General features: G+C 69.8%; 115 protein-coding genes (1 of these 115 running past the window's edge). 88 read left to right on the forward strand and 27 right to left on the reverse strand.

The window, feature by feature from the left end; genetic code table 11:
- Positions 1-338: 338 nt before the first annotated feature.
- Together J8G10_RS12820 and J8G10_RS12825 are read left to right on the forward strand one after the other, a co-directional pair.
- The gene (locus J8G10_RS12820) at positions 339-734 is read left to right on the forward strand and encodes a hypothetical protein (RefSeq protein ID WP_251445433.1); all 396 of its coding nucleotides are present in this window, start codon (positions 339-341) and stop codon (positions 732-734) included.
- Between the two features lie 265 nt (positions 735-999).
- The gene (locus tag J8G10_RS12825) at positions 1,000-1,488 is read left to right on the forward strand and encodes an FBP domain-containing protein (RefSeq protein WP_251445436.1); all 489 of its coding nucleotides are present in this window, start codon (positions 1,000-1,002) and stop codon (positions 1,486-1,488) included.
- 67 nt (positions 1,489-1,555) lie between these two features.
- Here J8G10_RS12825 and J8G10_RS12830 read toward each other — a convergent pair whose 3' ends face one another.
- The 4 genes from J8G10_RS12830 to J8G10_RS12845 form a co-directional block, all read right to left on the reverse strand.
- Positions 1,556-1,903: a hypothetical protein gene (locus J8G10_RS12830; protein ID WP_251445439.1), complete on the reverse strand. Its 348-nt coding sequence runs from the start codon at positions 1,901-1,903 to the stop codon at positions 1,556-1,558.
- Positions 1,904-2,019: 116 nt separating this feature from the next.
- Positions 2,020-2,445: a pyridoxamine 5'-phosphate oxidase family protein gene (locus J8G10_RS12835; protein ID WP_251445442.1), complete on the reverse strand. Its 426-nt coding sequence runs from the start codon at positions 2,443-2,445 to the stop codon at positions 2,020-2,022.
- A 54-nt stretch (positions 2,446-2,499) separates the two neighbouring features.
- A complete protein-coding gene (locus tag J8G10_RS12840) occupies positions 2,500-4,191 on the reverse strand; it encodes an amidase (RefSeq protein WP_251445445.1) in 1,692 nt (563 codons plus the stop codon).
- 102 nt (positions 4,192-4,293) lie between these two features.
- Complete coding sequence (locus tag J8G10_RS12845) at positions 4,294-5,328, reverse strand: agmatine/peptidylarginine deiminase (protein WP_251445448.1); 1,035 nt, start codon at positions 5,326-5,328, stop codon at positions 4,294-4,296.
- Between the two features lie 68 nt (positions 5,329-5,396).
- Between J8G10_RS12845 and J8G10_RS12850 the strand changes: the two genes are divergently transcribed.
- On the forward strand, positions 5,397-5,993 hold the full coding sequence (locus J8G10_RS12850; RefSeq protein ID WP_251445451.1) for a TetR/AcrR family transcriptional regulator: 597 nt from the start codon (positions 5,397-5,399) through the stop codon (positions 5,991-5,993).
- A gap of 45 nt (positions 5,994-6,038) precedes the next feature.
- On the opposite strand, the gene J8G10_RS12855 is transcribed toward J8G10_RS12850, so the two are convergent.
- Positions 6,039-6,572 carry a cysteine hydrolase family protein gene (locus J8G10_RS12855; RefSeq protein WP_251446544.1) on the reverse strand — a complete coding sequence of 178 codons (534 nt, stop codon included), beginning with the start codon at positions 6,570-6,572 and terminating at the stop codon, positions 6,039-6,041.
- Between the two features lie 98 nt (positions 6,573-6,670).
- The gene (locus J8G10_RS12860) at positions 6,671-8,131 is read right to left on the reverse strand and encodes a cytosine permease (RefSeq protein WP_251445455.1); all 1,461 of its coding nucleotides are present in this window, start codon (positions 8,129-8,131) and stop codon (positions 6,671-6,673) included.
- Between the two features lie 222 nt (positions 8,132-8,353).
- On the opposite strand from J8G10_RS12860, the gene J8G10_RS12865 reads away from it, so the two are divergent.
- Entirely contained in the window at positions 8,354-9,727 is a 1,374-nt protein-coding gene (locus J8G10_RS12865; protein WP_251445458.1) for a pyridoxal-dependent decarboxylase, read from the forward strand.
- 143 nt (positions 9,728-9,870) lie between these two features.
- Here J8G10_RS12865 and J8G10_RS12870 read toward each other — a convergent pair whose 3' ends face one another.
- A complete protein-coding gene (locus J8G10_RS12870) occupies positions 9,871-11,157 on the reverse strand; it encodes a M18 family aminopeptidase (protein WP_251445461.1) in 1,287 nt (428 codons plus the stop codon).
- A gap of 222 nt (positions 11,158-11,379) precedes the next feature.
- Between J8G10_RS12870 and helR the strand changes: the two genes are divergently transcribed.
- Complete coding sequence (gene helR, locus J8G10_RS12875) at positions 11,380-13,662, forward strand: RNA polymerase recycling motor ATPase HelR (RefSeq protein WP_308220700.1); 2,283 nt, start codon at positions 11,380-11,382, stop codon at positions 13,660-13,662.
- 30 nt (positions 13,663-13,692) lie between these two features.
- Here helR and J8G10_RS12880 read toward each other — a convergent pair whose 3' ends face one another.
- Positions 13,693-14,709, reverse strand: coding sequence for a DUF5937 family protein (locus J8G10_RS12880; RefSeq protein WP_251445464.1), 1,017 nt, complete (start codon positions 14,707-14,709; stop codon positions 13,693-13,695).
- A gap of 67 nt (positions 14,710-14,776) precedes the next feature.
- Here J8G10_RS12880 and J8G10_RS12885 point away from each other — a divergent pair, with 67 nt between their 5' ends.
- The 3 genes from J8G10_RS12885 to J8G10_RS12895 are packed head-to-tail and all read left to right on the forward strand — an operon-like array spanning position 14,777 to position 16,135.
- Positions 14,777-15,133 (forward strand): cupin domain-containing protein, encoded by a 357-nt coding sequence (locus J8G10_RS12885; protein ID WP_251445466.1) that lies wholly within the window; start codon positions 14,777-14,779, stop codon positions 15,131-15,133.
- Between the two features lie 23 nt (positions 15,134-15,156).
- Positions 15,157-15,450 carry a DUF4287 domain-containing protein gene (locus J8G10_RS12890; RefSeq protein ID WP_251445469.1) on the forward strand — a complete coding sequence of 98 codons (294 nt, stop codon included), beginning with the start codon at positions 15,157-15,159 and terminating at the stop codon, positions 15,448-15,450.
- A 37-nt stretch (positions 15,451-15,487) separates the two neighbouring features.
- On the forward strand, positions 15,488-16,135 hold the full coding sequence (locus tag J8G10_RS12895; protein ID WP_251445472.1) for a dihydrofolate reductase family protein: 648 nt from the start codon (positions 15,488-15,490) through the stop codon (positions 16,133-16,135).
- A 131-nt stretch (positions 16,136-16,266) separates the two neighbouring features.
- Here the strand turns inward: J8G10_RS12895 and J8G10_RS12900 are convergent, their stop codons facing one another.
- The gene (locus J8G10_RS12900; RefSeq protein WP_251445475.1) at positions 16,267-16,599 is read right to left on the reverse strand and encodes a DUF4229 domain-containing protein; all 333 of its coding nucleotides are present in this window, start codon (positions 16,597-16,599) and stop codon (positions 16,267-16,269) included.
- A 132-nt stretch (positions 16,600-16,731) separates the two neighbouring features.
- Between J8G10_RS12900 and J8G10_RS12905 the strand changes: the two genes are divergently transcribed.
- The 3 genes from J8G10_RS12905 to J8G10_RS12915 all read left to right on the forward strand — a co-directional run bounded on the left by J8G10_RS12905 (position 16,732) and on the right by J8G10_RS12915 (position 19,731).
- Positions 16,732-17,094, forward strand: a complete 363-nt coding sequence (locus J8G10_RS12905; RefSeq protein WP_251445478.1) for a PLD nuclease N-terminal domain-containing protein — start codon at positions 16,732-16,734, stop codon at positions 17,092-17,094.
- Positions 17,091-18,710, forward strand: coding sequence for a 2-succinyl-5-enolpyruvyl-6-hydroxy-3-cyclohexene-1-carboxylic-acid synthase (gene menD, locus J8G10_RS12910; RefSeq protein ID WP_251445481.1), 1,620 nt, complete (start codon positions 17,091-17,093; stop codon positions 18,708-18,710). The genes J8G10_RS12905 and menD overlap by 4 nt, the downstream gene beginning before the upstream one ends.
- Before the next feature lie 163 nt (positions 18,711-18,873).
- On the forward strand, positions 18,874-19,731 hold the full coding sequence (locus J8G10_RS12915) for a polyphosphate kinase 2 family protein (protein ID WP_251445485.1): 858 nt from the start codon (positions 18,874-18,876) through the stop codon (positions 19,729-19,731).
- Between the two features lie 21 nt (positions 19,732-19,752).
- Here the strand turns inward: J8G10_RS12915 and J8G10_RS12920 are convergent, their stop codons facing one another.
- Entirely contained in the window at positions 19,753-21,069 is a 1,317-nt protein-coding gene (locus tag J8G10_RS12920; RefSeq protein ID WP_251445488.1) for a chorismate-binding protein, read from the reverse strand.
- 191 nt (positions 21,070-21,260) lie between these two features.
- Here J8G10_RS12920 and J8G10_RS12925 point away from each other — a divergent pair, with 191 nt between their 5' ends.
- Genes J8G10_RS12925 through J8G10_RS12940 form a run of 4 tightly spaced genes read left to right on the forward strand, consistent with a single transcriptional unit; the run spans position 21,261 to position 25,168 of the window.
- The gene (locus J8G10_RS12925; protein WP_251445491.1) at positions 21,261-21,872 is read left to right on the forward strand and encodes a hypothetical protein; all 612 of its coding nucleotides are present in this window, start codon (positions 21,261-21,263) and stop codon (positions 21,870-21,872) included.
- Positions 21,873-21,922: 50 nt separating this feature from the next.
- On the forward strand, positions 21,923-22,648 hold the full coding sequence (locus J8G10_RS12930) for a class I SAM-dependent methyltransferase (RefSeq protein ID WP_308220701.1): 726 nt from the start codon (positions 21,923-21,925) through the stop codon (positions 22,646-22,648).
- Between the two features lie 43 nt (positions 22,649-22,691).
- Positions 22,692-23,753 carry a polyprenyl synthetase family protein gene (locus J8G10_RS12935; protein WP_251445494.1) on the forward strand — a complete coding sequence of 354 codons (1,062 nt, stop codon included), beginning with the start codon at positions 22,692-22,694 and terminating at the stop codon, positions 23,751-23,753.
- Between the two features lie 41 nt (positions 23,754-23,794).
- Positions 23,795-25,168, forward strand: coding sequence for an FAD-dependent oxidoreductase (locus J8G10_RS12940; RefSeq protein ID WP_251445497.1), 1,374 nt, complete (start codon positions 23,795-23,797; stop codon positions 25,166-25,168).
- Between the two features lie 48 nt (positions 25,169-25,216).
- On the opposite strand, the gene J8G10_RS12945 is transcribed toward J8G10_RS12940, so the two are convergent.
- Complete coding sequence (locus J8G10_RS12945; RefSeq protein ID WP_251445500.1) at positions 25,217-25,654, reverse strand: hypothetical protein; 438 nt, start codon at positions 25,652-25,654, stop codon at positions 25,217-25,219.
- A gap of 115 nt (positions 25,655-25,769) precedes the next feature.
- Here J8G10_RS12945 and J8G10_RS12950 point away from each other — a divergent pair, with 115 nt between their 5' ends.
- Positions 25,770-26,819, forward strand: coding sequence for an alpha/beta hydrolase (locus J8G10_RS12950; protein WP_251445503.1), 1,050 nt, complete (start codon positions 25,770-25,772; stop codon positions 26,817-26,819).
- Positions 26,820-26,929: 110 nt separating this feature from the next.
- Here the strand turns inward: J8G10_RS12950 and J8G10_RS12955 are convergent, their stop codons facing one another.
- Together J8G10_RS12955 and J8G10_RS12960 are read right to left on the reverse strand one after the other, a co-directional pair.
- Positions 26,930-27,583 carry a GntR family transcriptional regulator gene (locus J8G10_RS12955; RefSeq protein ID WP_251445506.1) on the reverse strand — a complete coding sequence of 218 codons (654 nt, stop codon included), beginning with the start codon at positions 27,581-27,583 and terminating at the stop codon, positions 26,930-26,932.
- A 171-nt stretch (positions 27,584-27,754) separates the two neighbouring features.
- A complete protein-coding gene (locus J8G10_RS12960; RefSeq protein WP_045249938.1) occupies positions 27,755-28,243 on the reverse strand; it encodes a YajQ family cyclic di-GMP-binding protein in 489 nt (162 codons plus the stop codon).
- A gap of 46 nt (positions 28,244-28,289) precedes the next feature.
- On the opposite strand from J8G10_RS12960, the gene J8G10_RS12965 reads away from it, so the two are divergent.
- The 43 genes from J8G10_RS12965 (at position 28,290) to rplQ (ending at position 59,999) form a co-directional block, all read left to right on the forward strand.
- Entirely contained in the window at positions 28,290-30,182 is a 1,893-nt protein-coding gene (locus J8G10_RS12965; RefSeq protein WP_251445509.1) for a glycoside hydrolase family 13 protein, read from the forward strand.
- A 63-nt stretch (positions 30,183-30,245) separates the two neighbouring features.
- The gene (locus J8G10_RS12970) at positions 30,246-30,389 is read left to right on the forward strand and encodes a hypothetical protein (protein WP_251445512.1); all 144 of its coding nucleotides are present in this window, start codon (positions 30,246-30,248) and stop codon (positions 30,387-30,389) included.
- Between the two features lie 129 nt (positions 30,390-30,518).
- Positions 30,519-31,667 carry an ABC transporter gene (locus J8G10_RS12975; protein ID WP_251445515.1) on the forward strand — a complete coding sequence of 383 codons (1,149 nt, stop codon included), beginning with the start codon at positions 30,519-30,521 and terminating at the stop codon, positions 31,665-31,667.
- 101 nt (positions 31,668-31,768) lie between these two features.
- Entirely contained in the window at positions 31,769-32,203 is a 435-nt protein-coding gene (locus tag J8G10_RS12980; RefSeq protein ID WP_251445518.1) for a hypothetical protein, read from the forward strand.
- A gap of 261 nt (positions 32,204-32,464) precedes the next feature.
- On the forward strand, positions 32,465-33,112 hold the full coding sequence (locus J8G10_RS12985) for a spermidine/putrescine ABC transporter substrate-binding protein (protein WP_251445521.1): 648 nt from the start codon (positions 32,465-32,467) through the stop codon (positions 33,110-33,112).
- Positions 33,113-33,291: 179 nt separating this feature from the next.
- Entirely contained in the window at positions 33,292-33,768 is a 477-nt protein-coding gene (locus J8G10_RS12990; RefSeq protein WP_251445524.1) for a DUF2975 domain-containing protein, read from the forward strand.
- Positions 33,768-33,983, forward strand: coding sequence for a helix-turn-helix transcriptional regulator (locus tag J8G10_RS12995; RefSeq protein ID WP_251445528.1), 216 nt, complete (start codon positions 33,768-33,770; stop codon positions 33,981-33,983). The genes J8G10_RS12990 and J8G10_RS12995 overlap by 1 nt, the downstream gene beginning before the upstream one ends.
- The gene (locus tag J8G10_RS13000; protein ID WP_251445531.1) at positions 33,980-37,918 is read left to right on the forward strand and encodes an SCO7613 C-terminal domain-containing membrane protein; all 3,939 of its coding nucleotides are present in this window, start codon (positions 33,980-33,982) and stop codon (positions 37,916-37,918) included. Before J8G10_RS12995 ends, J8G10_RS13000 begins: the two co-directional genes overlap by 4 nt.
- Positions 37,919-38,205: 287 nt before the next feature.
- On the forward strand, positions 38,206-38,574 hold the full coding sequence (gene rpsL, locus J8G10_RS13005; protein ID WP_017201609.1) for a 30S ribosomal protein S12: 369 nt from the start codon (positions 38,206-38,208) through the stop codon (positions 38,572-38,574).
- Between the two features lie 5 nt (positions 38,575-38,579).
- Positions 38,580-39,050, forward strand: a complete 471-nt coding sequence (rpsG, locus tag J8G10_RS13010) for a 30S ribosomal protein S7 (protein WP_251445535.1) — start codon at positions 38,580-38,582, stop codon at positions 39,048-39,050.
- Positions 39,051-39,148: 98 nt separating this feature from the next.
- Positions 39,149-41,263, forward strand: a complete 2,115-nt coding sequence (gene fusA / locus J8G10_RS13015) for an elongation factor G (protein ID WP_292883716.1) — start codon at positions 39,149-39,151, stop codon at positions 41,261-41,263.
- Between the two features lie 157 nt (positions 41,264-41,420).
- Complete coding sequence (gene tuf, locus J8G10_RS13020; RefSeq protein WP_251445538.1) at positions 41,421-42,611, forward strand: elongation factor Tu; 1,191 nt, start codon at positions 41,421-41,423, stop codon at positions 42,609-42,611.
- Between the two features lie 267 nt (positions 42,612-42,878).
- Positions 42,879-43,103, forward strand: a complete 225-nt coding sequence (locus tag J8G10_RS13025; protein WP_251445541.1) for a hypothetical protein — start codon at positions 42,879-42,881, stop codon at positions 43,101-43,103.
- A gap of 508 nt (positions 43,104-43,611) precedes the next feature.
- Positions 43,612-43,920: a 30S ribosomal protein S10 gene (gene rpsJ / locus J8G10_RS13030; RefSeq protein ID WP_017201594.1), complete on the forward strand. Its 309-nt coding sequence runs from the start codon at positions 43,612-43,614 to the stop codon at positions 43,918-43,920.
- Positions 43,921-43,930: 10 nt separating this feature from the next.
- A complete protein-coding gene (gene rplC, locus J8G10_RS13035) occupies positions 43,931-44,590 on the forward strand; it encodes a 50S ribosomal protein L3 (protein WP_251445543.1) in 660 nt (219 codons plus the stop codon).
- 5 nt (positions 44,591-44,595) lie between these two features.
- A complete protein-coding gene (gene rplD / locus J8G10_RS13040; protein ID WP_251445546.1) occupies positions 44,596-45,252 on the forward strand; it encodes a 50S ribosomal protein L4 in 657 nt (218 codons plus the stop codon).
- A complete protein-coding gene (rplW, locus tag J8G10_RS13045) occupies positions 45,249-45,566 on the forward strand; it encodes a 50S ribosomal protein L23 (RefSeq protein WP_045249924.1) in 318 nt (105 codons plus the stop codon). The genes rplD and rplW overlap by 4 nt, the downstream gene beginning before the upstream one ends.
- A gap of 20 nt (positions 45,567-45,586) precedes the next feature.
- On the forward strand, positions 45,587-46,426 hold the full coding sequence (gene rplB / locus J8G10_RS13050) for a 50S ribosomal protein L2 (RefSeq protein WP_251445550.1): 840 nt from the start codon (positions 45,587-45,589) through the stop codon (positions 46,424-46,426).
- A gap of 12 nt (positions 46,427-46,438) precedes the next feature.
- Positions 46,439-46,720 carry a 30S ribosomal protein S19 gene (rpsS, locus tag J8G10_RS13055; protein WP_251445553.1) on the forward strand — a complete coding sequence of 94 codons (282 nt, stop codon included), beginning with the start codon at positions 46,439-46,441 and terminating at the stop codon, positions 46,718-46,720.
- Positions 46,720-47,100, forward strand: a complete 381-nt coding sequence (gene rplV / locus J8G10_RS13060; RefSeq protein WP_159574850.1) for a 50S ribosomal protein L22 — start codon at positions 46,720-46,722, stop codon at positions 47,098-47,100. Before rpsS ends, rplV begins: the two co-directional genes overlap by 1 nt.
- Entirely contained in the window at positions 47,100-47,855 is a 756-nt protein-coding gene (rpsC, locus tag J8G10_RS13065; protein WP_233312362.1) for a 30S ribosomal protein S3, read from the forward strand. Before rplV ends, rpsC begins: the two co-directional genes overlap by 1 nt.
- Positions 47,855-48,274 carry a 50S ribosomal protein L16 gene (gene rplP, locus J8G10_RS13070; RefSeq protein ID WP_251445556.1) on the forward strand — a complete coding sequence of 140 codons (420 nt, stop codon included), beginning with the start codon at positions 47,855-47,857 and terminating at the stop codon, positions 48,272-48,274. Before rpsC ends, rplP begins: the two co-directional genes overlap by 1 nt.
- Positions 48,274-48,588 (forward strand): 50S ribosomal protein L29, encoded by a 315-nt coding sequence (gene rpmC / locus J8G10_RS13075; protein ID WP_251445559.1) that lies wholly within the window; start codon positions 48,274-48,276, stop codon positions 48,586-48,588. Before rplP ends, rpmC begins: the two co-directional genes overlap by 1 nt.
- Positions 48,588-48,905, forward strand: a complete 318-nt coding sequence (gene rpsQ / locus J8G10_RS13080; protein ID WP_052674221.1) for a 30S ribosomal protein S17 — start codon at positions 48,588-48,590, stop codon at positions 48,903-48,905. Before rpmC ends, rpsQ begins: the two co-directional genes overlap by 1 nt.
- The gene (gene rplN / locus J8G10_RS13085) at positions 48,902-49,270 is read left to right on the forward strand and encodes a 50S ribosomal protein L14 (protein ID WP_045271048.1); all 369 of its coding nucleotides are present in this window, start codon (positions 48,902-48,904) and stop codon (positions 49,268-49,270) included. The genes rpsQ and rplN overlap by 4 nt, the downstream gene beginning before the upstream one ends.
- 3 nt (positions 49,271-49,273) lie before the next feature.
- A complete protein-coding gene (gene rplX, locus J8G10_RS13090; protein WP_233312360.1) occupies positions 49,274-49,633 on the forward strand; it encodes a 50S ribosomal protein L24 in 360 nt (119 codons plus the stop codon).
- Positions 49,633-50,223: a 50S ribosomal protein L5 gene (gene rplE, locus J8G10_RS13095; protein WP_251445562.1), complete on the forward strand. Its 591-nt coding sequence runs from the start codon at positions 49,633-49,635 to the stop codon at positions 50,221-50,223. Before rplX ends, rplE begins: the two co-directional genes overlap by 1 nt.
- 140 nt (positions 50,224-50,363) lie before the next feature.
- Positions 50,364-50,762: a 30S ribosomal protein S8 gene (rpsH, locus tag J8G10_RS13100; protein ID WP_251445565.1), complete on the forward strand. Its 399-nt coding sequence runs from the start codon at positions 50,364-50,366 to the stop codon at positions 50,760-50,762.
- Positions 50,763-50,768: 6 nt separating this feature from the next.
- Complete coding sequence (gene rplF, locus J8G10_RS13105) at positions 50,769-51,305, forward strand: 50S ribosomal protein L6 (protein WP_251445569.1); 537 nt, start codon at positions 50,769-50,771, stop codon at positions 51,303-51,305.
- Between the two features lie 2 nt (positions 51,306-51,307).
- Positions 51,308-51,667, forward strand: a complete 360-nt coding sequence (rplR, locus tag J8G10_RS13110; RefSeq protein WP_285814326.1) for a 50S ribosomal protein L18 — start codon at positions 51,308-51,310, stop codon at positions 51,665-51,667.
- The gene (gene rpsE / locus J8G10_RS13115) at positions 51,664-52,353 is read left to right on the forward strand and encodes a 30S ribosomal protein S5 (protein WP_374208780.1); all 690 of its coding nucleotides are present in this window, start codon (positions 51,664-51,666) and stop codon (positions 52,351-52,353) included. The genes rplR and rpsE overlap by 4 nt, the downstream gene beginning before the upstream one ends.
- Entirely contained in the window at positions 52,353-52,538 is a 186-nt protein-coding gene (gene rpmD, locus J8G10_RS13120) for a 50S ribosomal protein L30 (protein WP_045249910.1), read from the forward strand. The genes rpsE and rpmD overlap by 1 nt, the downstream gene beginning before the upstream one ends.
- Positions 52,538-53,059: a 50S ribosomal protein L15 gene (gene rplO / locus J8G10_RS13125; RefSeq protein WP_082072167.1), complete on the forward strand. Its 522-nt coding sequence runs from the start codon at positions 52,538-52,540 to the stop codon at positions 53,057-53,059. The genes rpmD and rplO overlap by 1 nt, the downstream gene beginning before the upstream one ends.
- A 103-nt stretch (positions 53,060-53,162) precedes the next feature.
- Positions 53,163-54,485, forward strand: a complete 1,323-nt coding sequence (gene secY / locus J8G10_RS13130; protein WP_251445572.1) for a preprotein translocase subunit SecY — start codon at positions 53,163-53,165, stop codon at positions 54,483-54,485.
- Positions 54,482-55,096: an adenylate kinase gene (locus J8G10_RS13135; protein ID WP_251445574.1), complete on the forward strand. Its 615-nt coding sequence runs from the start codon at positions 54,482-54,484 to the stop codon at positions 55,094-55,096. Before secY ends, J8G10_RS13135 begins: the two co-directional genes overlap by 4 nt.
- Before the next feature lies 1 nt (position 55,097).
- On the forward strand, positions 55,098-55,949 hold the full coding sequence (gene map / locus J8G10_RS13140) for a type I methionyl aminopeptidase (RefSeq protein ID WP_251445577.1): 852 nt from the start codon (positions 55,098-55,100) through the stop codon (positions 55,947-55,949).
- A 177-nt stretch (positions 55,950-56,126) separates the two neighbouring features.
- A complete protein-coding gene (locus tag J8G10_RS13145; RefSeq protein WP_251445580.1) occupies positions 56,127-56,798 on the forward strand; it encodes a thioredoxin domain-containing protein in 672 nt (223 codons plus the stop codon).
- A 144-nt stretch (positions 56,799-56,942) separates the two neighbouring features.
- Positions 56,943-57,164 (forward strand): translation initiation factor IF-1, encoded by a 222-nt coding sequence (gene infA, locus J8G10_RS13150; RefSeq protein ID WP_018171468.1) that lies wholly within the window; start codon positions 56,943-56,945, stop codon positions 57,162-57,164.
- 66 nt (positions 57,165-57,230) lie between these two features.
- Positions 57,231-57,347, forward strand: a complete 117-nt coding sequence (rpmJ, locus tag J8G10_RS13155) for a 50S ribosomal protein L36 (RefSeq protein WP_005050492.1) — start codon at positions 57,231-57,233, stop codon at positions 57,345-57,347.
- Between the two features lie 145 nt (positions 57,348-57,492).
- Complete coding sequence (gene rpsM, locus J8G10_RS13160) at positions 57,493-57,867, forward strand: 30S ribosomal protein S13 (RefSeq protein WP_045249906.1); 375 nt, start codon at positions 57,493-57,495, stop codon at positions 57,865-57,867.
- Between the two features lie 30 nt (positions 57,868-57,897).
- On the forward strand, positions 57,898-58,296 hold the full coding sequence (rpsK, locus tag J8G10_RS13165; protein ID WP_017829189.1) for a 30S ribosomal protein S11: 399 nt from the start codon (positions 57,898-57,900) through the stop codon (positions 58,294-58,296).
- 117 nt (positions 58,297-58,413) lie between these two features.
- Positions 58,414-59,403, forward strand: coding sequence for a DNA-directed RNA polymerase subunit alpha (locus J8G10_RS13170; protein ID WP_045249904.1), 990 nt, complete (start codon positions 58,414-58,416; stop codon positions 59,401-59,403).
- Positions 59,404-59,438: 35 nt separating this feature from the next.
- On the forward strand, positions 59,439-59,999 hold the full coding sequence (gene rplQ / locus J8G10_RS13175; protein ID WP_251445583.1) for a 50S ribosomal protein L17: 561 nt from the start codon (positions 59,439-59,441) through the stop codon (positions 59,997-59,999).
- A gap of 208 nt (positions 60,000-60,207) precedes the next feature.
- Here the strand turns inward: rplQ and J8G10_RS13180 are convergent, their stop codons facing one another.
- On the reverse strand, positions 60,208-61,716 hold the full coding sequence (locus J8G10_RS13180) for a hypothetical protein (RefSeq protein WP_251445587.1): 1,509 nt from the start codon (positions 61,714-61,716) through the stop codon (positions 60,208-60,210).
- Entirely contained in the window at positions 61,713-62,525 is an 813-nt protein-coding gene (locus tag J8G10_RS13185) for a glycosyltransferase family 2 protein (protein WP_251445590.1), read from the reverse strand. The genes J8G10_RS13180 and J8G10_RS13185 overlap by 4 nt, the downstream gene beginning before the upstream one ends.
- 71 nt (positions 62,526-62,596) lie before the next feature.
- Between J8G10_RS13185 and J8G10_RS13190 the strand changes: the two genes are divergently transcribed.
- Positions 62,597-63,061, forward strand: coding sequence for a GtrA family protein (locus J8G10_RS13190; protein ID WP_251445593.1), 465 nt, complete (start codon positions 62,597-62,599; stop codon positions 63,059-63,061).
- 51 nt (positions 63,062-63,112) lie between these two features.
- Here J8G10_RS13190 and J8G10_RS13195 read toward each other — a convergent pair whose 3' ends face one another.
- Complete coding sequence (locus J8G10_RS13195; RefSeq protein WP_251445596.1) at positions 63,113-64,687, reverse strand: AMP-binding protein; 1,575 nt, start codon at positions 64,685-64,687, stop codon at positions 63,113-63,115.
- A gap of 234 nt (positions 64,688-64,921) precedes the next feature.
- On the opposite strand from J8G10_RS13195, the gene truA reads away from it, so the two are divergent.
- From truA to J8G10_RS13225, 6 genes are all read left to right on the forward strand, one after another.
- Positions 64,922-65,803, forward strand: coding sequence for a tRNA pseudouridine(38-40) synthase TruA (truA, locus tag J8G10_RS13200; RefSeq protein WP_251445599.1), 882 nt, complete (start codon positions 64,922-64,924; stop codon positions 65,801-65,803).
- 80 nt (positions 65,804-65,883) lie between these two features.
- Positions 65,884-66,552: an endonuclease/exonuclease/phosphatase family protein gene (locus J8G10_RS13205; protein ID WP_251445602.1), complete on the forward strand. Its 669-nt coding sequence runs from the start codon at positions 65,884-65,886 to the stop codon at positions 66,550-66,552.
- Positions 66,553-67,203: 651 nt separating this feature from the next.
- Positions 67,204-68,514: a UDP-glucose/GDP-mannose dehydrogenase family protein gene (locus tag J8G10_RS13210; protein ID WP_251445605.1), complete on the forward strand. Its 1,311-nt coding sequence runs from the start codon at positions 67,204-67,206 to the stop codon at positions 68,512-68,514.
- A gap of 97 nt (positions 68,515-68,611) precedes the next feature.
- The gene (locus J8G10_RS13215) at positions 68,612-69,898 is read left to right on the forward strand and encodes a hypothetical protein (protein WP_251445608.1); all 1,287 of its coding nucleotides are present in this window, start codon (positions 68,612-68,614) and stop codon (positions 69,896-69,898) included.
- A gap of 208 nt (positions 69,899-70,106) precedes the next feature.
- Positions 70,107-70,679: a hypothetical protein gene (locus J8G10_RS13220; RefSeq protein WP_251445611.1), complete on the forward strand. Its 573-nt coding sequence runs from the start codon at positions 70,107-70,109 to the stop codon at positions 70,677-70,679.
- Positions 70,680-70,696: 17 nt separating this feature from the next.
- A complete protein-coding gene (locus tag J8G10_RS13225; protein WP_251445614.1) occupies positions 70,697-71,605 on the forward strand; it encodes a PASTA domain-containing protein in 909 nt (302 codons plus the stop codon).
- A gap of 120 nt (positions 71,606-71,725) precedes the next feature.
- Here the strand turns inward: J8G10_RS13225 and J8G10_RS13230 are convergent, their stop codons facing one another.
- Positions 71,726-73,654 carry a DUF4012 domain-containing protein gene (locus J8G10_RS13230; RefSeq protein WP_251445617.1) on the reverse strand — a complete coding sequence of 643 codons (1,929 nt, stop codon included), beginning with the start codon at positions 73,652-73,654 and terminating at the stop codon, positions 71,726-71,728.
- Between the two features lie 324 nt (positions 73,655-73,978).
- On the opposite strand from J8G10_RS13230, the gene J8G10_RS13235 reads away from it, so the two are divergent.
- The gene (locus tag J8G10_RS13235) at positions 73,979-74,530 is read left to right on the forward strand and encodes a hypothetical protein (protein ID WP_251445620.1); all 552 of its coding nucleotides are present in this window, start codon (positions 73,979-73,981) and stop codon (positions 74,528-74,530) included.
- Positions 74,531-74,564: 34 nt separating this feature from the next.
- On the opposite strand, the gene J8G10_RS13240 is transcribed toward J8G10_RS13235, so the two are convergent.
- Positions 74,565-74,711 carry a hypothetical protein gene (locus J8G10_RS13240; protein ID WP_251445623.1) on the reverse strand — a complete coding sequence of 49 codons (147 nt, stop codon included), beginning with the start codon at positions 74,709-74,711 and terminating at the stop codon, positions 74,565-74,567.
- A gap of 133 nt (positions 74,712-74,844) precedes the next feature.
- On the reverse strand, positions 74,845-75,696 hold the full coding sequence (locus J8G10_RS13245) for a nucleotidyltransferase family protein (RefSeq protein ID WP_251445626.1): 852 nt from the start codon (positions 75,694-75,696) through the stop codon (positions 74,845-74,847).
- A gap of 53 nt (positions 75,697-75,749) precedes the next feature.
- Here J8G10_RS13245 and J8G10_RS13250 point away from each other — a divergent pair, with 53 nt between their 5' ends.
- Both J8G10_RS13250 and J8G10_RS13255 read left to right on the forward strand, forming a co-directional pair.
- Entirely contained in the window at positions 75,750-76,916 is a 1,167-nt protein-coding gene (locus J8G10_RS13250; protein WP_251445628.1) for a hypothetical protein, read from the forward strand.
- Complete coding sequence (locus J8G10_RS13255) at positions 76,913-77,953, forward strand: glycosyltransferase family 4 protein (protein WP_251445631.1); 1,041 nt, start codon at positions 76,913-76,915, stop codon at positions 77,951-77,953. Before J8G10_RS13250 ends, J8G10_RS13255 begins: the two co-directional genes overlap by 4 nt.
- Before the next feature lie 35 nt (positions 77,954-77,988).
- On the opposite strand, the gene J8G10_RS13260 is transcribed toward J8G10_RS13255, so the two are convergent.
- A complete protein-coding gene (locus tag J8G10_RS13260) occupies positions 77,989-79,185 on the reverse strand; it encodes a hypothetical protein (protein ID WP_251445633.1) in 1,197 nt (398 codons plus the stop codon).
- A gap of 180 nt (positions 79,186-79,365) precedes the next feature.
- Here J8G10_RS13260 and J8G10_RS19575 point away from each other — a divergent pair, with 180 nt between their 5' ends.
- The 11 genes from J8G10_RS19575 to J8G10_RS13315 all read left to right on the forward strand — a co-directional run bounded on the left by J8G10_RS19575 (position 79,366) and on the right by J8G10_RS13315 (position 93,392).
- On the forward strand, positions 79,366-80,961 hold the full coding sequence (locus J8G10_RS19575; protein ID WP_251445635.1) for a polysaccharide biosynthesis tyrosine autokinase: 1,596 nt from the start codon (positions 79,366-79,368) through the stop codon (positions 80,959-80,961).
- 82 nt (positions 80,962-81,043) lie between these two features.
- Entirely contained in the window at positions 81,044-81,919 is an 876-nt protein-coding gene (locus J8G10_RS13270; RefSeq protein WP_251445637.1) for a glycosyltransferase family 2 protein, read from the forward strand.
- Complete coding sequence (locus tag J8G10_RS13275; RefSeq protein WP_251445640.1) at positions 81,916-82,944, forward strand: NAD(P)-dependent oxidoreductase; 1,029 nt, start codon at positions 81,916-81,918, stop codon at positions 82,942-82,944. Before J8G10_RS13270 ends, J8G10_RS13275 begins: the two co-directional genes overlap by 4 nt.
- Positions 82,945-83,003: 59 nt before the next feature.
- On the forward strand, positions 83,004-83,486 hold the full coding sequence (locus J8G10_RS13280; RefSeq protein ID WP_251445644.1) for an acyltransferase: 483 nt from the start codon (positions 83,004-83,006) through the stop codon (positions 83,484-83,486).
- Between the two features lie 314 nt (positions 83,487-83,800).
- A complete protein-coding gene (locus J8G10_RS13285) occupies positions 83,801-84,472 on the forward strand; it encodes a glycosyltransferase (RefSeq protein WP_251445647.1) in 672 nt (223 codons plus the stop codon).
- A complete protein-coding gene (locus J8G10_RS13290; protein ID WP_251445650.1) occupies positions 84,463-85,503 on the forward strand; it encodes an RNA-binding protein in 1,041 nt (346 codons plus the stop codon). The genes J8G10_RS13285 and J8G10_RS13290 overlap by 10 nt, the downstream gene beginning before the upstream one ends.
- On the forward strand, positions 85,500-86,228 hold the full coding sequence (locus tag J8G10_RS13295) for a cytidylyltransferase domain-containing protein (RefSeq protein WP_251445653.1): 729 nt from the start codon (positions 85,500-85,502) through the stop codon (positions 86,226-86,228). Before J8G10_RS13290 ends, J8G10_RS13295 begins: the two co-directional genes overlap by 4 nt.
- Positions 86,225-88,471 (forward strand): N-acetylneuraminate synthase family protein, encoded by a 2,247-nt coding sequence (locus J8G10_RS13300; RefSeq protein ID WP_251445656.1) that lies wholly within the window; start codon positions 86,225-86,227, stop codon positions 88,469-88,471. Before J8G10_RS13295 ends, J8G10_RS13300 begins: the two co-directional genes overlap by 4 nt.
- Before the next feature lie 125 nt (positions 88,472-88,596).
- Positions 88,597-90,723, forward strand: coding sequence for a glycosyltransferase (locus J8G10_RS13305; protein ID WP_251445659.1), 2,127 nt, complete (start codon positions 88,597-88,599; stop codon positions 90,721-90,723).
- A complete protein-coding gene (locus J8G10_RS13310) occupies positions 90,717-92,519 on the forward strand; it encodes an ABC transporter ATP-binding protein (RefSeq protein WP_251445662.1) in 1,803 nt (600 codons plus the stop codon). The genes J8G10_RS13305 and J8G10_RS13310 overlap by 7 nt, the downstream gene beginning before the upstream one ends.
- A 24-nt stretch (positions 92,520-92,543) precedes the next feature.
- Positions 92,544-93,392 carry an alpha-1,2-fucosyltransferase gene (locus tag J8G10_RS13315; RefSeq protein ID WP_251445665.1) on the forward strand — a complete coding sequence of 283 codons (849 nt, stop codon included), beginning with the start codon at positions 92,544-92,546 and terminating at the stop codon, positions 93,390-93,392.
- Here the strand turns inward: J8G10_RS13315 and J8G10_RS19580 are convergent.
- On the reverse strand, positions 93,389-94,561 hold the full coding sequence (locus tag J8G10_RS19580) for a glycosyltransferase (RefSeq protein ID WP_251445667.1): 1,173 nt from the start codon (positions 94,559-94,561) through the stop codon (positions 93,389-93,391). The two genes, J8G10_RS13315 and J8G10_RS19580, sit on opposite strands and share 4 nt — an antisense overlap.
- The gene (locus J8G10_RS13325; protein WP_251445670.1) at positions 94,558-96,729 is read right to left on the reverse strand and encodes a glycosyltransferase; all 2,172 of its coding nucleotides are present in this window, start codon (positions 96,727-96,729) and stop codon (positions 94,558-94,560) included. The genes J8G10_RS19580 and J8G10_RS13325 overlap by 4 nt, the downstream gene beginning before the upstream one ends.
- Before the next feature lie 298 nt (positions 96,730-97,027).
- Between J8G10_RS13325 and J8G10_RS13330 the strand changes: the two genes are divergently transcribed.
- Positions 97,028-97,867, forward strand: coding sequence for a PIG-L deacetylase family protein (locus J8G10_RS13330; protein ID WP_251445673.1), 840 nt, complete (start codon positions 97,028-97,030; stop codon positions 97,865-97,867).
- Here the strand turns inward: J8G10_RS13330 and J8G10_RS13335 are convergent.
- The 3 genes from J8G10_RS13335 to J8G10_RS13345 all read right to left on the reverse strand — a co-directional run bounded on the left by J8G10_RS13335 (position 97,853) and on the right by J8G10_RS13345 (position 101,744).
- The gene (locus J8G10_RS13335) at positions 97,853-98,929 is read right to left on the reverse strand and encodes a glycosyltransferase (protein WP_251445675.1); all 1,077 of its coding nucleotides are present in this window, start codon (positions 98,927-98,929) and stop codon (positions 97,853-97,855) included. The genes J8G10_RS13330 and J8G10_RS13335 overlap by 15 nt on opposite strands.
- The gene (locus tag J8G10_RS13340) at positions 98,926-99,783 is read right to left on the reverse strand and encodes a glycosyltransferase (RefSeq protein WP_251445678.1); all 858 of its coding nucleotides are present in this window, start codon (positions 99,781-99,783) and stop codon (positions 98,926-98,928) included. The genes J8G10_RS13335 and J8G10_RS13340 overlap by 4 nt, the downstream gene beginning before the upstream one ends.
- Positions 99,784-100,244: 461 nt before the next feature.
- Positions 100,245-101,744: a helix-turn-helix transcriptional regulator gene (locus J8G10_RS13345; protein WP_251445680.1), complete on the reverse strand. Its 1,500-nt coding sequence runs from the start codon at positions 101,742-101,744 to the stop codon at positions 100,245-100,247.
- Positions 101,745-102,113: 369 nt separating this feature from the next.
- On the opposite strand from J8G10_RS13345, the gene J8G10_RS13350 reads away from it, so the two are divergent.
- A complete protein-coding gene (locus J8G10_RS13350; RefSeq protein WP_251445683.1) occupies positions 102,114-103,715 on the forward strand; it encodes a choice-of-anchor G family protein in 1,602 nt (533 codons plus the stop codon).
- Positions 103,716-103,815: 100 nt separating this feature from the next.
- Here J8G10_RS13350 and J8G10_RS13355 read toward each other — a convergent pair whose 3' ends face one another.
- Positions 103,816-104,484: a hypothetical protein gene (locus J8G10_RS13355; RefSeq protein WP_251445686.1), complete on the reverse strand. Its 669-nt coding sequence runs from the start codon at positions 104,482-104,484 to the stop codon at positions 103,816-103,818.
- 595 nt (positions 104,485-105,079) lie between these two features.
- On the opposite strand from J8G10_RS13355, the gene J8G10_RS13360 reads away from it, so the two are divergent.
- The 6 genes from J8G10_RS13360 (at position 105,080) to J8G10_RS13385 (ending at position 110,797) form a co-directional block, all read left to right on the forward strand.
- A complete protein-coding gene (locus J8G10_RS13360) occupies positions 105,080-105,613 on the forward strand; it encodes a hypothetical protein (protein ID WP_251445689.1) in 534 nt (177 codons plus the stop codon).
- Positions 105,614-105,731: 118 nt separating this feature from the next.
- Positions 105,732-107,513 carry a sigma-70 family RNA polymerase sigma factor gene (locus J8G10_RS13365; protein ID WP_251445692.1) on the forward strand — a complete coding sequence of 594 codons (1,782 nt, stop codon included), beginning with the start codon at positions 105,732-105,734 and terminating at the stop codon, positions 107,511-107,513.
- A 469-nt stretch (positions 107,514-107,982) separates the two neighbouring features.
- Complete coding sequence (gene rplM / locus J8G10_RS13370) at positions 107,983-108,429, forward strand: 50S ribosomal protein L13 (RefSeq protein WP_045249783.1); 447 nt, start codon at positions 107,983-107,985, stop codon at positions 108,427-108,429.
- 26 nt (positions 108,430-108,455) lie between these two features.
- Entirely contained in the window at positions 108,456-108,938 is a 483-nt protein-coding gene (gene rpsI, locus J8G10_RS13375) for a 30S ribosomal protein S9 (protein WP_251445695.1), read from the forward strand.
- A gap of 16 nt (positions 108,939-108,954) precedes the next feature.
- Positions 108,955-110,310, forward strand: a complete 1,356-nt coding sequence (glmM, locus tag J8G10_RS13380) for a phosphoglucosamine mutase (RefSeq protein ID WP_251445698.1) — start codon at positions 108,955-108,957, stop codon at positions 110,308-110,310.
- 106 nt (positions 110,311-110,416) lie between these two features.
- On the forward strand, positions 110,417-110,797 hold the full coding sequence (locus J8G10_RS13385; protein ID WP_251445701.1) for a VanZ family protein: 381 nt from the start codon (positions 110,417-110,419) through the stop codon (positions 110,795-110,797).
- 33 nt (positions 110,798-110,830) lie between these two features.
- On the opposite strand, the gene J8G10_RS13390 is transcribed toward J8G10_RS13385, so the two are convergent.
- Positions 110,831-111,935 carry the 3' portion of a DUF4012 domain-containing protein gene (locus J8G10_RS13390; protein WP_251445705.1) on the reverse strand. It continues 716 nt past the right edge of the window, so 1,105 of the gene's 1,821 nt are visible here — the last part of the coding sequence; its start codon lies off the right edge, out of view; its stop codon occupies positions 110,831-110,833.

The following is a 111,935-nucleotide window of genomic DNA, read 5'->3' on the forward strand; positions in this document are numbered from 1 at the left end:
AGCTAAGCCTCACAGCGCCGATGGTACTGCAGGGGGGACCCTGTGGGAGAGTAGGACACCGCCGGACTTCCTTTAACAGAAAGGCCACCCAACGCAGGGTGGCCTTTCTGCATTTCTGGGTCTGATCGATTCAAGGCCGCCCTCACGGGCGGCCTTTTTTCGTGCGGGCGCAGGCCCGCGACCTCCGCCGCTGCGCGGCGGGATTCGCGTGCCCGCGCCCGCCCGGGCGGGGCGCCGGCACTCTCCGCCCGCCAGGCATCGACGTCGCGGCATGACGGGGCTACCCTGTCGTCAGACGGGTGGTTCGCCCGCCTTCCCGGTGGACGAAGGAGCTCGTGATGGACGCGATGATGATGGACTCGATGAAGAGCATGGACATGATGCCCGGCATGGAGGCGATGGACATGTCGCTCATGCAGGCCTGCATGGATGCGTGTTCGGCGTGCGAGCAGGCCTGCACGGTGTGCTCGACGCAGATGATGGACTGCTCGCCGGCCTGTATGAACTGCGCCGACATGTGCAACACGATGATGCGGTCGATGATGCGCATGCAGGGGATGACCCCGGCGGTCATGATGTCGATGCTGGACGCCTGCATGGCGATGTGCCAGCTCTGCATGGACATGTGCATGCAGCACGAGGCGCACAGCGAGGTCTGCCGGATGTGCGCGGCCGCGTGCAAGGCGTGCATGGACGCCTGCATGGCCATGCGCGACTCGATGATCGCGGCGTGAGGCCGGGTCCTTTCGGCTCCCTGTGATCAGGGGTGCCGTAGGATCAGAGCATGCTCGTCGTTCATGACGCCCGTGCGGTGTCGAAGGAGGTCACCGGCGCTTTCCGCGCCGGTGGCAGAGGCTGACGCCCCGCCGGTGAGGTCCCTCACCGGCGCGTTCGTCGCGCCCGCGTGAGGAGATCCGCGGGTCCTTTCTCCGGTTGCGATCCGCAGCCGACCTCCGCGCCTGCCCGGCAGGCGTAACGACATCTCACAGAGAGCACGACATGCTTCCCATCGACGAGCGCGCCATCCGCGCTTCCTTCCGCAACGCCTCCCGCAAGGAGGCTTCCTCCCTGACCCTGCCGCCCGGCTTCGGCGAGACCGACTTCTCGGTTCTCGATTACCTGGGGTGGTCGGATCCCAAGATGCCCCGGCGCGCGTACATCGTCGCGCAGCGGGATGATGGCAGTTCGATGTCCGTGCTGCTGCAGCAGGCCGAGCAGCGCACGCTCGCCCGAGCCCAGTGCTCCTGGTGCGAGGACGTCACGCTCCGCAACGACGTGCAGTTCTTCGCGGCGCGCAAGGCAGGGCCGTCGGGGCGGCAGGGGAACACGCTCGGCGTGCTGATCTGCGCCAACTTCGGATGCTCTGCGAACGTGCGCCGACTCCCGGCACTGGCGTATGAGGGTTATGACCGCGAAGCGGCAAGGACGCAGCGGATCCTCCGTCTCCAGGAGCATGTGCAGGGCTTCCTGCGTGAGCTCGAGGCCTGAGCCCCGGGAGCGGGTGGCGCCGTGTCGTCGCCCGCTCCGCGGGTCGGCGCCGTGTGGGCGGAGGCGGTCAGACGCGGGCGACGTTGTAGCGCAGCGCGCCGATCGCGAGCACATCCCAGCGGGTGTGCACCGCCACGGGCTGCCCCGGCTCGACCTCGAGAGCCGCGCCGCCGGCGTTCCACAGCGACAGCGCCTCGCCGTCGAGCGTCGTGACCCGAAGGGTACCCGCTGCGCGGTCGACGTCGGTCACCAGGGCGTCGGTCCAGCCGGCAGCCGTGGCCGCCGCGAGACGCGCCTGGATGAGGTGCAGCGCGTGCCCTGGGGCGAAGGAGGAGCAGACGTCGCCGTGGTCGCACATGCACGCCACAGCCTGTCGCGCCGGAACGGGCGAGAGCTGAGCGCGGGGCGTGGTCACGGTGTTCTCCTCACAGGATCGGTCCGATCAGGCTACGTCCGGGCGTGTCGAGGCGGAAGCGGGCGTGAAACGTGCCGAAACATGGGGCGTGACACCCGTCGAACGCGAGGGCCGGATCAGCGCGTGATGAGGGTCGTCTCGATCGTGCGGGGATCCCGGTCGATGTCGTAGTCGCGCATCCACTCGGGCCGGATCGCGATGACGACGAAGCCCTCGGCGAGCGAGCGCGAGCCGGGGAACTGCGCGTCGTAGGCGGCGCCGAGCGCGCTCCGGTCGTCTCCCTCGAGCAGCTGGGTGCGTCCCTCGACCTGAAGACTGCGCACGGGTCCTGCGCCGATGACGAGGGCCGCGCGCGGCTCACGGCGCAGGTGCGCGACCTTGCGCGCCGACGAGGGCGCGTTCACGATCAGGGTGCCGTCGTCGAGGACGGCGACACCCACGAGCGCGGCCTCGGGAGCGCCGTCCGGCGCGGTGGTCGCCAGCACCCCCCGTCCTTCCCGGCGCACGGTCTCGACGAGGGTGCGCAGGGGAGCGGAGTCCATGCGCTCACGATAGCGCGGTCGCCTCCCGGCGCTCTCGGGCACCGCCGCGGCGCCTCAGAGGCGGGGTGTGCGCGGAGGAGTCGTGCGGCGGTCGCCGGTCGCCTCGAAAGCGGCGGCGAGCTGCAGCAACCGGGTGTCGTCGTAGGCGCGACCGGAGATGGTCAGGCCCACGGGCATCGCGATGTCCGACAGCGTGCCCATCGGCACGGTCACCGAGGGGATGCCGAGGTGCCGCGGCACGATGTTGCCGTTCGCGACCCAGACGCCGTTGCGCCAGCCCTGGTCGGCGGAGGCCGGGTTCACGTCCATGTCCGCCGGGCCGATGTCGGCCATCGCCGGGTAGAGCACGGCGTCCAGGCCGAGCTCATCCATCCACTGCTCGAGGTCGACGCGACGGGTCTCCTCCAGGCCGCGCAGGCCCGCCTCCATGTGCGGGATCGCGGTCAGATCGGTCACCGGGTTCGCCCGGAACAGGTCGGGCAGCTCGTTGATGTCGTCATCGAAACCGGTGTAGCGGTCGGGCAGGGCGCCCGGGGGAGCCGGGAAGATCTCCGCCCCGTCGACCTGGGCCAGCGTGTTCAGCGCCGGGTCGCCGTTGGCGCCGAGGAAGTCGTCCCAGCCCCAGGCGCAGAGCTCGATGACCTCGCTGCGCAGGAACGCAGGCGGCACGATCCCGCGGGTCGCGATCGTCGGCGCGCCGGTGCGGTCCCCCTCGTAATTGGTGACGGCAGGGAAGTCGACCTCGACGATCTCCGCTCCGGCCGCCTCCAGCGCGGCGCGGGCCGCGCGCCAGAGCTCCATGACCGTCTCGCGGGTCTCCACGCGCCGACCGGTCGGGCCGCCGATGCCGGTGCCGGTGCCCGCGTCGGGATCCGCGTTGATGTACATCTTCGGGACGCCGAACCGGACGCCGCGGAGATCCGCGGGCTCGAGTGCGACATAGGAGTCGGGTCGCACCTCGGATGCCGCCGGCAGCGGCACCCACGGTTGCGCCCGCCAGAAGTCGCCGCGCGTGGTGTGGTCGTCGGCGACGACGACGTCGAGGATCTCGAGCAGATCGGCGACCGAGCGCGCGTGCGGCACGACGACGTCCTGGGTCGGCACGAGCGGCCAGTTGCCGCGGACCGAGATGACCCCGCGGCTCGGGCAGTAGGCGACGAGCGCATTGTGGGACGCGGGGGCACGCCCGCTGGACCAGGTCTCCTCGCCCAGGCCGAAGGCCCCGAAGGACGCCGCGGTCGCGGTGCCGGAGCCGTTCGACGAGCCCGACCCGAACGCGCTGGTCAGCCAGTCGGCGTTGTACGGGCTCTCCGCGCGGCCGTAGACGCCGCGCTGCATGCCGCCGTTCGCCATCGGGGGCATGTTCGTGAGACCGAGGCAGATCGCACCGCCCGCGCGCAGCCGCTCGATCGTGAACGCGTCGCGCTGGGCGACGAGCTCGGCGAACGCGGGGGATCCGGCGGCCGCGGTCAGGCCGCGCACGAGGTAGCTGTCCTTGGCCGTGTACGGGATCCCGTCGAGCGGTCCCAGGACCTCGCCGCGGGCGCGGCGGGCGTCGGAGGCCTCGGCCTCGGCGCGCGCCTCCGGGTTGCGCACGACGACCGAGTTCAGCGCGGTCGCCGTGTCCGGGCCGTCGTAGGCGTCGATGCGCGCGAGATAGGCGTCGACCAGTTCGACCGACGTGGTCTCGCCGGCCTCGAGGGCGGCGCGCAGGCGGGCGATGGGGGTCTCGACGACATCGAACATGGGCGGATCCTTCGGGTGCGTTACCGCCTGTCCGCATCGAGGCGCCGGTCGTGCGGGCGGCCGGTCGATGCGGACGGGCGGAGAGGACGAGGGGTGAGCGGGTCAGGCGGTGAGCGTCGGCTGCTGCTGGGTGATGCAGTGGATGCCGCCGCCGCGGTCGAACAGGGGGCGGGCGTCGACGGTGACGACGCGGCGACCGGGGTAGGCGTCGGCGAGGATCTCCCGGGCGCGCGCGTCCGCGGTGTCGTCGCCGAACCCGCAGGCGATGACGCCGTCGTTCGTGACGAGGTGGTTGACGTAGCTCCAGTCGACGAAGCCCTCCGCATCTCGGAGGGTCGCCGGCGCAGGCAGGTCGATGATCTCGAACGGGCGGCCGGCGGCATCGGTCTCGGCGGCGAGGTGCGTGCGCAGCGCGGCCGACACCTCGAAGTCGGGGTGGGCAGGATCCTGCTGCGCGTGCAGGAGGATGCGACCGGGCGAGGTGATCGCGGCGACGATGTCGACGTGTCCGTTCGTGCCGAACTCGTCATAGTCGCGGGTGAGTCCGCGGGGCAGCCAGACGGCCTTGGTGGCGCCGATCGTGCGGAGCATCTCCGCCTCCACGCGCCGGCGGTCGAGGTAGGGGTTGCGGCGGGGGTCGAGCTGCACCGTCTCGGTGAGCAGCACGGTTCCCTCGCCGTCGACGTGGATGCCGCCGCCCTCGTTGACGAGCGTGGACGAGACCAGTTCGGCGCCGACCTGCTCCGCGATGATCCGCGCGTGCTCGCCGGACTTCGTCCACGACGCCCAGGAGTTCGCGCCCCAGCCGTTGAACACCCAGTCGACGGCGCCGAGGACGCCGGGGCGGTCGGCGTCGACGACGAAGGTCGGGCCGGAGTCGCGCATCCAGAACTCGTCGACGCCCGCCTCGAGGATCGTGATGTCGCTCGACAGCATGCGGCGCGCGCGGCTGAGCTCGCTCGGGTCCACGAGGATCGTCACCGGGGTGAACGCGCTGACGGCGTGGGCGACCGCGGTCCAGGTCGCGTAGCCCTCCTCGCGCAGGGCGTCGGTGTCGCCCAGAGTCTCGCCTTCGGCGGGGAAGGCCATCCAGACGCGGTCGTGGCGGGCGGTCTCGCTGGGCATCTGCCAGGGCATCGGTGCTCCTCGGATCGGTTCGCGGCACTTATTGAACAAGTGACCAACTAGCGATACGGTATAGCCTCATGAGCACCTCGTCAACCCCTCGGCCGAAGCGGATGCCGCCGGAGCAGCGGGAGCGCGCGATCCTCGACGCGGCGATCGCCCTCGCCCGGCAGAACGGGATCGCCGGGCTCACCGTGCGCACCGTGGCCGCCGCGGCCGGGGTGACGCCGGCGCTGGTCGCCCACTACCGCCCGAGCATGGACGCGTTCGTGGCCGACGTGTTCGGCGCGATCGTCGAGGCCGAGCGGGTGGAAGTCGTCGCGGCCGGGCGCGCGATCTCCGGCCTGCGGGGGCGCATCACGCGCATCGTGGAGACCCTCCTCGACGGCGAACGCGATGACGTGACCCTGGTCTGGGTGCAGGCCTGGGCCGACGGCGCGCGCAACGACGAGCTCGCCGCCCGGGTGCGCCGGGAGATGGACGGCTGGCAGCGCGACCTCGAGGCGATCGTCGCCGAAGGGATCGCGGCGGGCGAGATCTCCGCCGCGCACGCGGAGGGGGCGGCGTGGCTGCTGCTCGCCACGGTCGACGGCATGAACGCGCACTCGCTGGTGAAGTGGGCGCCCGAGGACCGGGCGGCGCTGGCGCGGCGCACGGTCGCGGCCGTCCTCGGGTAGCCTCCGCCTCTTTCGGTGCGGACGTCGCTCAGCGGGCGGGAGGCGTCACGGGTGCAGGATCCGCAGGGCCGTCGCCGTGTCGGACACCGTCAGCTGCGGCGGATAGAGCCCCATGACCGTGAGCGCTGCGGCGTGGTTCTCGGCAGTGGATCCCGCGCAGGCATCCGCGGCGATCGTCACGCGAGCACCCGCGTCCGCGGCGGCCAGTGCCGTGGAGACGACGCAGCAGTCGGTCGAGACCCCGGTCAGCACGATCGGAGCGGATCCGAGGATCTGCCCGATCGCCGCACCCCACTTGCCGAACGTCGGCAAGTCGAGCGTCGGGTGCGGCGAGAGCTCCCGCGCCCCGGGCACGAGATCGAAGAGCGGGTCGTCGGCCGGACGGTCGGCGAACGGCCATTCCGCGAAGTAGTCCCCCCAGGCGGTGCTCCGGTCGGCGGTGGGCAGCCAGCGGGTGACGAGCACGCGTCCGCCGGCGGCCGCCGCGAGTCGCCGGATGTTCTCGAGCGCCGCGGGGAACATCGGCGAGCCCCATGCCGAGTCCGGGGCCGCGAAGATGTTCTGCGGGTCGATCGCCACCAGCCAGGGCAGCTCGGCGGGTTCCGCGCGGCGCGCCGTTTCGTCTCGGTCGCCTCCGGCGTCCTCGCTCAACGACCCCGGGGGGTCGGCCGCATCCGTCACGCCTGCTCCTGACGGCGGATCCTGCCCGCCCGGGCGAACCAGGTGACGACGAATCCGAGCACGAGAGCGAAGAAGACGCCGAGGTTGGCGTAGGCCCAGTCGCCGTCCTTGCCGCCGATGAGGCCGAGGAAGTACCCCTGCCAGTTGTTCCACGGCGCCGCGTCGGCGAACCCGTTGATCACGAAGCCCCAGCCGATGATCGATGCCACGACGAGCGTGGCGATCGAGAGGACGTCCCAGGCGCCGTAGCGCCCGTTCGGGTCGAACAGCGCCGCCTCGTCGTAGTCCTTGCGGCGGCGGAGGATGTCGGCGATGAGGATCCCGGCCCACGCGGCCATCGGCACGCCGAGCGTGATGAGGAATGACTGGAAGGGGCCCAGGAAGTTCTGCGCGAAGAACACCACGACGATCGTGCCGATGGTGAGGATCACGCCGTCGACCGCCGCTGCGGCCGGCCTCGGGATCCGGATCCCGAGGCTGAGCAGGGTGAGACCCGACGAGTAGATGCCGAGCACCGCGCCCGAGACCAGCGTGAGGATCGCGACGATGAGGAACGGGAACAGCGCCCAGTCCGGGAGCAGCGAGGCGAGCGCCCCGATCGGATCGGCCGCGACGGCGGCGCCGAGCTTGTCGTCCGAACCGGCGAGGAGGAGACCGAAGAACACCAGCACGATCGGGGCGACGGATCCGCCGATCGTGTTCCAGGCGACGATCTGCGTGTCCGACGCGGTGCGCTTCTGATAGCGGGACCAGTCGGCGGCGATGTTGATCCAGCCGAGCCCGAAGCCGGTCATCACCATGACGAGCGCTCCGATGGTCTGGGCGAGGGTGCCGTCCGGGTGCGAGAAGGCCTTGTCCCAGTGGATGCTCGAGAACGTCAGGATCAGGAACAGCACCGTGAACGCGCCGGTCAGCCAGGTGAGCACCGACTGGAGCCGCATGATCGTGTGGTAGCCGAGCACCGATGCGCCGACGATGAGAGCGGCCACGAGGATCGTCGCGATGATGTTCACGGCGACGTCGCCGCTCTCGCCCACCCAGCCGAGCCGGTGCAGCACCGTGGTGGTCGCGAGCACGGCGGTGATGGTGAGCGACGTCTCCCAGCCGATCGAGGTGAGCCACGACACGATGCCGGGGATCTTCTGCCCCTGCACGCCGAACGCGGCCCGCGACAGCACCATGGTCGGCGCGGATCCGCGCTTTCCGGCGATCGCGATGAGCCCGCACAGTGCGAAGGACACCACGATGCCGATGATCGCGACGACCGTCGCCTGCCAGAGCGAGATGCCGAAGCCGAGCAGGAACGAGCCGTAGGACATGCCGAACACCGACACGTTCGCGGCGAACCACGGCCAGAACAGGTCGCGGGGCCGCGCGGTGCGCTCCGATTCGGGGACGATCTCGATGCCCCGGCTCTCGATGAGGGTGCCGGCTCCGGTGCTGCGCTCTGCGGACATGGCAACATCCTGGCAGGCAGGAGGGCGACGGAGGCGGATCCCGGCGGTTTTCGGGGCGGTCTTCGTCGTGCCGACGCCCCGTTCGGCGCAGCCGGAGTTCCTCGAGAACCCGATCGCCGTCCGACGCGGCGAGGCGGTACGATAACGCCGACCCGTTGATCCGGCGCGGCATCTCTGCTCGTGACCGGGCGCCCGTAGGCTTCCGGGTCGGAAGGATCCGCCATGGACGCCGCGCGCATGCATGCCGCCTCGCCCGAATCCGCCGCGATCGTCGACGCCGTGCTCGACTACTCCCGCCGCCGGATGCTCGCCACCGATGTGCCGCTGGACAAACCGCAGCCCGAAGCCGAACTGCGACGCCTCGTGGGCGCGACGATCACCGACGCCGGACTCGGCGGGCAGCGCGCGCTCAGCGTCTTCGAGCACATCCTCGCCCCGGCCTGCCTCACCACGAGCCACCCCAACTACCTCTCCTTCATCCCCAACGCGCCGACCGTGGCGGCCATGGCGTTCGACCTCGTCGTCTCGGCCTCGGGGCTCTACGGGGGCAGCTGGCTCGAGGGCGCCGGAGCGGTGCACGCGGAGAACGAGGTGCTCTCGTGGCTCGCCGCCGAGTTCGGGCTGCCCGAGACCGCGGGCGGCGTCTTCGTGCAGGGCGGCACGATCGGCAACCTCTCGGCGCTCGCCGCGGCGCGCGACAAGGCCGGACGGCGTCTCGACGCGGCCGGCACGTCCCGGCCCGCACGGTGGAAGCTGGTCTGCAGCCTGGAGGCGCACTCCTCGAACAAGTCGGCCGCGAAGATCATGGACGTCGACGTGATCGCGGTGCCCGCGGGCGCCGACGGCAAGCTGCACGCCGACGAGGTGCGCGCCGCCCTGGAGGAGCACGGGGACGCGGTGTTCGCGGTCGTGGCGACCGCCGGATCCACCAACTTCGGCATCCTCGACGACATCGCCGGCATCGCGGCGCTCAAGGACGAGTTCGAGTTCTGGCTGCACATCGACGGTGCATACGGGCTGACCGCCATGCTGGCGCCGGAGGCCAGGGCGTGGTTCGCCGGCGTCGAGCGGTGCGACTCGCTCGTCGTGGATCCGCACAAGTGGCTGTACGCGCCCTTCGACTGCTGCGCGCTGCTGTACCGGGATCCGGCCGACGGCCGTCTGGCGCACACGCAGCACGCGGAGTACCTGGACACCCTCACCGACACGGATGAGTTCAGCCCCTCGGACTACTCGATCCAGCTCACCCGGCGCCCGCGCGGACTGCCGCTGTGGTTCTCGCTCGCGACCTACGGCGTGGCGGCGTACCGGGAGGCCGTGAGCTCGACGCTCGCGCTGACCCGGCGGATCGCCGATGAGATCGCCTCCCGCCCAGAGCTGCGCCTGGTGCGCGACCCCGAGCTCTCGGTGGTCGTGTTCGAGCGCGAGGGCTGGGAGCGCGCCGACTACGACCGCTGGTCGGACGAGCTGCTGCAGTCGCAGCGCGCCCTGGTCGTGCCGAGTTCGCACGCCGGCCGGGTCAACACGCGCTTCGCGATCCTGAACCCGCTGACGACCTTCGAGGACCTCGTCGGGATCCTGGACACGATGCGCTGAGTCGCGGCGGGGGTGGTTCCGCGATCGGCCTCCCCGAGCAATTCCGCAGGACGGATCCACTTCCAGAGGACGAATCGCGAAGGTTCATCCTTCAGGAGTGGATCCGTCCTGCGGGTTGAAGGCGGACCCGGGCAAGAGCCGGCTCAGCCTGCGAAGAAGGCCTTGGCGACGGCGGTGAGGTCGTGCAGGTCGCTCACACCGGCGAGCTCGCGGGCGGAGTGCATCGACAGGATCGGGATGCCCACGTCGACCGTGCGGATCCCCAGCCGGGTGGCGGTGATCGGTCCGATCGTGGATCCGCAGGGCACGTCGTTGTTCGAGACGAACTCCTGGGTCACCACACCGGCGGCGTCGCACCAGCGGTGCCACGCGGCCGCGCCCACCGCATCGGTCGCGTAGCGCTGGTTCGCGTTGATCTTCAGGATCGGACCGGATCCCAGCACCGGCTGCACGACCGGGTCGTGCCTGCCGGCGTAGTTCGGGTGCACCGAGTGCCCGACATCGCTGGACAGGCACCAGGAGGCGGCGTACGCGCGGTGCACATCGACGGCGTCGGCACCGAGCCCGGCGTAGATGCGCTCCAGCACATCCTCCAGGATGGGGCCGGCGGCCCCGGAGCGGGATCCGGATCCGAGCTCCTCGTGGTCGAAGGCGGCCAGCACCGCGATCGCCCGCGGCTCGTCGTGCGCGGCGATCTCGCCCAGCGCCACGACCCCCGCGTGCACCGAGGCGAGGTCGTCGAGTCGTCCGCTCGCGAAGAACGCGTCGTCCTTGCCGAACACCGCACCGCGGGCGCTGTCGGCGGTGACGACGTCGAAGCCGCGGATCTCGCGCGGATCCACCCCCGCCGTGTCGGCGAGCTCTCCGAGGATGTCCGCCGACTCCGGGTCGCCCAGGCCCCAGACGGGCTGGGTCTCGACCTGCTTGTCCAGCGCGAGGCCGTTGTTGACGCCGCGGTCGAGGTGGATCGCGAGCTGCGGCAGGCGCAGCAGCGGTCCGGTCGCGGCGAGCACGACCCGGCCGTCGGCGAGGGCGAGGCGGCCGGCGAGGCGCAGCTCGCGGTCGAGCCACGAGTTCAGCAGCGGTCCGCCGTAGACCTCGACGGCGGCCTGCAGCCAGCCGCGGGATCCGGTCGTCGGACGGGGCTTGAGCTTGAAGCCGGGGGAGTCGGTGTGCGCGCCGAGCACGTGCACCGGGGTGGTCGCCGTGGCCTCCGGCGGCACGACCCAGGCGATCGCCGCGCCGTCGCGCACGATCACGAACCGGCCGCCGGGCTGCGCGGGCCAGGCCTCGGTCTCGTCGAGCCGGGTGAAGCCCTGGCCCTCGAGGCGCCGGGCGACCTCCTCCGCCGCGTGGTAGCTGGAGGGAGAGGCGCTGACGAAGTCGGCCAGATCCTCGACGTGCGTACGGGCGTGGGCGGCGTGGGACATGAGGATCCTTCCGAGGGCGTCCTTCGATCGTAGCCGCGCCCTCCGAAAGCTCCCGTCGCGGAAGATGTCGCTCAGGTGACGGGAAAGCGGCAGAAAATGCGACGGGAGCGGATCCTGGCGGACCGCTCCCTGCACTTCCAGGATACCGCCCGGGGTGGGGCTTGCGGCAAGGGCCCCCCGCCGGGGCAGACTGGGTGGCTTCGCCCTGGAATCGGAGGATCCGTGCGCCCTGAAACCCACCCCGACCAGCCCTTCGCCGTCGCCCCGTCGTCCCGCGCCCCGCAGCCGCCGGACACCCGGTCGGTCTTCGCCCTCCCGCCCGTGCTCGCCCGCAAGTCCGCCCCCGCGCTCATCGCCGCGGACGACGCCCACCTCGCCGCCGTCCGCGGACGGCTCGCGGAGGAGATCGCCGCGCTCGAGGATCGCCTCACCCGCCTGCGGGCCACCCACGCGCGGCTCGGCCAGGAGGCTCTCGACCGCGACCTCGAGATCCACCGCACCACGTCGCGGCTGCAGCTGCTGCGCCGATTCGGCGTCGACCTCTGCCTCGGGCGGATGGTCGTCGCCGGATCCGGCGAGCGGCCCGCCGAGCGGGTCTACATCGGACGCATCGGGCTGTCGGATGCCGCCGGGCACCGGCTGCTCGTCGACTGGCGGGCGCCCGCCGCCGAGCCCTTCTTCGCCGCCACCCACGCCGACCCGGCGGGGCTGGTCAGCCGTCGTCGCTACCGCTGGAGCTCCGGCCCCGGGAACGAGCGACGCATCACCGACTACTGGGACGAGGTCTTCGACCCGTCCGCGGACGGGGCGGGGGACGCCGCGGCGGCGCTCGACGACCAGTCCGCCTTCATCGCGAGCCTCGGCGCCTCGCGCTCGCCGCGGATGCGCGACGTGCTCGCCACCATCCAGGCCGACCAGGACGCGATCATCCGCGCGTCGTCGCGGGACGCCCTCGTCGTCGACGGCGGACCGGGCACCGGCAAGACCGTGGTCGCGCTGCACCGCGCCGCCTATCTCATGCACGCCGAGCAGCGGCTCAGCCACGGGGGGATCCTCTTCGTCGGCCCGCACCGTCCCTATCTCGCCTACGTCGAGGATGTGCTGCCGAGCCTCGGCGAGGACAGCGTGCGGGTGTGCACCGTGCCCGACATGGTGCCCGAGGGACGCGACGGCGACCGCATGGCGGAGGAGCCCGACCCGCTCTGCCGCTCGCTCAAGTCCGGCTCGCGTCTGCTCGATGCGGTGGCCGCCGCGGTGCGGTACCACGAGCAGGCGCCCCGCGATCCGCTGCTCGTGGAGACGCCCTGGCGGGACGTGGTCATCGAACCGGATGCGTGGGCCGAGGCGTTCGACGCGCCGGCACCGGGCACCGCGCACAACGACGCCCGCGACGAGGTGTGGGACGCGCTGATCGGAGCGCTCGTCGAGGACCACGCCGACGAGGACCTGCCCGCGCGGGCCCTGGACCGGTCGCTGCGGCAGAACACGGCGCTGCAGCGGGCGTTCGTCGCGGCCTGGCCCGTGCTGGATCCGGTGGGCGTCATCGCCGATCTGTGGGCGGTGCCCGCCTTCCTGCGCGTCTGCGCGCCGTGGCTCGGCGACGCGGAGCGGGAGGCGCTGCGGCGCGAGGACGCCCGCGCCTGGACCCGTCAGGACCTCCCGCTCCTCGACGAGGCGCGCGCGCTCATCGGCGATCCGGCGGGGGCGCGCCGGCGTCGACGCCAGGAGGCGGTCACCGCCGAGGAGCGGGAGTATCGCGAGCGCGTGCTGGACGAGCTGCTGGCCGCCGACGACGACAAGGAGAGCGCGATCACCGGGTTCTTCTTCGGCGAGGACAGCGCCGGGGTGCGCGAGATGCTCCTCGACGAGGAGGCCCTGCCCCGCCGGGATCCGGATGCGCTCGCAGGCCCCTTCGCGCACGTGATCGTCGACGAGGCGCAGGAGCTCAGCGATGCGGAGTGGGCCATGCTGCTGCGCCGTGGGCCGTCGCACAGCCTGACCATCGTCGGCGACCGCGCGCAGGCCCGGCACGGGTTCGGGGAGACGTGGGCCGACCGCCTCGCCCGGATCGGCCTGCGCCGGGTCGCCCAGGCGTCGCTGCGCATCAACTACCGCACGCCGGAGGAGGTCATGGCGGCCGCCGAGCCCGTCATCCGGGCCGCGCTGCCCGATGCCAACGTGCCCGTCTCGGTGCGCGCGAGCGGCATCCCGGTGCGATACGCGTCCGCGGCGGAGCGCGACCGGATCATCGCGGAGTGGCTGGCGGCGCACGCCGAGGGGATCGCCTGCGTGATCGGCGACGACAGGCCGTACCGGGACGCCCGGGGCGCCGTCGAGCCGCGGGTGCGCCTGTGCACGCCGCTGACGGCGAAGGGCCTGGAGTTCGACCTCGTCGTGCTCGTGGATCCGGAGCTCCTCGGCGAGGGGATCGAGGGCGCCGTCGACCGCTACGTGGCGATGACCCGCGCGACTCAGGAGCTCGTCGTGCTCACCGGGGAGCGCTGACCGGCGGAAGCGAGGACGACCGCCCCGGGCTCACAGGTCGGCGCCGACGAGCGCCTCGCCCAGCGGCGTGCGCAGGTGCATCATCCGGGCGCCGTCGCGGGTGCTGTCGATCAGGCCCGCATCGCGCAGCACCGTGAGGTGGTGGGAGGCGGTGGAGACCGCGATCCCCGCCCCCACCGCCACCTGGGTCGTGGTCCGCGGCACGTGCGCGGCGAGCAGGATCCCCGCGCGCACCGGCCCGACGAGGGCCTCCAGGGCGCGCACCCGGTCCTCGGTGTCGGCCGCCCAGCCGGCCGTCACTCCGTGCGCGGGGTAGAAAAGCGTCGGCTGGGCCGGCGGCTCGGTGAGCACCATGCAGCCCCAGGACGACATGACGGAGGGGACGAGCACCAGGCCGCCGCCCCGGCAGTCCACGTCCTCGCTATGCCGTCGCAGCCGCACGCGCACGGAGCCGTCGCCCCATCCGACCTGGGGGTGCAGGGCGGATGCCATGGCGGCGAGCCCCTCGGTCGCGATCGTGCGGGACCGCACGGCGATGTCGGATCTCAGGATCCGCTCCAGCTGCGGCCAGACCGGCGCCATCGTGCAGTCCCAGACCTCCTCCCAGGCGTCGGCGATGATCGCGCGCGCCCGCGCCGGGTGCTCCTGCATGCGGCGCAGGGACTCCTGGCGACGGCCGGAGGAGCGCGCGATCATCTTGCCGAGGTCCACGCGCATGCCGGCGAGCGGGGCCTCCCGCAGCGCCGCGAGCTCGTCGTCGGGCCCCAGGTCCCAACGGGCGGTGGTCGTGACGAAGTCGGGCATGTAGCCGTCGGCGCCGATCACCGGCGCGAGCACGTCGAACGCGTGGCGGGGCAGTCGCCCGCGCACGCTCTTGAGCCAGCCCCAGGCGAGCGGATAGTGCTCCGGGCGCAGCAGCACGCGCACGGCGTGGGCGAGCTCATGGCCGGGCGAGACGCCGAACCGCACGGCCTGGATGTCGCCGGGGCTCAGGCGGAAGTCGACCCGGTGGTGCTCCCACTCGACGCCCTCCATGTTTCGATCCACATCGAAACTCTACGACGTGGATCCGAACCCGGGGAGAGTGGGAGCACGCCACCGAGAGGAGCACGACATGAGCATCATCGCACCCGAGATCGCCGTGATCACGCCCGAGGAGATCCGCCTCGGCACGGGCGACGGACGGCGATTCGAAGGCGCCGAGCACGGCGCCGCCGTCTCGTACTTCTACGTCGACAACCAGCCCGGTCAGGGGTCTCTGCTGCACTGGCACCCCTACCCTGAGACCTGGGTCGTGATCGAGGGCGAAGTCGCCTTCACCGTCGGCGACCGCATCATCACCGCGACCGCGGGCGACACCGTGACGGGGCCCGCCTTCGTGCCCCACCGCTTCGAGAACGTGGGATCGGGCACCATGCGCCTGATCGGGATCCACGCCTCGGCCGTGATCATCCAGACCGTGGTCGACTGACCACAACCGCAGAGGAGCAGAACATGTCGTTCCAGGCATATCTCGACGCCGTCGAGACCAAGACCGGGCTCACGCCGCGCCAGATCGTGGACCTCGCCGAGGTGCAGGGCTTCGGCCCCGGCACCAAGGCCGCCCCGATCCTCGAATGGCTCAAGAGCGAATACGACCTCGGACGCGGACACGGCATGGCGATCGTGCACGTGATCACCAAGGGCCCGACGATCAGCACGAAGCACGTGGGAACCGATGGCACGCACCGGGATGCCAGCGATACGCTCTGGCTCGACGGCAAGGATTCGAATCCGGACCGCGCCTGAGACCCCGTTCGTCCCCGTTCAGCAAGGAGACCGGCACATGGCCGTTCGCGCCGACCTCAACATCTCCCTCGACGGGTACGCGTCGACCACCGATCAGACCCCGGAGAACCCCTTCGGGGACGACTGGGGCCGCCTCGTCGCGGCCTACACGGCCACCCGCACGTTCCGGGAGCGCGTGCTGGGCGACCTCTCCGGCGCGGGGACCACGGGCGTGGACGACCGCTACGGCGCCGAGTACTTCGAGGACATCGGCGCCGAGATCATGGGTGCGGGGATGTTCGGCCTCCACGACTTCCCCGACGATGCGGACTGGCGCGGCTGGTGGGGCGACGAGCCGCCGTTCCGCTGCCCGGTCTTCGTCCTGACGCACAGCGCGGGCCGGGAGCCGATCTCCTTCGACAACGGCACGGAGTTCCACTTCCTCGACGCGCCGCCGGCCGAGGCGCTGGCGCTCGCGACCGAGGCCGCCGGCGACGCGGACGTGCGCATCGGGGGAGGGGCCAGCACGGTGCGCGCGTTCCTGGCCGCCGGCCTCGTCGACCGTCTGCACGTCGGCATCACCCCGATCCTGCTCGGTCGCGGGCAGAACCTCTGGGCCGACCTGCGCGGCCTCGAGGACGGCTACACGGTCACCAGCGAGGTCGCCGAGAGCGGTGTGGTGCACGTGACGTTCGCCCGCGGCTGAGTCTGCGGGCGGCCGGGACACGACGGGTCGAGGCTGCGCTCGCGGTGTGTGCGGGGAGCGCCGGGGCCGGGCCCGGCCGCGTGACGGGATCCGGCGTCGCGTCAGGCCGCGTGACGGGATCCGGCGTCGCGTCAGGCCGCGTGCCGGGATCCGGCGTCGCCGGTGCCGTTCGCTTCCGGCCTGTCGGCCGCGGGCTCCTCGGCGTCCTCGACGTCCTCATCGGACGGAGCGGATCCGGCCTTCGGGGGGCGCGACTCGCGCCGGGCGTAGATCGCCCTCGATGCGTCCGACAGCGGGCTGCGCAGGAACAGCAGCGAGACGCTGATCCCGATGAGCGCGGCGAACAGGGCCGCGAGCCACCAGAACTCCCGGAAGATCGGGAAGAAGAACCACAGGATCCCCAGCGGCACGAGGAACGCCAGCAGGCGCAGCACCGAGTACACGAGAAGGGGAGGAAGTTTCACGACCCCAGTCTAGGAGGGCGCGTTCGGCGCGCGCTGTGAGGGCGCTATGCCGAGCTTCTCCATCGGATGTGCGGCAGCCGGGCGTTCGCCGCACGCAGGCCGCCGGGCCGGGACACGACCTAGACTGGAACCGTGGCACGTTTCCTCGTGATCGGCGGTTTTCTGGCCGCGGTCTTCTGGGTGTTCAGCATCGTCGACTGCGTCGTGCAGCCGGCGAGCCGTCACCGCGGCGTGCCCAAGGGCGTGTGGATCGCGATCGTCGTTCTCATCCCGGTGATCGGCGGACTGCTCTGGTTCACGATCGGGCGCACCCGTCGTGGGCGCACCGCCGACGAGGAGCGGTACCTGCCGCTCGACGACGCGGATCCGGCCCGGGCGAATCCGGCCCGTCGCATCAGCGCGGCCGAGCAGGAGCGGCTCATCAAGGAGCTCCAGGACGAGCTCTCCCGCCTCGACGATCGCGGCGACACCGATTCGGCCGGCCCGCGCCCGTGACGGCGCCCTCGCACGCTCCTGCCGCCGACGCGGCCGTGCGGCTGCTGACGACGCTCGTGGAGCACGGCGTCCGCGACATCGTGCTCTCGCCGGGCTCCCGGTCTCAGGCGCTCGCGCTCGCCGCCGCCGCCCTGGCGCGCTCCGGATCGCTCCGCGTGCACGTGCGGATCGACGAGCGGGTGGCGGGGTTCACCGCCCTCGGGATCGGTCGTGAGTCCGGCGCTCCCGCGGCCGTGATCTGCACTTCCGGGACCGCGGCGGCGGGGTACCTGCCCGCGGCGATGGAGGCGTTCCACTCCGGGGTCCCGCTGATCCTGCTCACCGCCGACCGACCGCCGGAGCTGCGCGGCGTCGGCGCGAACCAGGCCACGGTCCAGCCGGGGATGTTCCGCCCGTGGGCGCGGCTGAGCGTGGACGCGCCCGTGCCCGGCGATGCGGATCCCGCCGTGTACGCCGCACTCGCGGAGGAGGCCGTGACCGTCGCCCTCGGAGCCGCGGGGGAGGGACTCGACGGCGTCGCCGGTCCCGTGCACTTGAACCTGCCGGTGCGGGAGCCGCTCTCCGGCACGCTCCCGGATCCGCTGTCGGCGAGCGCCGGCCCGCTGCCGCGCCCCGCCGGGGCGGAGCCGATGCGGATCGCCGCCGGCGGGCGGACCCTGGTCGTGGCGGGCGCCGATGCCGGCCCCGACGCCGAGCGCCTCGCCCGCGAGGGCGGGTGGCCGCTGATCGCCGAGGTGGTCAGCGGAGCCCGTTTCGGGCCGCAGCTCGTGCCCGCGTATCGGGAGCGCCTGCGCGACGCCCCGCTCGCCGACCGGATCCAGCGGGTCGTCGTACTCGGGCATCCGACGCTCAGTCGCGAGGTCGCGGCCCTGCTGCGCCGCACCGACCTCGAGATCACCGCGGTGCGCCGAGGCGGCGAGCGGCTGAATCTGTCGGGCACCGCGGTCGACGCGCGGGCGATCGAGGTCGAGCCGGGACCGGCGGACGCGGAATGGCTCGCGGCATGGACGGCACCGACGGCGGTCGGCGGCGGGGCGGCGGATCCCGATGCGGGCTCCTCGGCCGACGTACCCCTGGACCGGCCCGCCCTCGTGCGGGCGGTGTGGGCGGCGACCGGCCCCGCCGACCGGCTGCTGTTCGGCTCGTCGCGGATCGTGCGCGTGGCGGACCAGCTGCTCGACGGCGCCGAGGCGCGCGTGCACGCCAACCGCGGGCTCGCCGGCATCGACGGCACGACCGGCACGGGCATCGGCATCGCCCTCGCCGCGCAGGCAGGGGGCGCCCCCGGCACGGTGCGCGTGCTGCTCGGCGACCTGTCGCTCCTGCACGACGTAGGATCCCTCCTCCTCCCGGCCGATGAGCCGGCGCCGCGGGTGCAGGTGATCGTCGGCAACGACGGCGGCGGCACGATCTTCGACGGCCTCGAGGTCGCCGCCTCGGCCCCGTCGGTCGATCTCGACCGCGCGTTCTACACGCCGCAGTCCGTCGCGCTCGGTCCCCTCGCCGCCGCCTACGGATGGACCCACGTGCGCGTCGGCACCGTCGCCGAGCTGGAGCACGCGCTCGCCGCGGAGGTCGGAGGACCGCAGCTGATCGAGGTGCCCCTGGCCCGCTGAGCGGCGTCGCTCCGTCGAAGGCGCGCGGCTTCGTCGAGGGCTCACGGGGACCCGGGCCGGTGCGGAACTCAGTCGATTCCGCGGGCGGCGCGGTCTCCGAGGCGCGCGTTCGGTTCTGACGGAGTTCCGCACCCCGTGCCGTCGTGTCCGGCATCATGGGGGCATGAGCCAGCACTCCGCCGGGTGGACCGCCCCCGCCGCAGAAGTCCTCCGCGTCCCCTCCGCCGGACTCGCCGGGGTCGACCCCGATGCCACTCCGGGGTTCCAGGGGGAGAAGGCCGACGGTGCGGGGTCGCTGGCCACGGGGCTGGCCGCCCTCGGCGACCTGCAGGAGCGGCTGTTCGCGCGGTCCGCGGTGGGCGAGGCGCAGGCGAGCGTCCTGCTGGTGCTGCAGGCGATGGACTCCGCGGGCAAGGGCGGGATCGTCCGGCATGTGGTCGGCGGCGTGGATCCGCAGGGCGTCGAGCTCGCGGCGTTCAAGGCGCCGACCGCCGAGGAGCTGCAGCACGACTTCCTCTGGCGCATCGAGAAGCGCCTGCCCGCCGAGGGCAAGATCGGCGTGTTCGACCGCTCGCACTACGAGGACGTGCTCATCGGCCGGGTGCGCTCGCTCGCCCCGGCCGAGGAGATCGAACGCCGCTACGACGCGATCGTCGACTTCGAGAAGCGCGTCGTCGAAAGCGGGACGCGCATCGTCAAGGTGATGCTGGACATCTCCCGCGACGAGCAGAAGAAGCGCCTCATGGAGCGTCTGGACCGGCCTGAGAAGCACTGGAAGTTCAACCCCGGCGACACCGACGAGCGCCTGCTCTGGGACGACTACATGGCCGCCTACGACACCGTCTTCGAGCGTACGTCGACCGACGCCGCGCCCTGGTACGTGATCCCCGCGAACCGCAAGTGGTACGCCCGTCTCGCCGTGCAGGAGCTGCTGCTCGCCGCCCTCCGGGACATCGATCCGCAGTGGCCCCTCGCCGACTACGACGTCGACGCGGAGCGCAAGCGGCTCGCCGCGAGCTGAGGCGGATCCTCTGCCCGCGGTTCAGGCCAGGGCGTCGACGATCGGGCGGAACTTCACCCGCGTCTCGAGCATCTCCGCCTCGGGGTCGCTGCCGGCGACGATTCCCGCTCCGGCATAGGCGGTGAGCCCGATCGGCGCTCCACGATCGGACCCGGCGACGTCGAACTGGGCGCAGCGCAGGGCGATCGCCCATTCGCCGTTGCCCTGCGCGTCGATCCAGCCCACGGGGCCCGCGTAGCGTCCCCGGTCGAAGGGCTCGAGCTCGCGGATCGCCGCGATGGCCGCGTCGGTCGGCGTCCCCGCGACGGCGGCCGTCGGATGCAGCGCCGCGGCGAGGTCGAGGGCGGACGCGCCGTCGCTGAGGCGGGCGCGCACGTCGGTGGCGAGATGGAACAGGTTCGGCAGCTCGAGGATGAACGGTCCGCCGTCGGCGTCGAGCGCGGTCGTGTGCGGGGCCAGCGACGCGACGACGCTGCGCACCGCGAACGCGTGCTCGTCGTTGTCCTTGGGGCTGTCGGCCAGCGCGGCGGCCGCGCGGGCGTCGGTGACCGCATCGGCGCCCCGGGCGGTGGTCCCGGCCAGCACCCGGGCGGTCACCACGCCGTCCTGCGCCGTCACCAGGGTCTCCGGGCTCGCGCCGATGAGGCCGTCCACGGCGAACGCCCACGTGTCGGGGTACTCGGTGCTCAGCGCCCGCACGAGCCGGCGCAGATCGGATCCGGCGGGCACCGTGCCGACGAGGTCGCGCGCGAGCACCACCTTGCCGTACCGGGCGTCGGCGATCGCGGAGAGGGCCGCCCGCACGGACGCCTGATAGCCCTGCGCGGTCTGAGCGCCCGGGCCGAGGGTGCCCGCCCAGTGCGGGCCGAGCGCGGTGGGGGCCGGGGCGGTCGCGGCGCCCGCGTCGGGGTCGTTCGCGTCGAGGCCGGGGTCGTCGGCGTCGGCGTCGAGGCCGGGGTCGTCGGCGTCGCGGATCCGCGTGATCCAGGTGCGTCCGCCGTGGCGCCCGATCACGGTGCGCGGCACGATCAGCACGCTGTCGGCGGCTGACGCCTCGTCGAACACCAGTGCCGCGAAGGCGACCAGCCCGGTACCGGGCAGCCGCACCCCGTCGTCGACGCGGGCGGATCCGCGGATCTCATCCCAGGCGCGGCTCAGGGCGGCGGTGCGGGGCTCGGCGCCCCGCGACACGCGTACGACCCGGGCGACGTCGGCGCCCGCCGCGACGATCCCGTCGCCCCGGCGCAGCCAGGCGCGGGGATCCGCTGGGTCCGCATAGCCGAGCAGGTCGTCGGCGAGGTCGAACTCTCGCGTCTGAACGACCAGGTCGGCACTCACGGATCCAGCCTATTGCGTGCCGCGCCCCCGCCGTCGCGCCCGGCCTCCGACCGCGAGACCGATGCCTCGTCACGAGACCGACGATTCCCCGCAGGGTCTCGTGACGCAGGATCGGTCTCGCGGTGACCCGCGCCGCCGGGGCGATGGTCCGCGCCGCCGGGACTGTGACCCGCGCCGCCTAGAGTGTGACCGTGACTGCCGAACGCCCTGCATCCGGAACCGAGATCGTCTTCCAGTGGCGCAAGTGGGACGGATCCCCGCACTGGCGCCACGAGTGCGTGTACCTCGGCGCCGACGACTGGGGGGACTGGGTGGGCCAGCCCGCGGGATGGGGCAGCGAGCGCCCCGCCCGCTCGTTCACGGCCCCGGGACCCAACGTCACCCTGGTGCCGCCGAGCGGCGACTTCGCCCTGACGGTCAACCGCGACCACCCCCACGGCATGCGCATCTACATCGATCTCGCGTGGGACCTGCGCGCCGTCGCGGAGCAGGATCCGGAGGCGTCCACCGCCGGTGTCCCGGTGCTCTTCACCGGCATCGACATGGATCTCGACGTCGTGCGCGTCGAGGGGGAGCGCGGCACCTGGATCGATGACGAGGACGAGTGGGACGAGCACCGCGTGCACTACGGCTATCCCGCCGAGGTGCAGCAGCGGCTGGAGGCGCTCGCCGCAGAGCTCGAGCAGCGCGTGCGCGCGCAGGTGCCGCCGTTCGACGACGCGACGGCCGATGTCTGGCTGGACCGGCTCGCCGCGCTCGCTCTGCCCTCCATTCCGAGTCGTCTCCCTGAGCACGAGCTATAGGTCGTGCTCAGGGAGACGACTCGGAATGGACGGCCGCGTAGGCTGGACGGGTGAGTGTCAACGAGCAGCCCAACCGCGCCGACCTCGGCAAGGATCCGTCGCGCGTCAGCGGCATGTTCGATCAGGTCGCGGCCGGCTACGACCGCACCAACACCGTGATGACGGTCGGCAACGACGCGCTCTGGCGGGCGGCCACGACCCGTGCGGTCGCCCCGAAGAAGGGCGAGCGGATCCTGGATCTCGGGGCGGGCACGGCGTCCTCGTCCGCCTCGCTCGCGCGCAGCGGCGCCGACGTGGTCGCGGCCGACTTCTCGCCCGGGATGCTCGCGGAGGGGAAGCGCCGGCACGGCGACCTGCCGAACCTCAGCTTCGTCGAGGCCGACGCCATGAACCTCCCGTTCGAGGACGCGAGTTTCGACGCGGTGACCATGTCGTACAGCCTGCGCAACGTCCAGGAGCCGAAGAAGGCGATCGCGGAGCTGTTCCGGGTGACGAAGCCGGGCGGACGCGTTGTGATCAACGAGTTCTCCACGCCGCCGGCGAAGCTCGTGCGCGGGTTCTACAAGCTCTACAACTCCCAGGTGCTGCCGCGCGTGGCCCGCGTCGCCGGCACCAACGGCGAGGCGTACGACTACCTCAACGAGTCGATCCGGGAGTGGCCCGATCAGCGTACCCTCGCCGCGTGGCTGCGCGAGGCCGGGTGGATCGACGTGGCCTGGCGCAATCTGTCCTTCGGGATGGTGGCGCTGCACCGCGCCCGCAAGCCGCGCGCCTGACGGGCCGCGCTCACCCTCCGGCGTTCGCAGGTAGGCTGGATCCGTGACTTCGAGCTCCGCCGCCACGGGTTCGCGCCTCGCGAGCCGTCTCGGTTTCAGCGACCGCGTCTTCGTCGGTCCCGCCGCGCGCAAGCTCGCCCGCGAGGTCGAGGCGGGCCTCGACCTCGTCGAATCCGGTCTCGCCGAGGATCTGCACGTCGCCGACGCGCTGGCCGATGCGACCAGCCGCTACCTGTATGAGGCGGGCGGCAAGCGGGTGCGCCCGGTGCTCGCCCTGCTCACCGCGCAGCTCGGCGGGGGCAATCTGCCCGCCGTCGTCGACATCGCCAAGGCGCTCGAGCTGACGCACCTCGGATCGCTCTACCACGACGACGTCATGGACGGCGCCGACCGCCGTCGGGGCGTTCCCGCGGCGCACGCGGTGTGGGGCAACAACGTCGCGATCCTCACCGGCGACATCCTGTTCTCCCGGGCGCTCAAGCTCATGTCCGGCCACGGCGACCGTGCGATCCGGCTGCAGGCCGACACCTTCGAGCGTCTGGTGCTCGGTCAGATGCACGAGACCGTGGGCCCGCAGGAGGACGACGACCCGATCGAGTTCTACATCCAGGTGCTCGCCGACAAGACCGGATCCCTCATCGCCGCGGCGACGCAGGCCGGCGTGATCTTCTCCGGCGCCCCCTCCGCCTTCGAGGAGCCGCTGCGGGTCTACGGCGAGAAGGTCGGCGTCGCATTCCAGCTGCTCGACGACGTGATCGATCTGTCGTCCAAGCCCGAGGACACCGGGAAGGTGCCGGGGACGGATCTGCGCGCCGGGGTGCCGACGATGCCGTCGCTGCTGCTCGGCGTCGAGACGGATCCCGTCTCGGTCGCCCTCGCCGCCGAGATCGACGAGGGCGTGCAGCGCATCGCCGCGGGCGAGGATCCGTCGATCCTCGACGACGCCCTCGCGCGCCTGCGCGATCACGACGTCACCCGCAAGACGCTCGACCTGGCCCGCAGCTGGACCCAGGGCGCGATCGACGAGCTCGACGTGCTGCCCAAGGGTCCGGTGCGCGAGGCGCTCACCCGATTCGCGCAGTCGCTCGCCGACCGCAGCAGCTGACGCACGCTCCGCCCGCATCCCGGGCAGCCGAAAGGATCCCCATGACCAAGCTCAGGCTTGCCATCGTCGGCGCCGGCCCCGCCGGCATCTATGCCGCCGACCTCCTGCTGAAGGCCGAGCGCCGCTTCGACGTGTCGATCGACCTGTTCGAGAAGCTGCCCGCGCCCTACGGCCTGGTGCGGTACGGCGTCGCCCCCGACCACCCCCGGATCAAGGGCATCATCACGGCGCTCCGGGACGTGCTCGACCGCGGCGACATCCGCCTCTTCGGCAACGTGGACTTCGGCACCGACATCACGCTCGACGATCTCAAGCGGCACTACAACGCCGTGATCTTCGCGACCGGGGCCCGCCGCGACACCGACATGGACATCCCGGGCGTCGACGCGATCGGATCCTACGGCGCCGCCGACTACGTCAGCTGGTTCGACGGGCATCCCGACGTGCCGCGCGAATGGCCCCTGGACGCCGCGAGCGTCGCGGTGATCGGCAACGGCAACGTGGCCCTCGACGTGTCGCGGATGCTGGCCAAGCACGCGGAGGACCTGCTCGTCACCGAGGTGCCGGCGAACGTGTACGAGGGCATGAAGGACAGCGCCGTCACCGACGTGCACGTGTTCGGACGCCGCGGCCCGGCCCAGGTGAAGTTCACGCCGCTCGAACTGCGCGAGCTCGGCGAGCTGCGCGACGTCGACATGGTCGTCTACGACGAGGACTTCGACTACGACGACGCCTCGCGCGACGCGATCGCGAGCAACAAGCAGGTCATGGTCATCGACCGCGTCCTGCAGTCGTGGCGCAAGCGCGATTCGGTGAACAACGCCGGAGGCACCGCCTCGCGTCGGCTGCACCTGCACTTCTGGGCGCGCCCGGTCGAGGTCCGCACGGACGACGCGGGCCGCGTCGCCGCCCTCGTCTACGAGCGCACCCAGCCCGACGGCAACGGCGGTGCGGTGGGCACGGGCGAGCTGCGCGAGGTGCCGATCCAGGCGCTGTACCGAGCGGTCGGGTATTTCGGATCCCCGCTGTCGGGAGTGCCCTTCGACAAGAAGCACGGCGTGATCCCGAACCGCGAGGGACAGGTGCTCGCGAAGGACTCGAACCAGCGCGTCCCCGGCATCTACGCGACGGGCTGGATCAAGCGCGGACCCGTGGGACTGATCGGGCACACCAAGTCCGACGCGATGGAGACCGTGCGTCACCTCATCAACGACCAGGGCTCGTGGTGGCAGCCGGAGGACCCGTCGGAGGCGGCGATCCCCGCGCTGCTCGCCGAGCGCGGCGTGCGCTGGACCGACCTCGACGGCTGGCACCGCCTGGACGAGCACGAGATCGCCCTCGGCGCTCCCGAGGAGCGCGCCAGGATCAAGGTCGTGCCCCGCGAGGACATGGTCCGCATCTCCCGCGGGGAGTGACCCGCTCGCACCGCACGCCTTCCGGCCCGGGCCGGGATCGACGCGACGCTAGTTCTTCGCGGTCACCACGACCGTGAACACGACGTGCGCGCCCGATGCGCTGTTGTCGAGCGTCACCGTCGTCGTGCCCGTGGTGATCGGGGAGAGCCCGGGGTTGAACTGCGCGGATCCGTCGTCCTTGCCGGGCGTGAAGGACACGATGGTCGGATCCTCGATCTTCGCGGTCCAGCTCTTGAAGTCCTCCGTGTCGCCGGTCAGCACGATCACGTTGTCGAGCGGCACGGACACGGTGGTTCCGTCGACCGTCTTCAGATCGGCCATGATCGGCGGCAGCTGCTGAGCGCTCGGGCTGGGGCTCGCGGACGACGAAGCCGCCGGCGTCGTGGTGGCGGGGCTGCCGGCGCTCGAGCAGGCGGCGAGGCCGAGACCGGCGGAGGCGATGAGGACGCCGGCCAGCAGGGCGGACGGAAGGTGCGGACGGCTCATGGATCCTCCTCGGTGCGGTTCTGGCCCCAGCGTAGAGGACACGCCCTGCCCGGGGGAGTGGTCCGACGGCCTCCCTTCACAGGACGGCGCCCGGCCGCGTCGCTACGCTGAGGGCATGACCGTCGCATCGGATCCGCAGACGTGGATGCCCGACGTGCTCGGCGACGAGTTCGAGCAGCTCACCCTGCCGCTGGGCTCCGACGACGAGGGCGAGGTCGTCGCGACGCTGGTGCGGGCGCTGCCCGAGCGCACCGTCTGGCGGAGACTGTTCGGGGACGGGCGCGCGCTCGCCGACACCGATGTGCTGTACGTGCACGGCTGGTCGGACTACTTCTTCCAGAAGCGGCTGGCGCGGTTCTGGACGGCGCGGGGCGCGCGCTTCTTCGCCCTCGACCTGCGCAAGTACGGCCGGAGCCTGCGGCCGGGGCAGACGCCCGGGTTCATCTCGGATCTCGCGGAGTACGACGCGGACATCGCCGCGGCGCTCGCCGCGATGCAGGCGGAGCAGCCCCGGGGGGCTCCGCGTCGTCTGGTGCTGCTCGGACACTCCACGGGCGGACTGACGCTGAGCCTCTGGGCGGCGCGCAACCCCGGCATGGCGTCGGCGGTCATCCTGAACAGCCCGTGGCTGGAGTTCCAGCTCTCCCGCTTCACCCGGGAGACGCTCGCCCCGCTCGTGAGCTTGCAGGCCAAGCGGCGCCCCCTCGATCGCGCCCCGCAGGTGGACCTCGGGTTCTACACCCGCGCGCAGAACGCGGTCGCGGATCCGGACGACCCGGTGGATGTGAACCTGGCCTGGCGGCCGGAGCAGACCATGGCCGTGCACGCCGGGTGGCTGAACGCGGTCCTCGCCGGGCACGCGGCGGTCGCGGCGGGCGTCGCGATCCCGGTTCCGGTGTGCGTGCTGCTCTCCGCGCACAGCGCCTATCCCACGTCGTGGTCGGAGGACCTGACCCGCGCGGACAGCGTGCTCGTCGTGGACGACATCGCGCGCGCGGCGCTCAAGCTCGGTCCCTCGATCACGATCGAGTGGATCGAGGGCGCGCTGCACGACGTGTTCCTCTCCCGGCACGATGCCCGGGAGGAGGCGTACGAGCGCCTCGGCCACTGGGTCGACGGATGGTCCGCCGCCGATCGAGCCGCCCGGCTCCGCGCCCCGCGCTGACGCGGTTCCGCACCCCGCGCTGACGCGGCTCCGCGCTGACGCGGTCCCGCACGGACGCCGCGCCGGACGGCGGCCTTGCCCCGCGCTGTCTTCGCGCCCGGGCGGCCCGCTCAGTCGACGTGGTGCATCGCGCGGACGAGATGCTCCGCGGCGTGGCCGTCGCCCGCGAGGATCGCGTCGGCGAGGGCCGCGTGGACCTCCCGCATGTGATCCCGCTCCGTGACGTCGACGGCCCAGGGGCGGAGATTGCGCGACAGGGGCATGCTCGTCTGGTCGAGCACCGTGTCGAGGATCTCGTTGTCCGAGTGCCGGGACAGGTAGTGCAGAAGCTCCCAGCGCCGCGCGGTGAGAGTGGCGGCGTCGCCGAGCCCGTCGTCCAGGGCGCGCGCCAGCGCGGCCGCCTCCTCCCGCTCGGCTTCGTTCAGGCGGGGCACCGCGATCGCCGCGACTGCGCCCCCGAGGTATCCGGCGTACTCCAGGGTCTTCTCGGTGAGCTGCGGCGGCACCTCGGTGACCTGCGTGTAGCGGCTCGGGTGCATCTCGACGAGCCCGACCCGCTCCAGGCGCTGCAGCGCTTCCCGGATCGGCATCCGCGAGACGCCGAACTTCTCGGCGAGCTCCGCGTCCCGGATGCGGTGCCCGGGCGGCAGGGTGCCGTCGATGATCGACGCCCCGACCCTCTGATAGACCTCGTCGGCGAGAAGCTGCTTGGGCGCTCCCAGTAGCGCCTTGCTTTCGCCGAATTGCGGACCACGAACGTCCATCACTACCCCCAAGTAGTTTCCCCAGAACAGCACTATCTCATTCAGACCGGGCAAACCCAAATATTGGTGTGCGACGGCCGGCGAAGGCGTGTCCTGCGACATCGGAGGCGTCATCAGGCGACAAGGGGAGGATCCGCGCGGGCCGCGTGCCCCCGGCAGGACCTCCCGAGATCAGCGGAAGTTGATGAACTGCAGATCCAGATCCAGGTCGGATCCCTTGAGCAGTGCGATCACGGCCTGCAGGTCGTCGCGGCTCTTGGACTGCACCCGCAGCTCGTCGCCCTGGATCTGCGACTTCACGGACTTGGGGCCCTCGTCGCGGATGATCTTGCCGATCTTCTTCGCGTTCTCCGAGCTGATGCCCTCCTTGAGGGTCGACTCCAGGCGGAACTCCTTGCCGCTCGCGGTGGGCTCGCCGGACTCGAGGCTCTTCAGCGAGATGCCGCGCTTGATGAGCTTGGACTGGAACACGTCCAGCACCGCGCGGGCGCGCTCGTCCGAGTTCGCCAGGATCACGATCTTCTCGCCGCTCCACGCGATCGATGCGCCGACGCCCTTGAAGTCGTAGCGCTGCTCGATCTCCTTGCGGGCCTGGTTGAGGGCGTTGTCGGCCTCCTGGCGATCCACCTTGGACACGATGTCGAATGAGCTGTCAGCCATACAGGCAGTGTAACGAGCGGCGGCGCGGCGAGTAGCGTGAGGGAGCGTGACCGACCTCCTCCCGCACCACGACGGATCCGCGCTGCACGTCTCGGACGACGCCCCGGCCCTCGGCGACGTGGTCCGCGTGCGTCTGCGCGTGCCGGCGGGCTACGGCCCGCTCGCCGCCGTGCGCACCCGCTCGAACCCCGACCACGAGCCGGAGTGGACCGACGCCGAGCTGCTCGGATCCGCCGACGGGTGGGACTGGTGGGAGGCGCCCGTCACCGTGCGCAACCCGCGGCACGGCTACCGCTTCCTGCTGCAGCACGAGGACGGCCGGATCGAGTGGCTGAACCAGACCGGGATCCACCGGCTGGAGACCCTCGACGCCGAGGACTTCGCGCTCGTCGCCGAGCCCGCGCCTCCGGCCTGGCTGCACGGGTCGGTGATGTACCAGGTGTTCCCCGATCGTTTCGCGCGGTCGGCGCAGGCCGACGCGCACCCGACGCCGGACTGGGCCGTCCCGGCCGCGTGGGACACCCCGGTGGATCCGGTCATGCCCGGTCGCGTCCACCAGTTCTACGGCGGCGACCTGCCCGGGATCGTCGAGCACCTCGACCACCTCGTGCGGCTCGGGGTGAACCTGCTCTACCTGACCCCGGTGTTCCCCGCCGCGTCCAACCATCGCTACGACGCCTCGAGCTTCTCACGCGTGGATCCGCTGCTCGGCGGCGACGAGGCCTATGCCCGCCTCATCGCCGAGGCGCACGCCCGCGGCATCCGGGTGATCGGCGACCTCACCAGCAACCACTCCGGCGACCGCCACGAGTGGTTCCGCGCGGCGTTCGGCCACCCCGGCGCGCCGGAGGAGGAGTTCTACTACTTCACCGACGCGGACAACACCGAGTACGAGTGCTGGCTGGGCGCGAAGAGCCTGCCCAAGTTCGACTGGTCGAGCGAGGAGCTGCGCGCGCGCTTCATCACCGGCGAGGACTCCGCGGTCGCCCGCTGGCTGAAGCCGCCGTTCGGCGCCGACGGCTGGCGCGTCGACGTGGCGAACATGACCGGGCGGCTCGGCGCGATCGACCTGAACGCCGAGGTGCGCCGGCTGCTGCGCGACACCGTCCGGGGGATCAACCCCGACGCCATCCTGCTCGGCGAATCGACGAACGACGCGACGAGCGACCTGCAGGGCGACGGCTGGGACGGTGCCATGACCTACCCGTCGTTCACCCGTCCGGTGTGGGCCTGGCTCAGCGCGCCGACCGGCGCGCCGTATCTCACCGCCGAGGGCGAGGAGCGCACGGAGAGCTGGTTCTTCGGGATGCAGGTGGGCGGGATCCCGCGATACACCGCGCGCGACTTCGTCGACTCGATCACGCGCTTCACCGGGGGGATCCCCTGGCGGGTGCGGCTCGGCAACATGCAGCCGCTGGACACGCACGACACCGCGCGGTTCGCGACGAACGCGGCCGCCGGCACCGTGCCGGTCGCGGTCGGCCTGTCGGTGACGCTGCCCGGGCTGCCGGTGGTGTTCGCGGGCGACGAGTTCGGCCTCACCGGCGCGGACGGCGAGTCCAGCCGCACGCCGATCCCGTGGGGCACCGAGGACGAGGCGCACACGGCGGAGCGCATCGCGCTGTACCGCGATCTGGTGGGGCTGCGCCGTGCGCACCCGGTGCTCGGCACGGGCGGGCTGCGCTGGCTGCACGTCGACGACGAGTGCGTCGTGTTCGTGCGCGAATCGGCGGCGGAGACCGTGCTGGTGCTCGCGGCTCGCGGGGATGCCGATGTCGAGCTCCCGCCGGGTGCGCTCGCGGGTGCCTCGGCCGCCGCGCCGCTGTTCGGCGATGCGACGCTTGCGGTGGCCGGGGGCGGCGCTGTCGCCCTGGTCGCGGAGGGCCCGGCGTTTGCGGCATGGGCGCTGCCCGGCGTGGCGACTCCCGGCCCCCGCTGAGCGCGCCCGACGCGCCCCGCGCGCCCTCCCGCTCGGACGCGGGAGCGCTCGTAGGCTCGAGACATGGCTCGGATCGGCGGTCGCAGCACTCCGCTCGCGTGGCTCGCCGGCGTGGTCTGCGCGGGCGTCGTGGCCGGCCTCATGTACCTCGCGGCGCCCATGGGCCCCGTGATGCTGAAGTATTTCGGAGATCTGCTGGGGCGCTGACGCCGGTCCACCGGTCGCGGAAGGAGTGCGGGGCGACGTCCGGCATCAGCGGTTCCCGGCATGCCTGCGCCCTGCGGCGACGAGCCGGAGTTAGCCTCGGAGCACCGCATCCGCGATGGAGGAGCACCCATGAGTGACCACGAGGTTTCGAAGCCGGCGCAGGCGCACGACGTCGACGACGCCGTGGCCGCCGCGTCCGAGGCGGACGCCCAGGCCGCCGCCGACGCGCAGGACGCCGCGCCGACCCCGGCAGACCCGACCGCCGAGGCGTCGCCGGAGCCCGAGGCAGAGGCCGCGCCCGTGGCCGAGCCGGTGACCGAGCCCGAGCCGGTGGCCGAGTCCGAGCCCGCGCAGCCCGACCACGCCGCTGTCGCGCAGAGCGCCAACGAGAGCCTCGCCGAAGCGGCGCGCGCCGCCGACGCCGCCTCCGAGGCGGGCGGCGCGGCGACCGAGCAGGCGCCTGCGGAGCCGAAGCCGGTGGAACCGAAGCCGGTGGATCACGACCTCGCCGCCTTCGAGGAGGCCGAGGCCGCGTACCCCGGAACCTTCGGCGGCACGTTCACCCCGCCGGCACCCACCGTGGCGGAGACGACCGTCATCGAGAGCCCGACCACCGCCGTCGGCGTCGATGACGACGCCCGCACCCAGGTGCTCGTCCCGCCGCCGGCCACCGTCGTGGCCCCCGCGGTCGTGGCCCCCGCCGCGGTGATCGACGCGCCCCCGATCTTCGTCCAGGCGCCCGAGGCGCCCCGGGAGCGCGGCAACCGCGGCGCGATCTTCGGCATCGGCCTGCTGGCCGCGATCGCGTTCGCGATCCTGTACCTGGGCACCGCGCTCGGCATCGCCGCGATCAACGGCACCGTCACGACGGACAACGTCGGCACGGTCGTGCTCGACCAGCTGAGGACCGCGGGGCTCTGGGTTCCCGTCGCCGCCTTCGCGATCGGCTTCTGGCTGCTCGGCGGCATCATCAACCGCGGACGCTGGGGCTTCTGGGTCGTCTTCGGCATCATCGTCGGCGTCTTCGCTTACGGCGGGCATGTGCTCGGCGCGATCGGATCGGTCGAGTTCTGGAAGCTCGGCGGATCCGAGATCTCGGGTCTCGCCGCCGCTCAGCTGCTGTCGCCGCTCGCGATCGCCGCCTTCGTCTTCGGGCGCGAGCTCACGATCTGGTTCGGCGCCTGGGCTGCGCGCACCGGCGCCCGCCGCACCGCTCAGAACGAGGAGGCGCAGCGCGAGTACGAGCGCGTCCTCGAAGCCGGTCCCCAGCTGCCCTAGCGGCCGGATCCGGCCCGCACGGCCAGGAGTGCATCACGGACGACATCACGCCGAACCCCCGCGAGCCGGAGCCCGCGGGGGTTCGCCCTGTCCTCGCCTGGGTGATCGGCGTCGTGTCCTTCTTCGCGCTCGTGATCATGGGCCTCGGGGCGCTGAGCCTCTTCGCCGAGCAGGACATGATCTCGGTGCCCCGGCTCGGTCAGCTGCCGGGCGTGCTGGGCATGGTGCTCGGCGTGCTCGTGTTCGCGCTCGCCCTGTGGGCCGTGCTCGCCGACCGGCGCCCGTCGTTCGTCGCGACCGTGTTCCTCGCCCTCGGGGCGGCGCTCGCGCACCTCGGCGGAGTGTGGGCGGCGGCGGTGGCCGAGGGCGCCGGTGCGGTCGGCGCGACCGCCGCCGCGGGACAGCTCGTGCTGGGAGGCGCGAGCGCGGTGATCGTCGTGGCGGCGCTCATCGCGGCCTGGCTCGCGATCGCGCTGCGGCGCACGGCGGCGCGCGCACCGCGCTGGCCCTGGGAGAAGGACGACGACGGGGCGTGAGCATCCCGCGCCCCGGGATCCGCGGCATGTCGTCATCCGCCCGGGATCAGGTCCGTTGACCGGGAGAGGGCGGATCCGGCCGGATCCCCCTGTTCTGGGTCGATCGACCTCCTCCCGGTCAAGACGTCCACCGGCCGCCGGCAGCTTGCCACCCGGTCGAGACGTCCACCGGCCGCCGGGCGCCGGGACCGGGCAGGGGGCCGTGTCGCGGATCTCGCGTGCCGCCGCCTCCCGGGCGTGTCCGCCCCGTACGCTGGAGGCGTGGAGCGCTCGCTGGAGACGCAGGTGGACCAGGCCGTCGAGGCCTGGCTGCGCTGGGTGCCGCGCTGGGAGCCCGCGACGCATCGCGGGCGGGTCGCTCCGTGCCGTCGCTGCCTGGGATCGCCGGTGCTGTCCGCCGCAGGCATCGGGGCCAACGTGCCGCACGGCGTGCAGCACGGGCTGTCCACCCGGATCAAGGGCATCGTCGACCACGCCGTCGCCGAATACACCGCGCGGAACCTGCCGATGCTGCAGGGCGAGCTCGACCAGCAGGCGGCCCGCAACCGCGCTCGCGCCTATCGGCCCACGGAGGACCTCGAGCCGGAGTACGAGGGCATGCCGCTGGATCCGGATCCGGTGCCCGGCGCCCCGTTCCTGTTCACGCTCGCCGGGATGGCGGACGAGGACGCGGGGGAGCTGCCGCCGCTGCCGCCGCTCAGCGATGAGGCGAAGGCGGCCCTGCGCCACGAGGTCGCGCTGGCCGACGACTACGCGAACGTCGTGGGCCGCGAGATCTGCGGCCTGCTGCTGCGTCACCGGCTGCGCGTGCAGGCCGCGATCTCGGAGTACGTGGAGCCGCAGATCGAGGCGATGCTCGCCGAGCTCACCGAGGCCCTGGACTCGCCCTTCGATCCCGACACGCTCTGACGCCCTTCGATCCCGCCACGCTCTGACGCTCCGGGGTGGCGAGCAGGTCGGATCCCTCGCCCGGGTGGCGCGATCGCGCAGCCGAGCGTTCGCTGGGAGTCCGGGGTGCGGCTGGCGTCGGCGCATTCGCATGGCTATCGTTTTTCGATAGATACAGATCGCTTTTCGATAGGAGCCCCATGCAGCCCCGGATCACCGCCTCGCTCAAGGCGCTCATCGTCGTCCTGCTCGCGCTGCTGCTCTCCACCCAGGTCTTCCTCATCCCCGGCGTCGCGCTGCTCGCCGCCGAGCGCAACCCCGACCTCGCCTATTTGGCGGTGCCGGGCATCGTCGGAGGCATCGTGCTCGTCGCCCTCATCGAGATCGTGCTGATCTGCGTCTGGCGGCTGCTCTCACTCGTGCGCGAGGACCGGATCTTCAGTCAGGACGCGTTCCGGTACGTGGACGTCATCATGGCGACGATGGCCGCGTCCGCGGTGCTCATCGCCGGTGCGGTGGTGGTGCTCGCCTTCGGCCGGGCCGTCAACCCGTCGATCCTCCTGCTCGGCGTCGTCGGAGTCGTGATCGGCATCGCCCTGGCCCTCCTCGTCGGCGTGATGCGCGGTCTGCTGCGCAAGGCCCTCGAGCTCGAGCAGGATCTCTCCGAGGTCGTCTGATGCCCATCGTGATCGATCTCGACGTGCAGCTCGCGAAGAAGAAGATGAGCGTGCAGGAGTTCGCCGACGCGATCGGGATCACTCCCGCGAACGTCGCCGTGCTCAAGAACGGTCGCGCCAAGGCCGTGCGCTTCACGACGCTCGACGCGATCTGCCGGGTGCTGGAGTGCCAGCCGGGTGAGATCCTGCGCTGGATCCCCGAGGAGGACGCATGACCGCGCCCTGGGCGGCCGACGCGATCTCGCGGCTGGACGACGACACCCGCTGCCCGGTCTGCGGCACCGGCGTGACCGGATCCTCATGCACCGTCTGCGGCGCCGACTTCCGCGGGCCCGAGGCGCTGGGCGTGTGGCGGGCGTCGCGCGACGCGGCGGAGGCGCTGCGGCGCCGGGAGCTTCTCGTCGCCGGCCTGCCCCGGGTGCGTCCCGCGGACCGAGACGCCCGGGCAGGCGCCCCGGGAGGCGCAGCGCAGGTCCAGGGCGTCGACTCCGTCGCGGGCGGAGCCGGTGGCGAGGTCGGTGGGTCGTCGCCGTCGCCGTCGCCGTCGGCGTCGACGATGCTCGGGCCGCGGCCTGCTGCGAGCGGCGACTCCGGGGGAGATGCCCCGCTGCAGTCGCTGCTCTCGCTCGCGGGCGCGGGACTGGTCGGCACGGCGGCGATCGTGTTCAGCTTCTTCACGCCGGATCTGCTCGAGGCGGTGCGCACCGCGATCGTCGCGGCGACCGGGGCGCTGTTCGCTCTCGGCGCCGTCGTGCTCGCCCGTCGCCGGCTGCGCTTCTCGGCCGAGACCGTCGCCGGCCTGGCCCTGGTGTTCGTCGCGCTCGCGGCGCACGGGGTGGTGACCGCGGCGACGGGCATGGACCCCTGGATCCTCGGCGCGCTGCTGACCGCGGCGGCGTCGGGGACGCTTCTCGCGTTCGCCGGACGCGCCGGCCTGCGTCTCTGGCTCTGGGCGGGGGTGGTCGGGCTCTCGCTGGCTCCCGCGATGCTCGCCGGCGTCGCCGGGGCCGGAGACTGGGCGCCTCTCGCGTTCATCGCCGCCGCGTTCGTGGCGAGGGGAGAGGTCGCCCTGCTGCCGCGGATCGGGGCGCGCTTCCCGGATCCGCGCGCCGAAGGCTCTGCGGCGGCGATCGTCGACGATGCCGCGACACCGCCGGGCGCACGGAAGGAGCCCGCGCCGGCGGATCCGGCGCGGGAGGAGCTCCCCTCGTCGCCGTCCGCCGAGACGGCGCCCTCGCGCCGCCCCACGGCCCCGTTCGCTGTCGAACGCGGCTCGCTGATCGCCGTCCAGGCCTTCGCGATCGCCACCGTGCTCGCGATCAGCGCGGGGCGCCTGGTGCTGTTCTCGGGCGGTGTGCCCGTGCTCGCGCTCGCCGCGGTGCTCGTCTGCGTGCATGCACTGCTCTCCGCCCGGCAGGGGGCCGCGGCGGGATGGAGCATCGTGGCCGGCGTCGCCGGTTCCGGCGCACCGGTGCTCGTCGCCCTGAGCGTCGCGCCCGGGATGAGTGTCCCCTGGTTCCTCGTGATCTGCGCCGCCGGCGTCGGACTCGGGCTCGTGCTGCTCGGCGCGGTGCTGCCGCTGCCGCGCGGGGTGCGGCCGGTCGCGGTCGCCGCCGGGGCGACGGGGGTGCTGGCGGTGGCGCTGCTTCCCGGGGTGATGTTCGCGGCGTTCGCCGGCGTGACCACGCTCTCGCGGCTCGCCGTGCGCTCCGAGTCCCCCGCCGCCGTGCCGGTGCCGGAGGGCGGGTGGGCGTTCGTCGCGAGCCTCGCCATCGGGGCCGCGGCGCTGGGTGGCGTCGCGGTGCCGTCCGGGCGCCGGAGCGCGATGTTCCGGAGGACCTTCGCGACCCTGGCGATCCTGCCCGCGGCGCTCGCCGTGCTGGCCGTCGGAGGGTCGGGACTGCTTCCCGCCTGGTTGCGCATCGGCATCCTCCTTGTCGCCGGGGTCGCGATCGCGCTGGCCGTGCGCGTGCCGCGGCCGCGGGTCGGCGAGCTCGCCCGGGCGCTGCTGATCCTGGTCGCCCATCTCGACGTGCTGCTCGCCGCTCTCGTCGGCGCCGCGGATCCCGTCCTCATGCCGCTGGCCGGGACGGTCGCCATCGCGGCGCTCTTCGCCCTCGGCGCCGCACTGCCGCCGGGCTGGCGGTTCGGGCTGGTCGGCGTCGGGTTCGGCTACGCGCTGGTCGTGCTCGCGGCGGCGCTCGGCCAGGCGGGGCTCGGCGGCGTCGCGCTGCTCAGCCTCACCGCGACCGCAGGGCTGCTCGCCGTCGCGGTCATCACCGTGCTGCCGTTCGTCCCGGCGCGCTCGTGGCTGGCGGCGCTCGTGGTCGCCGCGGCGCCGTTCGCGATCGGGGTCGCCCAGGTGGTCGTGGAGCGCAGCGGATGGACGGCTCTGCCGACGGCCGCCATGGCGGTGCTCGCGGTGCTGCTCATGGCCACGGGGCGCGACGGCGCCGTGCCGGCGGTGCGGCTGCTCGCTGCCGCGGTGCTGGTGCCGTCGCTCGCCGTCTCCGTGCTGTGCCTGGGGGCGCAGCTGCTGCCGACGAGCGCCTCGCCCGTGGTGCTGCCGCTCATCGCCGCGCTGGTCGCCGGCGTGCTGCCGTGCACGCGCCGGATCCGCGTCGTGCTCGCGGAGCGCGGGGTGGGACGGATCCTCGCGGCCCAGCTGCAGCACGCGCTCGAGGCGGGGGCGCTGCTCACCGGCGCGCTCGCCGTGCTGCTGGCGGTGGTGCGGCCGGCGGCGGGATTCGGCACGGCCTGCCTCGTGCTCGCCGTGCTGGCGGCGGGGGCCGGCATCGCCGCGATCACCACGCGACGGCGCCACCTGCGCGCGGTCGCGGCGGCGGCCGCGACGGGCGCGCTCTGGTCGGCGTGCGCCGCGGCGGGGGTGACGCTCGCGGAGGCGTATCTGCTGCCGCCGTCGCTCGTGGCGATCGCGCTGGGGATCGTCCGGGCGCTGCGCGGCGGACGCGGGGGAGCGCTGGTCGCGGCGGGGGCGGGCGGCGCGGTGCTGCCGATGCTGGTGCTCATCAGCGTGGGCGATGCGGCCGGCTCGGCCTGGCGCACCGGTCTGCTGATCGCAGCGTCCTGGGGGATCGCCGCGGCGGGGCTGCTGCTCCGGCGCCGCCTGTGGACCGACGACGGGGACGGAGCCGCCGGGGGGACGTCGATCGTGGCACGACGGCTGCGGTCGGCGGGGTCGTGGCTGTGCGCGGCGGCGATGGCGGCCGGTCTCGCGGGGACGTCGCAGGCGATCCTGCTGGCGCGGGGGAGGGGAGTCGCGCCGCTGCTGCCGGAATCGCTGCTGCCGGCGCCGCTCTTCCTCGCCTGCCTCGCCCTCTCCGCGGCGGGCGGGACCGGGATGGCGATGGCCGCCGCCGGGCTGCGCGGCATCGCCTCCGATGCCGCCGTGCGCGGCGCGCGATGGCTGTTCGTCCCCGCGGCGCTGGCCGTGACGGCCGGCGTCTGGCCGGCGATCCGGCGCGACTGGTTCTCGATCTGGGGGATGTGGGCGCTGATGATCGTCGTCCTCGTCGCCCTGGTGATCGCCGCCCGACGGGCCGCACGCGGGGACCGCGCCGCGGTGCCGGTGTGGGTGCTCTTCGGGCTCGCCTTCGTGACCGCCGTCGTCGCGTGGAGCCCCCGCGATCTGCGGGTCGAGTGGTTCTCCCTCCCGCTGGGGCTGTTCCTGCTTGCGGCGGGGATGCAGGCCGGATCCGCGCGCGCTGCGTCGACGGCGGCGGCCTCCGCACCGGCGGGGCCCTTCGCGGGCCTGCACGACTGGCCGAGCCGAGCCCGCGGATCCTGGGCGCTGCTCGGACCCGGGATCGTCGTCACCCTGCTCGCATCGGTCGTCTCGACCTTCACGGATCCGCTCACCTGGCGGGCGATCCTGGTGATGGGCCTCGCCCTGGTCGCGATCCTCGTGGGGGCGACGCGGCGGCTCGCCGCCCCGTTCCTCATCGGCCTGATCGTGCTGCCGATCGAGAACGTCTTCGTGTTCGCGGTGCAGATCGGGCGCGGGATCGAGTCGATGCCGTGGTGGATCACGCTCGCGGTGATGGGCGCGGTGCTGCTCATCATCGCGACGACGGCGGAACGCCGCGCCGAGCACGCCACGATGACCGCGCGGCTGCGCGATCTGCGCTGAGCGGAGCAGACGCCCCGGGACGCCGGCGGGGTCGGGAGACGGCCCGGCCGGCACGGGTTCGCCGCGACCCGGCGCGCCGTGTCCCGTCCATTTGACCGCCGTGTTACCGCGCATTACCATAGAGCGGGTATGCGTGCGTCTTGACGCGCGCGTACCGGGCACCGGCATTCGCCGGTTCCGCCCCCACGGCATACCCACCATCCAAACGCGCACCGTCGTCCGGCGTGCGGGTGGGTCTGATGTGAAACCCATCACGCTGTCACCGTGCAGCACAACAAGGAGAAGCAGTGCCAACTATTCAGCAGTTGGTTCGCAAGGGTCGTTCGCCGAAGGTCACCAAGACCAAGGCTCCCGCCCTGAAGTCGAACCCGCAGCAGGCCGGCGTGTGCACCCGCGTGTACACCACCACCCCGAAGAAGCCGAACTCGGCGATGCGCAAGGTCGCTCGTGTGAAGCTCCGCAACGGCACCGAGGTCACCGCGTACATCCCCGGTGAGGGCCACAACCTGCAGGAGCACTCGCTGGTGCTCGTGCGCGGTGGTCGTGTCAAGGACCTCCCCGGTGTCCGCTACAAGATCGTCCGTGGCGCCCTGGACACCCAGGCCGTCAAGAACCGTAAGCAGGCTCGTTCCCGCTACGGCGCGAAGAAGGGTTGAGTTAGATGCCTCGTAAGGGCCCCGCCCCCAAGCGCCCCGTCGTCAACGACCCGGTCTACGGCGCACCGATCGTCAGCCAGCTGGTCAACAAGATCCTCATCGACGGCAAGAAGTCGCTCGCTGAGGCCATCGTCTACGGCGCCCTCACCGGTGTCGAGGCGAAGAACGGCCAGGATGCCGTCGCGACCCTGAAGAAGGCTCTCGACAACATCCGTCCGACCCTCGAGGTCAAGAGCCGCCGCGTCGGCGGTTCGACCTACCAGGTCCCGGTCGAGGTGAAGCCGCACCGCGCGAACACCCTCGCCCTCCGCTGGCTCGTCAGCTACGCCAAGAGCCGTCGTGAGAAGACCATGACCGAGCGTCTCCAGAACGAGATCCTGGACGCCTCGAACGGCCTGGGTGCCGCGGTCAAGCGCCGCGAGGACACTCACAAGATGGCCGAGTCGAACCGCGCCTTCGCGCACTACCGCTGGTAATCACCAGTCGGGCCGGGATCGGATCCGCAGAGGATCCGGTCCCGGCACCCCACACTTTCCTTCGTCGCGTGACGACAGCAAGAAGATAAGGACACCCCGTGGCACAAGAAGTGCTCACCGACCTGAGCAAGGTCCGCAACATCGGCATCATGGCGCACATCGATGCCGGTAAGACCACGACGACCGAGCGCATCCTGTTCTACACGGGTGTGAACCACAAGCTCGGCGAGACCCACGACGGCGCCTCGACGACCGACTGGATGGAGCAGGAGAAGGAGCGCGGCATCACGATCACGTCCGCCGCCGTGACCTGCTTCTGGAACAAGAACCAGATCAACATCATCGACACCCCGGGTCACGTGGACTTCACGGTCGAGGTGGAGCGCTCGCTCCGCGTCCTCGACGGTGCCGTCGCCGTCTTCGACGGCAAGGAGGGCGTCGAGCCCCAGTCCGAGACCGTGTGGCGTCAGGCCGACAAGTACAACGTCCCCCGCATCTGCTTCGTCAACAAGATGGACAAGCTCGGCGCGGACTTCTACTACACCGTCGACACCATCGTGAAGCGCCTGGGCGCCAAGCCGCTCGTGCTGCAGCTGCCGATCGGCGCGGAGAACGACTTCGTCGGCGTCGTCGACCTCATCGAGATGCGTGCGCTGGTCTGGCCCGGCGACGCCAAGGGTGACGTGACCATGGGCGCCTCGTACGAGGTGCAGGAGATCCCGGCCGAGCTCAAGGACCGCGCTGAGGAGTACCGTCAGCAGCTGCTCGAGACCGTCGCCGAGACCGACGACGTGCTGCTCGAGAAGTTCTTCGGCGGCGAGGAGCTCACGATCGCGGAGATCAAGGGCGCCATCCGCAAGATGGTCGTCGCGAGCGAGATCTACCCCGTGCTCTGCGGCTCCGCGTTCAAGAACCGCGGCGTGCAGCCGATGCTCGACGCGGTCGTCGACTACCTCCCGTCCCCGCTGGACGTGCCCGCCATCGAGGCGCACGACCCCAAGGACGAGGAGAAGGTCATCGAGCGTCACCCCGACGCCAACGACCCGTTCGCCGCGCTGGCCTTCAAGGTCGCCGTGCACCCGTTCTTCGGTCGCCTCACCTACGTGCGCGTCTATTCGGGTCACCTCGACTCCGGCGCCCAGGTCATCAACTCGACCAAGGGCAAGAAGGAGCGCATCGGCAAGATCTTCCAGATGCACGCCAACAAGGAGAACCCGGTCGACTCGCTCACCGCGGGCAACATCTACGCCGTCATCGGCCTGAAGGACACCACCACCGGTGACACCCTCGCCGACCCGGCGCAGCCCGTCGTCCTCGAGTCGATGACGTTCCCGGAGCCGGTCATCGAGGTCGCCATCGAGCCGAAGACCAAGGCCGACCAGGAGAAGCTGGGCACCGCGATCCAGAAGCTCGCCGAAGAGGACCCGACGTTCCGCACGGAGCTCAACCCGGAGACCGGTCAGACGACCATCAAGGGCATGGGCGAGCTGCACCTGGACATCCTCGTGGACCGCATGAAGCGCGAGTTCAAGGTCGAGGCCAACGTCGGCAAGCCGCAGGTGGCCTACCGCGAGACGATCAAGAAGGCCGTCGAGAAGCACGACTACACCCACAAGAAGCAGACGGGTGGATCGGGCCAGTTCGCCAAGATCCAGTTCACCATCGAGCCGCTCGAGGTGACCGCGGAGCAGACCTACGAGTTCGTCAACAGCGTCACCGGTGGCCGCATCCCGCGCGAGTACATCGAGCCGACCAACCAGGGCTTCCAGGACGCCATGGCCACCGGAGCCCTCGCGGGCTACCCGATGGTCGGTGTCAAGGCGACCCTGATCGACGGCGCGTCGCACGACGTCGACTCCTCGGAGATGGCGTTCAAGATCGCCGGCTCGATGGGCTTCAAGGAGGCCGTCCGCCGCGCGAACCCCGTGCTGCTCGAGCCGCTCATGGCCGTCGAGGTCCGTACTCCCGAGGAGTACATGGGCGACGTCATCGGCGACCTGAACTCGCGTCGTGGCCAGATCCAGTCGATGGAGGACGCCCAGGGCGTCAAGGTCGTGCGCGCGTCGGTCCCGCTGTCCGAGATGTTCGGCTACATCGGCGACCTGCGTTCGAAGACCTCCGGTCGTGCCGTCTACTCCATGGAGTTCGACAGCTACGCCGAGGTCCCGCGCGCCGTCGCCGACGAGATCATCCAGAAGACCAAGGGCGAGTAAGCCCTAGGAGCCTGGCGGATCCGGGCCCCGGTCACGGGTCCGCCAGGCACTCAGACAACTTCACATCGTCTCTCTACTAAACTGAGAATCACACCCGTAGGAAAGCGGTCACAATCCAGTGCCCGGTGCCCCTACATGACGTCCTGAGGAGGACCCAGTGGCTAAGGCCAAGTTCGAGCGGACCAAGCCGCACGTGAACATCGGAACGATCGGTCACGTCGACCACGGCAAGACCACGCTCACCGCTGCGATCTCGAAGGTGCTCGCCGACAAGTTCCCGTCGGCCACCAACGTTCAGCGCGACTTCGCGTCGATCGACTCCGCTCCCGAGGAGCGTCAGCGCGGTATCACGATCAACATCTCGCACGTCGAGTACGAGACCCCGAAGCGTCACTACGCTCACGTCGACGCGCCCGGTCACGCCGACTACATCAAGAACATGATCACCGGTGCGGCGCAGATGGACGGCGCGATCCTCGTGGTCGCGGCCACCGACGGCCCGATGGCGCAGACCCGTGAGCACGTGCTGCTCGCCAAGCAGGTCGGCGTGCCGTACCTGCTCGTCGCGCTGAACAAGGCCGACATGGTCGACGACGAGGAGATCCTGGAGCTCGTCGAGCTCGAGGTCTCCGAGCTGCTCGCCAGCCAGGGCTTCGACGAGGCGGCTCCGGTCGTCCGCGTCTCCGGCCTGAAGGCCCTCGAGGGTGACGAGAAGTGGACCCAGTCCATCCTCGACCTCATGGAGGCCGTCGACAACTCGATCCCCGACCCGGTGCGCGACAAGGACAAGCCGTTCCTGATGCCGATCGAGGACGTCTTCACGATCACCGGTCGTGGCACCGTCGTCACGGGCCGCGCCGAGCGTGGCACCCTCGCGATCAACTCCGAGGTCGAGATCGTCGGCATCCGCCCGACGCAGAAGACCACGGTCACGGGTATCGAGATGTTCCACAAGCAGCTCGACGAGGCGTGGGCCGGCGAGAACTGCGGTCTTCTCCTCCGTGGCACCAAGCGCGAGGACGTCGAGCGCGGCCAGGTCGTGGTGAAGCCGGGTTCGATCACCCCGCACACCGAGTTCGAGGGCACCGCGTACATCCTGTCCAAGGACGAGGGTGGCCGCCACAACCCCTTCTACACGAACTACCGCCCGCAGTTCTACTTCCGCACCACGGACGTCACCGGCGTCATCTCGCTGCCCGAGGGCACCGAGATGGTCATGCCCGGCGACACCACGGACATGAAGGTCGACCTGATCCAGCCGATCGCCATGGAAGAGGGCCTCGGCTTCGCGATCCGTGAGGGTGGCCGCACCGTCGGCGCCGGCACGGTGACCAAGGTCATCAAGTGAGTCGGGCCGGCTCAATGCGTCAGCGTTGAGCCGGCATCGACTCAGGTTGAGCGAGCACTGCGAAGCAGCGCGAGTCGAAACCTGCGTCAGACCGCACAGGGGTCGGGCCTTCGGGTCCGGCCCCTTTGTCGTCCCCGCCGTGCATCGGCTCCCTCCCTCGGCGCCACTCGGATCCTGCGTCGGATCGGGTCTTGTCGAGGCCCTGGTCCGCCGTGCAGAATGGCCACGTGCGGGCCGACAGTCGGCTCGATCGAGGGAGGGAACCCCATGGGTCTCGGAGACGCCATCAACGACGCGGTGAACAAGGGCAAGGAGTTCTTCGAGGAGAACAAGGAGAAGGTCGAGGAGCTGCTGCACAGCGAGCAGGCCGAAGGCATCAGCGACACCGTTCTGGGTGGCGCCGCCGACCTCGCCAAGAAGGTCGCTCCGGGTGCCTCCGAGCAGATCGACGGGGTGCGCGACAACCTCGACAAGCAGGTCGGCAACGAGTGACGCGTTCCGCGCAGCACTGACATCTCGCGAAGGGCGGGAGCTTCGGCCCCCGCCCTTCGTCGTGCCCGCGGGCGTGCGACACGCCGGACACGCCGTCGACGACACGCCCGAGTTTGCGACACGCCCGGGCTGCACGTAGACTGTTGAGGTTCCACATTCCGGTGTGCGTCCCGATGCGCGCCGGATCACTGTCAGGGCAGTGCACAGACGGCGCCCTTCCTCCGGGAAGCGAGCGCAGGGATCTGGGCCGCGGGCAGCAGAACACACAACCGACACCTCCTCACCGAGGCCTCGCCATGTGCGGGGGTCGGCTTCCGCGAGTCGTGAGGCTCCGGGCTGACAGCAGAACAGTGGTGCGCCCCTTCGACGGGCTCAGGGAACGGATCCTCGGATCCGCGACACGGGCCGGGAGGAGGAGTGCGAAGGCGCAGACCGCGCCGTCGCGCGTCCAATGCCCCCGGACCACCGGGTCCGGGCAGGTAAGACGCTTGAAGAGAGAGAGCAGACAATGGCGGGACAGAAGATCCGCATTCGCCTGAAGTCGTATGACCACGAGGTCATCGACACGTCGGCCCGCAAGATCGTCGACACCGTGACCCGTGCGGGCGCGACCGTCGTCGGCCCGGTGCCGCTTCCGACCGAGAAGAACGTCGTGTGCGTCATCCGGTCGCCCCACAAGTACAAGGACAGCCGCGAGCACTTCGAGATGCGCACCCACAAGCGTCTGATCGACATCGTCGACCCGACGCCGAAGGCCGTTGACTCGCTCATGCGTCTCGACCTTCCTGCTGACGTCAACATCGAGATCAAGCTGTAAGGGGATCACGATGGTCGACATCAACGCAAAGATTTCCAAGGGCCTGCTCGGCACCAAGCTCGGCATGACCCAGGTCTGGAACGAGAACGGCAAGCTGGTCCCGGTCACCGTGATCGAGCTGGCCCCGAACGTGGTCACCCAGATCCGCACCCCCGAGAAGGACGGCTACAACGCCGTGCAGATCGCGGCCGGTCAGATCGACCCGCGCAAGGTCACGCAGCCCCTCGCCAAGCACTTCGAGGCCGCCGGGGTCACCCCGCGCCGCCACGTCACCGAGATCCGCACCGCGGACGCCGGCGACTACACGCTGGGCCAGGAGCTCACCGTTGAGGGCACCTTCGAGGCCGGCCAGCTGGTCGACGTCGTCGGCACCAGCAAGGGCAAGGGCTTCGCCGGTGTCATGAAGCGCCACAACTTCAAGGGCGTGTCCGCTTCGCATGGTTCGCACCGCAACCACCGCAAGCCCGGTTCCATCGGTGCTTCCTCGACCCCGAGCCGTGTCTTCAAGGGCATGCGCATGGCCGGTCGTATGGGTGGCGAGCGCGTGACCGTCCTCAACCTCACGGTGCACGCCGTCGACGCCGAGAAGGGTCTGCTGCTCGTCAAGGGCGCCGTCCCCGGTGCCCGCGGCCGCATCGTCTACGTCCGCAACGCAGTGAAGGGTGCCTGAGTCCCATGGCTGACACCACTCTGACGCTCGACGTGTTCGCCGGCGGCAAGAAGACCGGTACGGTCGACGCCCCCGCCGCGATCTTCGACGCCAAGACCAACGTTCCGCTGATCCACCAGGTCGTCGTCGCGCAGCTCGCCGCGGCACGCCAGGGCACCCACTCGACCAAGCGTCGCGGTGAGGTCTCCGGTGCCGGTCGCAAGCCCTTCAAGCAGAAGGGCACGGGTAACGCCCGTCAGGGCTCCATCCGCGCGCCGCACATGACCGGCGGTGGCATCGTCCACGGCCCGAAGCCGCGCGACTACTCGCAGCGCACCCCCAAGAAGATGATCTCCGCCGCCCTCGTGGGTGCGCTGAGCGACCGCTTCCGCGGTGAGCGCCTGCACGTCGTCGAGTCCTTCGGCATCGAGGGCAAGCCGTCCACCAAGACGGCCGCCGCCTACCTGAAGTCGCTCCCGGGCAAGAACCTCCTCGTGGTCATCGACCGCGAGGACGACCTCACCGCCCTGAGCGTCCGCAACCTGGCCGCCGTGCACGTGCTGTACGCCGACCAGCTCAACGCCTACGACGTGGTCAACTCCGACGACATCGTCTTCACCAAGGCGGCCTTCGACGCGTTCGTCGCGCTGAAGTCCGGCGCAACCGAGGAGGTCTCCGCATGAGCGACAACATCCTCGCCGCGGCTGCCAACAAGGACCCGCGCGACATCATCCTGAAGCCGGTCGTCTCCGAGAAGAGCTACGGCCTGATCGACGAGGGCAAGTACACCTTCCTGGTGGACCCCCGCGCCTCCAAGACCGAGATCAAGCTCGCCATCGAGAAGATCTTCGACGTCAAGGTCGCGAGCGTCAACACGATCAACCGCGTCGGCAAGGCCCGCCGCACCCGCTTCGGCACGGGCAAGCGCAAGGACACCAAGCGTGCCATCGTCGCCCTGAAGTCGGGCACCATCGACATCTTCACGGCAGTGAACTGACCGGGGGATAAGGACAGAACATGGCTATTCGCAAGTACAAGCCCACGACCCCGGGTCGCCGCGGCTCGTCGGTGGCTGACTTCGCCGAGATCACCCGATCGACGCCGGAGAAGTCGCTGCTGCGTCCGCTCAGCAAGACCGGTGGCCGCAACAACCAGGGCCGCATCACGACCCGTCACATCGGTGGTGGCCACAAGCGCCAGTACCGCGTCATCGACTTCCGTCGCAATGACAAGGACGGCATCGACGCCAAGGTCGCTCACATCGAGTACGACCCCAACCGCACCGCGCGCATCGCGCTGCTGCACTACTTCGACGGCGAGAAGCGCTACATCATCGCCCCGAACAAGCTGAAGCAGGGCGACGTCGTCGAGTCGGGTGCCGGCGCCGACATCAAGCCGGGCAACAACCTCCCGCTGAAGAACATCCCGACGGGTACCGTCATCCACGCCATCGAGCTCCGCCCCGGCGGCGGCGCGAAGATGGCCCGTTCGGCCGGCGCCTCCGTGCGTCTGGTCGCGAAGGACGGCCCCTACGCCCAGCTGCGTCTGCCCTCGGGCGAGATCCGCAACGTCGACGCGCGCTGCCGTGCGACGATCGGCGAGGTCGGCAACGCCGAGCAGTCCAACATCAACTGGGGCAAGGCCGGCCGCAAGCGCTGGAAGGGCGTCCGCCCGACCGTCCGCGGTGTCGCGATGAACCCGGTGGACCACCCGCACGGTGGTGGAGAGGGCAAGACGTCCGGTGGACGTCACCCCGTCTCCCCGTGGGGCCAGGCTGAGGGGCGCACCCGTCACGCCAACAAGGAAAGCGACAAGTACATCGTGCGTCGTCGTAACGCCGGCAAGAAGCGCAAGTAGGAGTAAGAGAAGATGCCTCGCAGTCTTAAGAAGGGCCCCTTCGTCGACGAGCACCTGCTTCGCAAGGTGGTCGGTCAGAACGATGCCGGTACCAAGAACGTCATCAAGACCTGGTCGCGCCGGTCGATGATCATCCCCGCCATGCTGGGACACACCATCGCCGTGCACGACGGACGCAAGCACATCCCCGTGTTCGTGTCGGAGAGCATGGTCGGTCACAAGCTGGGCGAGTTCGCGCCCACCCGCACCTTCCGCGGCCACGTGAAGGACGACAAGAAGGGGCGGCGCCGCTAATGGTCGAATCCATCGCACGCGTGAAGCACATCCGCGTGACCCCGCAGAAGGCTCGTCGTGTCGTCGCCCTCATCAAGGGCAAGCAGGCGCAGGAAGCCCTCGCCATCCTGAAGTTCGCGCAGCAGAGCGCCTCCGAGCCGATCTACAAGCTCGTGCACTCCGCCATCGCCAACGCCCAGGTGAAGGCCGACCGCGACGGCGAGTTCCTCGATGAGCAGGACCTCTACGTCAAGAACGCCTTCGTGGACGAGGGGACGACGCTGAAGCGTTTCCAGCCCCGCGCCCAGGGTCGCGCGTTCCAGATCAAGAAGCGCACGAGCCACATCACGGTCGTGCTGGCAACCCCCGAGGTCGCCAAGAACGAGAAGGCGAGCAAGTAATGGGACAGAAGGTAAACCCCTACGGCTTCCGCCTCGGCATCACCACGGACCACGTGTCCCGGTGGTTCTCTGACTCGACCAAGCCGGGTCAGCGCTACGCCGACTACGTCGCCGAGGACATCAAGATCCGCAAGCTCCTGCAGACGCAGCTCGACCGCGCCGGCGTGAGCAACATCGAGATCGAGCGCACCCGCGACCGCGTGCGTGTGGACATCCACACCGCGCGTCCCGGCATCGTCATCGGCCGCCGCGGCGCCGAGGCGGAGCGCATCCGTGGCGACCTCGAGAAGCTCACGGGCAAGCAGATCCAGCTGAACATCCTCGAGGTGAAGAACCCCGAGGCCGACGCTCAGCTCGTCGCCCAGGGCATCGCCGAGCAGCTCTCTGCTCGTGTCGCGTTCCGTCGTGCCATGCGCAAGGGCCTCCAGGGCGCCCAGCGCGCCGGCGCGAAGGGCATCCGGATCCAGGTCTCGGGCCGCCTCGGCGGCGCGGAGATGAGCCGGTCGGAGTTCTACCGCGAGGGTCGTGTGCCGCTGCACACGCTGCGCGCGAACATCGACTACGGCTTCTACGAGGCCAAGACCACCTTCGGCCGCATCGGCGTGAAGGTCTGGATCTACAAGGGTGACCTCACCAACAAGGAGCTTGCCCGCGAGCAGGCCAACGCACCGAAGTCCCGTCGTGACGACCGTGGTGGCGACCGTCGCCGCGGCCCGCGCAACGAGGCTCCCGTCGCAGAAGGAGCGTCTGCCTGATGCTTATCCCTCGTAAGGTCAAGTTCCGCAAGCAGCATCACCCCAAGCGTGATGGTGCGGCCACCGGCGGCACGAAGGTCTCCTTCGGCGAGTTCGGCATCCAGGCCCTCACCCCCGCTTACGTGACCAACCGTCAGATCGAGTCCGCTCGTATCGCGATGACGCGTCACATCAAGCGTGGTGGAAAGGTGTGGATCAACATCTACCCCGACCGTCCGCTCACGAAGAAGCCGGCCGAGACCCGCATGGGTTCCGGTAAGGGTTCCCCCGAGTGGTGGGTCGCCAACGTCAAGCCGGGTCGCGTCCTCTTCGAGGTCGCGGGCGTCAACGAGGAACTCGCTCGTGAGGCCCTGACCCGTGCCATTCACAAGCTGCCGCTCAAGGCACGCATCATCAAGCGCGAGGAGGGCGACGCGTAATGGCGATCGGCACCAAGGAGCTCGGTGTGACCGAGCTCGACACGTTCGAAGACCAGCGCCTCGTCGAGGAGCTGCGCAAGGCCAAGGAGGAGCTGTTCAACCTCCGTTTCCAGTCGGCCACCGGCCAGCTGGAGAGCCACGGCCGCATCCGCGCCGTCAAGCGCGACATCGCGCGCCTGTACACCGTGATCCGCGAGCGCGAGCTGGGCATCCGTGCGACGCCCGCTCCGGTCGAGGCTCCGGCCAAGAAGGCGTCCAAGGCAAAGGCGAAGAAGGCCGAAGAGGCTGACGCGCCGAAGGAGGAGGCCGAGTAATGGCTGAGAAGAAGGCTGCTGCCGCAGAGGCAGAGGTCGTCTCGCACGACGTGCGCGACGCCGACGCTCGTGGCTACCGCAAGTCGCGCCGCGGCTACGTCGTCAGCGACAAGATGGACAAGACCATCGTCGTCGAGGTCGAGGACCGCGTGAAGCACCCGCTCTACGGCAAGGTCATCCGCCGTACGACCAAGGTCAAGGCGCACGACGAGAACAACACCGCCGGCATCGGCGACCTCGTTCTCATCAACGAGACCCGCCCGCTGAGCGCCACGAAGCGCTGGCGTCTGGTGGAGATCCTGGAGAAGGCAAAGTGATCCAGACCGAGTCCCGACTCAAGGTCGCCGACAACACCGGCGCCAAGGAGCTGCTCACCATCCGCGTGCTCGGCGGCTCCAGCCGCCGCTACGCGGGCCTGGGCGACATCATCGTCGCGACGGTGAAGGACGCGATCCCCGGTGGGAACGTGAAGAAGGGTGACGTCGTCAAGGCCGTCATCGTCCGCACCAAGAAGCAGACCCGCCGTCCCGACGGCTCGTACATCAAGTTCGACGAGAACGCCGCCGTGATCCTGAAGAACGACGGGGAGCCCCGCGGCACCCGCATCTTCGGCCCGGTGGGTCGTGAGCTCCGTGACAAGAAGTTCATGAAGATCGTCTCGCTCGCCCCGGAGGTGCTGTAACTCATGGCGAACATCAAGAAGGGTGACCTGGTCCAGGTCATCACCGGCCGCAAGCAGGAAAAGGGCGGCGACCGCGGCAAGCAGGGCAAGGTCCTCGAGGTCCTCGTCGAGCAGAACCGCGTGATCGTGGAGGGCGTGAACTACGCCACCAAGCACACCCGCGTCGGCCAGACGCAGCGCGGCACCAAGACGGGCGGCATCGAGACCATCGAGGCCCCCATCCACATCTCGAACGTCGCCCTGGTCGACCCCGAGACGAAGAAGCCGACCAAGGTCGGTCACCGCGTCGAGGAGCAGGTCAAGGACGGCGTGAAGCGCACGGTCCGCGTGCGCTACGCGAAGAAGAGCGGTAAGGACCTCTGATGGCGGCTGCTGACGCCGCGGGCGCTGTCAAGGTGCAGCCCCGCCTGAAGGCGAAGTACAACAACGAGATCAAGAAGGCTCTGCAGGACGAGTTCGGCTACGAGAACGTCATGCAGATCCCCGGCCTGGTCAAGGTCGTCGTCAACACCGGTGTCGGTGAGGCGGCTCGCGACTCCAAGGTGATCGATGGTGCGGTCGACGACCTCACCAAGATCACCGGCCAGAAGCCGATCGTCACGAAGGCCCGCAAGTCCATCGCGCAGTTCAAGCTGCGCGAGGGTCAGCCCATCGGCGCGCACGTCACCCTCCGCGGTGACCGCGCCTGGGAGTTCGTGGACCGCCTCGTGAACCTCGCACTGCCCCGTATCCGCGACTTCCGTGGACTCTCGGACCGGCAGTTCGACGGCAACGGCAACTACACCTTCGGTCTCACGGAGCAGAGCGTGTTCCATGAGATCGATCAGGACAAGATCGACCGCGTCCGCGGTTTCGACATCACTGTCGTCACCACGGCGAAGAACGACGACGAGGGCCGGGCGCTGCTCCGCCACCTCGGCTTCCCGTTCAAGTCGAACGACGCGCAGGCGTAAGTCACGCACCGAAGGCCGGATCCGACAGGATCCGGTCTTCGGGCGTGTCTCGCTTGACGTACAATTGAAAATTGCGTGCTCATCGCAGGCCGTCTGCCGTGTAACGGCAGCCGGAACCTCATGAACGAAAGAAGACAACTATGACGATGACAGACCCGGTCGCAGATCTGCTGACCCGTCTGCGCAACGCGAACTCGGCGCACCACGACTCCGTGACCCTGCCGTCGAGCAAGCTGAAGACCCACATCGCCGAGATCCTCCAGCAGGAGGGCTACATCGCCGGCTGGGAGGTCTCCGACGCCCGTGTCGGCAAGAACCTCACCATCTCGCTGAAGTACGGCCCGAACCGCGAGCGGTCGATCGCCGGCATCAAGCGCGTCTCCAAGCCCGGTCTCCGCGTGTACGCGAAGTCGACCGAGCTGCCCAAGGTTCTCGGTGGCCTCGGCGTCGCGATCCTGTCCACCTCCTCGGGGCTCCTCACGGACCGCCAGGCAGAGCAGAAGGGCGTGGGCGGAGAAGTTCTCGCCTACGTGTGGTGATCTGAAATGTCGCGTATTGGACGACTTCCCATCGAGATCCCCGCGGGCGTGACCGTTTCGGTCGACGGCCGTGAGATCACGGTGAAGGGCCCGAAGGGCGAGCTCTCGCTCACCGTGGCCTCCCCCATCGAGGTGTCGGTCGAGGAGAACCAGGTTCTCGTCACCCGTCCGGACGACGAGCGCGCTTCGCGTTCGCTGCACGGTCTGACCCGCACGCTCATCAGCAACGACATCATCGGCGTGACCCAGGGCTACTCCAAGGGCCTCGAGGTCGTCGGCACCGGTTACCGCGTGCAGCAGAAGGGCGGCTCGGTCGAGTTCGCCCTCGGCTTCTCGCACCCGGTCCTGATCGACCCGCCCGCCGGCATCACCCTGACGGTCGAGGGCACCAACAAGCTCACCGTCAGCGGCATCAGCAAGCAGGCCGTCGGCGAGGCGGCTGCGAACATCCGCAAGATCCGCAAGCCCGAGCCGTACAAGGGCAAGGGTGTGCGCTACGCCGGCGAGGTCGTGCGTCGCAAGGCCGGAAAGAGTGGTAAGTAACCATGGCTATCAAGACGAAGTCCGACGCCCGCTCGCGTCGTCACGCCCGCCTTCGCAAGAAGGTCCAGGGCACCGAGGCGCGTCCGCGCCTGGTCGTCACCCGTTCGGCCCGCCACGTCTTCGTGCAGCTGGTCGACGACAGCAAGGGCCACACCGTGGCCAGTGCCTCCACCCTCGAGACCGACCTGCGCGCGTTCGACGGTGACAAGACCGCCAAGGCCCGCAAGGTCGGCGAGCTCGTCGCCGAGCGCGCGAAGGCCGCCGGTGTCTCGGAGGCCGTGTTCGACCGCGGTGGCAACCGGTACGCCGGTCGCGTCGCGGCCATCGCCGATGGCGCCCGTGAAGGGGGGCTGGCACTGTGAGTGACATCAAGGAGAACGAAGTGACCGAGACGGCTCCTGCCGCCGAGAACGCGGCCGGTTCCGAGGCTCCGCAGCGCGACGAGCGCCGCGGCGGCCGTGGTGGCCGCGACCGCGGCCAGGGCGGTCGCGACCGCAACTCCCGCGACCGGGGGGACAACCAGTTCCTCGAGCGCGTGGTGACCATCAACCGCGTGTCGAAGGTCGTCAAGGGCGGCCGTCGCTTCAGCTTCACCGCGCTCGTCGTGGTGGGTGACGGCAACGGTCTCGTGGGCGTCGGCTACGGCAAGGCCCGCGAGGTCCCCCTCGCCATCTCGAAGGGCGTCGAGGAGGCCAAGCGCAACTTCTTCCGCGTGCCGCGCTCCGCGTCGACCATCCCGCACCCGGTGCAGGGCGAGGCCGCTGCCGGCGTCGTGCTGCTGCGTCCGGCCGCTGCCGGTACCGGTGTCATCGCCGGTGGTCCGGTCCGCGCCGTGCTCGAGTGCGCCGGTATCCACGACGTGCTGTCGAAGTCGCTCGGTTCGTCGAACACGATCAACATCGTGCACGCGACGGTGGAGGCCCTGAAGCAGCTCGAGGAGCCCCGTGCGGTCGCCGCGCGTCGTGGCCTCGAGTTCGACCAGGTCGCCCCGGCGCGTCTCGTCCGCGCAGAGGCTGAGGCCATCGCTGCGCAGAAGGCAGGTGCCTGATGGCTGCGCGCCTCAAGGTCACGCAGGTCAAGTCCAAGGTGAGTGAGAAGCAGAACCAGCGCGACACGCTGCGTTCGCTCGGCCTCAAGCGGATCGGCGACTCGGTCGTCCGTCCCGACGACGCCCAGACCCGCGGTTACGTCCGCGCGGTCGCTCACCTCGTCAAGGTTGAGGAGATCGACTAATGGCTGAGAAGAAGGAAGCGGCCACCAAGACCGCAGCCAAGAAGCCGGCCGCCAAGAAGGCCGAGGAGACCACGGTCTCCCGTCCCGGCGTCCTGAAGGTGCACCACCTGCGTCCGGTCCCCGGCGCCAACACCGCGAAGACCCGTGTCGGTCGCGGTGAGGGCTCCAAGGGCAAGACCGCCGGTCGCGGCACCAAGGGCACCAAGGCCCGCAACACCGTCCGCGTCGGTTTCGAGGGTGGGCAGATGCCGCTGCACATGCGCACCCCGAAGCTCCGCGGCTTCAAGAACCCGTTCCGCGTGGAGTACCAGGTCGTGAACCTGGAGAAGCTCGCCGAGCTCTACCCGAAGGGCGGGGACGTCACCGTCGCCGACCTCGTGGCCAAGGGCGCGGTTCGCAAGAACGAGAAGGTCAAGGTCCTGGGCAACGGCGACATCGCCGTGGCTCTGACCGTGTCGGTCGACAAGGTCTCCAGCTCCGCGGAGCAGAAGATCGTCGCCGCCGGCGGATCCGTCAAGTAACAAGCGTCGAGAGGGGCCGGAGATTTCTCCGGCCCCTCTTGCGTTACCCTGGGTAATTGACTGTCCCTCGTCGGGCATCATCCCTTTTCAGGAAGGCAAGCTTTTGTTCAGCGCCATCGCGCGGATCTTCCGCACGCCGGATCTTCGTCGGAAGATCGGCTTCACGATCGCGATCATCGCGATCTACCGCCTCGGATCCACCGTGCCCGCTCCGTTCGTGAGCTTCCCGAACGTCTCCGAGTGCCTCGCCCAGAACAGCGGCACCGAAGGCCTGCTCGGGCTCGTCAACCTCTTCTCCGGCGGCGCGCTGCTGAAGCTGTCGATCTTCGCCCTCGGCGTCATGCCGTACATCACCGCCTCGATCATCACCCAGCTGCTGCGCGTGGTCATCCCGCACTTCGAGGCGCTGCACAAGGAGGGCCAGGCCGGTCAGGCCAAGCTCACCCAGTACACCCGCTACGTGACGATCGCGCTCGCACTGCTGCAGTCCACGACTCTCGTCACCGTCGCCCGCACCGGCCAGCTCTTCGGCCAGACCGGCGTCGCCGCGTGCAACCAGCTGCTCACCAACGACGTGTGGTGGGCGCAGCTGCTGCTCATCATCACCCTCACGGCCGGTACCGGCCTCATCATGTGGTTCGCCGAGCTCGTCACCGAGAAGGGCATCGGCAACGGCATGTCGCTGCTGATCTTCACCTCGATCGCGGCGACCTTCCCCGGCGCGATGTGGGCGATCTGGCAGACCAAGGGCTTCGAGGTCTTCCTGCTCGTGCTGCTCGTCGGGATCATCGTGATGACGCTCGTCGTCTTCATCGAGCAGTCGCAGCGCCGGATCCCGGTGCAGTACGCGAAGCGGATGGTCGGCCGGCGCACGTACGGCGGCACCAACACCTACATCCCGATCAAGGTCAACATGGCCGGTGTGATCCCGGTGATCTTCGCCTCGTCGCTGCTGTACATCCCGATGCTGATCGCGCAGTTCAACATCCCTCAGGACGGCAAGACCCCGCCGGCGTGGGCGACCTGGATCATGACGTACTTCGTCAAGGGCGACCACCCGATCTACATGGCGGTCTACTTCCTCCTCATCATCGGGTTCACCTACTTCTACGTCGCGATCACGTTCAACCCGACCGAGGTCGCCGACAACATGAAGAAGTACGGCGGATTCATCCCCGGGATCCGCGCGGGCCGCCCCACGGCGGAGTACCTCGACTACGTGCTCACCCGCATCACGCTCCCGGGCTCGCTCTACCTCGGTCTCATCGCTCTGATCCCGCTGATCGCGCTGGCGACCGTCGGGGCGAACCAGAACTTCCCGTTCGGCGGCGCCTCGATCCTCATCATCGTCGGCGTCGGGCTGGAGACGGTCAAGCAGATCGACGCGCAGCTGCAGCAGCGACACTACGAAGGGCTCCTACGATGACGGCATCCGCTCACTCCACCGCACGCCTGCTGATCGTGGGCCCGCAGGGCTCCGGCAAGGGCACGCAGGGAGTGCGGATCGCCGAGGCCTACGGCATCCCCGTGGTCTCGACCGGCGACATCTTCCGCGCCAACATCAAGGAGGGAACGCCCCTCGGCAAGCAGGTCACCGCGATCCTGGACGCCGGCGACCTGGTCTCCGACGAGCTGACCGGAGCGCTCGTGCGCGACCGCCTGTCGCAGCCCGATGCCGAGCGGGGCTTCCTGCTCGACGGCTACCCGCGCAACGCCGCCCAGGTCGAGCACCTCGACGCGTTCCTGGGGGAGCAGGGCACGGCGCTCGACGCCGTGATCCTCCTCGACGTCCCGCGCGAGGAGAGCATCGCCCGGCTGGCGCTGCGCGCCACCGAGCAGGGCCGCGCCGACGACACCCCTGAGGCCATCGCGCACCGTCTGGACATCTACGAGGCTCAGACGGCGCCGATCCTCGACGCCTACGGCGCCCGGGGCATCGTCGACACGATCGACGGCGTGGGCAGCCTCGACGAGATCACCGAGCGCATCTTCACCGCGCTGGCCCTCCGCGGCCTCGTGCGCACGGCTGCGGTCTGACGTGGCGTTCCGCCGCTCGATCTACAAGAGCCGCGCACAGCTCGAGGCGATGGTCGAGCCCGGGCTCATCACGGCCGCCGCGCTCGAGGCCGTGCGCGGCGCCGTGCGTCCCGGCATCACGACGGGCGAGCTCGACGCCATCGCCGACCGCGTGATCGTCGACCGCGGTGCGGAGTCGAACTTCAAGCTCGTGCGCGGCTACCGCAACGCCACCTGCATCTCCGTAAACGACCAGGTCGTGCACGGGATCCCCGGATCCCGCGTCCTGCAGCCGGGCGACATCGTGTCGATCGACGCCGGTGCCCAGTATCGCGGCTGGAACGGCGACAGCGCCATCACCCTCGTGGTGCCCGATGAGGCGCAGACGGCGCGCGTGCAGGCCCGGCAGCAGCTGTCCGACGTGACCGAGGGTTCGATGTGGGCGGGGATCGCCGCCATGGCGTCGGCGAAGCACCTCGGCGACATCTCGGCCGCCATCGAGGACCACATCCTCGCCGCCGGCCCTTCGGGCGTCTCCGGCAAGCCCTACGGGATCCTGCGCGAGTACGTGGGGCACGGCATCGGCCGAAAGATGCACGAGGCGCCGAGCCTGTTCAACTACCGCACCCCCGACCGCGGCGCCGAGGTGCGCCCGGGACTGGTGCTGGCGATCGAGCCCATGGTGACCGCGGGATCCGACCAGACCTACGTCGAGGACGACGACTGGACCGTCACCACGACCGACGGCTCGGACGGCTCGCACTGGGAGCACAGCGTCGCCCTGCACGACGGCGGCATCTGGGTGCTCACCGCGCCTGACGGCGGTGCCGCGGGCCTCGCCGCGTTCGGCGTCACCCCCGCCCCGCTCGCCTGATCCGCCGAGACACCACTTCCTGCACGAGACCTCGTGCCTGGCGTGATGTCTCGTGCAGGAAGTGGTGTCTCGCGGTGACGGGACGGCTCCCACGGACCTCAAAGGCTGGACACGGCACAATGGGAAGACACAGCTGAGCGGATCCACGGCACGGATCCCGAAGAAGGAGACACACACATGGCCGCTGCCAAGGGCAGGACCAACGGGTTCGCCATCGGAATCACCGCCGCGGTCGTCGCCGTGCTCATCGCGCTGGTCGGCGTGGTCGTCTGGCTGAACAACAAGGCGACGGATCCGGGCGCCGCCCCCAAGAGCGCGATCATCAACTCCGAGACCGGGGCCGTGACCACGGGATCCGGCAAGGAGAAGGTCGCGGTCTTCGTCGACTTCCAGTGCCCCGTGTGCAAGAGCTTCGAGACCCAGTTCGGTGCGGACCTGCAGAAGCTCGCGAAGGAGGACAAGATCACGCTCGAGTACCACCCGATCGCGATCCTGGACCGGTTCTCGCAGGGCACCAACTACTCCTCGCGCGCGGCGGCCGCCTCGTACGCCGTCGCGCAGGAGAATCCGGACAAGTTCCTGGACTACCTCAACATCCTCTTCGAGAACCAGCCGACCGAGAACACCCCCGGTCTCACGGATCAGCAGCTGATCGACTTCGCGAAGCAGGTCGGCGCCGACAAGGCCGAGGCGACCATCAAGGCGGGAACGTTCTTCAAGTTCCCGACCGCCCAGGCCACGGCCCACAAGATCCAGGGCACACCGACGGTCGAGATCAACGGCGAGCGTCTCGACCTGACCAAGCAGGCCGATCTCGCCAAGGTCGCGGCGATCGCCGGGCAGAAGTAACCTCCGCATTTTGCGGATCCGCGGATCCGGACTACCATAGATCCTTGGTGCTTTGCGCCTTGGTCCGGCGTGTCCGGATCCGCACAGTTCCACCACCACCCACCCACCGCAGATCGACCGGTCTGCAGAAGCGTCAGCGAGGCTATGGCTAAGAAAGACGGTGTCATCGAGATCGAGGGCGTCGTGTCCGAGGCGCTGCCCAACGCGATGTTCCGCGTTGAGCTCTCCAACGGACACAAGGTGCTTGCAACGATCTCCGGAAAGATGCGGCAGAACTACATCCGCATCATCCCCGAGGATCGCGTCGTCGTGGAGCTCTCGCCCTACGACCTCACGCGCGGTCGCATCGTCTACCGCTACCGCTAGGCCGGTCGAGAAGTAACACCCCAGGCGCTCGCGCCTGCCCGGTGAAGACAGCGATAAGGAAGCAACATGAAGGTCAACCCCAGCGTCAAGCCGATCTGCGACCACTGCAAGGTGATCCGCCGCCACGGCCGCGTCATGGTGATCTGCAAGAGCAACCCGCGCCACAAGCAGCGCCAGGGCTGAGCGTCCGGGCCGCGGCCCGGATCTCTCGCGATCTCACAACTCAACATCTGAAAGGCAGGATCAGAACCCGCAAGGGGGACACCTCGGGCGGAGGCCCGGGCACCGATCCTGCTCCACACCTCCACAACACTCCAGGAGTTACCGCATGGCACGTCTTGCCGGCGTCGACATCCCGCGCGACAAGCGCGTGGTGATCGCCCTCACGTACATCTACGGCATCGGCCGTACCCGTTCGGTCGAGATCCTCAAGGCCACCGAGATCGACGAGTCGATCCGCGTCAAGGACCTCTCCGACGACCAGCTCGTCGCCCTCCGCGACTACATCGAAGGCACCTACAAGGTGGAGGGTGACCTCCGCCGCGAGGTCGCCGCCGACATCCGCCGCAAGGTCGAGATCGGCTCCTACGAGGGTCTTCGTCACCGCCGTGGCCTGCCGGTCCGCGGTCAGCGCACCAAGACCAACGCGCGCACCCGCAAGGGCCCGAAGCGCACCGTCGCCGGCAAGAAGAAGGCCCGCTAAGCGGCGGCCAGGGAATAGGAGAACACTTTCATGGCTGCACCTAAGGCCGCCGCGCGCAAGCCGCGCCGCAAGGAGAAGAAGAACATCGCGCTGGGCCAGGCCCACATCAAGTCGACGTTCAACAACACCATCGTCTCGATCACCGACCCGTCCGGCGCCGTCATCGCCTGGGCGTCCTCCGGTGGCGTGGGCTTCAAGGGCTCGCGCAAGTCCACCCCGTACGCCGCCGGCATGGCCGCGGAGTCGGCCGCCCGCCAGGCCGCCGAGCACGGTGTGAAGAAGGTTGACGTCCTCGTCAAGGGTCCGGGCTCGGGCCGCGAGACCGCGATCCGCTCGCTGCAGGCCGCCGGCCTCGAGGTGGGCTCGATCCAGGATGTGACGCCGCAGGCGCACAACGGCTGCCGCCCGCCGAAGCGCCGCCGCGTCTGACGCACGCTGAGGATCCCCGGTCGTTCGAGACCGGGGATCCTCACCCGCGTTCTTCCACAATTCAAGACCTCACCCACACGTGTCATATAGCGGGCACGTGATCGAAAGGAACACACAGTGCTCATCGCACAGCGTCCCACTCTCACCGAGGAAAAGATCTCCGAGAACCGCAGCCGGTTCGTCATCGAACCGCTGGAGCCCGGCTTCGGCTACACGATCGGCAACGCGCTGCGTCGCAGCCTGCTGTCGTCGATCCCCGGCGCGGCCGTCACGAGCGTCCGCATCGACGGCGTCCTCCACGAGTTCAGCACCATCCCCGGTGTGAAGGAGGATGTCACCGAGATCATCCTCAACATCAAGCAGCTGGTCGTCTCCTCGGAGCGCGACGAGCCCATCACGGCCTACCTGCGCAAGACGGGTGCCGGCGAGGTCACCGCGGCGGACATCTCCGCTCCGGCCGGCGTCGAGGTGCACAACCCCGAGCTGGTCATCGCGACCCTCAACGACACCGCCAAGTTCGAGCTCGAGCTCACCATCGAGCGCGGCCGCGGCTACGTGTCGGCGGCGCAGAACCGCAGCGAGTACGCCGAGGCGGGCCAGATCCCGATCGACTCGATCTACTCGCCCGTGCTCAAGGTCAGCTACCGCGTCGACGCCACCCGCGCCGGCGAGCGCACCGACTTCGACAAGCTCGTGCTGGACGTCGAGACCAAGAACTCGATCATCCCGCGCGACGCCGTCGCCTCGGCCGGCCGCACGCTGACCGAGCTGTTCGGCCTCGCCCGCGAGCTGAACGTCGAGGCCGAGGGCATCGAGATCGGCCCCGCGCCGGTCGAGGCGGTGCTCTCGAACGAGCTGTCGATGCCGATCGAGGACCTCGATCTGTCCGTCCGCTCGTACAACTGCCTCAAGCGCGAAGGCATCAACACGGTTTCGGAGCTCGTCGCCCTCTCGGAGACGCAGCTCATGAACATCCGCAATTTCGGACAGAAGTCGGTGGACGAGGTGCGCGACAAGCTCGTCTCGCTCGGCCTGTCGCTGAAGGATTCGGTGCCCGGTTTCGACGGCGCCCACTTCTACGGCGGCTCCGAAGACGAGTCCTTCTGATACCCGAACCTTTCCGATCCAGGAGCTAGAGAACAATGCCCAAGCCCACCAAGGGTCCCCGCCTCGGAGGCGGCCCCGCCCACGAGCGTCTGCTGCTCGCGAACCTCGCCGCCCAGCTGTTCGTGAACAAGTCGATCAAGACCACCGAGACCAAGGCCAAGCGCCTGCGTCCGCTGGCCGAGCGCCTCGTCACCTTCGGCAAGCGCGGCGACCTGCACGCGCGTCGTCGTGTGCTGTCCGTGCTGCGCAACAAGGAGGCGACGCACGTGCTGTTCGCCGAGATCGCGCCGCTGGTCGCCGAGCGTGAGGGCGGCTACACCCGCATCACCAAGGTCGGCAACCGCAAGGGCGACAACGCGCCCATGGCCGTGATCGAGCTCGTGCTCGAGCCCGTCACGCCGAAGGTGAAGAAGGCCGCCGCGAAGCCCGCCAAGGCGGAGAAGGCTGCCGCTGCCGAGGTCGTCGAAGAGGCCGCCGCGGTCGTCGAGGCCGAGGTCGCCGAAGAGGTCGCCGCCGAGGCTGAGGTCGTCGAGGAGGCCGAGGAGATCACCGAGGCCGCCGCCGACGCTCCCGCCGAGGAGAAGGCTGCCGAGTAAGGCACCACATCGTTCGAAGCCCGTCGCCCCCTGTGGGGCGGCGGGCTTCGTCGTTTCCCCGGGTTCGTCGTCCTTACCGTCGCAGAAGATGTCGGTGTGACCCGCTCAGAACGACATCGTCTGCGACGTGAGTGGAGGGGATGCTCGACGTCGCGCGTCTCCACCGAGAGAGAGGCAGGATCCGAGGCGGCGCGCTGCAGGCGGGGAATCAGGGAGCGGGGCAGATCACGATGCCGGAGGCTGCGGCGAGGGGGGATCCGGTGCTGCACACTCCGTACTCGAGGGTCGGCGTCCGTCGCATCGCGGTGGCGTCGAACAGGCCCACATGGGCGCCGGTCAGCACGACGGACGACACCGGCCCGCCCCAGGGCTTGGCCGCCAGCCACGCCGCATCGTGCTCCCGGACCCAGTCGGCGAGCGGCGCGACGGCGGCCCGCTGCTGGGCGAGGGTCTCCGTCGTCGGCGGCCGCACCGCGCGCGCGGCGTCGCCGACGGCCCCGGCAGCCACCACGACGCCCAGGACCACCGCGGAGACGACCGCGAGGATCCGGGCGGGGCTCTGCGCCCCCGAGGGTGCGCGGCGACGCCAGAGGGCCGTCACGGCGCGGACGGCGATCGCGGCGAGCACCGGGGCGAACGCGAACACCCCGACCGCGGGGTGGCGCACCCACAGCGGCAGCTGGGAGGCCTGCGCCCACCAGCCGACGAAGGAGAGCAGGCCGACCGCGGAGCCGAAGCCGAGGGCGAGCAGCTGCGGATCGCGCTGCCACCAGCGCTGCGCGGGAGCCTCCCCTTCCGTACCGCGCGGGGGTACGGCCGCCCAGACCACGGCGGCGACCGCCAGGGCCACGGCTGCCGCCATCAGCCACCACGGCACGAACCACGCGCCGGCGAGCGTGCCGAGCTTCTCCGGCACCGTCGTGGGCGCGATGTGCTGACCGCCGCTGAGCAGGAAGCCGCCCAGCGCGCGGACGTGCCGGGCGTAGCCGGTGACGCCGAGAGACACGAGGGCCGTGAGCTCGACGAGCAGCGTCGGCGCGGCGACCAGCACCAGGGGCAGCACGCCGCGGCGCAGCGCCGCGACCAGGCGCCGCCCGAACGGGGCCGGCGGGGTGAGCAGGAAGAGGGCGACGGCGAACGCCGGCAGCGCGAGCAGCGCGATGAGCTTCGCCTGCACCGCGAGTCCCAGCAGCAGCCCGGCGAGCCAGCTCCGGCGCGGCAGCACGATCAGCGCCCAGACGAGGAGCGCCGCCGCCGGGATCTCGCCGAGCAGGTCGGCCGGGCCCTGGATGGGCGAGACGCTCTCGGCGGTGTTGAACGCGAGCGGAAGGGCGACGGCGACCAGTGCGCCGGAGCGGCCGGCGAGACGGCGTCCGAGCACGGCGCACCCGGCCAGCAGCAGCACCCAGGAGGCGAGCGGGACGAGCCGGGCGCCGATCACCGGATCCATGCCCAGCATCAGCACTCCCGCGACCGGGAGCAGCACAACGGGTCCGGTGGAGATGCGCGGATCGAACGGGGTGAGCGTCGACCCGGACAGGGTGCCGTCGCTCGTGTAGCCGAGCCCGGCGACGAGGTTGCGCGGCACGGTGAGGTTGAACGCCTCGTCCTCCCAGAGCCTCAGCACGGTCAGGCTGTGCCACATCACGATCGCGTTCGCGATGACGAGCAGCGCGAGCAGGATCCAGAAGGCGGCGCCGGCGAGGCGGCGGGTCATGACGATCGGGATCCGTCGGGGGCGGGCACCCGGCCGGGTGTCTCGAGCGCGAGCGCGCGCAGTGGTGCGCCCGGTCGCAGCGACCAGCTCCAGACCTCGCGCAGCGCGTCGATGGCGAACATCACCAGCTTCTTCGGCGGCAGCGACGGCCGTGACACCCGGCCCCACATCGTGCCGGTGCTGGACGTGCCGCGCCGCGGGATGCTGCGCACCCGCAGGTAACGCACGGCGAGACCGGCCCGCACCTCGGCGAGGGAGAAGTGCACATGGGGGACGAGGGCGTCGGAGGGCACGGCGTTCACGAGGATCTGCAGCGCCTCGGGGCGGTACACGCGCAGAGGAGTGTTCACGTCGGGCACGCCGCGCCCGACGAAGGTCGCGATGAGCAGCCGCACGCAGGCGGTGAGCACGCGCCGGTACCAGGCGTCGGTGCGGGAGTGCCGTACCCCGTGCACCACGTCGGCTCCGGAGCGGGAGAGCGCGCGCACGGCGGCCGCGATCTCGGATCCGAGGAACTGACCGTCGCCGTCGACGTGCACGACGGCGTCGGGGGAGAGTGCGAGACCTGCGCGATAGGCGGCCAGCGCGGTGGGGCCGTGCCCGCGGTTCGCGGGCTGGGTCTGCACGTCGACGTCGGCGATGCCGGCGAGCGCCGCCGCGGTGCCGTCGGTGGAGCGGTCGTCGGCGACGACGAAGGTGATCCGGTCGGCGAGCGGGGCGACGGCGGAGCGGATCTCGTCGATGAAACCGCCGATGCCCTCGGCCTCGTTGTAGGCCGGCATCACAACGGCCAGGTGGGCGTACTGCACTCGAACCTCAGGTGTCGGCGGAAGGGAAGACGTCACAGGCCGCGCCTCCCCCCGGGTATTCTAGTAGGGCTATGGATCGCCGCTCCCGGTTGCGCCGTCTGGCGGGAGTCGGCACCCGGTTCCTGATCGTCGGCGGGATCAGCACCCTCATCGAGGTCGGGGCGTTCAACCTCTTCGTCTACGTCTTCGGGTGGGATCTCGTCGTCGGCAAGATCGCCGCGTCGCTCGTCGCGTTGATCAACGCGTACTTCGGCAACCGCGAGTGGGCGTTCCGCGGCCGGGACCGGCGTGGACGCGGCGCCGAGATCGTGCTCTTCCTCGGCGTGAACCTCGTGTGCACCCTGCTCGGCGCCGGCATCGTCTGGCTCGGCGCCGAGGTGATCGAAGGGGTCACCGGCCACGGGCCGGGGCCGGCCCTGGTCAACATCGTGAACCTCGCGAGCATCGCGGTGATCGTCGTCGTGCGCTTCGTGCTGTATCACTACATCGTGTTCCGGCACTCGCCCCAGGACGCGCCGACCGACGCGCGGGCCTGAGCGCGACACGTTCTGCGACGGAACGGGATCCCGAGCACTCGAACCCGCAGGTCAGGACCGGGCGCGGAGATCCTTGCGCAGGATCTTGCCCGAGCTGGACTTCGGGATCACGTCGATGAACTCGACCATCCGCACCTTCTCGTGCGGGGCGACGTGGGACGCGACGTGCGCCTTGACGCCCTCGTCGTCGAGGGACGCGCCCTGCTGCAGCACCACGAACGCCTTGGGCACCTCCTGGCCGTCCTCGTCCGCAGCGCCGATCACCGCGGCATCGGCGATCGCCGGATGCTCCAGGAGCACCGCCTCGAGCACGGCGGGGGCGACCTGGTAGCCCTTGTACTTGATGAGCTCCTTGAGGCGGTCGACGATCCGGAACACGCCTCCGGCGGTCGCCGTGGCGACGTCTCCGGTGTGCAGCCAGCCGTCTTCGTCGAGCATGTCGGCGGTCGCATCCGGACGGTTGAGGTAGCCCTTCATGACCTGGGGCCCTCGGATGAGCAGCTCGCCGGGCTCGCTCGCCCCCTCGGCGGGGACGACGACGTCGGATCCGTCCTCGGCGAGCAGCCGCGCCTCGGTGTTCGGGATGAGCAGGCCCACCGACGAGAGGTCGATGTCGTCGCGCTCCACGGGGATCGTGTGCGTCACGGGGCTCGTCTCGGTCATGCCGTAGCCCTGCCGCACCACGCAGTCCAGGCGCTCGGCGACGGCATGGGCGAGCGCCCCGTCCAGCGGCGCCGCGCCCGAGAACACGACGTTCACCGAGCTCATGTCGTATTGCTCGACGAGGGGGTGCTTGGCGAGGGCGACGGCGATGGGCGGCGCGATGAACAGCCAGCTGGTGCGCTGCTCCGCGATGATGCGCAGGAACTCGACGAGGTCGAACTTCGGCATCGTGACGAGCGTCGCGCGCAGGCGCACGGCCAGGTTGAGCAGCACGGTCATGCCGTAGATGTGGAAGAACGGCAGCACCGCGAGGATCCGGTCCTCGTCGTTCAGGTCGATCGAGACGGTGCTCTGGGCGACGTTGGCGACGAGGTTGCGGTGCGTGAGCATGACGCCCTTGGGGCGGCCGGTCGTGCCGGACGAGTAGGGCAGTACGGCCACGTGCGTGGCGGGGTCGAAGTGCACGTCCGGCGCGTGGTGTCCCTCGGCGAGCAGGCTCCGCAGCGAGGGGTGGCCCTCGGCGCCGTCGAGCACGATCAGCTGGTCGGCGGGGAGGCCGAGCTGCTCGGCGGCCGCCTGCGCCTGCGGCAGCAGGGGGCTGACGGTGATGAGCCAGAACGCCGAGGCGTCGCGCAATTGGTTCGCGATCTCGTCGGCGGTGTAGAGCGCGTTGATCGTGGTGGCCGTGGCGCCCGAGCGGAGGATCCCGTGGAACACCGTCGCGAAGGCGGGCACGTTCGGGCAGAGGAGTCCCACGGCGTCGCCCACGCCGATGCCCCGTGCGGCGAGCGCACCGGCGAAGAGGTCGATCTGCCCGATGAGCTGTCGGTAGGTGGTCTCCGCGCCGGACATGCCGTCCACGAGCGCTGTGCGGTCGAGGTCGTGCTCGGAGATGCCGTCGAACAGATACTCGTGGATCGGGACCGCGGGGATCTCGACCTCGGGGAACGTGCTGCTGACCATGGGATCTCCTTCGATCTCGGTCTGACTCGATGCCGCTGCGCCGCCGACTCGGGTGCCGGCGTCGGCCACCTGGCATTCAGTGTCGCACAAAATGAGACTGAGTCCCAGGGTGATCCCGGATCCGGCCCGGCTCCGGGCGGACTGTGACACACACCCTACTCCGCGGGCGGATCGCCGCTGGGGCCGGGGCCGGCACGGGCGCGGTGCCCGGGATGGGGTCGGTACCCTGGATCCGTGCGCATCCGTCTCGACATCGCCTACGACGGCACCCATTTCCGGGGCTGGGCGAAGCAGCCCGGACTGCGGACCGTCCAGGGCACGATCGAGGCCGCCCTCGCGCGGATCGTCGGACCGGGGGCGGACTCCGACGGCGGGGATCCGGGGGCATCCGGCCCTCGTCTCGTCGTCGCCGGGCGCACCGACGCGGGCGTGCATGCCACCGGCCAGGTCGCGCACGTCGATCTGGACGAACGCCAGTGGGCGCGCGTGGTGACCCGCAACGGCCGCGCGGCCGACGACCCGGCGGCGTCGCTGGCGTCGCGGATCCGCGGGGTGCTCGGTCAGTACCCCGACGTCACCGTGTCACGCACGTCGCTCGCCCCGGAGGGGTTCGACGCCCGCTTCTCGGCCGTGTGGCGCCGCTACCGGTACCGGCTCGCCGACGCCCGCGCCGGATACGACCCGCTGCTCCGCCACGACACCACGACGGTCCGCGCGGCCCTGGACGAGGGCGCCATGGACGCCGCCGCGCAGACGCTGATCGGCCTGCACGACTTCGCGGCGTACTGCAAGCCGCGCGAGGAGGGCACGACGATCCGCACCCTGCTCGACTACCGCTGGACACGGGACGCCGCGGGGGTGCTCGTCGCCCAGGTGAAGGCCGACGCGTTCTGCCACAGCATGGTCCGCGCGCTCGTGGGCGCCTGCGCGGCCGTCGGGGAGGGGCGTCTCGAGATCGCCGATCTGGCGCGGCTGCGCGACGACCTCACCCGCACCAGCGCGTTCAAGGTGCTCGCCGCGCGCGGCCTCACGCTCACCGAGGTCGGGTATCCGTCGGACGACCTGCTCGCGGCCCGCGCCGAGCAGACCCGCAACCGTCGCGACCAGGACGACTGAGCCGGATCCGGATCCGCAACATCCGATGAACTCGTGCGTCCGCTCAGGCTGGCGAGAGGGCGCGCCGGTACGGTGGGGGCGTGCGGATCATCTCCTACAACCTGCGCAAGCATCGTGCGGCGCATGAGCTCGACGACCTCGTCGACGCGCATGACCCCGACGTGCTGTGCCTGCAGGAGGGGGACACCGCGTCGCTGCCGGAGCAGGCGGGGGATCTGGTGCTCGCGCACACCACGCAGCGCAACCGGCTGGGCCTCGCGATCTACTACCGCTCCAGCGCCTTCCGCCTCGTCGATTCGGCGGCCGTCTCGGTCAAGAAGTCGCTGCACGACCATGTGCTGCGTCCCGCGCACGAGCGGCTGCTCGGCGTGCGCCTGCGCGACATCGACGCGGGCCGCGACTTCCTCGTCGCGTCGCTGCACGCGGCTCCGCTCACCGCGCGCAACGCGCTGCGCCGGGACCAGATCCGCGCCGCGCTCTCCGAGCTCTCCGAGCTCGGCTGGGGTCTGCCGCAGCTCATCGTCGGCGACTTCAACTACCCGGTGTTCAAGGAGCGGCTCAGCGAGCACATGCGCGACGTGGGCTACGAGCTCGTGATGAGCGACCAGCACACCTACACGCGCTATCGGGTGTTCCGCGGCTTCTACGACTTCGCCGCGGCGTCGGGCTTCGTCGTGGAGTCCGTGCGCACCCTGCCGCAGGGGGAGTCGGATCACCTGCCGATCCTCGTGACCGCGACGCCCACGTAGGGGGGCGTCACCGAGTCCGGGCCACGCGCCGGACCTTCGACGGAGGCTCGGCGGTGCGCCTGTGCGCGGGTCGTTGTGCGCGGGTCCCGGCGCCTGATTCAGGTTGGATCGGCGATGCGGGTGGTCGGCGGGCCGATTTCGTGTGGATCCGTGAGATCCAGCCTGAGTTCGGTGCCTGGCTGTTATGCGTCGGGTGGTGGTTCGAGGTGGGGAGCCGCGGGGCCGGCCGCCCCTCTGTGCTCGGGTCGTTGTGCTCGGGTCCCGGCGCCTGATTCAGGTTGGATCGGCGATGCGGGTGGTCGGCGGGCGGATTTCGTGCGGATCCGTGAGATCCAGCCTGAATACGGTGCCTGGCTGTTGTGAGTCGGGTGGCGGTTCGGGGTGGGGAGCCGCGGGGCCGGCCGCCCCTCTGTGCTCGGCTCGTTGTACTCGGGTCCCGGCGCCTGATTCAGGTTGGATCGGCGATGCGGGTGGTCGGCGGGCGGATTTCGTGCGGATCCGTGAAGTCCAGCCTGAGTTCGGCGCCTGGCTCTCGTGAGCCGGGGCGGACGCGCCGGAGGGAAAGCCTCGGTTCCAACCGTTCACCCGTCCGTCGCGGACACGTCGCCCGGAGGTCGCCCGCCGGTGAGGCGGCCGGGGTGTCGTGTCCTCATGAGGATGTCTGTGATCGGCTGCGGGTATCTCGGCGCCGTGCACGCGGCGGCCATGGCGTCGATCGGGCACGAGGTCATCGGGATCGACACGGATCCGGAGAAGATCGCCGCGCTCGCCGCTGGGCGTGCCCCGTTCTTCGAGCCCGGGCTGGACGAGCTGCTGGCGAGCGGCGTCGCGAGCGGGCGGCTGACGTTCTCCGTCGACATCACCGACGCGCGCGGCGCCCAGGTGCACTTCGTGGCCGTGGGCACCCCTCAGCAGCCCGACGGATCCGCGGCGGACCTGCGCTACGTGCACGGCGCCCTCGATGCGCTGCTTCCGCACCTGCGGCCGGGCGATGTGGTGGCGGGCAAGTCCACCGTGCCCGTGGGCACCGCCGCCGCCCTCGCCGAACGGGTGGCCGACGCCGGTGCGACCCTGGTGTGGAACCCGGAGTTCCTCCGGGAGGGCTGGGCCGTGCACGACACGCTGCACCCCGATCGGCTCGTGGTCGGCACCGCCGGCGGCGAGGCGGGGGAGCGGGCGGTCGAGGTGCTGCGCGAGGCCTACGCCGACGCGACCTCCGGGGGGAGCCCCTTCCTCGTCACCGACCTCGCCACCGCCGAGCTGGTGAAGGGCGCGGCCAACGCGTTCCTCGCCACGAAGATCTCGTTCATCAACGCGATGGCGGAGATCGCCGAGGCCGCGGGTGCCGACGTCACCCGGCTCGCCGAGGCGATCGGCCACGACGAGCGGATCGGACGTCGCTTCCTCGGCGCCGGGATCGGGTTCGGTGGCGGCTGCCTGCCCAAGGACATCCGGGCGTTCGCGGCGCGCGCGGAGGAGCTGGGCCGCGGAGCGTCGGTCGGGTTCCTGCGCGAGGTCGACGCGATCAACCTGCGCCGCCGCGAGCACGCCGTGCGCCTCGTCGTCGACGCGTTCGGCGGCAGCGTCGTCGGACGCCGCATCACCATGCTCGGCGCCGCGTTCAAGCCGCACAGCGACGACGTGCGGGACTCGCCCGCGCTCGAGGTCGCGGTCCGCCTGCGCGGAATGGGGGCGAAGGTGCGGGTGACGGATCCCGAGGCGCTCGCCAATGCCGCCGCGGTGCACCCGCAGCTGAAGTACGTCGCGGATCGCGACAAGGCGCTCACCGGCGCGGATGCGGTGGTGCTCGTCACCGAGTGGGACCTGTACCGGCGCGAGCTCGCGCCGGAGCACGCGTCCACGCTCGCCCGCGGCCGGATCATCGTCGACGGACGCAACTGCCTGGATCCGCAGGCGTGGCGGGCCGCGGGCTGGACCTACCTGGGCATGGGGCGGCCCTAGCCCGGCCTCGGCCCGAGCCGCGGCAGAGCCGGTCTCGTCCCGCGCCGGTTTGTCGCTAGAGTCCCTAGTGACCGCGTCGGCTGGGAGAGGCGGAACCATGTCTGATGAGCGCACCCACCGGGAGGGCGCCGGCGTACCGGATCCGAGATCCGGCCTTTCGCGTGCCGAGATCTCGGCATGGTTCACCGGGGCTGAGGAGTCCGATTCGAACTCCGTCGTCGACGCCGAGCGCGATCACGACCTGGACGAGCTCTTCGCTCGGTTCGATCAGCCGGAGCCGGGTGCCGCGGAGCCGGGCGTGGCAGGGCTGTTCGCCGATGACCCGGTCGCGGAGGACCCGCCTGTCGGTGAGCTGTTCACGGCAGAGCCGGACGCGGCACCCCCGGCGGTGGATCCGACGGTGCCGGCTCCGCTCGCAGAGGAGCCGCTGACCCCCGCCACGCCTGCGCCCGGCGAGCCGGCAGCCGCGGAGACGCCCGCACCGCCCGCCCAACCCGGCTCGCTCGCAGAGGAGCCTCAGGCGCCCGGCGAGCCGGCAGCTGCGGCGACGCCCGAAGCCGACGGCGGACTACCGCGCGGAGGACCCGGCGCCGGGCTGTCCCGGTCGCAGCTCATCGCGATGGGCGTGGGCGTGGCGATCACCCTCGCCGGTGCGGGCTGGGCGCTCGCGGCCCCAGGCGCCCCGGCGTCGGCGCCGACCTCGGTGCCCTCGCCGACGCCCGACGCCGCCCGCGTGGCCGCGGCGATCGACGCGATCGACCAGCTGTCCGCCCGGGTGACGACGGCGAAATCCACGGCCACGGCGTTCGCGGCACCACTGGCGGCGCTGCAGGGGGCGAGCGACGAGGCGGCCCGTGCTGCGGCGGAGACGGCGCGGCAGGCCTACGAGGGGGCGCTCGCGGCGGTCGTCGTGCCCGGCAAGCCGGGGCGGAACATCGATGCCGCGGCGCTCGCCGCCGTGGAGAAGAGCACCGCCGACGCGGGGTCCGCGCTCGATGACGCGTCGATGACGTTCCACGCGGCGATCTCGGTATTCATCGGCACGATGCCCGGCTATTCGGTGACAGCCGTGGCCGCGAACTCGGACGGGTCGGCGGAGCTGCGGGATGCGGTGACGCGGGCGGCATCCGCGATGGCGTCGTCGGATCCGTTCACGCCTCCGGGGTTCGCGCCCTGGGACCGCTGGCGTGCCGCGCTCGCCGCGCTCATCGCGGACGCGACCGGCACGACGGACACGACCTTCTCGGACGAGCCGGCCGCGCCGCCCAGCGCGCCTCCTGATGTGCAGCCGAGCGCCCCGCCCTCAGTTGTGGACCCGCCGTCAGTGGAACCGTCTCCCGAGCCGAACTCGCCCGACCCGACGTCGCCTCCGCCGGCTCCGTAGTAGCCGCTCGGGGACCGGCGTCCTCTGCTCCGGGCGTCCTCGCTCTTCACTGTTCGGCCGATGGTCATGAGGGCTGCATTGACGTCCGGAGCGACACCGCCTTCGAAACCGGCCGCGACCGCCGTGGCCCATGCTCGGTTGATCCATGACACAAGGCCGGGCGTCTTTCACACACCCCCTATGCTTTGTCGTAAGCACGGGGGGTGCGATGGGTGAACGTGAACATCGTTCGTTCTGGCGGTGGATCCGGGGGACGTTCTGGGGTCGGCTTTGTCTGGTCGCCGGTGGACTGGCGACGTTCCTGACGATCTTCGGATTCGTCACCGGCAAGGCCCTACCCGACTTCTTTCCGCAGCCTGCCGTCAGCAGCGAGTCATCGGCATCGCGCACCGCGCACCCGGAGGACGAGGCGCCTGGCGGTTCGACCGCGGTGCTCTCGCCGGCCCCGCGACCGATGACGGTCAGCCTGGACGGCCGGCTTCAGGCGGTGACCGCCTATGAGATCGAGTCGTCGGGCTGTACGGGGGACGTTGCGAAGATCTCGGTCACCTCTCCCGGACGCTCGGTCGTGCTGATCCAGCTTGCACTGGATGAGCTGTCTCCCAGGGGACGGGCCGTCGTCGCTCGGGAAGGCTCAGGATCCGCCGTCACGGTACCAGCCGTCGGCGCGACGTCGCTGCGAGTGCAACTGACCGGGGGAGAGGGGATGTTCTCTCTCGAGGCGACGCCGGTGGCCGGCGCGGATTGCGCCTCGCCCCCGGTACTGGTCGTCGTCCACTAACCGGAGGAGAACAACAAATGGAACGGAACCGCAGGGGGAGCGCGGCTGTACTGGTGGCGTCCATGCTGCTGATTGCAGGGTGTGCGCCGTCCGGTGGAGCTGCCACGAGCTCATCGTCGTCGCAGGTCGCGGAACACGACGGCACGATGCCCACGGTCGTGAATCTCTCGGAGAAGGAAGCACGCGACACCGTCCTCCGCGCCGCGCCCAACGCGCGGATCAAGATCGTCTCGCGGCAGGACTCCGGGCCTGACGGCGTGGTTCTCGAGCAGAGCCCGAGCGTCGGCAAAGCGATCGATGGCGAGGTCACGTTGACCGTCTCCGCCGGTGCGCTCGCGGTGCCGGACGTGAGGGGAAAGACGTTCGGCGACGCGAAGTCGGATCTCGAGTCCGCTGGCTTCAAGGTCAAGGAGCACGCCGTTGCCGATCCGGCATCCGCCGATGGAACCGTGATCGGGCAGAACCCCGCGGCCGGCGCGCGCAACGTTGCTGAAGTGACGCTCGATGTCGCAAGGAAGGACGCAGCCACCTATTTGGCCGACCTCAAGGCAGTGGAGTCCAAGAGCGTCACCGTCGATGTGGGCCCGGCTGCAACCAACGGGGTGGACTATGCGCAGGCGCTGGTGATCAAGCCGTCCTGGGGTGACGGGAAGTCGAGCTTCGCCTACAACCTCGGCCGTGGGTATCGGCAGTTCGACGCCGTGATCGGCGTCTCCGACGTCGCGTCGACCGACACCCACGCCACGATCGAGATTCAGGCCGAAGACGGACGCTCTCTGTTCCATTCCGCAGACCTGGTGCTCGGTCAACCGGTTATCGCGAAGTTCGATGTCACGGATGTCCTGCGGATGACGATCGTCGTCACCATGACCGGCTCGGAGCCGCGCCTCGTCCTCGGAGATCCGCGGTTGTCGAATCCGCGATGAAGGGTAGGTGACGCGGCAGCCGATCGGCGTTCCCCCCGCTCGTGCCGTCGCCCTGTGGCCGTACTCAGCAACCGCGAACTCGCGACCCGTGGCCGCCGCGACCTCACGCCCGGGATCCGGCTACTTCTTCGCGGCGCAGCCGGGGGCGTCGATCGTCACCGGAGTCTCGGCGACCATGGGCGTGTGCCGCACCTCGAGCGGGCCGAAGGATCCGGCCGGTGCGGTGAACGTCGCCTCGATCGTGACCGCCTCGCCCGGGTGGGTCAGCACGTTCACCTTTACCGCGGTGCGGCCCAGATGCGGCATCCCGGCGCTGGCGTAGGGCTGGCCGTTCACGGTCACCCCGGTGAGGGTGGATCCCACCGGACCGTACAGGTACATGTCGGTCGAGACGTCGCCCTTGGCGAAGAACCGCCCCGGCGCGATGTACACGGGAAGGCCGGCGACGGCGCCGGGATCGAGCGTGTTCTTCAGGGTGACCGTGCTCGTGAACGTGGGGGATGCGTCCGCCTGGCACTGCGTGCTCTTGGCCGCGATGCTCATCCGCATGTAGTAGTCGAGCTTGCCCTCGGTGATGTCGTCGAGGTACACGCCGAGGTCGGTCGACGTGGCGTTGTCCGTGGGCATGGTGCCGCCGACCGGGGTGCCGGCCAGCAGCGCGGCCTGCTCCTTGACCCCGGGGGCGTACATCAGACGACCTTCGTTCGCCGCTTTGCTGAGCGCGTCGAGCAGGGTCTTGGGGTCGGGATGCGACGAGAGCAGCCCGTCGAACACGGCCTTCGCGGTCGCGGCGAAGAAGGCGTCCTGCTCGGCGCCCTCGGGATATCGCGCGTAGACCTCGTTGAGCAGCAGCGGCACCGCATTGTCGGCGGTGAGCACGTCGCCCGTGGGCAGGGTCACCGGGCCGATGGCCCGCAGCAGGTAACTGAGCGCCACGGGGTCGAAGGAGGCGACCGCATCGACCGGGGTGCCGAACGACTCGGCCCAGTAGGCGCGCACGATGGCCGCCGTGTCGGTGAAGTCGGGCGAGAGGGTGGAGTCCTGGATCCAGCGTCCGATCTTCGTGCCGTAGAGGGCTTCCAACTGCGGATCGAGCGGGATGATCGGGGTGTCGCGGGCGTTGTGGAAGTCGCCGGAGCCGGCCTGCTGGGTGAGCGTGATCCGCCCGTTCTCGGCGGTCAGCATCGCGACCGCCGCCGGGTTGCCTCCGGTGCCCCGGGACTCGGCGTTGTTCTGGAAGATGAGCAGATAGTGCTGCGGCGCATCGGATCCGAGAGCCTTCGACAGGATCGTGAGCGCGTTGTGCGCGGGAGTGAGCACCGGGCCGACCTTGGCGAGCTCGTCGTCGAGCTTCGTGATGCCGGAGGCCACCGGCGGGATCAGCGCCGAGCGGTCGAGGCCGGCGAGGTCGTGCTGGATGCGCTTCACGGTCTCGTCGGCGCGCGTCACGTCGCCGGCGAGCGCCGTGAGGTGCTTCACGTCGAAGGCGCCGTCCTTCGGCATCAGCGCCTGGAGGTCGATCGCGGTCAGCGGGCTCACGGCGTCGCGCACGAGCGCATCGGCCGAGTCGGCGGCGACGCGCACGGCGGTGAGGTTGGGCCCCGCCACGGGCACCCACTCGGAGCCGCGCCACAGGTCGGTGCTGGTCTTCTTCTTGGCCTCGGCGGTGAGGGCGGTGATCTGTGCGATCGTCGTCTTGGCCTTCGCGGTGTCGCCGGCGAGCATGCTCTGCTGCACCTGTCCGACGAGCGGGATGGCCTGCTCGAGATCGGACTTCGCCGACATCGCCTGGTCGTAGAGCTTCTTGGCGGCGACCCCTCCGGCGACCCCGGCGACGATGAGCACGAGCAGCACCGAGACGGGCACCCAGAACCGGGCGCTCTTGAGCAGCGGGCGCCGTCTCCTGCGAGGCGGTCGGCCGGATCCGGATCCGTCGTCGCCGCGTCCGGATGAGGCGTCGTCGAAGAACGCGGCCAGGGAGTCGGTCTGCTCGGAGGACACGTCCTCCGAAGCCTGGCGGGCTTCGCGTGCTTCGCGTCGAGAGGTCACGCGACGAGTCTAGGGATGCGGGCTGAGGAAAGACCCTGGTGAGGCGCACTTCTGGGGCCTTCGGCGGTATATCGCGGAGCGACGGCCGCATCGCCGGCGACTCACTTTGTCCCCCAAATGGGGGACAAAACGGCTGCTGGTGGGTTACCCTCAAGGCCTGGGGAAATGCGGCCGAACCCGATCTTCGGCCGCCCTCCTGCTCGAGGGGTCGAGCGGGAGGCGATCTGGAGGCGTTGCGCCCTCCATCAGCTGGGGACATCGAACATGACACGTCCAAGTGACGTCCGCCGTACGCAGGGACCGAACATCACTCGTCGATCGCTGGTGCGCGGAGCCGCGTGGGCGGTGCCGGCCGTCGTCGTGGCCTCGGCCGCACCGGCCTTCGCCGCGAGCACGCCGCCCCCCACCACGACGCCCACCTTCACCTCCTCGGCGGGGTGCGGCACGACGGGCAGCGGAGGCGGGTGTGCGGGGCTGAAGAAGGCACCGCAGATCCCGTTCGTGGTCAAGAACACGACCGGGCAGCCGCTGTACTTCCAGGTCACGGGCGTGAAGAGCTGGCAGGGCGGATCCGCCCCGGCCAACTGGGACACGAACTACGGCACTTCGTTCCGGCTCTTCACGCAGAACGGCGGGTCGACGAGCGCTTGCACACCCGAGATCACGACGGTCAAGAACTGCGGCGGGACCAACTCCCTCAGCGTTCTGGTGCAGCCGGACCAGACGCTCTCGCTGTGGCTGGTCGGAGCAGCGGAGGGTGCCGCGAGCTCGTTCACCATGGCCGTCCGCTCGCGCTGGGTGGATGCGTCCTGCGCCGTCGTCGTGCCCGAGACGGAGGCGTCGTCGACGCAGATCTCCTCGAGCGCCAACTGCTGACCGTCTCCGGCAGCGGTACGACCCCCACGCAGGGTCAGCGCCGGACGACCATCCCGCGCTCCTCGAGCCCGTCGAGGAAGCCCTGCAGGCCCTGCTCGCCGAAGTCGATGGTGGCGCCGAGTTCGGCGGCCTCGGCCGCGATCCGCTCCGGCCCCCCGACCCCTCCGCGATGAGCACCCACACCAGCCAGCCGGCGTCGCGCAGCTCGAAGAGCTCGGCGGTGTCGAGCCGGGCGATCCACACCGTGCTCTCCTGACGACCGCCGTCGGTGCCGTCGACCCAGGCGACCTCGGGGGCCAGGGCGTAGAACCCGCTCATGACCGGCGTCCCTTGGCGCGGCGCAGCACCGAGACGGCGCCGTGGGCGATCCGTGCGCATTGCTCGCGGAACACCTCGATCGGGCCGGGCTCGTGGCCCAGCCGGATCCGCAGGTGCGTGCGGTTCACGTGCATCGCCTGCCGCAGCACCCGCCAGCGCTCGGCGAACCCGTCGGCCGACCGGTAGCGTGCGGCCCACTCGTCCAGGCGGTCGTTGTCGGAACTGGACCAGTACTCCCACAGCGCGTGGTCGGGGGCGTCCCGGTGGGCGTCGAGCTCGCCGATCGCCGCGGCCAGGGCGGTCTCCGCCTGCAGTTCGCGGGCGAGCGCTCGGGTCTCGGCCTGCACCGCGGGGGAGGAGAGGTCCCAGGCATCCGCGTGCTCCGTGCCGTGCGACCGGGCTGAGTGCAGCGTCTGCACCGCGACCTGCCCGGCGAGCGAGGGGACGGCGCAGGGGCAGTGGCCGATCTCGGCCGGCTCGCGATCGCGCCACAGCACCTCGAACACCTCATCGGCGTTTCGCCGGGGCCCGGGCAGGTTCCGATGCACGTCGGCGTACGTCCACGACGTGTGCGTGTAGTTGGCGGCGTGGCCGAACGGGGATCCCTCGTCGAAGCCGGTGAACAGCGTCCAGCCGTCGGCGGCGAGCGCCGCGACGAAGCGGTCGAGGTGCGCGGGGCGCACCAGGACATCGGTGTCGGAGGAGTCGTGCCGGCCGGCGCGCAGCGACGAGCGGGTGGCCGGCCCCTTGATGTGCAGCAGATCCACGCCGGCGCGATCGGCGGTGCGCTGGAGCGCTGCGTGAGTGAGGTGCACCAGCGCCCAGATCGGGACTTCCGGTGCCGCCATAGCCTCTACCCTAGGGGAGAGGGGCGGGGTAAGACCCCGGAGGAAGGTGGAGCGTGGTCGATTCCCTTGTGCTGCGGTTGTTCGGGGAACGGTGGCAGGTGGATCTCGGGCGCTACGCGGATCCGGATGGGCACGTCACCCGCTTGCGGCAGCTCTGGTCGCGCGTCGTGGACGATTCGGCGGGCGAGACCGACGTCGTTTTCCGGCCGGATCCGGAGACCTCCGAGTCGCCGCTGGCTCCGTATCTTCCCGATCGCACCGACGGATCCTTCCCCTACGCCTTCTCGCGGGCCGTCACGCAGGCGGCCATCGACCGCCACGCCGGCACCGCGCTGCTGCTGCACGCCGCCGGACTGGTCTCGGACGACGCGCGCCGCGGAGTGGTGCTCGTCGCCTCGTCGGGCACGGGCAAGAGCACGGCCGCTCGACGCCTCGGGCAGCGGCTCGGCTACCTCAGCGACGAGCTCATGCTCGTTGACGAGCGCGAGGAGCTGCAGGGCCTGACCAAGCCGATCTCGCTGATCGTGCCGGAGTTCCCCGGCGGCAAGGACGAATCGTCACCCGATGAGCTCGGTCTCGGCCCGACGCCGGCGGTGCCGCCGCGTCTCGCGGCGCTGGTGTGCCTCGCGCGCACGCAGGAGGCGGTGCCGCCACGACTCGACCTGATCAGCGTGCATGAGCTGATCGCCGAGGTGGTGCCGCAGACGTCGTCGCTCTGGCGGGTGGATCGCCCGCTGCGGCGACTGGCCGATGCCGCGCTGCGCGGGGGAGGGCCGTTCCGGCTCTCGTACGCGGAGATCGTCGATGCGGAGCCGCTCGTGCGCGGCCTGCTCGAGGCCGAACCGATGTCGGACGGCGTCTGCGACTGGATCGAGCACGGGCCTTCGGAGGACGAGCGCTGGCAGAAGGGGGCCGGAGCGACCACGGCCGTCGGTGACCTGGACGACGACGCGCTGATCTCCCGCGCCCCGTGGACCGACGCGATCGAACAGGACGGCGAGGTGTCGGTGCTCGTCGGCCCGGCGTTCACGCGCATCGCCGGGATCGCCGCCTCGATCTGGCTGGCGTGCGCCCGGCCGCTCACCGTCGCCGAGCTGAGCGACGAGCTCGCGCGGGAGCACGGTCCGCACCCCGAGGCCGATGCGCTGGTGCAGGCGGCGCTGCGGGAACTCGGCCAGCGCGAACTGATCGACGTCGTCTCGATCGGGGGCGCGTCGTGAGCGCGCCGCACATCTGGATCGCCACGAACCACGGCGCGATCGGGGGCGGCGAGGTCATGCTCCTGCAGATCGCGGAGGCCCTGCGCGAGCTCGGTCGCGCGGTGACGGTGGTCGCGCCCAGCCATCCGCCGGCCCTCGCCGAGGCGGCGCGGGCGAAGGGGCTCGACGTGGAGGTGCTCGACGCGCACGACCGCGTGAGCTGGATGTTCGCCCTGCGGCGCTGGGACCGACGGCACCGCGAGGGGATCCTGTGGTGCAACGGGCTCGTGCCGGCGGCGGCGACCGCCGGGCAGCCGAACCGGATCGTGCATCTGCATCAGTACCTCACCGGGCGCAACAGGTTGGTCGCCGCCCTGGCGCGCCTCAGGGCGATCGCCACGGTGGTCCCATCGAGGGCCGTCGCCGAGACGGTGCCGGGCTCGGTGGCACTGCCGAACTGGACGCCCGCGTTCACGGCGAGCACGCGTCGGAGAGAGGCAGGCGGCCCGTTCGTCGTCGGGTACCTCGGCCGGCTGAGCGCCGACAAGGGCGTGGTGGTGCTCGCGGAAGCGCTTCGCATCCTCGACGACCGTGTTCCCGGCGGCTTCCGCCTGCGCATCGCGGGTGCATCCCGCTTCGCTGACCGGAGGTCCGACGACCGCATCCGGGAGTCGCTCGCAGCCATCGATGCGCTGACGGAGACCCTCGGCTGGGTGCCGCCGCAGGAGCTGTTCGACTCGGTCGATGCGCTCGTGGTGCCGTCGGTGGTGCCGGAGTCGTTCGGCCTGGTCGCCGCAGAGGCGATGGCTGCGCGCGTGCCGGTGATCGTCAGCGACGCCGGGGCGCTCGTCGAGGTCGTCGGCGAGGGCAGCGGGATGGCCGTGCCGGCGGAGGATCCACGGGCCCTCGCCGACCGGATCGAACGACTCGCCGGCGAGCCCGAGGACACGACCGTCGCGCAGTTCGCCCGCTGGCAGGAGCAGTTCTCCGCAGAGGCGGGAGGGCAGCGCCTTCGCGCGCTCCTGGGGGAGATTCCGGCGCTGCGCGACGGCGCCTGACACAGGCCCGCGTCACGCGCGGGCGGCCGGATCCGTCAGCCGCCGATACCCGCGTTCGGTTGTGGAGGCACCGGTCCGAGCAGTCGAGCCAGTCCGATCCCGATGACGAGGAACCCGATCGGCGCGAAGAACACCTCGCCGAGGCGCAGGGCGCACATGCAGACGATCGCTGTTGCCGCGGTGATCGCCCGCGACTGGAAGCTCAGGGCGTCGATCTCGACCCGGGTGCTGAGCCCCAGCCCGGTGACGAGGTAGATCGCGAGCATGACGACGAGCAGCACGATCCCGCCCTCGACGATGAGGCCCTCATAGGAGTTGTGGAAGAACCAGGTGCCCGAGTCGAGGTGCACCGTGGCGGTGCCCAGGCCGTCGCCGTACCACGGCGCCCCTTGGGCCTTCAGCGAGGAGGCGGCGTCGATGCGCAGCCGGAACGCGTCGGATCCCTCACGCGAGACGGCATAGTCGCCGAGCTTGCTCAGGTTGTCGTCGGCCCAGAGGAAGACGAAGACGCCGATGGTCAGCGCCAGCAGCTCGACGGCACGGTGCATACGGCCGGAGAGTAGTAGGAACACCACGGCGACGGCGTACGCGGCCATCGTCGTGCGGGAGTCGGTCGCGACCACGGCCGCGACGCCTGCGGCGAGGATCAGCATGCGCCACAGCACCTTGCGGGCGACCATCGCCAGCAGCACGGCGCCGACCGCATAGACGAGGGCGGCCGCGTTCTTGTCCTGCAGGAAACCGGTGAGGCGCCCTTGATAGTCGTCGGGGGTGAGACGAAGGTAGAACAGCGCCGCGTTCAGAACGAGTCCGACGCCGAGGCCCTTGATCACCGAGCCGACGTCGATGCGGCCGGTCGCGAGGAACGCCGCGAACAGCATCAGCGAGGCGATGTTCAACCCGCGCCGCAGCGGATCGATGTCGTTGATCAGGGTTTCGACAGCGAGGAAGCCGAGCAGCGCGATCGCGACGACCGGGTACCAGGAGGCTGCGGAGAAGGATCGCGTCGGGGCGCGGAAGAGCCCGATCGCCACGAGCGTGATCGCGGCGAGCTGCGGAATCGGGAGCGGCACCCCGGGAACCGAGAGCCGGTACACCAGGAGCATGGCGAGCAGGGCATCGATGATCCGCGCCGAGTGGCCGGGCGGCACGAGGACCACCGGCGGGAAGCGTCGAGGACGCGTCTCGCCTGCGGGGGAGGCAGCCTGAGGGGCCGACGGTGCGGTGGTCACACTCTCATTCTGAGGCACGCACGCGCGTTGACCCACACCGGCGGCCGTGACCCCCAGTCGGGAAGTGCGCAGGAGCGATCGCCGTCCTCCCGATAAGATCGGTGTCGATGCCGCGTCCGCGGCATGGACGCCGTGCGCGCAGATCCTTGCGGCGAAAGAGATCTATGGGGGATCCGAGACGTGACCTTTCTCGACTTCATCGCGATGACGCGACGCGGATGGAAGATCCTCGTCGTGCTCATCGTGCTCGGTGCCGCCGCCGGGTTCGGCTACGCGTTCCTCTCGCCGAAGGTCTACCAGGCCAGCTCCACCGGCTTCATCGCCGCCGAGGGATCGTCGGCCATCGCCGGGTCCGATGAGGCCGTCGCACGAGCCGGAGCCTACGTCACGCTGATCTCGAGCCAGCAGGTGCGCGACGCGATCGTCAAGGACGCGAAGGTCGATCCGTCCCAGCTGAGCGGCAGCCTCGGAGCCCGGGTCGTGCCCGGCAGCACCCTCATCGAGGTGACCGCCAGTTCCGAATCGCCGCAGGCGGCGCTGAAGCTCGCGAACGGGGCCCTGCACGGCCTGGTGACGGTCATCGATGAGATCGAGTCGAAGACGAACAACACGACCGGCACCAAGGTCATCATCGTCCCGATGGACAACGCGGTCGCGCCGACGGCACCGGTCTCGCCCAACACCAAGCTGAACGTCGGCGTGGGCGCCGCGGCGGGCCTGGTGCTCGCCTACCTGATCCTGTTCGCCCGTCGCGCCCTGGATGTGCGCGTGCGCGTGCACACCGACATGCGCGAGCTCATGGGCACCGGCGTGCTCGCCCGCGTGCCGAAGCTCGGACGCAACGGCACGCCCGAGGGTGACTCGCACAACGAGACCATCGCGAGCGAGGCGTTCCGGCAGTTGCGCACGGGCCTTCGTTTCTCGAGCGTCGACAACGAAGTGCGCGTCGTCATGATCACGAGTGCGAGTCAGGGCGAGGGCAAGTCGATGACGGCAGCCTCGCTCACGCGTGTCATGGCGGAGTCGGGGCAGCGCACGCTGATCATCGACGCCGATCTGCGCCGCCCGAAGGTGGGGCGCAACTTCGGGATCGACGGATCGGTCGGCCTCAGCGAGGTGCTCAGCGGCCAGGTGCCGGTGCGCAGCGCCATTCAGCCCACTGCGGATCCGAATCTCTTCGTGCTGCCGTCGGGCGGCACACCGCCGAACCCCTCCGAGATGCTCGGTTCGGTCGCGTTCACCAGCCTGCTGAACGAGTTCCGCAAGGACTTCTTCATCGTCATCGACGCGCCGCCCGTGCTGCCCGTGACCGACGCGACCGTCGTGAGCACGCTCGTGGACGGCGTGGTGTTCGTGCTTGCGGTCGGCAAGACGCGCCGGGCGGAGGGAGCCGCCGCGCGCACCCAGCTCGAGCAGGTGAACGCGCGCATCCTCGGCGTGGTGCTGAACATGGTGCCCCTCAAGGGCGCCAACAGCTATGGCGACGGCTACGGCTACTACCGGCAGAACAAGAGCTACTACGTGAAGCCGAAGAAGACGGGCGAGAAGCGCGCCTCGGCGGCATCCGCCGTCGTGCCGAACGTGCCCAACCGGCAGCCGGCCTCGCCGCTTCCCGGCGCGTCGCCGGTTCAGGACTCGCGGCCCGCTGCCGCGGCTGCACCCGTTGCACCCGCTGCGCCCGCACCGGCCCTGACAGCGCCGGTTCAGCCGTCGTCCGCGGAGGCGCACTCCGCCTCCGGCGGCGTGCGGGGTCTGCGCCGCAGCTCGCGGAACTGACATGACACGGCCGAAAGCTCCCTCTGGGGAGGGTGAGCGACGGCCCGATCCGAGTACGCCTCGCATCACGGGGCTCTCGATCGTGGTGCCGCACTACGGCGACCCTGCGACAGCTCAGGAGCTGATCGCGCGGCTCAGACGTCAGATCGACGCGCCGCCGCGGGAGATCATCGTCTCGGACGACCTCTCGCCGCAGCCGTACCCCGATGCCGACGACGTCACGGTGGTGCGCCGCAGCGTCAACGGCGGGTTCGGGGCGGCGGTGAACTCCGGAGCCGCAGCTGCGCGGCATTCGCATCTGCTCGTGCTCAACAGCGATCTCGAGATCGACGAGGGGTTCCTCTCCTCGATCGTGCGCGAGTCCGAACCGTGGCAGCCCGCGGTCTGCGCGCCGATGCTGGTCGGCCACGACGGCGCCACGCAATGGGGCGGCCGGCACTTCCCGCGCCATCGGCATCACATCCTCGAATGGCTGACACCGTTGGCCCGGTTCCGCCCCCGGCTGCACGAGGCGGTCGGACACGACACCCGCTGCGTCGCGGGCGCGACGGTGCCGGTCGACTGGCTGGTGGGCGCCGCGCTGCTCATCCCCCGGGACGAGTTCGAGGCCGTCGGAGGGTTCGACGAGGGGTACTTCATGAACTCGGAGGAGGTCGATCTGCAGCGGCGGCTCCGCGAGCGCGGCGTTCCCTCGATCTTTCTGGGCCGCGTCGCGGTGGCGCACGAAGGCGGCGGATCGTCGGATTCGGACCGCCGGGTGCGCTGGGTGACGCAGTCGCGGATCCGGTACGCCCGGGTCTGGCGCGCACATCCGACGATGCTCGTCGCGGGCCTCCGCACCGCCAGCGTCGTCAACCTCTTCTTCAACGCGATGCGAAGGCTCTCCGGTCGCCGCATCGCGCCACTGCAGACGTTCCGGCGAGAACTCGCCGCGATCGCGCCCGGGAGGGTCTCATGAAGGTTCTGATCACGGGAGGCGCCGGGTTCATCGGCCAGCACGTCGCGTCGCTGCTGGTGTCGCGCGGCGACCAGGTGCTCGCTCTGGACTCGTTCCTTCCGCAGGTGCACTCCGACCCGGAGTCGGCCCGCGCACGCTTCCCGGGCGAGGTCATCGTGTCGGACGTCGCAGACGACGCCGCGTGGGAGGCGCTGCCGGCCTTCGATGCGCTGGTCCATCTGGCGGCCGAGACCGGAACGGCGCAGTCGATGTATGAGACGGCGCGCTACGAGCGCGTGAACGTGCACGGGACCCGTCTCGCCGCACGGGCGGCGGTGCGGGCGGGCGTGCCGATCGTGTCGCTGAGCTCCCGCGCCGTCTACGGGGAGGGCCTCGTCGATGAGAACGGCGCCCCGCGCGCGTCTCGTGAGGATGATCCGCACGCGCCGGTGTCGTTCTACGGCGAGACCAAGTCCTGGGCGGAACGCGAACTCCTCGATGAGGTCGGGTACTCGGCGCCTGCAGTGATCATCCGGCCACAGAACGTCATCGGCCCCGGTCAGGCCCTGCACAATCCGTACACGGGTGTTCTGGCGGCGTTCCTCGCACGTCTCCGTGAGGGGCGACCGCTGTCGATCTACGGCGACGGACGGCAGACCCGCGATTTCGTCCATGTGGCCGACCTCGCCGAGCTCATCGTCTGGAATCTGCAGAACCCGCCGCAGCCGTCCGCGCCGCGGATCCTCAATTGCGGCACCGGAGTGCGGACGTCGCTCACGCAGCTCGCCGAGTTCTCCGCAGCGGCGGCTCCCCACGGCGCATCGCCGATCGAGTACGTCGACGTGCATCGGGCCGGCGACATCGAGCATGCCTGTGCCGATCTCAGCCGTCTGCGAGCGCTCGGGGCTCCCTTGCCTACGCGCACGTCGGCGCAGGCGGTGGCCGACTTCGTCGTCAGCTCCTGGGCGGTCGACGGTGCGCCGTCGAGCCTGTGGGACGACGCCTTGGACGAGCTCAGCCGTCGGGGTCTGGCGGGCGAATCGTGAATTTGGCCCGCGTTCTCGTGGAGCTGCCGCCGTCGCTTCGTTGGCGATGGGGGCGTGTCGTGTCCGCGGTCCTCTATCGTCGGGCCTTTGCGGCGTTCGGTCCGGACAGCGTGATCGTGGCTCCGGTTCGACTGCGCGGTGTGGAGCGGATCAGGATCGGGGCCGGGCTGGCCGCATTCGAGCGATGCTGGATCGAGGCCGAGAGCGGAGCCGCGCTGGTCATCGGCGACCGCGTGTATCTCGGCCACGGTGCGCACGTTCATGCTGTCGACGATGTCAAGATCGGCGACCGAGTCATGCTCGCCGACAACGTGCTGGTCAACTCCGGCGCACATGCCGCGGATGAGGTCAAGACGATCAGCGGACGGGGCCCGATCAACATCGGCGACGATGTCTTCGTCGGGCAGAACGCCGTCGTCCTCGGCGGGGTAACCATCGGCGAACGGGCGATCATCGGAGCCGGTGCAGTGGTCACCCGTGACGTCCCCGCAGGAGCGACCGCCGTCGGGGTTCCCGCTCGTGTGATCGGAGACAATTCGTGAGGGTGCTGGTCGTAAGCCCGGGATTCCACGGGTATGCGTCCTCGCTCGGCCGCACGCTGGCCTCGCTCGGGCATGATGCGCGCGTTCATGTCTACGACTCGCCGCGAACGCCGGTCGGTCGCCTGGGGATCCGGCTGCTGCATCGCGCACCGGAACACGTCCTGGCCCAGCGAGCCCGGCGAGATCTGACGGATCGTGCGATGTCCGCGCTGCGTCTGTTCCGGCCGGACGCGGTGCTCGTTGTCCGTGGTGACCTCCTGGACGATCGCTGGTGGGATGCTCTGGAGTCCCGTCGTGTTCGCCGGGTCACCTGGATGTACGACGAGCTGCGGCGGATGTCCTACGATCCCGAAGTGCTCGGCCGGATCGGAGCCGTGGCCACATACAGCGCTCTCGACGCCGAGGAGCTGAAGGGGCGCGGAGTAGAAGCGCATCACGTCCCGCTCGGGTTCGACGCACTCCAAGCAGTCGTGCCGCAACCGGTGCGCGGAATCAGCCTCATCGGCGCGCGGTACCCCAGCCGCGAGGCGGTGCTGCGCAGGCTGGCGAAAGCAGACCTCGACGTGGTGGCCTTCGGGCGGGACTGGTCCCGGCATCCGATCGATGTGATCCGCACCGGCTCCTACGCGACCCCCGGGATCCCCACCCGCCGGGAGCTCTCGCGCGGCGAGGCATACGGGGCCATGCGCGACTCGCCCGCGACGCTGAATCTCCACGGCGACCAGGACGGCTTCACAATGCGCACGTTCGAGGCGCCAGGCGTCGGCGCCGTCGAGATCTGTGACCGTCCGGAGGTCAGCGGCCTCTACGAGGTCGGCAACGAGGTGCTCGCCTACTCATCGGAGGACGAACTCGTGGAACTCTGCCGCAGGGCGGTCCGCGACCCTCGCTGGGCGGACGGAATCCGGGCGCGGGGGCGCGCGCGAACGCTGGCCGAGCACACCCTGGCACATCGTCTTCGGCGATTGGAGCAGTTGTGGGCCTGAACTTCCCGGAGCATCTGCACGAGTGGCAGAGCTGGCAGGCTCGTCAGCATCGCCTTCAGGGCTGGAAAGCGCGCCTGTCCGGCAGAGCTCTCGCGCAACCGTCGCTCAGCAGCGCCGTCCGCGGCACGGATCCTGCCGTCCTCCTCGCGATCGACTCTCACTCGCCATCAGGGATCGCCTCCCTGCACGGGCTGATCGATCGGCTTCCCGCGCTGGCTGTCGTCAGCTCGGTACACACGACCGAGCAGCTCGTCGAGCTGTTGGGCGGGGAAGCACAGGGCGCTCGCGTTGCCGCGCCAGAAAGCATGCCGCGTTCGCTCAGCGCCGTGGTCGGTGCCGGCCACTATCTCCCTGCGGGAGCCGCCGCCTGGCGCCTTGCCGATGAGCGGGGCATTCCTGACATCGTCGTCCAGCACGGGTTGATGACTCCGTTCGCTCCGCCGCTGCCTCCGCGTGCGCACCTTCTCGCGTTCAGTGACTCGGACGGTGCGTTCTGGGCCTCGAATCGCTCCGATATCGCGTGGACCGTCGTCGGAGCCCAGCTGCTCTGGGATGCGGGGGCAACACCCAGAACAGAACCGGCGACAGGTACGCCGACCTACCTCGGCCAGCTGCACGGGGCCGAGCTGCCCCGTCACGGCATGGCACGGGCGACGACACGATTCTGGCGCGAGACAGGGGCCGTATACCGCCCGCATCCTTCGGAAGCAGATCGGCTGTCGCGCCTCCAGCACGGGATCTGGGAGCGCCAGGGGATGCGGATCGATCGCCGCGCGCGTGCACTGGCGGAGTCGAGGGGGCCCGTCGTCGCGGCGTTCTCGACCGGCATCCTCGAGTCCGCAGCGGCCGGACTGCCGTCCTGGGCCTTCTACCCGAACCCGCCGCGCTGGCTCGGCGAGTTCTGGGAGCGCTATGGCATCCGGCGTTGGGATGCGGATGACTCTCCCACTCCGCCGCCCGCCCGTCCCGCCCTCGAGCCCGCCCAGGCGATCGCCGACGCCGTGCTCGCCCTGGCCGAAGGAGCCTCATGAACATCCTGTGTGTGATCCCCGTGCGCGGCGGATCCAAGGGCGTGCCCGGCAAGAACGCCCGGCTCGTCGCGGGCAAGCCGCTCGTGGCCTGGAGCATCGAACAGGCTCTCGCCGCGGGACTTGACGTCCTGGTGTCGACCGACGATGAGGAGCTGGCGGAGATCGCGCGCGGTGCGGGAGCCGATGTCCCGTTCCTGCGTCCGGCGGAGCTCGCTCAGGACACCACGCCCACCGAGCCCGTGATCGAGCATGCGATCGCGCACCGCGTCGCCGAGGGGCGGCGGCCCGATGCGGTGATGCTGCTGCAGGCGACCTCGCCCGTGCGGTTGGCGGGAACGATCGAGCGGGCGGTGCAGGAGTTCGAGGAGACCGGCGTCGACAGCCTCGTGGGCGTGGTCGCGCAGACGCCCTTCTTCTGGCATCCTGCAGACTCCGGCAGCGCGACGGCGGAGTACGACCCCGCCGCGCGACCGCGCCGGCAGGATCTCACGGCCGAGGACTACTTCTACAAGGAGACCGGCTCGCTGTACCTCACCCGCACCGAGATCTACGAGCGGGAGCGCAACAGGATCGGAGGCCGGGTGGGGCTGTTCGTGATGGACGAGGCGGAAGGCGTCGACATCGATACGCTGGTGGATCTGCGCATCGCAGAGCAGGTTCTGGGGGACCTGTACGGTTCGGCCCCAAGGGTGCACGGACCGGAAGAGACGGGGGACATTTCATGATCATCGAACGCGACCTCGCGCCGTACATCGTCTTCGGCGAGGACCCCGTGCTGGTCGGCCTCGGCAAGATCAACGCCAACAAGCAGCGCATCGTGTTCTGCGTCGACGAGCACGGGATCCTGCAGGGATCCCTGTCCGACGGAGACTTCCGCCGCTGGATCATCCAGAACCCCAACGCTTCGCTGGACGTGTCGTGCGCGACCGTGGCGAACCGCAGTGTGCAGACGGCCCCGCACACCGCCGCGCCGGCCGACATTGCCCCGCTGCTGGGCCGCGACGGCGTGCATCATGTGCCGCTCGTCGACGAGCGCGGCCACCTGTGGGCGATCGCCCTCGACGAGACGGGCACGCTGCGGATCGGGTCCCACGAGATGGGGCCGGGTCACCCGGCGTTCGTGATCGCGGAGGTCGGCAACAACCACAACGGATCCGTCGACCTCGCCAAGCACCTCGTCGACCTCGCCGTGGGAGCCAACGCCGATGCGGTGAAGTTCCAGCTCCGTGACATGGACGCCCTCTACCGCCAGCGCGGTGCGGCGACCGGAGGGGAGGATCTGGGAGTGCAGTACACGCTCGACCTCCTGCGCCGGTTCTCCCTCCCTGCGGAGAAGCTGTTCGAGGTGTTCGATCACGCCCGCGACGCCGGCATCGACGTCATGTGCACGCCGTGGGACGCACCGAGCGTGCAGGCGCTCGCCGACTATGGGATCCCGGCGCTGAAGATCGCCTCGGCCGACCTCACCAACCACGAGCTCATCGCCGACGCGGCGGACAAGGGCCTGCCGCTCGTGCTCAGCACGGGAATGTCGCGCGAGAGCGAGATCCTCGAGACCGTCGCGCTGCTGCGCGGCAAGGGCGCGCCCTTCGCGCTGCTGCATTGCCAGTCGACGTACCCCGCGCCGTACAAGGACCTCAACCTGCGCTACCTCGACCGGCTCGCCGAGATCGGCCAGTGCGTGGTCGGCTACTCCGGGCACGAGCGCGGCTGGCACGTGCCGGTCGCTGCCGTCGCCCGCGGTGCGCACATCATCGAGAAGCACTTCACGGTCGACCGCGCGATGGAGGGCAACGACCACACCGTGTCGCTGCTGCCGGACGAGTTCCGGATCATGGTCGAGCAGATCCGCGACATCGAGACCTCGATGGGGACGGGCGAGACCCGCGTGGTGTCGACCGGCGAGCAGATGAACCGGGTGACGCTGGCGAAGTCCCTCGTCGCCGCGCGTCCCCTCACCGGCGGAGCGGTCATCACCGCCGAGGACGTGATGGTGAAGAGCCCGGGACGTGGCCTGCAGCCGAATGCGCTGCCGCAGCTGCTCGGCCGGACCCTCAAGCGCGACATGGCCGAGGGTGAGTTCTTCTTCGACGGCGACCTGCGCGACGCGGCCCCCGAGGGGCGGCCGTTCACGTTCCGCCGGCCCTGGGGGCTCCCGGTGCGCTATCACGATGCGGCCGCTCTGCTGAAGCAGTCCAACCCCGACTTCCTCGAGTTCCATTTCTCGTACAAGGATCTCGACGTCGACATGGACGAGTTCTTCACCGAGAAGCTGCCCATCGGGTTCACCACCCACCTGCCGGATCTGTTCGCCGGTGACTTCCTGGTGGATCTCGCCTCCGACGACGAGGAGACCTGGGAGCGCTCGATCCGCGAAGTGCAGCGCACCATCGACGTGACCCGCGACCTGCGCCGGTGGTTCACCGTCGAGGAGGATCCGATCATGGTCGTGACCATGGGCGGGTTCACGAAGGACAAGCACATCGAGCCCGAGCAGCGCGCACACAAGTACGCCCGAGTCGCGGCCGCGCTGAAGCGCCTGGACTCCACCGGAGTGCGGATCGCGGCGCAGACCCTGCCGCCCTACCCGTGGCTGATGGGCGGGCAGCAGTTCCACAACCTGTTCCTCGACCCGCGCGACACCGTCCGGTTCGCCGAGGAGACGGGCACGGCTCTATGCTTCGACGCCTCGCACACCAAGCTCGCCACCAACTGGCTGGGCATGGCGTTCTCCGAGGCGGTCGACCTGCTCGCACCGCACACCATCCACTGGCACCTGGTCGATGCGACCGGCGTCGACGGCGAGGGCGTGCAGGTGGGCGAGGGTGACATCGACTGGCAGGAGTTCGCGGAGCGGATGGACCGGCTCTCGCCGGGCACGCCGTTCATCCCCGAGATCTGGCAGGGCCACGTCGACAACGGTGCGGGCTTCTGGACGGCGCTGGACCGCATGGAGGCCTGGTTGTGACCGATCCTGACGGGTCGTCGAGTGAGTCGCGTCTTCCGGGGTCGCCGAGCGAGCCGGGTGCTCTGGGGTCGTTGAGCGAGCCGCGTGCTCCGGGGTCGTTGAGCGAGCCGCGTGCTCCGGGGTCGTTGAGCGAGCGAAGCGAGACGAAACGCCCTGCCCTGCAGGCCTCCGTCATCATCCCTTCCTATCGCGGAGAGCAGCGACTCCCCGAGCTCCTGGAACGCCTCACGCGTCAGGACTTCGAGGGTGCGTGGGAGGTCGTGGTCGCTCTCGACGGCGAAGACGACGGATCCCGGGCCGTGCTCGAGACCTACCGGGACCGCCTTCCGCTGACGGTCATCGCGTCGGAGGAGAGCAGAGGAGTCGCCGCCACGCTCAACGGCGCGTACGAGGTGGCGCAGGGGGAGGTGCTGATCCGGTGCGACGATGATCTGAGCCCGGAACCCCACATGGTGCGGCGGCACGTCGAACTGCATGCGTCGAGCGACGTTCCGCTCGGCGTCATCGGGGCCACCCGGGATGTTTTCGCGGACACACCCTATGCGCGGGCCTACGGCATCCCCGCCAATCGTCGGCATCTCGCCACGGCCTACAAGCGCGACGAGACCGAGACCTGGGTGCATTGGGCTGCCCACAATTCTGTGACTCGCGAGACCTGGGACCGCTTCGGCCGATTCGACACGAGCTTCGCCTATGGCGAGGACGGTGAACTCGGCTTCCGTTTGAGAGAAGCCGGTGTGCGCATCGTGATTGCCCCGGAGCTGGAGATCGTGCACCGCGGACCCGCGCCGAGCGCGGGGGTGCGTATCACCCGCGCCTTCGTCTCGGGCGCCAGCAGGCACGAGTTCGAACGTGCGCACCCAGGAACGGTGCGGCCGGCCGCAGCACCCGGCTCGCTCGCCGGGAATCTGTGGAACGGCGCGGTGGGTGCGCTGGCGGCGTCGGTGCGGTCGCAGGGCGGCTATCGCCGCTACGGCCGCGCGATCGACGGACTTCGCTCCGCCGTCCCGGCGGGGCTGCGAGGTCGCCTGATCGCACTCGGCGTCGAGGCCGCAGGCCGCTCGGGCTACCGCAACGGCGCGGAGGACCTCCGCTCCGAGTCGTGGCGCGACGCTCATCGCTCCCCGGGGTTCGACGGTCGGACGCACCGCGAAGCCGTGCCCGCGCCGAATCGCGGTGTCCCGGAGCAGCCGATGCGCACAGCGCTCTGGATCGTCCCCGTCGCGGATCTCGGCGGGGTCGCGCGCCATGTGCTCGACGCCACCCGGGTCGGCATACCGGGCTGGAGGGTGGTCGTGCTGTGCCCCGAAGGGCCGCTCGCCGAGCGCCTTCGGGAGCAGGGCGCTGCCGTCACGACGGGACGCTTCGGACCCGATGCCGGGCCTGTGGCGTCGATGCGCACGCTGCGCCGGACCGCGGCTGCGCTCCGTCCCGACATCGTGCATTCGCACCTCGCCTACGCCGACATCATCAACGCCTGGACGCGCCTGCCCCGCGGCACCCGTCGTTTCACGACCGAGCACGGCATCGCCGGCGACGACGGCGTCTATCACCACTCCTCGCTGCAGTCGCGTGTCATGGCCTTCGTGCACCGCGCCCGGTTCCCCCGCTTCGACGGCGTCATCGCCGTCGCCGAGGCGACGAAGCGCGCCATGATCCAGAAATGGCATGTGACTCAGCCGATCACCGTGATCCTCAACGGCGTCGACCTGCCCGAGGGCGTCGAACCGCGGGATCCCTCGACGGTCACGGGGACGCGAATCCTCTCGCTGTCCCGTCTCGCCCCGGAGAAGCGGATCGACAAGCTCATCGAAGCGTTCGCACTCGTGAAGAAGGAGCGCCCCGAGGCGACTCTGACGATCGCGGGGGAGGGCCCGTTGCGTGCGGAGCTCGAGCGCCGCTCCAGCCGAATCGGGTTGGCAGATGCCGTGCGCTTTCCAGGGTTCATGGATCCCGACGAGGCGATGGCCGACGCAGACGTGCTGGTGCAGCTGTCGATCTGGGAGAACTGCTCGTACACACTGCTCGACGCCGTCGCACGAGGCCTGAGGGTCGTGGCTGCCGACGTCGGGGGCAACCATGAGATCGTAGGTCGAGGGGGCCTTCTCGATCAGGTGGATTCCCTCACCGTCAGTCGGGCACTGCTCTCGGCTGACGACGGCACGCTCGGGGCCGGTCGGATCCTGTCACGAGATGAGATGTGTGATCGTCTGGCGAGCCGCTACTCAGGAGACGGGGGAGATGAATGCTGATCGTCTTCGATGCGCAGGTCCGGCGAGGGCTGAGCTCGCTCTTGGCTCTCGCCGGCGTCCGGGGTCTTCCGTGGATCGCGCTGTCCGCATTGATCATGATTGCTCAGACGGTGCTGAGCACGATTCCGGTCGTCGCCATCGTTCCGCTTCTGCAGCTCTTCTCGGACCCGTCGGCCTCGGGCTTTGCGGTGCAATGGGTGGCCGGCATCATCGGCACATCGAATCCAGAAGTCTTGATTCCCGTCTTCGCGCTCTCCATCGGGGTCGTCTATCTCGTCTCCAGCGGCCTCTCCGTTCTCCTGACCTGGTGGCAGTCGGGGCGGATTTCGACTCTCGGGGTACGCGCCGCCACTGAGCTGCTTCGGCGCTATGCGTCGGAGCCGTATGCGTCTCACCGCACCCGGTCGAACGCGGAGGTGATCAGGAACATGGGGCTCGTCGTGACGTCGGTCAGCGCGCTGGCAAACGTCCTGACGATCTACACCAGCGCGCTGACCCTGGCCGGCATCTGCATCGTCCTGCTGATCGCCTCGCCTCTTGTGACGATTCTGACCGTCGTGCTCTTCGGGGCATCGATGATGATCACGCAGCGCGTGCTCAGGCCGGCTCAGCGGCGCGCGGGAGAGGAAGGTGCGGAGGCGGATCTCCAAGGCTGGTTCCACATGCTGCCGCTCATCGAGGGATTCCGTGAGGCGCGTCTCACCAACACAGCCGAACGCTTCGTCGGCGCATACGAGCAGACGCGCCTGAGGTCGATGCGCGCGGGCCGCATCATGTCGACGCTGGGTGCCGTTCCTGCCGCCGTATCGCAGGTCGTCTTCGCGTTCGCGGTCGCCGGGATCGCGGCTGTCCTGTTCTCGGCGGGCTCGACCGCGGGTGCGATCACGACCCTTGGTCTCTTCGCTGCGGCAGCGATGAGGGCGATCCCCACCATGAATCTTCTCGCGGCTACTGTCGGCAACGTCCGTTCGGCGGAACCGGGACTGAAGATCCTTGCGGACGCGTCCGAGGATCTGGACGTCGAGGACGCCTTTCAGACGACTCCGTCAGGCGGCCGACCTTATCGAGGTGACATCGTCCTCGACAGGGTGACCTTCGAGTATCCGGACGCGTCGGAACCGGTGGTCCGCGATGTCGATCTCGTCATCGCGCAGCATGAGACCACCGCCATCGTCGGGTCGAGCGGTGCAGGGAAGTCCACGCTGATCGATATCGTCCTCGGTCTTCTCGAGCCCAGCAGCGGAACCATCTCCGTCGGCGGCGAGTCAATCTTCGAGGACAGGGCCGGGTGGTACCGGACTCTGGCCGTCGTGCCCCAAGAGGTCTTCCTGCTGAACGACACGTTGGAATCGAACATCACCTTCGGCTATCCGGCGACTGCCGATTCGCGTGAGGGTGTTCTGAGGGCGCTGCGACTCGCGCAGCTCGACTCGCTGGTGCAATCGCTTCCGAATGGCCTTCAGACGGTGATCGGCGAGCGCGGGACGCGGTTGTCCGGAGGACAGCGGCAGCGCCTAGGTCTTGCGCGCGCCCTGTATCGGGAGCCAGAGGTCTTGCTTCTCGATGAAGCGACATCTGCCCTGGACAATGCGACGGAGGCCGAGATCACCAGAGCGCTCAAATCGTTGCACGGCAAGGTGACGATCATCGTGGTCGCACATCGCCTTTCCACGGTGCGCAACGCCGACAAGCTCGTCTTTCTGCAGTCCGGGTCGATCGCGGCTGAGGGAACTTTCGACGAGGTCGAGCGTGCTGTACCCGAGTTTGCGCATCTGGTCGAACTCGGAAAACTCTGACCTCATTCCGAAGGAGCGACTGCGATGACCTTGTCGACGTCGGGGCTGCGGCTCATCGGTTCAACGAAGGCCGCGCTGCTGAGCGGGGTCCGCCGAGGCCGCCCGGTCGCATGGACGCCGCCGTGGATGCGCTTCGGGAACTATCTGATGCTGGGCTTGTGGGCTCACGAGTCCGCCCATCAGACGCGCAGAAGGTTCGCTCTGCTGCACCCGGGGAATCAGCTCCTGGAGACGATGTTCCCGGGGTTCGTGCGGGAGTATCTGCTGCGGCCGGCCCAGGTCCGTTTCACCGACCAAAGGCTGATGCCGTGGTCGGGTGGCAATGTCGAGACGTTCAAGCCTGATGTGCTGGCCGACTTCATCGACACCGTGCTCCTGCCGGAGAGTCCGCTTCGTGGAATGGATCAGATCTCCCCGGAAACGGTGGTGGTCAACGTGCGGCGTGGTGACTACTACTCGGTCCCCGAGCACAAGAAGGAATACGGGATCAATATCCACGGGTACGTGCGCACCGCCTTGGAGAGCATGTCCTCAACGGAACCGGTGAGCCATCTTCAGGTCGTCTCCGACGACGTGCCCTGGTGTCAGCAGAATCTGGATGCGATGCTGTCGGAGTTCGCACCGGTGACCTATCAGGTGGATAGTTCCCCCCAGCAGGATCTTGCGTCCCTCGTGCATGCCCGCCGTCTGATCATCCCGAACTCGACGTTCTCGATGTGGGGAGGGTACCTCGGTGATCGTCTGCATCGCGACCGAGTCGTCTATGCTCCCCGTCTGTTCGCCCGGAGTCGGAACGGCGGACGCGGAGATGCGTACCTTGACTCCTGGCATCTCGTGGAGGACATCCCCGGCGGGTGGGATCCGCGGGATTAACGAGCTGAGCCGTGTGCTTTCTGGGCCGCCTTCTCGATGAAATCCCGCACGCGCTCATCGAAGATGGATTCCATCGAGAGGGGAGCCATGTACTGGAGAGCCTGTGACGATTGGTCGCGCAACAGGTTCTCGTCTCGGGAGATCGCTTCGATGAGGTCCGCCATCGCACGGATGTCGCCCTGCCGCACCTCCCATCCGCCGCCGCCATGTCGCAGGAGGGGCGAGAGCGTGTCATTCGCGAACCCCAGCACGGGCACCCCCATGCCCATCGCCTCGTAGTAGGTGCTCGAAGAATCGCCCTGTACGTGCGGGAACAGCATGACATCCACGGACGTCGCGAAATTCTTCCATTCCGTATCGAAATCGAGGTGCCCGAGGAGCGACAGATGGTCTGATGCTTTCAGGCTCTCCGACAACGGGCCTGTTCCAGCCACCGAGATCTTCACATCCAGAGAGCGGCGATGCAGCTCCTCGGCGAGGAGCGGCAGGTACTGCACGCCCTTCATGGGGATCAGTCTGCCGGAGAAGGCGAGGTGCAGTGGACGCGAATCCGGCACTGACCGGGGTCGCGCGCTGTCCAGATCGGCACGGGTGATTCGGTGGTCGAAGTAGACGAGCGCGGAGGGGTGAACGCGGCGATAGTGCTCGTAAGACGCATAGCCGTTCGCGTGAAAGCCTGCCGCTCCTCGAACCATTCGATCGAATCTACGACGCGCACGCTCCGCCCCCAGAGCGATCCGCGCCCGGTCGGCGATGTTCGTGGCTCCGAGCATCGAGATATGTCGTCTGACGCTCGGAGAATAGTCATCGCCGAGCACGACGGGGATTCCCAGCGCGAGTACGTCATCGATACCCGGGGTGTTCACACTGCCATGGACGAGTGCAGGGCGGAGAGCGTTGATATCAGCCGCGCTGATGGTCGCTATTGCCGCGAATCCGCGATCCGCTGCCGGGGTGACCCATTCGTTGCCTGGAGTCGCCTCGGAGATTTCTCTCGGAGGCTCCAACGAAGTGATCGCGACAGGTCCCTGCCAGCGATTCGCGAATGCTCGCAGACCGATCGCGGTCTTGTTCGGTACGCCCAGAGCACCGTCGGGGAGGCGCGGGATCGCTCCAGCCTGGATGTAGAGCAGCAGGCGGCCTCGGGCCGAGACGGTCGAATCGATCACCGCGCCGACCGGGAGTTCTGCAGAGATGAAGGTTCGGTTCGCGGCTCTGAGCTCGAAGGACTGCTTTCGTCACGCTCGAGGGAGGACATGAGCATTCGATCCGGCACCTGCTTGCGCAGGCGATAGCGCCAATGACCTTCGAGAGTACCCAGCGCCCACCCGATCCCCTTCGCAGCTTCGACCCGAGTGCCGGGCCGGACAAGACGAGCCACATCGGTCACGGCCAAGAGAGCCTGATGGATCGCGCCGCGAAACGATACGGGAGCCACCGGGGCCCCCGTCCGCGCGAACCGCACCCAGAGGAGGAGTCTCGTTCTCGCCGAGTTTCGTGCCTGACGGTAGGCGTCGCGAGCGCGCGCACGTTGCCGATAGCTCAAGATCGCCTTCTCTTCGCCCCGGATCGAGTACCCGGCTTCCTGAAGCCGCCAGCAGAAGTCGGCTTCGTCATGGCCGCCGATGAACGTCTCATCGAAGCCGCCGACGGCGAGGGCCGCCGCGCGGCGGACGCCCAGAGACGCTCCGATTGCGTAGGGGAGGTAGCCCAACACGGAATGAAGCGGGTCTCCGAGATTCGTTGTGGGGGCGTGGCGACGCCCGGAGAGCGATGGGGAATAGGGCACTGCATGACCGCCCACGACGTCGGCGGTCTCCAATGCCTGCGCAAGGGCAGCGACCCATCCGCTGTGGACCTCGTCGTCGTGGTCGCAGATGAGGACCTTCTCACCCCACGCTGCCGCCAACCCCACGTTGCGAGCATGGTTGACGCCGCGCCGATCACCGGCATCGATGACTCGGAGGGCGCCGAACGCGTCGCCGTAAGCGAGCGCAACCTGCTTGGTCCGGTCCGACGAGCCGTTGTCCGCGATGACGATGTCCAGATCCTTCGCCTCCGCCTGCCGTGCGAGCGCTGCCAACTGATGGGAAAGGAGATGCTCCCCGTTGAACACAGGCACGACGACGGACACGTCATAGTGTTCGCGGGTCGCAGGCGCCGTCTCTGAGGGCTCGCCGTAGATCGCAGTGACGGCCCGTTCGAAAGGCAGTTCTCCGTATCGGCTGTGTGCCCATCGCAGGCGGTCCAAGGCGGTCTCGCGTTCCGCGCTTGCGGAGGTCAGGATGCGTACGACCTCGTCGGCGAACCTCTGAGGATCGTCGAACGACGCGGGGGCGAACTCGTGGTCGCCGATCCCCTCGGTCGCGGTGGACGTGGCGACGAAGGGGAGGCCGCTCGTCATCGCCTCCAGCACCTTGAACTTCAGGCCGGCGCCCAAGCGAAGCGGCATGACCGCCACAGTGGCATTGCGGTACTCCGCGCCGAGGTCGTCTGCGAACCCCACCGCATCGACCCCGGATGTCTCTTCGAGGAGCTCTCTCCGCGACGGAGTCGAAGAGCCGATGAAGCGAAGGCGCGCTTCGGGGAGCCGGCGCCGCACGGCCGGCCAGATCTCGCTGCAGAGCCATACCGCGGCATCCCAGTTCTCAATCCGTCGGAGAGGGCCGACGAAGAGCGCAACCGGCGCGCGGGAGGAGTCAGCAGTTTCGTCAGGCTCGAATCCTGGAATCCAGGGCAGAAGCACGTCGACGTTCCTCGCGGCGTCGAGCAGCCCTCGGTCCTTCTCGCTGAACACCACGACGGAGTCCGCCCGCCCGAGGACACGACGCTCGAGCATCTTCGCCTGGAGAGCGCCGGACATCAAGAGGATCTTCTTCTTGATCGATGCCGCAGTGTGGTACTCGCGCCAGAACCCTTGGCTGGGCACGTCATGCAGGGTGGTGACAACCCGCGCCGACGGTGCAAGCGCGGCGATTCCGCGAATCGACCACGACAGCGAGGGCCATTCGATGTCGACGAGGTCGGCATCTCTCAGCGCTGCGTGTGCACGGGGATCGGCCTGGAGCCCTCGAAGGAAACCACGCGGAGGTCGCAGCGGGGCGAGGCGATCAAATCGCTCCTGAGCGCCACGGACGAAAGGTGTTTCGCTCAGTGGCTGCTCGGGGATGACGATGACGGATTCGATCGAAGGGAAGGAGGCGTTCTCGGAGCCTTTGCCGGACTCGGGCACGATGAGTGTGATCTCGTTGTCGGCCAGTTGCGAGATCAGCGAGGAGAAGAAGTTGCCACCGGCGTTGTCGGATTGTGTCAGAGGTACGGTCGGCGTGATGATCACTACCTTCCGCCTCGCCGATGACGCGCGCCTGTCCTGAGACATTCCACCCCCTGGTCCTACCGTGTCCCTGCCGATGATCTTATCCGGGACCGGTTGTCGGTACGCCTGCAGGGGGTCGAGGGTGGCGGGTAGGCTCAGTCGGCGGCCGGCCGGAAGGTCCATGGCGGCAGACCGGGTCCAGGATCGAGCGCCCAATGCGGCTCAGGAACACTCGAAAAGACAGGGAGTGCGCATTATGGAGCCCGACAGGCTTCTGGTTCGAGCCGCGCGGCGCGCGCGCAGAGAACTGCGATTCGGCATGGAAAAGCTCTTCCGACCGCTTCTGAGCCCCGCGCAGCGTCGCGCCAATGCTCGATGGCGCGAATCGGTGATCGCGTCTACGCCTCCGCTATCGGACGATCATGTCGGTGACCTTCTGGTCATCGCTCCACACCCGGATGACGAGACCATCGGTTGCGCAGCGACCATGGTGCGACGTCGGTTGCGAGGCGCAAGAGTGCGAGTCGTCGTGGTCTCCGACGGAGGGAACTCGCATCGATCTGCGCTCATCTCCGAGCACGAGCTGGCTACGATACGCCGCGACGAATCGCTCGCCGCAGCTGATCTCCTGGGCATCGGAAGAGGTGCGGTGCAGTTCCTGGGATTCGATTCCGCCCAGTTGCGAGCACAGCCGCAGGCTGTCGTCAGCGCGATCACGGATCAGATCCGGCAGTTCGGTCCCAGCGAGATACTCACCACCTCCATCGTCGAATGGAGCGACGAGCATCGGATCGTCGCCGGCCTTGTCCGGCTTGCCACGGAGGAGAGCGGCTTCACGGGAGTTCTGCGCGAATTCCCGGTATGGCATTGGGACAACGGTCCCTCCAGGGCGAAACCCTGGGCCTCTCCGCTGCGTCATGTCGTGGACTTGATCCGCTTCCGTCGACTGGCAGCGGCCTCGCGCCCGGGGGTGTCGGTTCCGGTCGCAGAACTGCGCCCGCTGAAGGAGGCAGCGTTCGCGTGCTACCGCTCCCAGACTACGAACCTCACCGGCGAGGAGACCTGGCGCCCCTTTCCCGATCGGTGGCTGGAGAAGTTCCTCGATCACGAGATCTTCTTCACCGTGAGCGATGCGTCAGGGGCGTCAGTGGCCGAATAGGCCCACGCCGCGCCGCCCAGCCCGCCGCGCGGCGCGGTAGAGACTCCACAGGACACCTCCACGGGGTGCGCGCGTCTGGTAGTGCTGAACGAGGGTGCGTTCGCGGATGATGCTCGGTGAGCGGGGAGCGAGAATCGTCCGGAAGGCAGAGACCGTCGCATCTTCCATCGCCTTCAACGAGTACCTCTCTTGCACGAGCTGGCGACCCTGCGCGATCTTGGCCTTCAACAGGGGGTCGTTCGCGTCGAGCGCGTGAGCCGCGGCGGCCATCGCCTTCGCAACCAAGACCATGTCGTTGTCGTGCGCCACCGTGGCGACGTCGTCTGTGAGATATTCGCGACCGCCGTCCCCCGTGAAGCCGACGACGTAACATCCTGACGCCATCGCCTCGGCCGCAGGGAGCCCGAAGCCTTCGCGCTCGGCCCCGCTGAGGAAGATCGACGACGAGGACAAGGCGCGCGCGACGCCCTCGTGGTCGAGCCCGTCGATGGCACGCACCGACCATCCGTCCGGAAGCAAACCAGCCCTTGTGGCGATCCGAATCGCACCAGCGATGTCCGCTGCCCTGCGACGTGGCATGAAGGCGATCACCCTGTCCTTAGGCGTGGGAGAGAACAGCACATCGTCGATACCCGGCGGGATCTTTTGAACACGGACATCCGGCCCGGAGAGGAGCGCGACGACGTCTTCGATGTAGTCGGAGAGCACCAGGGCGTCATGCACGTTCGGCCATCCAGGAAACCCGGGAAGGCCATCTGCGTCGGGATCATCGATCAGGAACGTGTGACCCTGCACGATCTTCACGACCGGGATGTTCGGCACGAGCGAGTGCCATTTCGCGCCGCCCACCTCCTGCATCACCAGGACGTCGCCGGCGTCGAGTGTCGCTGTCAGTGCCCGATGCACGGGAGCATCGGCCCACGGTTCGGCAAAACGTGTGCTCTGTCTGCCGTGCCACACGACTGCGGGAATGCCCGCGCGGTTCAACTGGGACACCATGCGGTACTGCATCTGCACGCCACCGCTGGGGTGCGAGGGATCCGGGAGCATGAACCAGATCATCGATGCCGCCTGGTGGCGCTGAGGATCCCTCGCATGTGCATCGCTTCGTCGATCTCTCCCCACATGACCCGCGGATTGAAGCGCGTCTCCACGGATCGTCGGGCGCGTGCGCCGAGGTCTCGGCGGAGTGCGTGGTCCGCACTGAGCTCCTTCAAGGCTTCGCGCAGACCCTCATCGTCGCCGACACCGACCATGAGGGCTGTCTCACGGGGCGTGAAGAGGGTACGCATCGCTGGGGTGTCGGTCACGACGATCGCGGCGCCGCTCGCAGCGGCCTCCAGCGCGACGCTGCTTCCCGTCGGGTACATCAGATCGTGTGTGGGCACGACGACGATCTTGGCTCTCCGTAGGAGATCGGCGTATTCGGTGTGAGAGACCGTTCCGCGATAGTTCACATTGGCGGGCAGATCCAGACCCTGAATGTTGATCGGCTGGCACACCAATTCGACGTGCAGTTCTGTCCCTTGAACCGCTCGGAAGAGCGTGGCGTAGTCCCGCCCGAGATCCTGTCCTATGGCGACGATATCGATGTCCCTGGGCTGATCAGGGGGCGAGTAGAACTGATCCGCGACGCCATAGGTCATCACCATCAACTGGTCGGCGGAAAAGCCGGAGTCGATCAGGATGTCTTTCTCGGCCTCGGCCATATGCACGAACAGGTCGCAGGACAGATAATTGCGTGCGAGCGCTCGCCGCTCATCGCGGGGCGCCCGGGAAAGCCGCTCTGCAAACCACACGCTCCAGATGACCAGGGGAGTACCGGCGTATGGCCACAGCCGGCGTCGCTTGAAGAGGGCAGCCAGTTCGCCATTCTGCTCGAGCAGTGCGAAGACGACATCAGACCGGCTGGTCATGCCCGTGGCCCTCAAGGGGCCTTCCACAGGCATCCCGAGACGATGCTCCGCAACATCGCGCACCTTCGTTGCGACTCGCCCTCTGCCTATGCCGGGTCCGGTGAAGGAATAACCTCGTGCCTCCAGTGCATCGATTCCATACGGGAGCGGAGACGGCCGAATTCCCTCCTCGAATTCCCTGCGCCACTGCCTCAGATCTCGGCCAGAAAGCAGAGTGGCCCTCACGCGACTGTCCCGCAAGTGATGATCCCGCTGATCGCGTGCATTTCCGGCTCCCCATAGTTTCGTCCCCCGCAGCTATGAATCATTATCGTCCGAGGTGATGGGATCTGGGCACCCTTCCTCGTCGACGGACAACCGGCATGTTCGATCTGAGCATCACGGACGTGCTCAGGTGGCGGCTCGGCGTATTCACGCCTGTCTACGTCGGACTGCACTGCTCGGATGCGGCGGTCCATCCGTCAGAGGATCCCGCGCCGTCGGGCTTCCCGCACGGCCTGGGTCGCGCCCGACACGTCGAGCTTTCGGTAGAGGGCGCGCTGATGGGTCTTGACCGTGTTCTCTGAGATGAACAGGGCCTCGGCGATCGCGGCGCGCTTCTTGCCCTGGGCGAGTTCTTCGAGCACGCGGAGCTCGCTCTGGCGCAGTGCGGGTGCGTCGAGCGGATCGGATTCGCCCGCTGCGGCCGCCGGCCAGCCGGCGACGAGCTCGGCGGCCAGCGCCGCGAGTCGTGGGGCGAGGGCGTCGAGCACCGCGGCGATCTCGGGCGGGAATCCGCCCGCGAAAGCGGAGAGCGTCTCGACGGCTGCGGCTTCGTCACCGCTCTGGAACTGGGCGAAGCCGAGCAACCCGAGCCTCCGGTTCTCGGCCTGGCGCAGGCCGGAGGTCTGATCGGCGATCCCCTCGGCGATCCGGATCGCGCGCTGCGGGTCGGTGCCGTCGACCAGCGTGAGCAGACCCTCGAGGATCCGACTGCGCCAGTGCGTGCGATCGGTCGTGTCGAGTTCGAGGCCTGCCTGAGCGGTGTCGTCCTGGTAGAGCGCGTCGAGGGCCATCGTCTGACCGAAGACGCTGCCGGCGAATCCCACGCCCGCGAAGCCTCCCAGTCCGGTGGAACGGAGCAGCTGGATCCGCTCGCGCGCTTCGTCGCTTCTCCGGGACATCGTTCCCAGCCGACTCAGTGCGTCGATGTAGAAAGGCCAGGTCTCGCCGGTGTTCTGGAAGCTGAGCGCGAGGACGGTGTCGAACGCGGCCGAGACGTCGGCGGGCCCTGCGAGCAGCGCTGCGACGAGGTCTCGCTCCGCATCGAGCTGCTCTTCGATCCAGCTGGAGGATCGCAGCACGGATGCCGCCTGCTCCTGATGCAGGCGCGCGACGGCCCGATCGCCGCACATGGCGTGCACCAGCGCCGCGCGCAGATGGGAACCGCGCACGAGGAAGTGCATCCCCCCGGCCGGTGGGATCAGCAGCGCCCGCTCGAAGAACGTCAACGCCTCCTGGAACTCGCCGGCAAGAGCCGCGCTCAGACCGGCCTGGCCCAGGATGAGTGCCCAGCTGCCGTTGGACCGATCGAGTGGCATCGTCACCGTGGGGATCGCTGCGACGAGATCCTGCATCTCCTGATGCGCGGTGACGACGTCCCCGATGCGGCGCTGACGCCATGCCGCCGCGAAGCGCTTCCACAGCTCGGGCTCGTCTCCGGCCCACGGAGTCGTGCGCAGGGTGCGCGCGGGGAGCTTCTCGCCGGCGTCGCGCGCGGTGAAGGTCACAGCAGCGAGTAGGGCGCGCGGGTGCCGGCGCAGTTCATCGTCGGGGATGCCGGCGATCATCGCGCCCAGCTCGGCGTTCGGGATGCCGAAGTACATCTCCAGCGTGTACAGGTCGAAGAGTTCTGCCAGGCGTCGGGCATCGCCGTCCGAGGTGCTCCGCCGCGCTTGCGCGACGACGTCATCCATCAGCATGCTGCTCGACACTCCTCCTGAAAAAGGGCGACGTCACCCTGGGTCGGGTGGGGTCGCCTGAGCGGGTGACCATCGGGTGTCACCCGCGCGGTTCGGGTCAGCGCTGGGACGCCCAAGAGGCTCCGGGGAGTATAGGCACGCCTCCATGGGAGAAGGGCGGAGAGCGCACAGAAACGCACATCCTGTCGCGTGATGGACCGCGTCTGGGCGGGTATTTCACCCTCTCCGGCCGCAGCGAACGCACATCTGAGCACTTCTGCGACGTCATCGAGATTGCTTTTGCGGCCGCGGCTAGGCCACACTGGGTGACGTATGCGGGATCATCGGGTGATCCTGGGGATGATTTATCGACCTTCGGGGGTTAATTAAATGAGCATCGAGAACGACCCGGCTGCGCCGGTGGGCGACTCCACCGAGACCCGGGCGGGCCTTTCCCGTCGCACGATCATGAAGGGCGCGGCCTGGACCGTGCCCGCTCTGATGGTCGCGACCTCCGCGCCGATGGCGGCCGCGAGCTGCTGGCCCGGAGGCACGATCTTCAACTCCCATGGTCTCGGCAAGTTCCTCAGCGGCACCATCGGCAATCAGAATCTCGATCTGCTCGCGTCGATCAACGCGGCGAAGGCTGACACGCCTGGCCCCGCCACCCCGCAGCACGTCGTCGACTTCAACTCGCTGGACGTGAGTGTGCTGAGTGCCATCAACGTCGATCTCTCCGGCACCGGTGCGCTGCTGTCCGACCTGCTCGGATTCCTCGTGCCGGCGAACACGGGCGTGTACAACCAGTACGCGATGGCCGACTCGAACGGCCAGTCGATCGGTGCGAGCGGTCTCGTCTCGAACAACGGCGTGATCGACACCGGTGCCGCTGCGGGCAACGTCGACGTCGGCTCCCTGGACCTCAAGGTCATCCTGGAGAGCCTTGTGGGTTCCTCGCTCGGCGGAGCGCTCTCGAACGTCTCCGACCTCAAGCTCAAGGTGGGAGCGGTCGGAGGCCGTGCGTTCGTCGACAACACGAACTGCACGCCCGGCAATGACGACATCGTCACCCGTGACTACCTGCTGGCGTACCTTCGCCTGCTGATCAAGTCGAACGTCGTAGGCGCGCTGTCGACCGCTCTCAACACCGCCCTTTCCAATCTGACGATCTCGACGAGCGCGGTGTGGGCGCTGCTTGAGGGGGTTCCCCTCCTCGGAACGCTGCTTTCCACTCTTGGGCAGAACGCTCTGAACGTGTCGGTCTCCGTGAACACGAGCGGCCTTACCGGACCGATTCCTACTGCGTCGGGCAAGGCACTGCAGATCAACCTGCAGCAGGGTGAGCTCCTTCTCGACCTGGGGGCGCTTCTCGGCGGGGCGTACACCGGGAACGTGACACCGTTCCTCAACAACCTTCCGGCGAACACGCGACTCTTCGTGGATGCCGGGCTTCCGGTCAACGCGCTCTCGGACACCCTGAGCGCCTGGGTCGACTCGTTGATCGAGGCGCTCAAGCCGTTGATCACGATCACGATCTCGGCAGGATCGGTCACTGGACCCCTCGCGACGGGCCTGCTCATCCAGGGCAGCCTCGGGGACTTCCTCGGGGGCACGGCGACGGCGCAGTTCAAGCTGCTCGGTGGCACGATCAACCTGGGCGGGCTCCTCAACCCGCTCGTGGGCGGAATCGGCAACCTCGTCATCGATGCCGTCAAGGCGCTGTTTGCTCCCACAGGCGTTCTCAACTCCGTCTGGGCGCCCGTCAGCGCCTTGCTGTCGGGGATCTTCGGGATCCTCCAGAACATCCTGGTGCTCACCGTCAACGCGCAGAACGCGCCGACGAACGGCGGAGGCCGGCCGATCCCGCTGCCGCTCCAGGGGCTCCCCCTCGGTCGCTACGACGTGGCGGCGCTGCATCTCGGCCTTGTCCAGACCGCGCTTCTCAACCTGTTGCTCGCCCGAGGCAGCGTCGGACCGAACCGTCCGCGCTGACCGCTCACCGGTCGATGAAGAGGCCGGCTGCCCTCAGAGATCTGAGGGCGGCCGGCCCCTTTGCGTGCGGGCCGGAATGGCTTGCCGTCAGGCCGTCTCATCACTCGACCAGGCCGTCTTCGTGGGCTCGGCGGGCGAGGTCGAGGCGGGTCTTCGCCGGCCGGCCGATGGCGACGTACTTCTCTTTCACGCGGCTCAGATACTTGCGGGCCGTGTCGGGTCGGACGCCGATCTGTGCGGCGATATCGTCGATGGGCTGACCGACGGCATAGAACTCGAGCACCTTCGTCTCCTGCTCCGAGAGGCGGGGCGCGGTCGGGGCCATCCGCAGCGCCGCCAGAGCCCGGTCGGTGATCGCAGGCTCGCCTGCAAGCACCCGCCCGACGGCGCGCACCAGCTCGACCTCCTCGTCGACCTTCGACACCACACCATCCACGCCCTCGTCCAGGATCCGCTGGGTCGCCCCGCGCGGATGCAGTGACGACATCAGCAGCACCCGCACACCGGCTTCGCGCAGCGCGCAGACCGCCGCGCGATCCCTCGCCCCCAGTCCCGGCCCGAGCAGCTCGGTGACGAGCAGGTGTGGCCAGCCGGAGCGTTCCCGCGCGCTCATCCACGCCATGAGGGAGAGCACCGACTCCCCGGCGAACACCACATCGAGACCTGCGTCGCGGTGCAGCAGCTCCGCCGTGCGATTGCGTTGCAGCACGTGGGGTTCGACGACCGCCACCCGCCGCGCCTTCGCCGCGGTGCTCCTCCTCGCCGCCATGCGACTCCTTTCGTGACTCCGGCCTGTCCGCGCATCGTGCGGGGAGGGCGCCGCGGACCGCAGCATCCCTCCTCATGAAGACGGACCTCATGAAGAAGGAGTGACGCGCCGGCCGAACGTGACGCGACGCTCTCGCGATTCGTCTCGCCGTTGCGAGGAGAGCGAGCGAGCAGGCCCGGGTGTCGTCGGCGTGAGTCGATGAGGTCGGTGAAGTGACGCGGATCGGCGGAGAATCCGCCCCACGACCCCGCCAGGGGGTCAGCGCTCGAAGCTGAGCGAGTGCTCGTCTAGCCTTTTCCTGCTCACCCCGAAGCACACCTCCGTCGGTACCGGGATATCCCCGGTTCTGCGGGATCCGAGTTCTGGGTGGATCCCGTTCTCGTCACGACGGCCTGCGGCGAGTGCGACCCCCGGTCGCGACGGTCGGTGCGCGGGGGCGTGCGCTCACCGGAACGGCGAGAGGCCGGACTGGGGAGAGCCATGGGCACCGACGCGGCAGAGCGCATCCGCCGCCGGACTCACGCGGGACGGCGTCCTGCGCGGCGTGCCCCGATCCTCGCGCCGGTCATGCCGTCCATCGATTACGCTCCCTCCCATGCCCTCCGGTTCGTCCCGTCGCCGTCGCCGCGGCTGGATCCTGGGGATCGTGCTCGGACTCGTGGCCCTCTACGCCGCGGCGTACATCTCCGTCTACGCGACTCCGTCCGACTCCTACGACGTGCACGACGTCGATGCGGTCTTCATCCTCGGGCCGCCGACCGACGACCGGATCGCGGCGGGGGAGCGGATCGCCCAGGAGGCCGGGGGAGTGCCCGTGTACCTCTCCGTCTGGCACGGCGTGGTCTGCAAGCCGCAGTTCGTCTGCGTGCACGCCGCTCCCTGGACCACCTCGGGCGAGGCGGCCGCCCTGTCCGAAGCGGTGGCGTCGGACGGACTGAAGCATCCGGTCGTGGTCACCGGAGACGAGCATGTGATGCGCTCGCGCTACATCTTCGGTCGATGCGTTCCGATCCCCGCACCGGTCGTCGGCATCTCCGAGCCGATGGATCTCGGCATGCGGCTCTGGCAGCCGATCTACCAGTGGGCCGCCATGGTGAAGGCCGTCGTCGGAGGCTGTTCGGCGGACTGATCGCCGCGGATCCGATCCGGTCCCGCCGCTATCCTGAGGACGGCAGCGCGTCCCCCGAGGATGCGGGTGCCCGCCCTCGGCGCCGATCGCCGGAGAACCTGATTCCTGGGGAGGGTTCGTGGTCGACTCACGCACCGACGCAGAGCTGCTGAGCTCGCTGCGCGCCGGCGACAACAGCGCCTACGAGGTGCTGTGGCACCGTCACGCCCCGGCCGCGCATCGCTATGCGCAGCGGCTCCTCCCGGCGCGGGCGGAGGATCTCGTCTCGGAGTCGTTCCTGGCGATCTACCAGCAGGTCACCACGACCGACGCGGGGCCGCAGTTCGCCTTCCGGTCGTACCTGAAGGCCGTCCTGCGCAACACGGCCATCCGGTGGCGCAAGGACGCCGAGCAGTTCGTCGACGTCGAGGCCGAGCCGGCCGACGAGCGCGACGCGCTCAGCATCGCGGAGCAGGACAGTGAGGCGACCGATGTGCTGGCCGCGCTGCAGGCGCTGCCGGAGCGGTGGCAGCGCGTGCTGTGGCTCGCCGAGGTCGTCGAAGCCGGCCGGCCGCAGATCGCGCAGGAGCTGCAGATCCGCCCGAACGCGGTGTCGGCGCTGCAACGGCGTGCGCGGGCGGGACTGAAGTTCCAGTGGCTCACCCGGCAGATCCCGCTCGACCTGCGGGACGATCCCTCGCACGCCGCGCGACTCTTCCCGCAGTACCTGACGGAGACCGGAGGCGGCGCGCTCGCCGTCGAGGTGAGCCGTCACGTGGCGGACTGCCGCGACTGCGCGGATCTGCTGATCGGTCTTCGAGGAGCGGCCTCCCGCCTGCAGCGCAACACTCTCGCGGTGCTGCTCGGCTCCGCCGGAGTCGGTACGGCCTCGGCGACTCTGTCGTCGGGCACCACCGCGGCGGCCCTCGCGGTCGTCGCGGGTGGCGCCACCGTCAGCTGGCTGATCGGAGGCGGAGTCGCCGCGGTCACGGCCGGCAGCCTGATCATCTCGTCGCTGTTCACCGTGGGTCCCGCCGACGCGGCCCCCGATCGGCCTGTGCCGTCGAGCACGCAGGCCGAGGCGCCGCAGCCCGCGCCGTCCGGGCCGCAGGCCGGAGCGACGTCCGATGCGGGGGAGCCCGCACCGGCGGAGATCCCCGCCGTCGAGGGGGACTACGGGCGCCACGTCGACGATCCGGGGGTGCCCGTGATCGACTTCACGGCCGCCCAGCCCGCACCGAGGCCGGATCCGCCCGCTCCGGCGACGGGACCGGGGACCCCATCGCCGGGCACCGAGACCCAGCCCGCCCTGTCTCCGGGCCTCACGACGCCGACGACCGCGTCCGGCTACGCCGCACCGATCATCGCGGGCCGCACGCAGCCGGGCAACGCGATCGCGGTCGAGTTCGATTCGGGCACCTATCTCCCCACCGTCGCGGACGACGGCAGCTGGAGCTACGACCTGCGCCAGGTGGTGTGGTCGACCGGCACCTATGACTACCGGGTGTGGGCCTACGACGCCACCGCGCAGGGAGCGCCGTCCACTGGATCCTTCACCGTGCTCCCCGTCGCCGTCCGCGGGTTCGAGGGCATGACCGGCGTGAACGACATGACCACGACCGAGGCGACGAGCACGGGAATCGTGATCACCCTGAACGGCCCCGCGAACGGGAACGTCCTGCTTTCCCTGTTCGGCGGCAACACCGCGACGATCGCTCTGGACGGCAACGGCCAGGCGCGGGGCAGGATCCTGATGAAGGACCGGGGGTTCTACTCCTACTCGGTGCAGATGCTCTACGACGACGGTGTCTGGGGGCCGGAAGCCGAGGCGGGACCGGCGGTCGGCGTCTATGACGCGGCCCATCCCGATGCGCCCATGCCGCGCGGAGTGCCGCTGGAGTTCACGCTCACCGAGCCCTGACGTCGCGCACGCGTCACTTCCGTGGGGCGCGCGACTCCTCAGAAGAGAGAGCACACGGGCCCTTCTCCCCCTGCCCTGGGCTCTCGCCGGCGCAGTCCGGCCGCGGAGGAGTGCCAGACCGGGGACGTCGGCGCTCCCTGGGACCGTGGCGGGCTGCGCCGCCCCCGTCGTCTGCCGTTCCTGCTCCGCCGCTGACCGATCCGGCCGTGGAGAGGATACTGAGACGCCGCATCAGCGAATGCACGGTCCCTGCGGCACGGTTTGGGAAACCCCGCCGGATCCCGTAAGCTGTCTCCTTGGTGTGCGATCACTGCTGGTCGCACGCACGAACGTGAGCCCTCCACTGGCGTGTTCCTGTTCGGCGTTTCGTCTCGCTCCGCCTTCGGCGGTGCTCGCTCAACGTCCAACTCGAACCACCCCGGAGTGGGATTCACGAACCTCTCCGTTCGATCAAGAAAGCAGCACTATCGTGACGCGCACTTACACCCCCAAGGCCGGGCAGGTCCAGCGTGACTGGGTCGTCATCGACGCCACCGACGTCGTTCTCGGCCGCCTCGCCTCGCACGCTGCAGCGCTCCTGCGCGGCAAGCACAAGGCCACCTTCGCCAACCACATCGACTCGGGTGACTTCGTCATCATCGTGAACGCCGACAAGGTCGCGCTCACCGGTCAGAAGCTCCAGAAGAAGATCGCCTACCGCCACTCGGGTCACCCGGGCGGGCTCAAGGCCGTCGCCTACTCCGAGCTGCTCGAGAAGAACCCGGTCCGCGCCGTCGAGAAGGCGATCCGCGGCATGCTCCCGAAGAACAGCCTGGGCCGCCAGCAGCTGGCGAAGCTCAAGGTCTACACCGGCTCCGAGCACCCGCACGCCGCTCAGCAGCCCAAGACGTACACCCTCGACCAGGTCGCCCAGTAAGCGCCGTTACGAACAAGGACATACTCGTGGCTGACATCGACACCACCGAATTCCCGCAGAACTTCTCGACCGAGACCCCTGAGGCCGCCGCCGTCGAGACCGCTCCGCGCCCCGTTCTCAACGTCCCCGGCGCTGCCGTGGGTCGTCGCAAGCAGGCCATCGCCCGCGTGCGCCTCGTCCCGGGTGCCGGCACCATCACGGTGAACGGCCGCGCGATCGAGGACTACTTCCCGAACAAGCTGCACCAGCAGCTCATCAACGACCCGTTCACGGTGCTGAACCTCGCCGGTGCGTACGACGTGATCGCGCGCATCTCCGGCGGTGGCCCCTCGGGCCAGGCCGGCGCCCTGCGCCTGGGCATCGCCCGTGCGCTGAACGAGATCGACGCCGAGAACAACCGCCCGACCCTGAAGAAGGCCGGCTTCCTCTCGCGTGACGCCCGTGTGAAGGAGCGCAAGAAGGCTGGTCTCAAGAAGGCCCGCAAGGCTCCTCAGTACTCGAAGCGCTAAACCCTACAGTCCCTCTATGGCTCTGTTCGGTACGGACGGGGTGAGGGGGCTGGCCAACGGCCCCCTCACCGCCGATATCGCGCTCACCCTGGCCCAGGCGACTGCCGTCGTCCTGGGCCAGGGCCGTATTGCCGAGGCCCGCAAGGCCGCCGGCAAGCGTCTCACCGCCGTGGTCGCCCGCGACCCGCGGATCTCGGGACACTTCCTCAGCGCCGCTGTCGAGGCGGGGCTCGCGTCGTCCGGAGTGGACGTGCTCGATGCGGGCACGCTGCCCACCCCGGCCGCCGCGTTCCTCATCGCCGACATCGACGCCGACTTCGGTGTCATGATCTCGGCGTCGCACAACCCGGCGCCGGACAACGGCATCAAGATCTTCGCCCGCGGCGGCGTGAAGCTGCCCGACGTCGTCGAAGAGCGCATCGAAGAGGCGATGAGCGGCGAGAAGCTGCGGCCGACCGGTGCCGACGTCGGCCGGGTGAGCCGGTTCTCCGACGCTGAGGACCGCTACGTCATCCACCTCCTGGCCTCGCTGCCGCATCGGCTCGACGGCATCCATGTCGTGCTCGACTGCGCGAACGGCGCGGCCTCCGGCGCTTCGCCGGAGGCGTTCCGCAACGCCGGCGCCAAGGTGACGGTGATCGGGGCGGATCCCGACGGCATCAACATCAACGACGGTGTCGGATCCACGCATCTCGACAAGCTGGCGGCCGAGGTCGTGCGCGTCGGCGCCGACGTCGGCATCGCGCACGACGGCGACGCCGACCGCTGCCTCGCGGTCGACGCGAACGGCACCGTCATCGACGGCGACCAGATCATGGCGATCCTCGCGGTCGCGATGAAGCAGCGCGGACGGCTCGCGGAGGACACCCTCGTCGCCACGGTGATGAGCAACCTCGGTCTGCACGTCGCCATGCGCGAGCACGGCATCACCGTGCGGCAGACCGCCGTCGGCGACCGCTACGTGCTCGAGGACATGAACGCCGGCGGGTACTCGCTGGGCGGCGAGCAGTCGGGGCACGTGATCATGAGCGACTTCGCCACCACGGGCGACGGCGTGCTGACCGGCCTGCACCTCGTGGCCGAGATGGCACGGCAGCGCAAGACGCTGGCCGAGCTGGCCTCGATCATGACCGTGTATCCGCAGAAGCTCGTGAACGTCAAGGACGTCGACCGCACCAGGACCGACGATGAGCACGTGCAGAAGGCCGTCCGCGCCGTCGAGGCCGAGCTCGGCGACACCGGCCGCGTGCTGCTGCGCCCCTCGGGCACCGAGCAGCTCGTGCGCGTGATGGTCGAGGCCGCCGACGAAGCGTCGGCTCACGCGCATGCCCACGCGCTCGCCGAGGTGGTGCGTGAGCGACTCGCTCTCTGAGGATCGAGGTTCCTCTTCGGACGGTACCGAAGAGCAGCAGAGGCTGCATCCCGCCGCGGATGCAGCCTCTCGCGCTCCTCTGGCCCGGGCCGCGCGGATCCTGCTGGTGCCGTACTCGATCGGGGTCCTGCTGCTCACGTGGCTGCCCGCGGCGGACGCCGGCAAGGTGACGGGCGTCGTCGCTGTCCTCGCGCAGGTCCTCGCCGCGTGGGGTGTGCCCTTCCCCGTCGCGTACACCGCGCTCGAGTTCACGGCGAACATCGCGCTCTTCGTGCCGCTCGGGGTGCTGCTGCCGTTCGCCTGGCGCGGGCTGCCGACATGGTCCGTCGTCGCGGTGGGGTGCGCGGCGAGCGTGATGATCGAGCTCGTGCAGCTGACGATGCCGAGCCGCTATTCGACGATCTCCGATGTGGTCGCCAACACCCTCGGAACCGCGGTCGGGATCGGCATCGTGCGGGCGGTCAGCAAGGCGCGGCGCACAGGCTGAGCCTGCCGATGCGCCCGGTCCGCGATAGCCGGACTACTTGCAGGCGGGCTCCACGGTCGTGGAGGTCGCCCGGGACATCGGGGTCGTCCAGATCTTGAGCGGTCCGCCCGGACCGGGGGCCGTGAACGCGACGTCCACGGTGTGCGAGTCGTTGTAGCGGTTCAGGATCTCGATCTTCACGGCGGGTCGCCCGAGATCCTCGCCCTGGCTCATCGGCGCCACAGGCTGCCCGTCGAGGGTGATGCTCGACAGGGTGCCGCCGGCCGGCCCGTAGAACACGAGGTAGCTGCTGATGTCGCTGCGGGCGAAGTAGGGACCGGTGATGTACGGCGGCAGCTTCGCAGCCTCGGCCTCGGTGAGGTTCGAGGTCAACGTCATCGAACCCTTGACCATCTGATCGGTGCGGCACGCGTCGATCTTCATGTCGAGGTAGTAGCTCTTCTTGGATCCGGTGTTGTCGTTCAGATAGACCCCGAGGACGCTCTGGTCCTTGTCGGTCGTCGGCATGATGCCGCTCATCCGGGAGGCGTCGATCAGGGTGGTCTGCTGAGGATCCGTGCTGACGTAGAGCAGGCGCCCCTCGTCGGCGGCGCGGAACAGCGCCTGGACGAGCTTCACCGGGGACGCCCTGCCGCTCGTGACGGCGGCGAGGATGGTGTCGGCGGCGGAGGCGAAGAACGCGTCCTGCTCGGGGCCGGTCGGGTAGGTGAAGTACACCTGGTTCAGCAGCAGGGGGACCGCGTTCTGGGACGTCAGCTGATCGCCCGTCGCGAGGGTCACCGGTCCCGTGGCCTCCAGGATGTAGGAGAGCGTGACGGGGTCGATCGACAGCACCGCGTCGACGGGGGTTCCGATGTCCTCCGCCCACCACGCGCGCAGGATCCGCACGGCCTCCGGGAAGTTCGGCACCATCGTGAAATCGGGGGTGTAGCGCCCGATCTTGTCGCCGAAGATGTTCACGGCCTGAGGGTCGAGGGTCGTGACCGGAACCGTTCGTCCCTGTTGCGGGAAGTCGGAGCTGCTGACGACCTTGCCGGGCGTGATCGATCCGTTCTCGACGATGATCGGCAGGAACTGGGCGGCGTTGCCGCCGAGGCTGCGCGCCTCGGAGTTGCCCTGGAACATCAGCAGGTAGGTG

It is taken from the genome of Microbacterium sp. USTB-Y (assembly GCF_023703415.1).
GTDB lineage: Bacteria > Actinomycetota > Actinomycetes > Actinomycetales > Microbacteriaceae > Microbacterium.

What these genes read in the sequence shown, in the direction of transcription:
- rpsH (WP_251445565.1), top strand. Translation starts at nt 50,364, where the DNA reads ATGACGATGACAGACCCGGTCGCAGATCTGCTGACCCGTCTGCGCAAC.
- J8G10_RS12995 (WP_251445528.1), top strand. Translation starts at nt 33,768, where the DNA reads ATGCCCATCGTGATCGATCTCGACGTGCAGCTCGCGAAGAAGAAGATG.
- J8G10_RS12820 (WP_251445433.1), top strand. Translation starts at nt 339, where the DNA reads ATGGACGCGATGATGATGGACTCGATGAAGAGCATGGACATGATGCCC.
- J8G10_RS12940 (WP_251445497.1), top strand. Translation starts at nt 23,795, where the DNA reads ATGACCAAGCTCAGGCTTGCCATCGTCGGCGCCGGCCCCGCCGGCATC.
- J8G10_RS13195 (WP_251445596.1), bottom strand. Translation starts at nt 64,687, where the DNA reads ATGGTCAGCAGCACGTTCCCCGAGGTCGAGATCCCCGCGGTCCCGATC.
- J8G10_RS12870 (WP_251445461.1), bottom strand. Translation starts at nt 11,157, where the DNA reads ATGTCCCACGCCGCCCACGCCCGTACGCACGTCGAGGATCTGGCCGAC.
- J8G10_RS13295 (WP_251445653.1), top strand. Translation starts at nt 85,500, where the DNA reads ATGAACATCCTGTGTGTGATCCCCGTGCGCGGCGGATCCAAGGGCGTG.
- J8G10_RS12990 (WP_251445524.1), top strand. Translation starts at nt 33,292, where the DNA reads ATGCAGCCCCGGATCACCGCCTCGCTCAAGGCGCTCATCGTCGTCCTG.
- rpmC (WP_251445559.1), top strand. Translation starts at nt 48,274, where the DNA reads ATGGCGATCGGCACCAAGGAGCTCGGTGTGACCGAGCTCGACACGTTC.
- rplX (WP_233312360.1), top strand. Translation starts at nt 49,274, where the DNA reads ATGGCGAACATCAAGAAGGGTGACCTGGTCCAGGTCATCACCGGCCGC.
- J8G10_RS12865 (WP_251445458.1), top strand. Translation starts at nt 8,354, where the DNA reads ATGGACGCCGCGCGCATGCATGCCGCCTCGCCCGAATCCGCCGCGATC.
- J8G10_RS13025 (WP_251445541.1), top strand. Translation starts at nt 42,879, where the DNA reads ATGGGTCTCGGAGACGCCATCAACGACGCGGTGAACAAGGGCAAGGAG.
- J8G10_RS12835 (WP_251445442.1), bottom strand. Translation starts at nt 2,445, where the DNA reads ATGGACTCCGCTCCCCTGCGCACCCTCGTCGAGACCGTGCGCCGGGAA.
- J8G10_RS12960 (WP_045249938.1), bottom strand. Translation starts at nt 28,243, where the DNA reads ATGGCTGACAGCTCATTCGACATCGTGTCCAAGGTGGATCGCCAGGAG.
- rplW (WP_045249924.1), top strand. Translation starts at nt 45,249, where the DNA reads ATGAGCGACAACATCCTCGCCGCGGCTGCCAACAAGGACCCGCGCGAC.
- infA (WP_018171468.1), top strand. Translation starts at nt 56,943, where the DNA reads ATGGCTAAGAAAGACGGTGTCATCGAGATCGAGGGCGTCGTGTCCGAG.
- J8G10_RS13225 (WP_251445614.1), top strand. Translation starts at nt 70,697, where the DNA reads ATGGAACGGAACCGCAGGGGGAGCGCGGCTGTACTGGTGGCGTCCATG.
- J8G10_RS13135 (WP_251445574.1), top strand. Translation starts at nt 54,482, where the DNA reads ATGACGGCATCCGCTCACTCCACCGCACGCCTGCTGATCGTGGGCCCG.
- rplV (WP_159574850.1), top strand. Translation starts at nt 46,720, where the DNA reads ATGGTCGAATCCATCGCACGCGTGAAGCACATCCGCGTGACCCCGCAG.
- J8G10_RS13190 (WP_251445593.1), top strand. Translation starts at nt 62,597, where the DNA reads ATGGATCGCCGCTCCCGGTTGCGCCGTCTGGCGGGAGTCGGCACCCGG.
- rpsS (WP_251445553.1), top strand. Translation starts at nt 46,439, where the DNA reads ATGCCTCGCAGTCTTAAGAAGGGCCCCTTCGTCGACGAGCACCTGCTT.
- rplC (WP_251445543.1), top strand. Translation starts at nt 43,931, where the DNA reads ATGGTCGACATCAACGCAAAGATTTCCAAGGGCCTGCTCGGCACCAAG.
- J8G10_RS12915 (WP_251445485.1), top strand. Translation starts at nt 18,874, where the DNA reads ATGAGCCAGCACTCCGCCGGGTGGACCGCCCCCGCCGCAGAAGTCCTC.
- rpsQ (WP_052674221.1), top strand. Translation starts at nt 48,588, where the DNA reads ATGGCTGAGAAGAAGGCTGCTGCCGCAGAGGCAGAGGTCGTCTCGCAC.
- J8G10_RS13355 (WP_251445686.1), bottom strand. Translation starts at nt 104,484, where the DNA reads ATGGCGGCGAGGAGGAGCACCGCGGCGAAGGCGCGGCGGGTGGCGGTC.
- J8G10_RS13220 (WP_251445611.1), top strand. Translation starts at nt 70,107, where the DNA reads ATGGGTGAACGTGAACATCGTTCGTTCTGGCGGTGGATCCGGGGGACG.
- J8G10_RS13275 (WP_251445640.1), top strand. Translation starts at nt 81,916, where the DNA reads ATGAAGGTTCTGATCACGGGAGGCGCCGGGTTCATCGGCCAGCACGTC.
- rpmJ (WP_005050492.1), top strand. Translation starts at nt 57,231, where the DNA reads ATGAAGGTCAACCCCAGCGTCAAGCCGATCTGCGACCACTGCAAGGTG.
- J8G10_RS12860 (WP_251445455.1), bottom strand. Translation starts at nt 8,131, where the DNA reads ATGTCCGCAGAGCGCAGCACCGGAGCCGGCACCCTCATCGAGAGCCGG.
- J8G10_RS13360 (WP_251445689.1), top strand. Translation starts at nt 105,080, where the DNA reads ATGCCCTCCGGTTCGTCCCGTCGCCGTCGCCGCGGCTGGATCCTGGGG.
- J8G10_RS12950 (WP_251445503.1), top strand. Translation starts at nt 25,770, where the DNA reads ATGACCGTCGCATCGGATCCGCAGACGTGGATGCCCGACGTGCTCGGC.
- rplP (WP_251445556.1), top strand. Translation starts at nt 47,855, where the DNA reads ATGCTTATCCCTCGTAAGGTCAAGTTCCGCAAGCAGCATCACCCCAAG.
- J8G10_RS13210 (WP_251445605.1), top strand. Translation starts at nt 67,204, where the DNA reads ATGAGGATGTCTGTGATCGGCTGCGGGTATCTCGGCGCCGTGCACGCG.
- J8G10_RS12970 (WP_251445512.1), top strand. Translation starts at nt 30,246, where the DNA reads ATGGCTCGGATCGGCGGTCGCAGCACTCCGCTCGCGTGGCTCGCCGGC.
- rplR (WP_285814326.1), top strand. Translation starts at nt 51,308, where the DNA reads ATGGCTATCAAGACGAAGTCCGACGCCCGCTCGCGTCGTCACGCCCGC.
- J8G10_RS13145 (WP_251445580.1), top strand. Translation starts at nt 56,127, where the DNA reads ATGGCCGCTGCCAAGGGCAGGACCAACGGGTTCGCCATCGGAATCACC.
- J8G10_RS13345 (WP_251445680.1), bottom strand. Translation starts at nt 101,744, where the DNA reads ATGCTGATGGATGACGTCGTCGCGCAAGCGCGGCGGAGCACCTCGGAC.
- J8G10_RS13330 (WP_251445673.1), top strand. Translation starts at nt 97,028, where the DNA reads ATGGAAAAGCTCTTCCGACCGCTTCTGAGCCCCGCGCAGCGTCGCGCC.
- J8G10_RS12890 (WP_251445469.1), top strand. Translation starts at nt 15,157, where the DNA reads ATGTCGTTCCAGGCATATCTCGACGCCGTCGAGACCAAGACCGGGCTC.
- J8G10_RS13180 (WP_251445587.1), bottom strand. Translation starts at nt 61,716, where the DNA reads ATGACCCGCCGCCTCGCCGGCGCCGCCTTCTGGATCCTGCTCGCGCTG.
- J8G10_RS12885 (WP_251445466.1), top strand. Translation starts at nt 14,777, where the DNA reads ATGAGCATCATCGCACCCGAGATCGCCGTGATCACGCCCGAGGAGATC.
- rplE (WP_251445562.1), top strand. Translation starts at nt 49,633, where the DNA reads ATGGCGGCTGCTGACGCCGCGGGCGCTGTCAAGGTGCAGCCCCGCCTG.
- J8G10_RS13315 (WP_251445665.1), top strand. Translation starts at nt 92,544, where the DNA reads ATGACCTTGTCGACGTCGGGGCTGCGGCTCATCGGTTCAACGAAGGCC.
- rplO (WP_082072167.1), top strand. Translation starts at nt 52,538, where the DNA reads ATGGCTGAGAAGAAGGAAGCGGCCACCAAGACCGCAGCCAAGAAGCCG.
- J8G10_RS13300 (WP_251445656.1), top strand. Translation starts at nt 86,225, where the DNA reads ATGATCATCGAACGCGACCTCGCGCCGTACATCGTCTTCGGCGAGGAC.
- J8G10_RS13350 (WP_251445683.1), top strand. Translation starts at nt 102,114, where the DNA reads ATGAGCATCGAGAACGACCCGGCTGCGCCGGTGGGCGACTCCACCGAG.
- rpsM (WP_045249906.1), top strand. Translation starts at nt 57,493, where the DNA reads ATGGCACGTCTTGCCGGCGTCGACATCCCGCGCGACAAGCGCGTGGTG.
- rpsG (WP_251445535.1), top strand. Translation starts at nt 38,580, where the DNA reads ATGCCTCGTAAGGGCCCCGCCCCCAAGCGCCCCGTCGTCAACGACCCG.
- J8G10_RS12895 (WP_251445472.1), top strand. Translation starts at nt 15,488, where the DNA reads ATGGCCGTTCGCGCCGACCTCAACATCTCCCTCGACGGGTACGCGTCG.
- rpsJ (WP_017201594.1), top strand. Translation starts at nt 43,612, where the DNA reads ATGGCGGGACAGAAGATCCGCATTCGCCTGAAGTCGTATGACCACGAG.
- J8G10_RS13285 (WP_251445647.1), top strand. Translation starts at nt 83,801, where the DNA reads ATGTACGACGAGCTGCGGCGGATGTCCTACGATCCCGAAGTGCTCGGC.
- rpmD (WP_045249910.1), top strand. Translation starts at nt 52,353, where the DNA reads ATGGCTGCGCGCCTCAAGGTCACGCAGGTCAAGTCCAAGGTGAGTGAG.
- J8G10_RS12845 (WP_251445448.1), bottom strand. Translation starts at nt 5,328, where the DNA reads ATGCCCTGGCAGATGCCCAGCGAGACCGCCCGCCACGACCGCGTCTGG.
- J8G10_RS13215 (WP_251445608.1), top strand. Translation starts at nt 68,612, where the DNA reads ATGTCTGATGAGCGCACCCACCGGGAGGGCGCCGGCGTACCGGATCCG.
- J8G10_RS12945 (WP_251445500.1), bottom strand. Translation starts at nt 25,654, where the DNA reads ATGAGCCGTCCGCACCTTCCGTCCGCCCTGCTGGCCGGCGTCCTCATC.
- rpsK (WP_017829189.1), top strand. Translation starts at nt 57,898, where the DNA reads ATGGCTGCACCTAAGGCCGCCGCGCGCAAGCCGCGCCGCAAGGAGAAG.
- J8G10_RS12955 (WP_251445506.1), bottom strand. Translation starts at nt 27,583, where the DNA reads ATGGACGTTCGTGGTCCGCAATTCGGCGAAAGCAAGGCGCTACTGGGA.
- rpsC (WP_233312362.1), top strand. Translation starts at nt 47,100, where the DNA reads ATGGGACAGAAGGTAAACCCCTACGGCTTCCGCCTCGGCATCACCACG.
- rplQ (WP_251445583.1), top strand. Translation starts at nt 59,439, where the DNA reads ATGCCCAAGCCCACCAAGGGTCCCCGCCTCGGAGGCGGCCCCGCCCAC.
- J8G10_RS12975 (WP_251445515.1), top strand. Translation starts at nt 30,519, where the DNA reads ATGAGTGACCACGAGGTTTCGAAGCCGGCGCAGGCGCACGACGTCGAC.
- rplF (WP_251445569.1), top strand. Translation starts at nt 50,769, where the DNA reads ATGTCGCGTATTGGACGACTTCCCATCGAGATCCCCGCGGGCGTGACC.
- J8G10_RS13335 (WP_251445675.1), bottom strand. Translation starts at nt 98,929, where the DNA reads ATGATCTGGTTCATGCTCCCGGATCCCTCGCACCCCAGCGGTGGCGTG.
- glmM (WP_251445698.1), top strand. Translation starts at nt 108,955, where the DNA reads ATGGCTCTGTTCGGTACGGACGGGGTGAGGGGGCTGGCCAACGGCCCC.
- J8G10_RS12850 (WP_251445451.1), top strand. Translation starts at nt 5,397, where the DNA reads ATGAGCACCTCGTCAACCCCTCGGCCGAAGCGGATGCCGCCGGAGCAG.
- J8G10_RS13000 (WP_251445531.1), top strand. Translation starts at nt 33,980, where the DNA reads ATGACCGCGCCCTGGGCGGCCGACGCGATCTCGCGGCTGGACGACGAC.
- J8G10_RS12825 (WP_251445436.1), top strand. Translation starts at nt 1,000, where the DNA reads ATGCTTCCCATCGACGAGCGCGCCATCCGCGCTTCCTTCCGCAACGCC.
- J8G10_RS13310 (WP_251445662.1), top strand. Translation starts at nt 90,717, where the DNA reads ATGCTGATCGTCTTCGATGCGCAGGTCCGGCGAGGGCTGAGCTCGCTC.
- J8G10_RS13245 (WP_251445626.1), bottom strand. Translation starts at nt 75,696, where the DNA reads ATGGCGGCACCGGAAGTCCCGATCTGGGCGCTGGTGCACCTCACTCAC.
- J8G10_RS13340 (WP_251445678.1), bottom strand. Translation starts at nt 99,783, where the DNA reads ATGACCAGCCGGTCTGATGTCGTCTTCGCACTGCTCGAGCAGAATGGC.
- rplD (WP_251445546.1), top strand. Translation starts at nt 44,596, where the DNA reads ATGGCTGACACCACTCTGACGCTCGACGTGTTCGCCGGCGGCAAGAAG.
- rplB (WP_251445550.1), top strand. Translation starts at nt 45,587, where the DNA reads ATGGCTATTCGCAAGTACAAGCCCACGACCCCGGGTCGCCGCGGCTCG.
- J8G10_RS12840 (WP_251445445.1), bottom strand. Translation starts at nt 4,191, where the DNA reads ATGTTCGATGTCGTCGAGACCCCCATCGCCCGCCTGCGCGCCGCCCTC.